The sequence below is a fragment of the Shouchella phoenicis genome (genome assembly GCF_047238345.1).
Lineage (GTDB): Bacteria > Bacillota > Bacilli > Bacillales > Bacillaceae_D > Shouchella.
The window spans coordinates 1,025,419-1,139,766 of the sequence record NZ_JBDFMQ010000001.1; the positions used below are offsets into that span (position 1 = coordinate 1,025,419).

The 114,348-nt window shown below is 40.0% G+C and carries 124 protein-coding genes and 1 pseudogene (2 of these 125 cut by a window edge); 88 read left to right on the forward strand and 37 right to left on the reverse strand.

Annotated elements, in window-relative coordinates:
* From ABC361_RS05620 to ABC361_RS05635, 4 genes are all read left to right on the forward strand, one after another.
* Positions 1 to 261: the final stretch of a quaternary amine ABC transporter ATP-binding protein gene (locus ABC361_RS05620; protein WP_413073084.1), read on the forward strand. 957 nt of this gene lie to the left of the window's left edge; 261 of the gene's 1,218 nt are visible here — the last part of the coding sequence; the start codon falls outside the window, past its left edge; its stop codon occupies positions 259 to 261.
* Entirely contained in the window at positions 230 to 1,069 is an 840-nt protein-coding gene (locus ABC361_RS05625; RefSeq protein WP_413073085.1) for an ABC transporter permease, read from the forward strand. The genes ABC361_RS05620 and ABC361_RS05625 overlap by 32 nt, the downstream gene beginning before the upstream one ends.
* Before the next feature lie 70 nt (positions 1,070 to 1,139).
* Positions 1,140 to 2,063, forward strand: a complete 924-nt coding sequence (locus tag ABC361_RS05630; protein ID WP_413073086.1) for a glycine betaine ABC transporter substrate-binding protein — start codon at positions 1,140 to 1,142, stop codon at positions 2,061 to 2,063.
* A gap of 145 nt (positions 2,064 to 2,208) precedes the next feature.
* The gene (locus tag ABC361_RS05635) at positions 2,209 to 4,362 is read left to right on the forward strand and encodes a malate synthase G (protein ID WP_413073087.1); all 2,154 of its coding nucleotides are present in this window, start codon (positions 2,209 to 2,211) and stop codon (positions 4,360 to 4,362) included.
* 385 nt (positions 4,363 to 4,747) lie between these two features.
* On the opposite strand, the gene aceA is transcribed toward ABC361_RS05635, so the two are convergent.
* On the reverse strand, positions 4,748 to 6,028 hold the full coding sequence (gene aceA, locus ABC361_RS05640) for an isocitrate lyase (RefSeq protein WP_413073088.1): 1,281 nt from the start codon (positions 6,026 to 6,028) through the stop codon (positions 4,748 to 4,750).
* A 206-nt stretch (positions 6,029 to 6,234) separates the two neighbouring features.
* Here aceA and ABC361_RS05645 point away from each other — a divergent pair, with 206 nt between their 5' ends.
* Entirely contained in the window at positions 6,235 to 6,516 is a 282-nt protein-coding gene (locus ABC361_RS05645; RefSeq protein ID WP_413073089.1) for a transposase, read from the forward strand.
* A gap of 334 nt (positions 6,517 to 6,850) precedes the next feature.
* Here the strand turns inward: ABC361_RS05645 and ABC361_RS05650 are convergent, their stop codons facing one another.
* Positions 6,851 to 7,057 (reverse strand): hypothetical protein, encoded by a 207-nt coding sequence (locus ABC361_RS05650; protein ID WP_413073090.1) that lies wholly within the window; start codon positions 7,055 to 7,057, stop codon positions 6,851 to 6,853.
* A 110-nt stretch (positions 7,058 to 7,167) separates the two neighbouring features.
* Here ABC361_RS05650 and ABC361_RS05655 point away from each other — a divergent pair, with 110 nt between their 5' ends.
* From ABC361_RS05655 to ade, 3 genes are all read left to right on the forward strand, one after another.
* Positions 7,168 to 8,910 carry an adenine deaminase C-terminal domain-containing protein gene (locus tag ABC361_RS05655; RefSeq protein ID WP_413073091.1) on the forward strand — a complete coding sequence of 581 codons (1,743 nt, stop codon included), beginning with the start codon at positions 7,168 to 7,170 and terminating at the stop codon, positions 8,908 to 8,910.
* A gap of 83 nt (positions 8,911 to 8,993) precedes the next feature.
* Positions 8,994 to 9,311 carry a YerC/YecD family TrpR-related protein gene (locus ABC361_RS05660; protein WP_413073092.1) on the forward strand — a complete coding sequence of 106 codons (318 nt, stop codon included), beginning with the start codon at positions 8,994 to 8,996 and terminating at the stop codon, positions 9,309 to 9,311.
* A gap of 178 nt (positions 9,312 to 9,489) precedes the next feature.
* Complete coding sequence (gene ade / locus ABC361_RS05665; RefSeq protein WP_413073093.1) at positions 9,490 to 11,217, forward strand: adenine deaminase; 1,728 nt, start codon at positions 9,490 to 9,492, stop codon at positions 11,215 to 11,217.
* A gap of 194 nt (positions 11,218 to 11,411) precedes the next feature.
* Here the strand turns inward: ade and ABC361_RS05670 are convergent, their stop codons facing one another.
* A complete protein-coding gene (locus ABC361_RS05670; protein WP_413073094.1) occupies positions 11,412 to 13,814 on the reverse strand; it encodes a penicillin acylase family protein in 2,403 nt (800 codons plus the stop codon).
* A gap of 138 nt (positions 13,815 to 13,952) precedes the next feature.
* Between ABC361_RS05670 and ABC361_RS05675 the strand changes: the two genes are divergently transcribed.
* On the forward strand, positions 13,953 to 14,816 hold the full coding sequence (locus ABC361_RS05675; protein WP_413073095.1) for an aldose 1-epimerase family protein: 864 nt from the start codon (positions 13,953 to 13,955) through the stop codon (positions 14,814 to 14,816).
* 72 nt (positions 14,817 to 14,888) lie between these two features.
* A complete protein-coding gene (locus tag ABC361_RS05680) occupies positions 14,889 to 15,053 on the forward strand; it encodes a DUF2197 domain-containing protein (protein WP_413073096.1) in 165 nt (54 codons plus the stop codon).
* Positions 15,054 to 15,114: 61 nt separating this feature from the next.
* On the opposite strand, the gene ABC361_RS05685 is transcribed toward ABC361_RS05680, so the two are convergent.
* A complete protein-coding gene (locus tag ABC361_RS05685; RefSeq protein WP_413073097.1) occupies positions 15,115 to 16,020 on the reverse strand; it encodes a hydroxymethylglutaryl-CoA lyase in 906 nt (301 codons plus the stop codon).
* A gap of 79 nt (positions 16,021 to 16,099) precedes the next feature.
* The gene (locus ABC361_RS05690; protein WP_413073098.1) at positions 16,100 to 16,393 is read right to left on the reverse strand and encodes a hypothetical protein; all 294 of its coding nucleotides are present in this window, start codon (positions 16,391 to 16,393) and stop codon (positions 16,100 to 16,102) included.
* Positions 16,394 to 17,079: 686 nt separating this feature from the next.
* Here ABC361_RS05690 and ABC361_RS05695 point away from each other — a divergent pair.
* The 12 genes from ABC361_RS05695 to ABC361_RS05750 all read left to right on the forward strand — a co-directional run bounded on the left by ABC361_RS05695 (position 17,080) and on the right by ABC361_RS05750 (position 28,675).
* On the forward strand, positions 17,080 to 17,211 hold the full coding sequence (locus tag ABC361_RS05695) for a hypothetical protein (protein WP_413073099.1): 132 nt from the start codon (positions 17,080 to 17,082) through the stop codon (positions 17,209 to 17,211).
* A gap of 128 nt (positions 17,212 to 17,339) precedes the next feature.
* Positions 17,340 to 18,410 carry a FecCD family ABC transporter permease gene (locus ABC361_RS05700; protein ID WP_413075725.1) on the forward strand — a complete coding sequence of 357 codons (1,071 nt, stop codon included), beginning with the start codon at positions 17,340 to 17,342 and terminating at the stop codon, positions 18,408 to 18,410.
* Positions 18,410 to 19,420: a FecCD family ABC transporter permease gene (locus ABC361_RS05705; RefSeq protein WP_413073100.1), complete on the forward strand. Its 1,011-nt coding sequence runs from the start codon at positions 18,410 to 18,412 to the stop codon at positions 19,418 to 19,420. The genes ABC361_RS05700 and ABC361_RS05705 overlap by 1 nt, the downstream gene beginning before the upstream one ends.
* Positions 19,421 to 19,433: 13 nt before the next feature.
* On the forward strand, positions 19,434 to 20,252 hold the full coding sequence (locus tag ABC361_RS05710) for an ABC transporter ATP-binding protein (RefSeq protein ID WP_413073101.1): 819 nt from the start codon (positions 19,434 to 19,436) through the stop codon (positions 20,250 to 20,252).
* A gap of 248 nt (positions 20,253 to 20,500) precedes the next feature.
* Entirely contained in the window at positions 20,501 to 20,656 is a 156-nt protein-coding gene (locus ABC361_RS05715) for a hypothetical protein (protein ID WP_413073102.1), read from the forward strand.
* Between the two features lie 198 nt (positions 20,657 to 20,854).
* Positions 20,855 to 21,550, forward strand: coding sequence for a heptaprenylglyceryl phosphate synthase (gene pcrB / locus ABC361_RS05720; RefSeq protein ID WP_413075726.1), 696 nt, complete (start codon positions 20,855 to 20,857; stop codon positions 21,548 to 21,550).
* Positions 21,551 to 23,788: a DNA helicase PcrA gene (pcrA, locus tag ABC361_RS05725; RefSeq protein ID WP_413073103.1), complete on the forward strand. Its 2,238-nt coding sequence runs from the start codon at positions 21,551 to 21,553 to the stop codon at positions 23,786 to 23,788.
* A 23-nt stretch (positions 23,789 to 23,811) separates the two neighbouring features.
* Positions 23,812 to 25,827: an NAD-dependent DNA ligase LigA gene (gene ligA, locus ABC361_RS05730; protein ID WP_413073104.1), complete on the forward strand. Its 2,016-nt coding sequence runs from the start codon at positions 23,812 to 23,814 to the stop codon at positions 25,825 to 25,827.
* Positions 25,828 to 25,843: 16 nt separating this feature from the next.
* On the forward strand, positions 25,844 to 27,013 hold the full coding sequence (locus tag ABC361_RS05735) for a CamS family sex pheromone protein (protein WP_413073105.1): 1,170 nt from the start codon (positions 25,844 to 25,846) through the stop codon (positions 27,011 to 27,013).
* A gap of 117 nt (positions 27,014 to 27,130) precedes the next feature.
* Complete coding sequence (locus ABC361_RS05740; protein WP_413073106.1) at positions 27,131 to 27,694, forward strand: GNAT family N-acetyltransferase; 564 nt, start codon at positions 27,131 to 27,133, stop codon at positions 27,692 to 27,694.
* Between the two features lie 10 nt (positions 27,695 to 27,704).
* A complete protein-coding gene (locus tag ABC361_RS05745; protein WP_413073107.1) occupies positions 27,705 to 28,166 on the forward strand; it encodes a DinB family protein in 462 nt (153 codons plus the stop codon).
* Positions 28,163 to 28,675: a EutP/PduV family microcompartment system protein gene (locus tag ABC361_RS05750; protein ID WP_413073108.1), complete on the forward strand. Its 513-nt coding sequence runs from the start codon at positions 28,163 to 28,165 to the stop codon at positions 28,673 to 28,675. Before ABC361_RS05745 ends, ABC361_RS05750 begins: the two co-directional genes overlap by 4 nt.
* On the opposite strand, the gene ABC361_RS05755 is transcribed toward ABC361_RS05750, so the two are convergent.
* Positions 28,672 to 28,842 (reverse strand): hypothetical protein, encoded by a 171-nt coding sequence (locus tag ABC361_RS05755; protein ID WP_413073109.1) that lies wholly within the window; start codon positions 28,840 to 28,842, stop codon positions 28,672 to 28,674. The genes ABC361_RS05750 and ABC361_RS05755 overlap by 4 nt on opposite strands.
* 177 nt (positions 28,843 to 29,019) lie before the next feature.
* Here ABC361_RS05755 and gatC point away from each other — a divergent pair, with 177 nt between their 5' ends.
* From gatC to ABC361_RS05815, 12 genes are all read left to right on the forward strand, one after another.
* Complete coding sequence (gene gatC, locus ABC361_RS05760) at positions 29,020 to 29,307, forward strand: Asp-tRNA(Asn)/Glu-tRNA(Gln) amidotransferase subunit GatC (RefSeq protein ID WP_413073110.1); 288 nt, start codon at positions 29,020 to 29,022, stop codon at positions 29,305 to 29,307.
* Positions 29,308 to 29,331: 24 nt separating this feature from the next.
* On the forward strand, positions 29,332 to 30,783 hold the full coding sequence (gatA, locus tag ABC361_RS05765) for an Asp-tRNA(Asn)/Glu-tRNA(Gln) amidotransferase subunit GatA (protein WP_413073111.1): 1,452 nt from the start codon (positions 29,332 to 29,334) through the stop codon (positions 30,781 to 30,783).
* 15 nt (positions 30,784 to 30,798) lie between these two features.
* Positions 30,799 to 32,229: an Asp-tRNA(Asn)/Glu-tRNA(Gln) amidotransferase subunit GatB gene (gene gatB, locus ABC361_RS05770; RefSeq protein WP_413073112.1), complete on the forward strand. Its 1,431-nt coding sequence runs from the start codon at positions 30,799 to 30,801 to the stop codon at positions 32,227 to 32,229.
* A gap of 199 nt (positions 32,230 to 32,428) precedes the next feature.
* The gene (locus tag ABC361_RS05775; protein ID WP_413073113.1) at positions 32,429 to 33,337 is read left to right on the forward strand and encodes a diacylglycerol kinase; all 909 of its coding nucleotides are present in this window, start codon (positions 32,429 to 32,431) and stop codon (positions 33,335 to 33,337) included.
* A gap of 199 nt (positions 33,338 to 33,536) precedes the next feature.
* Positions 33,537 to 34,310, forward strand: coding sequence for a DeoR/GlpR family DNA-binding transcription regulator (locus tag ABC361_RS05780; RefSeq protein ID WP_413073114.1), 774 nt, complete (start codon positions 33,537 to 33,539; stop codon positions 34,308 to 34,310).
* A 6-nt stretch (positions 34,311 to 34,316) separates the two neighbouring features.
* Entirely contained in the window at positions 34,317 to 34,799 is a 483-nt protein-coding gene (locus ABC361_RS05785; RefSeq protein ID WP_413073115.1) for a PTS sugar transporter subunit IIA, read from the forward strand.
* Positions 34,796 to 35,074 carry a PTS sugar transporter subunit IIB gene (locus tag ABC361_RS05790; RefSeq protein WP_413073116.1) on the forward strand — a complete coding sequence of 93 codons (279 nt, stop codon included), beginning with the start codon at positions 34,796 to 34,798 and terminating at the stop codon, positions 35,072 to 35,074. The genes ABC361_RS05785 and ABC361_RS05790 overlap by 4 nt, the downstream gene beginning before the upstream one ends.
* Before the next feature lie 102 nt (positions 35,075 to 35,176).
* Positions 35,177 to 35,758: a hypothetical protein gene (locus ABC361_RS05795; protein ID WP_413073117.1), complete on the forward strand. Its 582-nt coding sequence runs from the start codon at positions 35,177 to 35,179 to the stop codon at positions 35,756 to 35,758.
* A gap of 198 nt (positions 35,759 to 35,956) precedes the next feature.
* The gene (locus tag ABC361_RS05800) at positions 35,957 to 36,520 is read left to right on the forward strand and encodes a hypothetical protein (protein ID WP_413073118.1); all 564 of its coding nucleotides are present in this window, start codon (positions 35,957 to 35,959) and stop codon (positions 36,518 to 36,520) included.
* Between the two features lie 36 nt (positions 36,521 to 36,556).
* Positions 36,557 to 37,120 carry a hypothetical protein gene (locus ABC361_RS05805; protein WP_413073119.1) on the forward strand — a complete coding sequence of 188 codons (564 nt, stop codon included), beginning with the start codon at positions 36,557 to 36,559 and terminating at the stop codon, positions 37,118 to 37,120.
* A 15-nt stretch (positions 37,121 to 37,135) separates the two neighbouring features.
* Complete coding sequence (locus ABC361_RS05810; RefSeq protein ID WP_413073120.1) at positions 37,136 to 37,291, forward strand: hypothetical protein; 156 nt, start codon at positions 37,136 to 37,138, stop codon at positions 37,289 to 37,291.
* Positions 37,292 to 37,308: 17 nt separating this feature from the next.
* Positions 37,309 to 37,692, forward strand: a complete 384-nt coding sequence (locus ABC361_RS05815) for a hypothetical protein (RefSeq protein WP_413073121.1) — start codon at positions 37,309 to 37,311, stop codon at positions 37,690 to 37,692.
* A 21-nt stretch (positions 37,693 to 37,713) separates the two neighbouring features.
* Here the strand turns inward: ABC361_RS05815 and alr are convergent, their stop codons facing one another.
* From alr to ABC361_RS05830, 3 genes are all read right to left on the reverse strand, one after another.
* Complete coding sequence (alr, locus tag ABC361_RS05820) at positions 37,714 to 38,826, reverse strand: alanine racemase (RefSeq protein WP_413073122.1); 1,113 nt, start codon at positions 38,824 to 38,826, stop codon at positions 37,714 to 37,716.
* A 73-nt stretch (positions 38,827 to 38,899) separates the two neighbouring features.
* Positions 38,900 to 40,033, reverse strand: coding sequence for an alanine dehydrogenase (ald, locus tag ABC361_RS05825; protein WP_413073123.1), 1,134 nt, complete (start codon positions 40,031 to 40,033; stop codon positions 38,900 to 38,902).
* A gap of 124 nt (positions 40,034 to 40,157) precedes the next feature.
* Entirely contained in the window at positions 40,158 to 41,393 is a 1,236-nt protein-coding gene (locus ABC361_RS05830) for a PucR family transcriptional regulator (protein WP_413073124.1), read from the reverse strand.
* Between the two features lie 162 nt (positions 41,394 to 41,555).
* Between ABC361_RS05830 and ABC361_RS05835 the strand changes: the two genes are divergently transcribed.
* Together ABC361_RS05835 and rlmD are read left to right on the forward strand one after the other, a co-directional pair.
* On the forward strand, positions 41,556 to 42,953 hold the full coding sequence (locus ABC361_RS05835) for an alanine/glycine:cation symporter family protein (protein WP_413073125.1): 1,398 nt from the start codon (positions 41,556 to 41,558) through the stop codon (positions 42,951 to 42,953).
* 122 nt (positions 42,954 to 43,075) lie between these two features.
* Positions 43,076 to 44,449, forward strand: a complete 1,374-nt coding sequence (rlmD, locus tag ABC361_RS05840) for a 23S rRNA (uracil(1939)-C(5))-methyltransferase RlmD (RefSeq protein WP_413073126.1) — start codon at positions 43,076 to 43,078, stop codon at positions 44,447 to 44,449.
* Between the two features lie 470 nt (positions 44,450 to 44,919).
* Here the strand turns inward: rlmD and ABC361_RS05845 are convergent, their stop codons facing one another.
* A complete protein-coding gene (locus ABC361_RS05845) occupies positions 44,920 to 45,306 on the reverse strand; it encodes a hypothetical protein (RefSeq protein ID WP_413073127.1) in 387 nt (128 codons plus the stop codon).
* Between the two features lie 646 nt (positions 45,307 to 45,952).
* On the opposite strand from ABC361_RS05845, the gene ABC361_RS05850 reads away from it, so the two are divergent.
* The 5 genes from ABC361_RS05850 to ABC361_RS05870 all read left to right on the forward strand — a co-directional run bounded on the left by ABC361_RS05850 (position 45,953) and on the right by ABC361_RS05870 (position 50,610).
* Positions 45,953 to 46,324, forward strand: coding sequence for a PH domain-containing protein (locus ABC361_RS05850; protein ID WP_413073128.1), 372 nt, complete (start codon positions 45,953 to 45,955; stop codon positions 46,322 to 46,324).
* 164 nt (positions 46,325 to 46,488) lie between these two features.
* The gene (locus tag ABC361_RS05855) at positions 46,489 to 47,283 is read left to right on the forward strand and encodes a class I fructose-bisphosphate aldolase (RefSeq protein WP_413073129.1); all 795 of its coding nucleotides are present in this window, start codon (positions 46,489 to 46,491) and stop codon (positions 47,281 to 47,283) included.
* Between the two features lie 25 nt (positions 47,284 to 47,308).
* The gene (locus tag ABC361_RS05860; protein WP_413073130.1) at positions 47,309 to 48,835 is read left to right on the forward strand and encodes an FGGY-family carbohydrate kinase; all 1,527 of its coding nucleotides are present in this window, start codon (positions 47,309 to 47,311) and stop codon (positions 48,833 to 48,835) included.
* Positions 48,826 to 49,584 carry an SDR family NAD(P)-dependent oxidoreductase gene (locus ABC361_RS05865; RefSeq protein WP_413073131.1) on the forward strand — a complete coding sequence of 253 codons (759 nt, stop codon included), beginning with the start codon at positions 48,826 to 48,828 and terminating at the stop codon, positions 49,582 to 49,584. The genes ABC361_RS05860 and ABC361_RS05865 overlap by 10 nt, the downstream gene beginning before the upstream one ends.
* A 21-nt stretch (positions 49,585 to 49,605) precedes the next feature.
* Positions 49,606 to 50,610 carry a 2-hydroxyacid dehydrogenase gene (locus tag ABC361_RS05870; RefSeq protein ID WP_413073132.1) on the forward strand — a complete coding sequence of 335 codons (1,005 nt, stop codon included), beginning with the start codon at positions 49,606 to 49,608 and terminating at the stop codon, positions 50,608 to 50,610.
* Between the two features lie 293 nt (positions 50,611 to 50,903).
* On the opposite strand, the gene ABC361_RS05875 is transcribed toward ABC361_RS05870, so the two are convergent.
* Positions 50,904 to 51,074 carry a hypothetical protein gene (locus ABC361_RS05875; RefSeq protein WP_176554481.1) on the reverse strand — a complete coding sequence of 57 codons (171 nt, stop codon included), beginning with the start codon at positions 51,072 to 51,074 and terminating at the stop codon, positions 50,904 to 50,906.
* A 90-nt stretch (positions 51,075 to 51,164) separates the two neighbouring features.
* On the reverse strand, positions 51,165 to 51,545 hold the full coding sequence (locus tag ABC361_RS05880; protein ID WP_413073133.1) for a hypothetical protein: 381 nt from the start codon (positions 51,543 to 51,545) through the stop codon (positions 51,165 to 51,167).
* A gap of 156 nt (positions 51,546 to 51,701) precedes the next feature.
* Here ABC361_RS05880 and exaC point away from each other — a divergent pair, with 156 nt between their 5' ends.
* Both exaC and ABC361_RS05890 read left to right on the forward strand, forming a co-directional pair.
* Positions 51,702 to 53,219, forward strand: coding sequence for an acetaldehyde dehydrogenase ExaC (gene exaC, locus ABC361_RS05885; protein ID WP_413073134.1), 1,518 nt, complete (start codon positions 51,702 to 51,704; stop codon positions 53,217 to 53,219).
* A 27-nt stretch (positions 53,220 to 53,246) separates the two neighbouring features.
* Positions 53,247 to 53,597, forward strand: a complete 351-nt coding sequence (locus ABC361_RS05890; protein WP_413073135.1) for a DUF779 domain-containing protein — start codon at positions 53,247 to 53,249, stop codon at positions 53,595 to 53,597.
* A 21-nt stretch (positions 53,598 to 53,618) separates the two neighbouring features.
* Here the strand turns inward: ABC361_RS05890 and ABC361_RS05895 are convergent, their stop codons facing one another.
* The 4 genes from ABC361_RS05895 to ABC361_RS05910 form a co-directional block, all read right to left on the reverse strand.
* Positions 53,619 to 54,545: a class F sortase gene (locus tag ABC361_RS05895; RefSeq protein ID WP_413073136.1), complete on the reverse strand. Its 927-nt coding sequence runs from the start codon at positions 54,543 to 54,545 to the stop codon at positions 53,619 to 53,621.
* A 174-nt stretch (positions 54,546 to 54,719) separates the two neighbouring features.
* Complete coding sequence (locus tag ABC361_RS05900) at positions 54,720 to 56,063, reverse strand: copper amine oxidase (protein WP_413073137.1); 1,344 nt, start codon at positions 56,061 to 56,063, stop codon at positions 54,720 to 54,722.
* Positions 56,064 to 56,286: 223 nt separating this feature from the next.
* Entirely contained in the window at positions 56,287 to 57,051 is a 765-nt protein-coding gene (locus tag ABC361_RS05905) for an anti-sigma factor (RefSeq protein WP_413073138.1), read from the reverse strand.
* Complete coding sequence (locus ABC361_RS05910) at positions 57,044 to 57,610, reverse strand: RNA polymerase sigma factor (protein WP_413073139.1); 567 nt, start codon at positions 57,608 to 57,610, stop codon at positions 57,044 to 57,046. The genes ABC361_RS05905 and ABC361_RS05910 overlap by 8 nt, the downstream gene beginning before the upstream one ends.
* Positions 57,611 to 57,911: 301 nt before the next feature.
* Between ABC361_RS05910 and ABC361_RS05915 the strand changes: the two genes are divergently transcribed.
* Complete coding sequence (locus ABC361_RS05915; RefSeq protein WP_413073140.1) at positions 57,912 to 59,378, forward strand: protein adenylyltransferase SelO; 1,467 nt, start codon at positions 57,912 to 57,914, stop codon at positions 59,376 to 59,378.
* A gap of 65 nt (positions 59,379 to 59,443) precedes the next feature.
* Here the strand turns inward: ABC361_RS05915 and ABC361_RS05920 are convergent, their stop codons facing one another.
* Positions 59,444 to 59,728, reverse strand: coding sequence for a hypothetical protein (locus ABC361_RS05920; protein WP_413073141.1), 285 nt, complete (start codon positions 59,726 to 59,728; stop codon positions 59,444 to 59,446).
* 112 nt (positions 59,729 to 59,840) lie between these two features.
* Here ABC361_RS05920 and ABC361_RS05925 point away from each other — a divergent pair, with 112 nt between their 5' ends.
* The 7 genes from ABC361_RS05925 to ABC361_RS05955 all read left to right on the forward strand — a co-directional run bounded on the left by ABC361_RS05925 (position 59,841) and on the right by ABC361_RS05955 (position 63,854).
* Positions 59,841 to 60,098, forward strand: coding sequence for a hypothetical protein (locus ABC361_RS05925; protein ID WP_413073142.1), 258 nt, complete (start codon positions 59,841 to 59,843; stop codon positions 60,096 to 60,098).
* A 15-nt stretch (positions 60,099 to 60,113) separates the two neighbouring features.
* Complete coding sequence (locus tag ABC361_RS05930; RefSeq protein ID WP_413073143.1) at positions 60,114 to 60,365, forward strand: hypothetical protein; 252 nt, start codon at positions 60,114 to 60,116, stop codon at positions 60,363 to 60,365.
* Between the two features lie 117 nt (positions 60,366 to 60,482).
* Positions 60,483 to 60,893: a hypothetical protein gene (locus tag ABC361_RS05935; RefSeq protein ID WP_413073144.1), complete on the forward strand. Its 411-nt coding sequence runs from the start codon at positions 60,483 to 60,485 to the stop codon at positions 60,891 to 60,893.
* A 271-nt stretch (positions 60,894 to 61,164) separates the two neighbouring features.
* Positions 61,165 to 62,439: a hypothetical protein gene (locus tag ABC361_RS05940; RefSeq protein ID WP_413073145.1), complete on the forward strand. Its 1,275-nt coding sequence runs from the start codon at positions 61,165 to 61,167 to the stop codon at positions 62,437 to 62,439.
* Between the two features lie 74 nt (positions 62,440 to 62,513).
* Positions 62,514 to 63,146, forward strand: coding sequence for a TVP38/TMEM64 family protein (locus tag ABC361_RS05945; protein WP_413073146.1), 633 nt, complete (start codon positions 62,514 to 62,516; stop codon positions 63,144 to 63,146).
* A 32-nt stretch (positions 63,147 to 63,178) separates the two neighbouring features.
* Entirely contained in the window at positions 63,179 to 63,634 is a 456-nt protein-coding gene (locus ABC361_RS05950; protein ID WP_413075727.1) for a GNAT family N-acetyltransferase, read from the forward strand.
* Positions 63,635 to 63,701: 67 nt separating this feature from the next.
* Positions 63,702 to 63,854 carry a hypothetical protein gene (locus tag ABC361_RS05955; RefSeq protein WP_413073147.1) on the forward strand — a complete coding sequence of 51 codons (153 nt, stop codon included), beginning with the start codon at positions 63,702 to 63,704 and terminating at the stop codon, positions 63,852 to 63,854.
* 41 nt (positions 63,855 to 63,895) lie between these two features.
* Here ABC361_RS05955 and ABC361_RS05960 read toward each other — a convergent pair whose 3' ends face one another.
* The 3 genes from ABC361_RS05960 to ABC361_RS05970 are packed head-to-tail and all read right to left on the reverse strand — an operon-like array spanning position 63,896 to position 66,856.
* Entirely contained in the window at positions 63,896 to 65,368 is a 1,473-nt protein-coding gene (locus tag ABC361_RS05960; RefSeq protein WP_413073148.1) for a tripartite tricarboxylate transporter permease, read from the reverse strand.
* 29 nt (positions 65,369 to 65,397) lie between these two features.
* On the reverse strand, positions 65,398 to 65,877 hold the full coding sequence (locus ABC361_RS05965; RefSeq protein ID WP_413073149.1) for a tripartite tricarboxylate transporter TctB family protein: 480 nt from the start codon (positions 65,875 to 65,877) through the stop codon (positions 65,398 to 65,400).
* The gene (locus ABC361_RS05970; RefSeq protein ID WP_413073150.1) at positions 65,852 to 66,856 is read right to left on the reverse strand and encodes a Bug family tripartite tricarboxylate transporter substrate binding protein; all 1,005 of its coding nucleotides are present in this window, start codon (positions 66,854 to 66,856) and stop codon (positions 65,852 to 65,854) included. Before ABC361_RS05970 ends, ABC361_RS05965 begins: the two co-directional genes overlap by 26 nt.
* A 344-nt stretch (positions 66,857 to 67,200) precedes the next feature.
* On the opposite strand from ABC361_RS05970, the gene ABC361_RS05975 reads away from it, so the two are divergent.
* From ABC361_RS05975 to aroD, 3 genes are all read left to right on the forward strand, one after another.
* Positions 67,201 to 68,034, forward strand: a complete 834-nt coding sequence (locus ABC361_RS05975) for a sugar phosphate isomerase/epimerase family protein (protein WP_413073151.1) — start codon at positions 67,201 to 67,203, stop codon at positions 68,032 to 68,034.
* 123 nt (positions 68,035 to 68,157) lie between these two features.
* Positions 68,158 to 68,898, forward strand: coding sequence for an IclR family transcriptional regulator (locus tag ABC361_RS05980; protein ID WP_413073152.1), 741 nt, complete (start codon positions 68,158 to 68,160; stop codon positions 68,896 to 68,898).
* Positions 68,899 to 68,938: 40 nt separating this feature from the next.
* On the forward strand, positions 68,939 to 69,703 hold the full coding sequence (gene aroD, locus ABC361_RS05985; protein ID WP_413073153.1) for a type I 3-dehydroquinate dehydratase: 765 nt from the start codon (positions 68,939 to 68,941) through the stop codon (positions 69,701 to 69,703).
* 91 nt (positions 69,704 to 69,794) lie between these two features.
* Here the strand turns inward: aroD and ABC361_RS05990 are convergent, their stop codons facing one another.
* Complete coding sequence (locus ABC361_RS05990; RefSeq protein WP_413073154.1) at positions 69,795 to 70,145, reverse strand: winged helix-turn-helix transcriptional regulator; 351 nt, start codon at positions 70,143 to 70,145, stop codon at positions 69,795 to 69,797.
* A gap of 132 nt (positions 70,146 to 70,277) precedes the next feature.
* Here ABC361_RS05990 and ABC361_RS05995 point away from each other — a divergent pair, with 132 nt between their 5' ends.
* Both ABC361_RS05995 and ABC361_RS06000 read left to right on the forward strand, forming a co-directional pair.
* Entirely contained in the window at positions 70,278 to 71,336 is a 1,059-nt protein-coding gene (locus ABC361_RS05995) for an LLM class flavin-dependent oxidoreductase (RefSeq protein WP_413073155.1), read from the forward strand.
* Positions 71,333 to 71,899: an NADPH-dependent FMN reductase gene (locus ABC361_RS06000; protein ID WP_413073156.1), complete on the forward strand. Its 567-nt coding sequence runs from the start codon at positions 71,333 to 71,335 to the stop codon at positions 71,897 to 71,899. Before ABC361_RS05995 ends, ABC361_RS06000 begins: the two co-directional genes overlap by 4 nt.
* 80 nt (positions 71,900 to 71,979) lie before the next feature.
* Here ABC361_RS06000 and pdxR read toward each other — a convergent pair whose 3' ends face one another.
* On the reverse strand, positions 71,980 to 73,386 hold the full coding sequence (gene pdxR, locus ABC361_RS06005; RefSeq protein ID WP_413073157.1) for a MocR-like pyridoxine biosynthesis transcription factor PdxR: 1,407 nt from the start codon (positions 73,384 to 73,386) through the stop codon (positions 71,980 to 71,982).
* A gap of 123 nt (positions 73,387 to 73,509) precedes the next feature.
* Between pdxR and pdxS the strand changes: the two genes are divergently transcribed.
* Together pdxS and pdxT are read left to right on the forward strand one after the other, a co-directional pair.
* Positions 73,510 to 74,397 carry a pyridoxal 5'-phosphate synthase lyase subunit PdxS gene (gene pdxS, locus ABC361_RS06010; RefSeq protein ID WP_413073158.1) on the forward strand — a complete coding sequence of 296 codons (888 nt, stop codon included), beginning with the start codon at positions 73,510 to 73,512 and terminating at the stop codon, positions 74,395 to 74,397.
* A 6-nt stretch (positions 74,398 to 74,403) separates the two neighbouring features.
* Positions 74,404 to 74,991 (forward strand): pyridoxal 5'-phosphate synthase glutaminase subunit PdxT, encoded by a 588-nt coding sequence (gene pdxT / locus ABC361_RS06015; RefSeq protein WP_413073159.1) that lies wholly within the window; start codon positions 74,404 to 74,406, stop codon positions 74,989 to 74,991.
* A 23-nt stretch (positions 74,992 to 75,014) separates the two neighbouring features.
* On the opposite strand, the gene ABC361_RS06020 is transcribed toward pdxT, so the two are convergent.
* Complete coding sequence (locus ABC361_RS06020) at positions 75,015 to 75,446, reverse strand: helix-turn-helix domain-containing protein (protein ID WP_413073160.1); 432 nt, start codon at positions 75,444 to 75,446, stop codon at positions 75,015 to 75,017.
* Between the two features lie 101 nt (positions 75,447 to 75,547).
* Entirely contained in the window at positions 75,548 to 76,843 is a 1,296-nt protein-coding gene (locus tag ABC361_RS06025) for a helix-turn-helix domain-containing protein (protein ID WP_413073161.1), read from the reverse strand.
* Between the two features lie 154 nt (positions 76,844 to 76,997).
* Here ABC361_RS06025 and ABC361_RS06030 point away from each other — a divergent pair, with 154 nt between their 5' ends.
* Positions 76,998 to 78,281 carry an MFS transporter gene (locus ABC361_RS06030; protein WP_413073162.1) on the forward strand — a complete coding sequence of 428 codons (1,284 nt, stop codon included), beginning with the start codon at positions 76,998 to 77,000 and terminating at the stop codon, positions 78,279 to 78,281.
* Between the two features lie 32 nt (positions 78,282 to 78,313).
* Here ABC361_RS06030 and ABC361_RS06035 read toward each other — a convergent pair whose 3' ends face one another.
* Complete coding sequence (locus ABC361_RS06035) at positions 78,314 to 79,492, reverse strand: MFS transporter (protein WP_413073163.1); 1,179 nt, start codon at positions 79,490 to 79,492, stop codon at positions 78,314 to 78,316.
* 125 nt (positions 79,493 to 79,617) lie between these two features.
* Here ABC361_RS06035 and ABC361_RS06040 point away from each other — a divergent pair, with 125 nt between their 5' ends.
* The 4 genes from ABC361_RS06040 (at position 79,618) to ABC361_RS06055 (ending at position 83,066) form a co-directional block, all read left to right on the forward strand.
* Entirely contained in the window at positions 79,618 to 80,376 is a 759-nt protein-coding gene (locus tag ABC361_RS06040) for a TrmB family transcriptional regulator (RefSeq protein WP_413073164.1), read from the forward strand.
* A gap of 122 nt (positions 80,377 to 80,498) precedes the next feature.
* The gene (locus ABC361_RS06045; protein WP_413075728.1) at positions 80,499 to 80,912 is read left to right on the forward strand and encodes an NUDIX hydrolase; all 414 of its coding nucleotides are present in this window, start codon (positions 80,499 to 80,501) and stop codon (positions 80,910 to 80,912) included.
* Between the two features lie 90 nt (positions 80,913 to 81,002).
* Entirely contained in the window at positions 81,003 to 81,407 is a 405-nt protein-coding gene (locus ABC361_RS06050) for a hypothetical protein (protein ID WP_413073165.1), read from the forward strand.
* A 204-nt stretch (positions 81,408 to 81,611) separates the two neighbouring features.
* Positions 81,612 to 83,066 (forward strand): SulP family inorganic anion transporter, encoded by a 1,455-nt coding sequence (locus tag ABC361_RS06055; RefSeq protein ID WP_413073166.1) that lies wholly within the window; start codon positions 81,612 to 81,614, stop codon positions 83,064 to 83,066.
* Between the two features lie 77 nt (positions 83,067 to 83,143).
* On the opposite strand, the gene ABC361_RS06060 is transcribed toward ABC361_RS06055, so the two are convergent.
* Positions 83,144 to 83,329 (reverse strand): hypothetical protein, encoded by a 186-nt coding sequence (locus ABC361_RS06060; protein WP_099305129.1) that lies wholly within the window; start codon positions 83,327 to 83,329, stop codon positions 83,144 to 83,146.
* A gap of 118 nt (positions 83,330 to 83,447) precedes the next feature.
* Between ABC361_RS06060 and ABC361_RS06065 the strand changes: the two genes are divergently transcribed.
* The gene (locus ABC361_RS06065) at positions 83,448 to 83,816 is read left to right on the forward strand and encodes a CidA/LrgA family protein (protein ID WP_413073167.1); all 369 of its coding nucleotides are present in this window, start codon (positions 83,448 to 83,450) and stop codon (positions 83,814 to 83,816) included.
* Positions 83,813 to 84,502 carry an LrgB family protein gene (locus ABC361_RS06070; RefSeq protein WP_413073168.1) on the forward strand — a complete coding sequence of 230 codons (690 nt, stop codon included), beginning with the start codon at positions 83,813 to 83,815 and terminating at the stop codon, positions 84,500 to 84,502. The genes ABC361_RS06065 and ABC361_RS06070 overlap by 4 nt, the downstream gene beginning before the upstream one ends.
* Positions 84,503 to 84,532: 30 nt before the next feature.
* Here ABC361_RS06070 and ABC361_RS06075 read toward each other — a convergent pair whose 3' ends face one another.
* The 3 genes from ABC361_RS06075 to ABC361_RS06085 all read right to left on the reverse strand — a co-directional run bounded on the left by ABC361_RS06075 (position 84,533) and on the right by ABC361_RS06085 (position 86,893).
* Positions 84,533 to 85,612, reverse strand: a complete 1,080-nt coding sequence (locus tag ABC361_RS06075; RefSeq protein WP_413073169.1) for an ABC transporter permease — start codon at positions 85,610 to 85,612, stop codon at positions 84,533 to 84,535.
* Positions 85,605 to 86,306 (reverse strand): ABC transporter ATP-binding protein, encoded by a 702-nt coding sequence (locus ABC361_RS06080; RefSeq protein WP_413073170.1) that lies wholly within the window; start codon positions 86,304 to 86,306, stop codon positions 85,605 to 85,607. The genes ABC361_RS06075 and ABC361_RS06080 overlap by 8 nt, the downstream gene beginning before the upstream one ends.
* Before the next feature lie 116 nt (positions 86,307 to 86,422).
* A complete protein-coding gene (locus ABC361_RS06085) occupies positions 86,423 to 86,893 on the reverse strand; it encodes a GNAT family N-acetyltransferase (RefSeq protein WP_413073171.1) in 471 nt (156 codons plus the stop codon).
* 236 nt (positions 86,894 to 87,129) lie between these two features.
* Between ABC361_RS06085 and amaP the strand changes: the two genes are divergently transcribed.
* From amaP to dsdA, 4 genes are all read left to right on the forward strand, one after another.
* Entirely contained in the window at positions 87,130 to 87,672 is a 543-nt protein-coding gene (gene amaP, locus ABC361_RS06090; protein ID WP_413073172.1) for an alkaline shock response membrane anchor protein AmaP, read from the forward strand.
* Positions 87,673 to 87,684: 12 nt separating this feature from the next.
* Positions 87,685 to 87,894 (forward strand): DUF2273 domain-containing protein, encoded by a 210-nt coding sequence (locus ABC361_RS06095; protein ID WP_099305115.1) that lies wholly within the window; start codon positions 87,685 to 87,687, stop codon positions 87,892 to 87,894.
* A 78-nt stretch (positions 87,895 to 87,972) separates the two neighbouring features.
* Complete coding sequence (locus tag ABC361_RS06100) at positions 87,973 to 88,956, forward strand: HD domain-containing protein (RefSeq protein WP_413073173.1); 984 nt, start codon at positions 87,973 to 87,975, stop codon at positions 88,954 to 88,956.
* Positions 88,953 to 90,245 (forward strand): D-serine ammonia-lyase, encoded by a 1,293-nt coding sequence (dsdA, locus tag ABC361_RS06105; RefSeq protein ID WP_413073174.1) that lies wholly within the window; start codon positions 88,953 to 88,955, stop codon positions 90,243 to 90,245. Before ABC361_RS06100 ends, dsdA begins: the two co-directional genes overlap by 4 nt.
* 50 nt (positions 90,246 to 90,295) lie before the next feature.
* Here the strand turns inward: dsdA and ABC361_RS06110 are convergent, their stop codons facing one another.
* Complete coding sequence (locus ABC361_RS06110; RefSeq protein ID WP_413073175.1) at positions 90,296 to 91,216, reverse strand: patatin-like phospholipase family protein; 921 nt, start codon at positions 91,214 to 91,216, stop codon at positions 90,296 to 90,298.
* A gap of 220 nt (positions 91,217 to 91,436) precedes the next feature.
* Between ABC361_RS06110 and ABC361_RS06115 the strand changes: the two genes are divergently transcribed.
* Positions 91,437 to 91,952 (forward strand): YhcN/YlaJ family sporulation lipoprotein, encoded by a 516-nt coding sequence (locus ABC361_RS06115; RefSeq protein WP_413073176.1) that lies wholly within the window; start codon positions 91,437 to 91,439, stop codon positions 91,950 to 91,952.
* 64 nt (positions 91,953 to 92,016) lie between these two features.
* Here the strand turns inward: ABC361_RS06115 and ABC361_RS06120 are convergent, their stop codons facing one another.
* Positions 92,017 to 92,865 carry a LysR family transcriptional regulator gene (locus tag ABC361_RS06120; protein WP_413073177.1) on the reverse strand — a complete coding sequence of 283 codons (849 nt, stop codon included), beginning with the start codon at positions 92,863 to 92,865 and terminating at the stop codon, positions 92,017 to 92,019.
* 255 nt (positions 92,866 to 93,120) lie between these two features.
* On the opposite strand from ABC361_RS06120, the gene serS reads away from it, so the two are divergent.
* Together serS and ABC361_RS06130 are read left to right on the forward strand one after the other, a co-directional pair.
* Entirely contained in the window at positions 93,121 to 94,392 is a 1,272-nt protein-coding gene (gene serS, locus ABC361_RS06125) for a serine--tRNA ligase (protein ID WP_413073178.1), read from the forward strand.
* An 89-nt stretch (positions 94,393 to 94,481) separates the two neighbouring features.
* On the forward strand, positions 94,482 to 95,003 hold the full coding sequence (locus tag ABC361_RS06130) for a GNAT family N-acetyltransferase (protein ID WP_413073179.1): 522 nt from the start codon (positions 94,482 to 94,484) through the stop codon (positions 95,001 to 95,003).
* A gap of 91 nt (positions 95,004 to 95,094) precedes the next feature.
* On the opposite strand, the gene ABC361_RS06135 is transcribed toward ABC361_RS06130, so the two are convergent.
* A complete protein-coding gene (locus ABC361_RS06135) occupies positions 95,095 to 96,090 on the reverse strand; it encodes an LLM class flavin-dependent oxidoreductase (RefSeq protein ID WP_413073180.1) in 996 nt (331 codons plus the stop codon).
* A gap of 140 nt (positions 96,091 to 96,230) precedes the next feature.
* Between ABC361_RS06135 and sigY the strand changes: the two genes are divergently transcribed.
* The 6 genes from sigY to ABC361_RS06165 are packed head-to-tail and all read left to right on the forward strand — an operon-like array spanning position 96,231 to position 99,113.
* Complete coding sequence (gene sigY, locus ABC361_RS06140; protein WP_413073181.1) at positions 96,231 to 96,764, forward strand: RNA polymerase sigma factor SigY; 534 nt, start codon at positions 96,231 to 96,233, stop codon at positions 96,762 to 96,764.
* On the forward strand, positions 96,748 to 97,041 hold the full coding sequence (locus ABC361_RS06145) for a YxlC family protein (RefSeq protein ID WP_413073182.1): 294 nt from the start codon (positions 96,748 to 96,750) through the stop codon (positions 97,039 to 97,041). The genes sigY and ABC361_RS06145 overlap by 17 nt, the downstream gene beginning before the upstream one ends.
* Entirely contained in the window at positions 97,031 to 97,270 is a 240-nt protein-coding gene (locus ABC361_RS06150; protein ID WP_413073183.1) for a sigmaY antisigma factor component, read from the forward strand. The genes ABC361_RS06145 and ABC361_RS06150 overlap by 11 nt, the downstream gene beginning before the upstream one ends.
* Positions 97,263 to 97,469, forward strand: a complete 207-nt coding sequence (locus ABC361_RS06155) for a PLD nuclease N-terminal domain-containing protein (protein WP_413073184.1) — start codon at positions 97,263 to 97,265, stop codon at positions 97,467 to 97,469. The genes ABC361_RS06150 and ABC361_RS06155 overlap by 8 nt, the downstream gene beginning before the upstream one ends.
* Entirely contained in the window at positions 97,459 to 98,346 is an 888-nt protein-coding gene (locus tag ABC361_RS06160) for an ABC transporter ATP-binding protein (protein WP_413073185.1), read from the forward strand. The genes ABC361_RS06155 and ABC361_RS06160 overlap by 11 nt, the downstream gene beginning before the upstream one ends.
* Positions 98,343 to 99,113, forward strand: a complete 771-nt coding sequence (locus tag ABC361_RS06165; protein WP_413073186.1) for an ABC-2 transporter permease — start codon at positions 98,343 to 98,345, stop codon at positions 99,111 to 99,113. The genes ABC361_RS06160 and ABC361_RS06165 overlap by 4 nt, the downstream gene beginning before the upstream one ends.
* 15 nt (positions 99,114 to 99,128) lie before the next feature.
* On the opposite strand, the gene ABC361_RS06170 is transcribed toward ABC361_RS06165, so the two are convergent.
* Complete coding sequence (locus ABC361_RS06170) at positions 99,129 to 100,769, reverse strand: PAS domain S-box protein (RefSeq protein WP_413073187.1); 1,641 nt, start codon at positions 100,767 to 100,769, stop codon at positions 99,129 to 99,131.
* Positions 100,770 to 100,903: 134 nt separating this feature from the next.
* Between ABC361_RS06170 and ABC361_RS06175 the strand changes: the two genes are divergently transcribed.
* Positions 100,904 to 101,638: a class I SAM-dependent methyltransferase gene (locus ABC361_RS06175; RefSeq protein WP_413073188.1), complete on the forward strand. Its 735-nt coding sequence runs from the start codon at positions 100,904 to 100,906 to the stop codon at positions 101,636 to 101,638.
* Between the two features lie 25 nt (positions 101,639 to 101,663).
* On the opposite strand, the gene ABC361_RS06180 is transcribed toward ABC361_RS06175, so the two are convergent.
* From ABC361_RS06180 to ABC361_RS06190, 3 genes are all read right to left on the reverse strand, one after another.
* A complete protein-coding gene (locus tag ABC361_RS06180) occupies positions 101,664 to 102,887 on the reverse strand; it encodes a YeeE/YedE family protein (protein ID WP_413073189.1) in 1,224 nt (407 codons plus the stop codon).
* A gap of 206 nt (positions 102,888 to 103,093) precedes the next feature.
* Positions 103,094 to 103,966, reverse strand: a complete 873-nt coding sequence (locus ABC361_RS06185; RefSeq protein ID WP_413073190.1) for a glycine betaine ABC transporter substrate-binding protein — start codon at positions 103,964 to 103,966, stop codon at positions 103,094 to 103,096.
* Between the two features lie 141 nt (positions 103,967 to 104,107).
* Positions 104,108 to 104,281, reverse strand: a complete 174-nt coding sequence (locus ABC361_RS06190; RefSeq protein ID WP_413073191.1) for a hypothetical protein — start codon at positions 104,279 to 104,281, stop codon at positions 104,108 to 104,110.
* 192 nt (positions 104,282 to 104,473) lie between these two features.
* Here ABC361_RS06190 and ABC361_RS06195 point away from each other — a divergent pair, with 192 nt between their 5' ends.
* Entirely contained in the window at positions 104,474 to 104,620 is a 147-nt protein-coding gene (locus ABC361_RS06195; RefSeq protein ID WP_413073192.1) for a hypothetical protein, read from the forward strand.
* Between the two features lie 108 nt (positions 104,621 to 104,728).
* Here the strand turns inward: ABC361_RS06195 and ABC361_RS06200 are convergent, their stop codons facing one another.
* Entirely contained in the window at positions 104,729 to 105,619 is an 891-nt protein-coding gene (locus ABC361_RS06200) for a diacylglycerol/lipid kinase family protein (RefSeq protein WP_413073193.1), read from the reverse strand.
* 129 nt (positions 105,620 to 105,748) lie between these two features.
* On the opposite strand from ABC361_RS06200, the gene ABC361_RS06205 reads away from it, so the two are divergent.
* The 8 genes and pseudogenes from ABC361_RS06205 to ABC361_RS06240 all read left to right on the forward strand — a co-directional run.
* The gene (locus ABC361_RS06205; protein WP_413073194.1) at positions 105,749 to 107,557 is read left to right on the forward strand and encodes a hypothetical protein; all 1,809 of its coding nucleotides are present in this window, start codon (positions 105,749 to 105,751) and stop codon (positions 107,555 to 107,557) included.
* 107 nt (positions 107,558 to 107,664) lie between these two features.
* A pseudogene (locus tag ABC361_RS06210) lies at positions 107,665 to 107,801 on the forward strand (transposase); the annotation flags it as partial.
* A 432-nt stretch (positions 107,802 to 108,233) separates the two neighbouring features.
* A complete protein-coding gene (locus tag ABC361_RS06215; protein WP_413073195.1) occupies positions 108,234 to 109,223 on the forward strand; it encodes an ABC transporter ATP-binding protein in 990 nt (329 codons plus the stop codon).
* Positions 109,213 to 110,211, forward strand: a complete 999-nt coding sequence (locus tag ABC361_RS06220) for an ABC transporter ATP-binding protein (protein ID WP_413073196.1) — start codon at positions 109,213 to 109,215, stop codon at positions 110,209 to 110,211. The genes ABC361_RS06215 and ABC361_RS06220 overlap by 11 nt, the downstream gene beginning before the upstream one ends.
* Positions 110,208 to 111,857 (forward strand): ABC transporter substrate-binding protein, encoded by a 1,650-nt coding sequence (locus ABC361_RS06225; protein WP_413073197.1) that lies wholly within the window; start codon positions 110,208 to 110,210, stop codon positions 111,855 to 111,857. The genes ABC361_RS06220 and ABC361_RS06225 overlap by 4 nt, the downstream gene beginning before the upstream one ends.
* A gap of 76 nt (positions 111,858 to 111,933) precedes the next feature.
* Positions 111,934 to 112,923 carry an ABC transporter permease gene (locus ABC361_RS06230; RefSeq protein WP_413075729.1) on the forward strand — a complete coding sequence of 330 codons (990 nt, stop codon included), beginning with the start codon at positions 111,934 to 111,936 and terminating at the stop codon, positions 112,921 to 112,923.
* Positions 112,924 to 112,936: 13 nt separating this feature from the next.
* A complete protein-coding gene (locus ABC361_RS06235) occupies positions 112,937 to 113,845 on the forward strand; it encodes an ABC transporter permease (RefSeq protein ID WP_413073198.1) in 909 nt (302 codons plus the stop codon).
* An 81-nt stretch (positions 113,846 to 113,926) separates the two neighbouring features.
* A protein-coding gene (locus ABC361_RS06240) for a histidine phosphatase family protein (RefSeq protein WP_413073199.1) crosses the window boundary here: on the forward strand, positions 113,927 to 114,348 show its 5' portion. It continues 109 nt past the right edge of the window; the window shows 422 of its 531 coding nt (coding positions 1–422); its start codon is at positions 113,927 to 113,929; its stop codon lies off the right edge, out of view.

Genomic DNA, 114,348 nt, shown 5'->3' on the forward strand with positions numbered 1-114,348 from the left:
ATTCACGCTACAGATGTTTCTGAGCTTATTAAGCAAAATATAAACAGTGTAGAATCCATTATTATTGAAGATGTACCAAGTGTAGAAAAAGATACGCCTTTAAATGAGTTAATGGACCGATTAGCAGTCAGTTCGGTACCGCTAGTCGTTAAAAAAGAGAATAAGTTACAAGGAATTATTGTTCGTAGCGCAGTCTTAGGTGCGTTATCAGGAAGTGAGGTTGATTTTAATGGATTTTCTACCCCGTCTGGAAGTAGGTGAGTGGGTCGAAACCTTTTCTGAATGGTTGAAGAATGCTGAATGGTTCTTTGATGCCATTGTGTTTATGATTGGCTCTTTAATTGATGGTATTTATTGGGTTATTTCATTGCCACCCAGCTGGCTGTTTATTATTCTAGTAGCAGTAGGCACGTATATGTTAAATCGTGGTAAATGGGGTTTAGTTGCCTTTGTTGCGATAGGTTTAGTCTTTATTGATAGTTTGAATTTCTGGAACGGTATGCTTGATACATTATCAATCGTCCTTGCAGCTGGAATTATTTCCGTCATTTTTGGTGTACCACTTGGCATTTGGATGGCAAAAAAAGATGGCGTCGAGGCATTCTTCAAGCCTGTTCTTGACTTCATGCAGACGATGCCTGCGTTCGTTTATTTAATCCCAGCCGTGACATTTTTTGGTGTCGGTATGGTTCCTGGTGTTGTTGCATCTGTAATCTTTGCAATGCCGCCAACGGTTCGAATGACCAATTTAGGAATACGTCAAGTATCAACAGAACTGATTGAGGCGTCAGAAGCATTTGGTTCAACCGGTTCACAGAAATTATTTAAAGTGCAATTACCTTTAGCTAAAGGAACCATGATGGCTGGTATTAACCAAACCGTTATGCTTGCCCTGTCAATGGTCGTTATTGCCGCAATGATCGGTGCATCTGGTATTGGTCGTGATGTGTATCGAGCAGTTGGGCAAAATGATATTGGTGCAGGTTTTGAATCAGGAATAGCGATCGTTATCCTTGCAATTATCCTTGATCGTTTAACACAAAGTTTCAACAAAAAGCAAGAAGCGTAACGCATAGAAATAAGGGGGATATCCCCCCTTTAAAAATAAACAAAGAAAACATATAGGAGGTCAATTACGTATGAATTGGAAACATATTGGTACAACGTCAGGTTTAGCCCTTGTGGTAACACTAGCGGCATGTGGAAATGGTGATGATAACGGGGGGAGTACTGGATCTGTAGAAGATGAAGCAGATATGATGTCTCAAGAAGATATTGCAGAAAACCTATCGGTTATAACAGGGATTGAACCTGGTGCAGGCGTTATGGATGCAACAAGAGAAGCGATTGACGTGTATAACATTGATCTTGAACTAGACGAACTAAGTAGTGCATTTATGACACAAGAATTAGCAACAAGAATAGAAAACCATGAACCAGTGGTTGTGACTGGCTGGTCGCCACACTGGAAGTTTGAATCATTTGACCTGAAATATTTAGATGATCCAGAAAATGTTTATGGTGACGGCGATAATATTCACACAATTGCACGTCTTGGGTTAGAAGATGATATGCCAGAAGCGTATCAAATTATGGATAACTTTTTCTGGACACCTGAAGATATGGAAACCGTTATGTTAGACATTGAAGAAGGAACAGATGAACAAGAAGCAGCAAGAAACTGGATTAACGATAACCAAGACACCGTTGATGAGTGGACAGCGGGTGTTGAGGAAGTGGATGGTCAGCAAATTGATCTAGCCCTTGTTAACTGGGATACCGAAGTTGCATCAACAAACGTCATTGCTGCGGTTCTTGAAGATATGGGCTTTGAGCCAGAGTTATTTGAAGTAGAAGCTCCATATATGTGGCAATCACTAGCGGATGGATCAACTGACGCAAGTGTTGCAGCTTGGTTGCCATTGACGCATGTAAACTTTATGGATCAGTTCGAGGATGACCTTGAAGATCTTGGACCAAATCTTGAAGGTGCTGTGATTGGTTTAGTTGTGCCTGAATATATGGATATTGATTCAATTGATCAATTACCGACAGCAGAATAAGCGTAAAAAGTGGTTGAAGGCATGTATGCGTTCAACCGCTTTTTTTTGTCGAAAATTTTCTTTATTATAATATATAACAGTTATTGTTAAAGATTATCTGTTATAGTACAATTGGATGAACGATTGAAAGAAAGGTGTTGAAAGGATGGCTTATAAACAAATTGGAAACCTTCAAGTCGCAACTACACTCCATGAATTTATTGAACAAGAGGTATTAGAAGGGATTAACGTAAAATCGGCTTTGTTTTGGAACGGATTTGAACAAATTATTCATGATCTTGCCCCTGTCAATCAACAGTTACTCGAGGAGCGAGAGTGGTTTCAAGAGGAGATTAATAAGTGGCATCAGACTCACTCATTTAAAAAAGAAGATTACCAGCAGTTTTTAATAAAAATTGGTTATTTGCAGCCGGAGCCAGAGCCTTTCACGGTTACCACGAGTGGGATTGATGATGAAATTTCTACACAGGCGGGCCCGCAGTTAGTTGTTCCAATAAATAATAGCAGATTCGCCATAAACGCAGCCAATGCGAGGTGGGGAAGCTTATATGATGCACTTTATGGAAGCGATGTCATTAAGGTCGAAGCAACGAAGGTAGATGGGTATGATGAAGGTAGAGGAAATGAAGTCATTCGGTATGCCAAACAATTTCTAGATGAAACGATCCCTTTAGCAAAAGGTTCCCATCAGAACGTGGACGAATATAAAGTTGTTAATAAGAAACTTATAGCAACAGTAAAGGATGGAGCAGAAACTGGTTTAGCAAATGAAAGATTTTTTATTGGTTTTCAAGGAGATGAACAAGCACCAACAGCCATCTTATTTGAGCATCACAACATGCGAATTGTTTTGCAAATTGACCGTTCACATGCAATAGGAAGGATTGATCGTGCTGGTATTAAAGACATTGTACTCGAATCGGCTCTCACAACCATTATGGACTGCGAAGATTCTGTTACAGCAGTCGATGCAGAAGATAAAGTAGATGTCTATCGAAACTGGTTCCAACTTATGACTGGCAAAAGTATTGCCTCGTTTATGAAAAATGGTCAGAAGACGCAGCGTTCATTAAATGAAGACGATTATTACCGTTCACCAACAGGAGCTCCACTACTTGTTAAAGGTCGCTCGTTAATGTTAATTCGAAATGTTGGCCATCTAATGAAAACAGATGCGATTAAAGATGCATTCGGTCGTTCTATACCAGAAGGAATAATGGATGGCGTGATCACAGCGCTTATTGCGATGCATGATTTAGTAGGGCATTCATCAATCCAAAATTCATCAAAGCAAACCATATATATCGTAAAACCAAAAATGCATGGTGCGAAAGAAGTTGCTTTTGCACATACACTGTTTAACAAAATTGAAGACTTACTTGGGTTAGAACGTTACACAATAAAAATTGGTGTGATGGATGAAGAACGTCGTACTACTTTAAATTTATCGGCTTGTATTTATGAAGTAAAAGAGCGCATCTTTTTTATTAATACAGGTTTCTTAGACCGTACAGGAGATGAAATCCATACGTCAATGGAAGCAGGTCCTGTTGTTCGAAAGCATGAAATGAAGGAAACGAAGTGGATTCAGTCTTATGAAAAAGCAAATGTTCAAACTGGCTTAAATGCGCAATTTCAAGGAAGAGCACAAATTGGCAAAGGCATGTGGGCAATGCCTGATGAAATGGCTGCATTAGTTAAAGAAAAAGGAAACCAGCTCAAGGCAGGAGCTTCTACGGCCTGGGTTCCATCACCAACAGCAGCGACACTTCATGCATTACACTATCATCAAATCAATGTAATTGATACGCAAACGCAGTTAAACGTCAGTTATGTTGATTACCGGAATGATTTATTAGAGATTCCCCTTGCCAGTCGTCCATATGAACAGGAAGAAATTGAAGAAGAGCTCGATAATAATATTCAAAGTATCTTAGGATACGTGGTTAGGTGGATTGATCAAGGGATTGGTTGTTCAAAAGTCCCAGATATTCATCATATGGCGCTAATGGAAGATCGAGCAACACTTCGAATTTCAAGTCAGTTATTAGCTAATTGGCTGTATCATGGCGTTTGTACGAAGGAACAACTCGAACAATCATTTAAAAAAATGGCCAGGATTGTGGATAAACAAAATGAGCACGATTCTCTTTATCAATCGTTATTAAGGGATGAATCGGTCGCATTCCAAGCAGCAAAAGAGCTCGTTTATTCAGGGAAAATTCAACCTTCTGGCTACACAGAACCAATCTTGCATAGTCGTCGACAAGAAGCGAAACAGATAACATTAAAAGCGTAGAACGGAAGAGGGCGATTGCATAAAGATCGCCCTTTTTTGATGCAACAAAAAGGGAAACTATGAGTATTTTAAAAAGGCTACTAATTCACCGAATTAGTAGCCTTTTCTTTGTTCTCTATTATGTTGTGATAGGAACCCGAGACTCCTGTTGTAAAAGCGAGGGGGGGTTCTCTTATAACAGATTATCATTGTTCGTCTTTTAAAAAGAACCTTGGGTTGTGTTCCGGTCTCTTTGCTAAAAACTTATTCTTCTGTTTTGCTTAAGCAGTAGTCGCATTGAGTAAAGCTTGGTTCTTTCATTGAAATCTTCTTTCCACAATCCGTACAAACCGTTGTTGTTTCCTGCACGTTGACCACTCCTTTCTTAATTAGTCAAAATTCCAGTTTACGAGAATTGTTCAGTCTCAGTGGAGCCGCTCATTGCTCTGGTAGAAGAGGTCCCTCCTGAAATAACGGAAACCACTTCATCAAAATAACCTGTACCGACTTCGCGTTGATGCCTTGTCGCAGTGTACCCTTTTTGTTCGTTTGAAAATTCTTGTTGCTGAAGTTCTGAGTAAGCCCCCATTCCTCGAGTCGAGTAACCGTTTGCAAGTTCGAACATGCTGTTATTTAAAGCATGGAAGCCAGCTAGCGTAACAAACTGGAACTTATAGCCCATTTCACCCAGGCGTTCTTGGAATGTTTCAATTTCGTCGTCCGATAATTTTGCTTTCCAGTTAAATGACGGAGAGCAGTTATAAGCAAGTAGTTTTCCAGGGAATTTCTCATGAATGGCATCAGCAAACGCTTGTGCCTCGTCTAAATTAGGTTCGGATGTTTCACACCAAATTAAATCGGCGTAAGGGGCATAAGCAAGTCCTCGAGCAATGGCTTGATCTAAGCCAGCATTTGTACGAAAAAATCCTTCTTCTGTCCGGTTTTGACTAGCGATAAAGTGATGGTCGTATGGATCAATGTCGCTCGTAAGCAAGTCGGCTGCATTCGCATCTGTACGAGCGATAATGAGTGTTGGAACACCTAAAACATCAGCAGCTAGTCGAGCGGCAATTAAGTTTTGTACGGCAGTACGTGTAGGGATAAGTACCTTTCCACCTAAATGGCCACATTTCTTTTCAGATGCAAGTTGATCTTCAAAGTGAACACCAGCAGCACCTGCTTCTATCATTGACTTTGTTAATTCGTATACATTTAAACGTCCACCAAAACCTGCTTCTCCATCTGCAACAATTGGAGCGAACCAGTGTGTAGACGAGTCTCCCTCAGCAAATTCAATCTGATCAGCACGTTGAAGAGCTTGATTAATATTTTTTACAATTTTAGGAACACTATTAGCAGGGTATAAGCTTTGATCAGGATACATCTGCCCTGATAAATTAGCGTCTGCAGCTACTTGCCAGCCACTGAGGTAGATGGCTTTTAAACCAGCCTTTACTTGTTGAACCGCTTGGTTTCCTGTTAGTGCTCCAAGGGCGCGAACAAATGGGTCAGTATGAATAAGATCCCACAAGCGTTCAGCTCCTTTTTCAGCAAACGTATAGTTGATTGCCATAGATCCTCTTAAACCGATTACATCTGCCGCGGAATAACCTCGGGTAACGCCTTCCCATCTTGTTTCTGTTTCCCATTGTTGTTGTAATTGTTCAGCTGCTTTTACACGATTCATTTTCATCTCTCCTCTAACTGTTATATAACAATTAATTTATTTAATAACTATACTATTACAGAGGGTGAGAGAACGTCAATGCTTTTTTGAAAAAGTCTTACAATTATTTTCGACAAATTGGCTTTTGAGTAAATAGACGGTATAACAAACTGTTTATATGCAGAAAATAATGGATGAGACTGAAGAAAAAGCAGAGGGAAGATATTATGTTTATTTTCATTGTATTGTTTCTAATCGTTCCAACAATTTTCATGTTATTAGCAAGACAATCTTTTTTTATTGAAAAAATATTTTCACTTGTTGCCGTGATAAGTTTGTTTACTTTCGGGTCAATAACCATGTCGGCTGTATACCAAATTTTAGATAACCAAACAGTGTTTATGACCTCGATCCATGCCGTGTTTCTTGAACCATTTTTTTTGGTATCAGGTGGCTATTTGTTATTCTTTTTGGCGTATCGTCTGTTGGATGATTTATTTCAATGGTAGTAAAGTTTTTGAGGCGCATATTTGTGGATTAGTTCAATTTCATAATTGCTTATGAAAGAAGAGAGTCGAACAAATGTTATTTGGTGTAAGACATTGGTGCGAAAATGGCTGAGGCCTTGCCCATGGAAAAGAAGACACCGTGAGCACGCAGCGCAAACGGATGTCGCGCTTGTGCTGTGATGAAAATGTTAGGCAATTGAGGAAAATGTCCGTTTTTTAAAAGACACAACAATCGTGGTTTGCTGCATGTTGTTACGCTTTTAAAATAGGTACAAGAAGATATTTTTCCGAGTATTTTTATTTGTATTATTACATTTTCTTTGGTACAGTAAAGTCATGATGGATTGATGACATGTGGCTGTTGATGCGTTTGTTTTTGTTTTTTCTCTAAGCATAATTCAAGCCATTTAATCGTACCGAAGAAAACAAGGATATATTGAATAATTGTTAATTGTTTGATGGGTTTTGCCGATAATAAATAAAACACAACTGTTAAAACAAATGACAGGATAACAAAAGGGTTATCTATGCGTTTAATCATGGTGATCCCTCCAAAAAAAAGTTGTGATGAAATGTCACAATTCAACATCATTCTCACCCTGATCTATGATAAGATGGGTGAAAGATTGAACAGATGAAATGAGTGATAAAATGACGACTGAGCGAATACAGCGATGGACCAAGACGAGACTAAGGGAACATTTAAGTGTTATTCGAGGAGAACGCCCGCCTACCTTAGTTCTCAAACATGCCACTTACTTGAATTTTGCAAGAAGAAAATGGGTTGAAGCCAATATATGGATAGCAGATGATCAAATCGTCTACGTTGGTCAAGATTTACCTGAGATGTTAGGAGATGCTGAAGTGGTTGACTGTACCGGACAATTTATTGTTCCAGGTTACATTGAACATCACGCTCATCCATTTCAATTATATAATCCCCATAGTTTAGCTCAATATGCATCTGAACGAGGTACAACAACGTTGATCAATGACAATCTAGTTTATTTTTTAAACTTAGAAAAAAAGAAAGCGCTTTCTTTGATAGAAAAGCTTGAAGAATTGCCGACGACGATGTATTGGTGGACGAGATACGATTCGCAATCAGAATTATTAAAGGATGAGATGTTCTCTAATTCCAAAATTAAATCTTGGCTTGAGCATCATCTTGTCGTTCAAGGTGGGGAATTAACATCTTGGCCGAAAGTGTTACAAGGTGACGATACAATCTTGCACTGGATGCAAGAAACGACACGACTTCGTAAGCCAATTGAAGGGCATATGCCGGGTGCATCGGAGAAGACGTTATCTCAGATGGCGTTGTTAGGTGTTACTTGCGACCACGAAGCGATAACAGGTGAAGAAGTCATTCGTAGGTTGGACGTAGGATATACGGCTTCTTTGCGTCATTCTTCCATTCGACCAGATTTGCCGCGATTATTTGAGGAGTTAAAAGAACTAGGTGTAGACTATTTCGGCCGCTGCTTGATGACAACGGACGGCTCGCCACCATCTTTTTATGAAGAAGGCATTATGAATACATGTATTCAAATTGCCATTGATGCAGGGATTAACCCAATCGATGCTTATGGTATGGCAACGTACTATGTAGCTCGTTATTACAATGTTGATCATAAGCTAGGTATGATTGGGCCTGGTCGAATTGCTCATTTGAATTTCTTATCAGCGAAAGATGCTCCTACGCCAGTAAGTGTTCTTGCCAAAGGACAGTGGGTTCGACGCGATGGAAAGGACATTAGGCAGGAACAAACGTTTAATTGGTCTGATTACGGAATAAATCCAATCGAATTTAATTGGGAATTGTCTGAGGATGAGCTTCATTTTTCCATGCCAATGGGGATTGAAATGACGAATGCGGTGATTCTAAAACCTTATCAAACCATGCTTGAAACGTCTGCAACGGATTTATCAACAGACCACGACGAATCGTTTTTTGCAATGATTGATAAAAAAGGAAAATGGCTCGTTACCACAACTCTTAAAGGGTTTGCAACTTCTGTGATGGGCTTAGCCAGTTCCTATTCATACACAGGGGACGTCATATTAATCGGAAAATCATTAAAGGCAATGGTGCAAGCGTTTAATGAGTTAAAGAAGCAAGGTGGCGGATTAATTCTCATTGAAGATGAAGAAGTGATTGACCGCATCGAGCTACCACTGCTCGGGATGATGTCTGATGAACCGATGGAAGTCATTATGGAGCAGGAACGCAGTTTTACGAAGAAGTTAAGAGATCGAGGTTATCAGCACGAGGATCCTATGTATAGTTTGCAATTCTTTTCGTCTACTCACCTTCCTTATATTCGTGTTACGCAAAAAGGGATCTATGATGTTCGCAAGAAAAGAATTTTATTTCCAGCAATAATGAGGTAAAATAAAATTACTTTGGTGCTTTACCACTTTAAAAAATAAGCGCATCATAAGAGAAGCACTTAACTCGAAAGGTGTGACATGTGTTGCAAATAAATAAATTAAGAGGGAAAGAATTGGATCAGCTGTTCCAAGCGATCCTTTCCTTAAAAGATGTTGAAGAAGCCTATGAATTCTTTGATGATTTATGCACGATTAACGAGATTCAGTCTCTTGCTCAGCGCCTTGAAGTTGCTCGAATGTTACGTGATGGCTATACGTATCATAAGATTGAAACCGAGACAGGTGCAAGTACAGCAACGATTTCTCGTGTGAAGCGTTGTTTGAATTACGGCAATGATGGCTATCGGATGACGCTAGACCGCATTGATGCACAAGAGCTTGAAAAAACACAAGATGCATAAGGAAAGATGAAAGGCTCGTGGAAATTTTCTGCGAGCTTTTTTAACGTTTATCATGAAACTGGGGAGGGAGTAAGGTAAACTTTACATGAATATTCTTGCTAATAAGATTTTCGGAAAAGAATGGTACTAGCGGGCAAGATTCGCTACAATAAACGTTAAAAACAAAAGGAGCCCGTTTATGACCGAGCGAACATCAATAAAGAAACAGCTGCGAGCAGCTAGCGGTGAAGAATCATGCGACCTTTTACTAACAAACGCAACGATTATAGATGTTTATACATGTTCCACGTACAAAAGTACGATTGCGATAACTGATGGAATAATTGTGGGTATTGGTGATTACAAAGAGGGAGACCAAACGATTGACTTAGAAGGGAAATGGATTTGCCCTGGCTTGGTCGATGGGCACGTACATATTGAATCTGCGATGGTTCGTCCAGAGGATTTAGCACAAGTTCTCCTTCCTAGAGGAGTAACGACAATTGTTGCAGATCCACATGAAATTGCAAACGTTGGTGGGGCTGATGCGGTTCGCTATATGATTGAAGCTGCGAAAGACATCCCGCTGGATATTAAAATGATGGCACCCTCAAGCGTTCCAGCAGCTTCATTTGAAGAAAATGGTGCTTCTCTTACAAGCAAGGACATAGAAGCTCTTTTTCAAGAAGGCGAGATGCATGGTTTAGGTGAAGTCATGGATTTTCCTGCGGTAGTCTCTGGTGATGATGACATGCTTGAAAAGATCGAGCTAGCGAAAAAGTACGGACAAACCATTGACGGTCACGGTTCAGGCTTGGAAGAAAAAGCGCTTAATGCCTATAGAGTGGTAGGAATTGAGAATGATCATGAAGCCATTAAAGCGGAAGAAGCATTAGAAAGGGTAAGGAAAGGTTTTTACGTTTTAATGCGAGAAGGCACGGCAACAAGAGATATGGAAGCGATTCTTCCAGTTGTAACTTCTCACAACAGCAGGCGGTTTGCCTTTGCTACAGACGATAAGCATTTAGATGACTTAGTAGAAGAGGGAAGTATTGATTTTCACATTCGCAAAGCCATTAGGCTTGGTATTGATCCTTTACAAGCGATTCAACTGGGTAGCTTAAACGCTGCAGAATGTTTTCAGCTTCATACTAAAGGAGCCATCGCGCCTGGAAAAGAAGCAACCTTTTTAATTTTGAGCGATCTGGACACATTTAAAGTCGAGGATGTATTTGTGAAAGGAAAAAAAGTAGCGGAACAAGGAAGGTTGCTTTCATCATTTCGTGCTTATGTTGATGTGCCGTCTCGTCTTCTAGAAAGTGTCCACATAAAGCCTTTTACAAAAGAGGATTTAAAGCTACCGTTAAAGAACAGCCAAAGCGCGACAATAATTGAAGCTTCTTTGACGTCAATTGTAACGAAGAAAGGAACAGAGGCGGTTGAAACAGAAGATGGGTGCTTTAAGCCAAGCAGCAATCATTTAAAGCTTGTTGTAATGGAGCGTCATCATAAAAAAGGTCATATTGGTGTCGGGATATGTAAAGGAATTCCGATTAAACGAGGTGCAATTGTGTCAACAGTGGCACACGATTCGCACAATATTATCGCATGTGGTACAGATGATGAAAGCATTGAGTACGCGATTAAGCATATTGCTGAGTGTGGTGGTGGAATGGCCGTTGTCGATGGCCCTAACGTATTGGCGACGCTCCCCCTAACGATTGGCGGCTTAATGTCTGTACACTCGATCGATCAAGTGAAACGTCAATTAAATCAACTACAAAACGCACTAAAAGAACTTGGTTATGACGAACATGTGGATCCGTTTTTAACCCTCGCTTTTCTAGCGCTACCAGTGATCCCTTCTATTAAATTAACGTCAAAAGGACTATTTGATGTTGAAGCATTTTCATTTATCGAGCAGTAAAAAAGAGAGCTGTGGCAAAATCTATCAAAGGATTTTACCACAGCTTTTTGCTTTACGGGTTCCTGTAAGTAGCACGACATTCGCAAGTCGCTCTGACTTTGCAGGTGGCATACTCTTTGTGCCTCGCTTCACGAGTCTAACTCTTAAAAATAATTAGTACAGGTGCTCGAACGTGTATCTCACTTTTGTAGCTTTTACTTCGGTATTAGCTGAAGATGGTCGCTTATAGGTTGATACTGTTCTGGTTGAAGAGAGGTAATGTGATAGTCACCATTGACCCAAGCCTCTCGCTGGCTATGGTAAGTGTCGCTAAAAACATGACCCGATTGTCCTGGCCCCACAAGGTGATGCGTATTTTTAAGGTCGGATAAATCCATCACGCCACGCCAACCAGCGCCATTTGTGACGATTCCCGTTTCTGTTTGATAACTGGCGGCTTTTACAGTAATACGACTTCCGTCAGCAGGCAATGGAGAGCCATTAAACAAATAGTTCAACGGTGTAATCGCTGCAAGAGGATGATTGAAAACAACTTGGTGAAACGCCCCCCATTTCCAATCGTTGGGATTTTCTCCTTGTAACTCGGTTGCCCGAGCAACCGCTTGTTGAAAACTAGTAGAAACGAGTACTTCAAAGCCACCTGCTTTTTCAATCCAAGGACCGGTTTTCCCCTCATCTGCATCCCGCAGCATCTCATCAACAATATTGGCTCTCCCTTCAAACAAGTCATAAATTTCTTTAGGAAGTGCTTCTTTAAACAGTTGTGATGAGATCTCATCCATCCATAAATGAAACAATAATGGACCAGGTTCATCCCGCAAGTCCTCGTATTGCCAGTCTTGTAGCATCGTCAGTGCTTGTTCTTCAATATCCGACTGTTCACGATCACGTAGTGCACGTGTAAGAATCGGCACAAACTCTTCTGCCTGTAAATTGACCACGTCCATTTGTAAGTTCATCATGTCTTCGGCAGTGTGATCCGATGCTGCATAGAGAACATCGATGATGCGCTGATGACGATAAGGTTGTGCCCAAGTGTGTGTAATATGGTAAGGGTATTCATCATCAACGATTTGATTATTCGCAGTTGAAATGATCCCTGAATCTGGATTTATAATTGTAGGTAGCTCATCCCAAGGAATGTAGCCTTCCCATTGATAAGCTGGATCCCAACCAGGGACAGGAAGCAGAGCGTCATCCTCTTCTGGGCGAATGGGAATTAATCCATTAGCGCGATATGCAATCGTGCCATCTTGGCTTGCAAACACAAAATTTTGCGCTGGTGCTTGAAAAGACGTTAACGCTTCAGAAAAGGAATCCCAGTCATCTGCGCGGTTAAAGTCTAGCACAGCTTGGAGCTCTGTTGTGGCTTCATGAGCTGTCCAGCGCATAGAAAGGGCATATTCAGCTTGTTCATCAAAGGACGCATATTCTGATAAAAGAGGACCGTTTCTCGTTAGCGTAATCTCATGTTCATAAGGCTCTTGGTCTGCAACAAGAATTTCTTCTGTAAGCACTTCAGCTTCGTACCACTCATCATCGTATAAAAAGGTTGATGGATCTTCAGGGTGACGCTGCTCAAAATAAAGCTGTTGAACATCAGGCCCTACGTTTGTTACGCCCCAAGCAATTTCTTCATTTGATCCTAAAATGATCCCGGGAACCCCTGCAAAAATGACCCCTGTTACGTTGACAGTAGGGGAAGTTAAATGGGTTTCATACCATATACTTGGTGTAGCTAGCCCGAGATGAGGATCATCAGCAAGCAATGGTTCACCTGATGCTGTCCGCTCTCCTGAAAGAACCCAGTTATTGCTACCGGCGAAGGGATGTGGCAAATAGTCAGCAGTCTTTGAGAAAGCGCTTTTAATATCGACTGGAATGTTTTGAGCTAATTCTAAAATAACGGGACCATCTTCTGGATAAACAGGCATTAAATCAAGAGCTTCTTCTTCTGTAACGTGTTGAGCAAGCCAGTGACGAAACGCTTGGCCCTGCCAATTTCCATTTAAATCATAGGCCATGTATTTTCCAATCGTCAATGAATCTAAAGGCTCCCATGGTGTTGGTTCATAGCCGGCAAGCCGAAATTCAATCGGCAGCTCTCCATTTTCAATGGCTTGTGCCATAAAGGCATTAACACCTTCCGCATACGCTTCTAAGTATCCGTACGTTTCTTCGTCATAAGCGGCTTCGGATGCTTCAGCGGCACGACGTAATCCAAATGTTCGAAAAAAACGATCTTGGTCCAGCATGCCTTCACCAATTACTTCAGCTAGTTGACCTGAAGCTTGTCGCCGACTTAAGTCCATTTGAAATAAACGATCCTGGGCTGTCACAAACCCTTGTGCAAAATAAAGATCTACATCATTTTCTGCTTCAATATGAGGAACACCTTGCTCATCTCGGTAAACGGACACTTCATCAGCTAACCCTTCAACCTCTAACTCCCCACGAACTTGTGGCATTGGCTTTTGAATTTGTAGGTAAGCCCAAATGCCAATACTTATTATTAAAAGGATGAAGATGCCGAATGAAATAAAAAGAATTTTTTTCCACGGAACACGTTTTTTCTGTTTTAATTTAGCTGTTTCCATATAATCCTCCCCTTCAAAAAGAAAACGCTTTCGAATTTAGTATTCGAAAAGGATAAACATTCTCCTGCAAATCAATTGCGTTTTTTATACACTCATGCATACTAAAGATACGATATGCTTGAAAAGGAAGGGATACGCATGATTATTATTGAAAATGACCATCTTCAAGTAGAACTAACGAATATTGGTGCAGAGGTTCAAAAAGTGACTGATACACATACAGGGAAAAATAAGATGTGGAGTGGGGATCCAGAATACTGGGGAAGGATTTCACCAGTATTATTTCCGATTGTTGGCGCTTTAAAGGGAGGAACGTATCGATATGAAAACCACACGTATACACTTCCCCGACATGGATTTCTTAGAGATCAAATGTTTGTGACCAACCATTTAGAAAAATCAAAGGTTCGCTTTCATTTTGAATCTTCCGGTCAGTTTAAAGATGTGTATCCATTCGAATTTACGATCTATGTGAACTATGAAATAGTTGAGCGAACGTTACATGTGACATGGGAAGTACAAAATAATACAGACGGATCCATGTATTTTTCCATCGGTGGACATCGTGGCTTCGCTCTACCTATGATAGAAGGAAGAAAAACGGCTGATCACGTCATTAAGTTCCAGTCAAACCAGCAGCTAAAGCAATATCAGTTAGTGGACAATCTGTTAGAAGAAGTGAAGGACCAAGCGATTTCCTCAACTTTTTCGCTTTCGCCTGAACGGTTTAAACAGGATGCCCTTGTATATAAACATGTTGATAAAGTCTCAGTTATTATTGATCAGTCGACTATGATAGAACTAGATGTACAAGATGCGCCATACGTTGGGGTTTGGTCTCCTTATAAAGAAGGTGAGGACGAGCTAGCTTTTATCTGTATTGAACCTTGGTACGGGTTAGCAGATACAACCGATGCGAGCGGTTCATTAGAAGAGAAAAAAGGAATTCAAAAACTTGCTGTAGGTGAACATTTTACAGGCGGTTACACAATAAAGTTCTGAAAATTGTAACAGGTATTGCGAGGATTGGAGCTTCTCTTATTGAATAGTATAGAGACGAGAGGAGCTGGTTGGATGATTTACTACGAAATTGAGTGCATCACGTGTAAACAGCTTTACAAAGCGGCAGAAGGAACTGCTTTATACAGATGGTATAAGGAACACCCGAATGAGAGAACAATGTGTCCCGATTGTTCACAAAAAATCGAAAAAGAAGCACAGAAACAGTTTCTAGGATGAAGAGATTTTGTAGCGGGTTAGGTCAAGGTGCAACAGTGTTGACTTTGACCTAATCCATTTTTTATTCGCTTTGTTTAGTCAATTCATTCGCTTTTCCAGCTTTCATAACCATTCCTGCTAACGGTTTAGGGAACCATTCTTGAATGGTTTGGGCTAATCCAATTAATGAATCAAGCTCAACGCCAGTTTTAATGCCCATTTCTTCAAACATATGAACCATATCTTCCGTACAGACGTTTCCGACAGCAAGTGGCGCGTAAGGGCATCCACCTAAGCCAGCGATAGAAGCATCAAAATGCCGTACGCCGGACTCATAACCGGCTAACGTGTTGGCTAATGCTAGTCCTCTTGTATTATGAAAGTGAAGGCCGAGTTCCAAATCTTTGCCAAACTCAGTAAATAATGCAGAGACCCGCTCTTTTACTAGAGATGGGTGAGCCATTCCAGTTGTGTCTCCTAAAACAATTTTTGATGCCCCAGCTTGTAAAAAAGCATCAACCATCCTCATGACCTCTAATTCTGAAACGGATCCACTAAATGGACAACCAAACGAAGTTGCTAAGATTGCTGAAACAGGTTTAATCGATTGTGCTTCTCGTACACTAGGAAGTAAGTCGGCTAATCCATCTTGAACAGAGCGTTTTGCGTTTTTTAAGTTAAAAGCGTCACTAACCGCCATTGATAGGTGTAAATGCGTAATCGATGTCTGCATGGCGCGATCAACACCTCGACGATTAAGCGCGAGGCCAGCTACCTCAATTGTAGTTGGACGCTTCCAGTGGATTAAAATATCTTCAGCGTCGGCCATGGCGGGAACAAGTTTTGGATGCACGAAAGAAACCGCTTCCAATTTTGTCAATCCAGCTTCAACAAAACCTTCTAACATCTGAATCTTCTGCTCTGTTGAAATGTCTGTTTTTTCGTTTTGCAACCCGTCTCGTGCACCAACTTCGACAATATGTATCAAAGCAATCAGCTCCTTATTCATTTTTAAGTGACGCTACAGACGGAAAACACCCGCCTGCAGCGAAACCTTGTGTAAATACTTACGCTTGCAAAGATAAGTAGCGAAAAAAAGTAACAGCTGCTATAAGCGCAACACCTATTAAATAAATAATCGCTAAACGACGTTCTCGCGCATCAGCTGTTTTTAACGTGTGCAGAATGAGTAAAGCCGCGAGCACCATATTTAAGACAGACACGATAAAGAAAGGGAAGATGCTTTGGTACAAATTCTGAGAAGCAATCCCTACGAGGTTAACGAGAGCGACAACGATAAATAACCACATATAAACCATAATAATTAAAGAAGGTCTTTCTTTCTTTTGTTTCTTAGTCATGAAAATTCTCCTTTGTTTCATATGTTTCAAATAATTTACTAAACGCCACTTTTCAAACCGGTCATACAATTAGTAAAACGTACACCTATTTCAAAAGCGATTCCGCTTTCGCGAAACCCTATTAAATAGAAAACAGATAAAGGATAACGCAAGACCTAGAGCGAAAATATAGTGAAAGCGAGTGCGAATACTTGGCTCTTACTTATGACTCAAGTGTAGCATATGCTCCCCCATTAATGCCTACTTTTATTACACAAATAAGTAGCGGGGCGGGGAAGAAGATGTTTAGTTATACACTAACTGAGTGTTGACTTGGTTTTCAATTTGATTTCTTTTAATGTTTGCACTTGAATGAATTTTATAATAAGTCGCAGTAGTCATTTTAACGAATGATAACAGCGATATTATTTGTAACATCCTTCTTATTAAATGGCGACGACTCCCGCGGGAACAGCACGCGTCCGAAGGCAATGGAGCGTTTTTTTGCGGAAATGGCTGAGGCCGTGCCCGGGGAAAGCGTTCGCCATTTTAAATAGATTTTACGTCATTTTCGCATCTAATTCGAATGATGAAATTGATTCACTTGAAGCCATTAGGAATCCTTACAAAATCTTAATCTTTTTTTAAAATGAACAACACGTTTGCCTCATATACTAAAAGTAGAAAAAGTAAGGGAGGGTTAAACAATGGAAGAAAAAATGCAAAATGAAACAGGCGAAAACTTAGTCGTTGGTGCATTATGGGCTTTGCTCATTAGTTTGCCAATATGGATGGGGGTTGCTTACTTCAGTTACAAGCTTTTTCTTTCGTTAGGATAATGGACGACTTTGCTACTTGGGAAAAATCTAACTTTATCATACCGTAAAGGGTAAACAAAAACGAGATTCCTTGTTTTTTGTTTACCCTTTTCTCATAATGTTGTATGATAATGATTATCAATAGTATTATGCAAGTGGAAAAGGAAAATGACTTTATGGGGAGACAATCAGCGGCAACAACTTTAGAGAAAGCAAAAGTACGATCAAAGCCAGTTTACGCTTTTTTAGTGCTAGGTATTGGTCTTGTTGTTCTAACTGCTGCACTGATTCTATCCGTTTCTTTTGGGGCTGCTCAAATCGAGATTGGGACAATTTGGTCAGCGATTACAGAGTTTGATCCAACGATAACAGAACACCAGATTATTCATGATATTCGAATCCCAAGAGCGCTAGGCGCTGCAATTGTTGGCAGTTTTTTAGCAGTCGCTGGTGCAATTATGCAGGGGATGACGCGAAACCCGCTAGGTGAACCGTCTATAATGGGGGTCATGGATGGAGCTGCCCTCGCCATTGCGATTACATTTGCTTTTAGCGCGAGTGTGTCTGGAACTGGATTAATGACAGCGGCTTTTATTGGAGCTGGTGTAGGAGCTTCCTTTGTTTTTTTAATTGGTTCCTTTGCAAGAGGCGGTTTAACTCCTGCAAAACTTGCTTTAGCTGGCGTTACAGTTGGCGCATTTTTAAGTGCGATCTCTTCAGGTATAGCGATCCATTTTAATGTGGCGCAAGATATTAGCTTTTGGTTCGCAGGTGGATTAGCTGGTATGTCATGGACGAACATTCAAATGATTCTTCCTGTGGCAGTAGGTGGTTTGTTATTAGCTTTTATCCTTTCGAGATCTGTTACCGTTTTAAGTCTAGGTGAAGACGTTGCCAAAGGATTAGGACAGCGCATACTTTTAATAAAAATTTTAGGCATTATCGTTGTGCTCTTGTTAACAGGGGCTGGTGTAGCGGTGGCAGGTGCGATCGGTTTTGTCGGCTTAGTGATTCCGCATATAACAAGAGGACTTGTTGGAGTCGACTATCGATATATTATCCCTTGCTCAGCAGTACTTGGCGCATTACTTTTAGTTTTAGCAGATTTAGCTGCTAGACTCGTAAATGCACCATTTGAAACGCCTGTAGGTGCAATGACAGCATTAATTGGTGTACCATTCTTCCTTTATCTCGCTCGACGTGATGGGAGGAAGCTATAATGAAATCAATTATGAAAAAACCTTCTTCTATAATGATTCTTTTACTAATTATCATTGGTTTTACGTTTTTAGCAAGTTTACAAACGGGAACGATTCAAATTCAACCTCTAGATGTGCTGCGAACGTTATTCGGGGCAGGGTCAGAGCGAGATGCGTTAGTATTATTTGAATTTCGTTTACCGCGTATGGTAATCGCTCTGCTTGTAGGAGCAGCGCTGGCTGTGTCAGGGGCGATTTTACAAAGTATCTCTCAAAATGAGCTGGCGGACCCTGGTATTCTAGGTATAAATACAGGAGCTGGATTAGCTGTCGTTGTATTTATTTATTTTTTCCAAGGTTCTTTAACTGGCGTAAGTCAATTATCGATTTTTATCATGCCTGTCTTTGCCTTTATCGGTGCGGCATTTGCAGCGTTTTTAATTTATCTATTTGCGTGGAAGAAAGGGGTTACGCCTGTTCGACTCATTTTAGTTGGGATTGCTGTTAACGCTGCCTTCAGTGCATTGTTAATCGTGGTTCAGCTTCGAATGGAGCCGAATGATTTTATGCAGGCAACGATTTGGTTAACAGGAAACATATGGGGAACAACGTGGGCTTACGTGTTAACAATTTTACCTTGGGTGCTTATTCTTGTTCCGCTCGCCTTGTATAAGGCACGAACGCTAAATGTCATGCAGATTGGTACGGAGTCTTCAATCTCTTTAGGCGTAGCAATGGAAAAAGAAAGACGCGTACTTCTCGTTCTTGCTGTAGCACTAGCTGCTATTTCGGTGGCAGTGGCTGGCGGTATTGCCTTTTTAGGGTTAGTTGCTCCGCATATTGCTCGAAGACTAGTTGGGCCGAAACATCAAGTGATGATTCCAACAGCAACGCTCGTCGGTGCATGTATTATGTTAGCAGCAGATATGGTTGGGCGAAATATATTCGCACCATCCGAAATTCCGGTTGGGATTGTCATTGCCATATTAGGTGCACCTTATTTCTTGTATTTATTAATGAGAACACCGTAGGAGGGAAAAGCTCTTGTCACGTTTATCAACAAAGCAGCTATCCATTGGTTACGAAAAAAGAGAGATTGTTCATGATTTACATCTTCATATACCAGATGGTCAAATTACAACCATTATTGGACCCAATGGATGCGGGAAGTCCACAATTCTGAAGACCATTGCACGGATCTTACAAGCTTCAAAAGGCGCAGTGTATTTAGATGGAAAATCAATTCACAAACAATCGACTAAGGAAATTGCAAAAAAGATGGCTGTTTTGCCTCAGTCTCCTGAAGCGCCAAGTGGGTTAACCGTTGAAGAATTGGTTGCCTATGGTCGATATCCACACCAAAAGGGATTTGGTCAGTTAACCGGTTATGATCGGGAAATTATCCAGTGGGCATTAGAACAAACGAATATGGCTGAATTTGCTGATCGATCCATTGACGCTCTTTCCGGAGGGCAACGTCAACGAGTATGGATTGCGATGGCATTAGCACAAGAAACGGATATTTTACTGCTAGATGAACCAACGACTTATTTGGATCTCGCCCATCAGCTAGAAGTGTTGCAAGTGCTCGAGCGCTTGAACCAAGAACAGAAGCGAACCATTGTGATGGTCATCCATGATTTAAACCATGCTGCACGTTTTGCTGATTATATGGTAAGTATTCGGTCAGGCAAAATTGTAAAAGAAGGTGCTCCTGAAGATGTGATGAATGCAGAAGTGTTACGCGACGTCTTTCAAATTGACGCGAGCATCGTAACGGATCCACGAACAGGAAAGCCGGTTTGCTTAACATACGATTTACTTCGACAGGAAGAGAGCGAACGAATTCCTGCATATGCATAAACACGTAAAGGCTCGTCGACCTGATAGACGAGCCTTTTTTTATTAATAACGTAATAGTTGTAAGAATGTTGTTGACAATGAGAATGATATTCGTTATCATTTAGAAAGAACGTGACACATACACGTCTAGTTATTAGACCCCTTTTGGACCCCTACACTGCCTATGTAGGGGTTTTTTGTTTCTGTACATGGACAATGGATAAGTTGGAAATCCTAAAAGTAGGTAAACAAAAAGGAGCCACTTATCTATGATTACAGAAGACGAACGATACATATTTGAACGGGAACTTGAGCAATTGGAAAAAGAAAAACAAAGTGCACAATTAAACGAAAAATATAAAACATTTATTAGTGAACAAATTGAACTTTTGCAAAGCGTGATCTACGGCGAACAAAAGGAATAATTGTGGATCATAATCGTATAAAGAGATGAATGGCTCTACTTATGCAACTGCAAAAAGGATAGAGCTTTTTTTTGTAATGATTTCCGTTAATTTCACGCAAAGGATACACGACATGTGTGGCGAACTTTGTTATAATAATTTGCAGAACGAACGTGCGTATTCGTGCTCGTTAAAGGGAGGCACACGTAAGCAACGATGATGAAAAATATAAATGAATGGTCGCATGTATTTAAGATTGATCCAAATAAAGATTTAACTGCTGAGGAACTGGAACGTTTATGTGAATCAGGGACTGATGCGGTTATTATTGGTGGAACAGATGGTGTGACGTTAGATAATACATTAGCGCTCTTAGTACAAATTAGGCGCTTTCCCATTACAGTGGCTCTTGAAGTGTCAAACCTTGAATCGATTACACCGGGCTTTGATTATTACCTCATTCCAACGGTGTTAAACAGTCAACAGACAGAATGGGTAGTTGGGCAGCATCATCAAGCGATGAAAGAATATGGAGAACTTATAGACTGGGACACCTTTATTCCTGAAGGGTATTGCGTATTAAATGCGGAAGCAAAAGTGGCCGAGCTTACAAACGCAAAAACATCGCTGTCGATTGATGATATAAGTGCCTATGCAAGATTGGCTGAAAAGATGTTACACTTACCTTTCTTTTATTTAGAGTACAGCGGGACAAAAGGTCCGCTTGATGTGGTAAAAGAAGTGAACAGGGTCTTATCTTCCACGAAACTTATTTATGGTGGTGGGATTCAAACGGCTCAAGAGGCAAAAGAATACGCAACCTATGCAGACGTGGTAGTCATTGGGAATGCCATATATACTCATTTTAAAGAAGCATTGAAAACAGTAGAAGCAGTAAAAGGTGGTGCGTCATAGATGCAAGACACGATTATTGAACGAATGTTAGAAGGATTAAATCCGGAACAGCGAAAAGCGGTTGTTCATACAGATGGTCCACTCTTACTTATGGCAGGAGCTGGGAGTGGAAAAACCCGAGTGTTGACCCACCGTATTAGTTATTTATTACGGCACAATCAAACGCCTCCTTGGGCCGTTCTTGCACTCACATTTACAAACAAAGCCGCTCGAGAAATGAAAGACAGAGTTGCTCAGTTAGTCGGACCAATCGCTGAAGATATCTGGATATCAACGTTCCACTCTATGTGTGTGCGTATCTTACGTCGAGATATTGATCGTATAGGGTACAGTCGAAATTTTTCAATTCTTGATTCAGGTGATCAGTTATCTGTAATTAAACAAATCTTGAAAGCACAAAACATTGATTCGAAAAAGTTTGATCCAAAAGCCATTCTTGGCATTATTTCAAGCGCCAAAAACGAATTGAAGTCAGCAAAGGCATTTGCGAAGACGGCTGAAGGAATGTTTGATCAAGTCGCAGCCGACGTATACATGGAATTTGAAAAACGGTTAAAAGTAAACAATGCGTTAGACTTTGATGATTTAATTATGAAGACAATTGAATTATTTAGTGATGTGCCGGAAGTCCTCGAATTTTACCAGCGTAAATTCCAATACATTCATGTCGATGAGTATCAAGACACGAACAAAGCGCAATATAAATTGATTAAGTTGATGGGAGATCGTCTTCAAAACATTTGTGTAGTAGGAGATTCAGATCAGTCTATTTACAAATGGCGTGGCGCAGATATCCAAAATATCCTCTCGTTTGAAAAAGATTACCCTGATGCAACCGTAATTATGCTTGAGCAAAACTATCGGTCAACAAAGACGATCTTACAGGCTGCGAATCAAGTTATTGGCAATAACGGCAACCGTAAACCTAAAAATCTATGGACGGAAAATGATCAAGGCGAAAAAATTGCTGTATACGAAGCGGCGTCAGAGCATGCAGAAGCGCAGTTTGTTGTTGAAAAAATTAAAGAGACAGCAGCAAAGGACTCAAGTTTCTCTTATTCTGATGTGGCGGTTTTGTATCGAACAAATGCACAATCCCGTATTATTGAGGAATTTTTCGTGAAATCTAATTTGGAATATAATATCGTTGGTGGAACAAAGTTCTATGATCGAAAAGAAATTAAAGATGTTCTTGCTTACTTGCGCCTCGTGTCTAATCCTGAAGATGACATTAGTTTAGCTCGAATCGTCAATGTTCCCAAACGCGGGATTGGCGCAACAACAGTAGATAAAATTGCTGCTTATGCAACGCAAAACGGTCTTTCTATGTATCGAGCACTATCAGAAATCGACCATATCGGGGTAACGGCAAGAGCAAAAACAAAGCTTGTGGAATTCCGTGATCAAGTAAGTAACTGGGTTCAACAGCAAGATTATTTATCCGTGACGGAATTAGTTGAGGAACTGCTAGAAAAAGTTGGCTATCGTGAAATGTTAAAAGCGGAGCAATCCATTGAAGCCCAGTCTCGACTAGAAAATATTGATGAATTTATATCGGTTACACAAGAGTTTGAAAAAAGAAGTGAAGAAAAAGATTTAGTCTCGTTTCTCACAGATCTTGCTCTTGTTGCCGACATTGATCAACTTGATGACGATCAAGCAGAAGCACCAAAGGATGCGATTACGCTAATGACCCTTCATTCTGCAAAAGGATTAGAATTTCCTTATGTCTTTTTAATTGGAATGGAAGAAGGTATTTTTCCACATAATCGCTCATTATTTGATGATGATGAAATGGAAGAAGAACGACGATTAGCATACGTAGGCATTACAAGAGCCGAAAAAGAATTGTATTTAACAAGTGCAAAGATGCGAACGTTATATGGAAGAACGAATACAAATGCTCCATCGCGTTTTATTGCCGAAATCCCAGATGATTGTGCGATTGAGCATGGTGTACCTGCTTGGGGCTCGCAAAGAGCATCGTCAGCGGGTAGTGCGGCTTCTTTAGCTGCAAAACGAACGAGTACAAGCCCAATGTCATCGAGAATGACGAACACAGGCGGAGAAGGCTTTGAATGGTCAGTTGGCGACAAAGCATCGCACAAAAAATGGGGCGTCGGGACAGTTGTTAGTATAAAAGGGGAAGGCGATTCAGTTGAGCTCGATATTGCATTTACGCCACCAACAGGTATTAAACGACTGTTTGCGAAATTTGCTCCTATTTCTAAAGTCTAAGATAAGGTAAAGGAGATACATGAATGGACAAGCAACAAGCTGAGGACAAGATCAATGAATTGAAACAGCAGTTAGAGGATTATGGGTACCATTATTACGTCCTTGATCAACCGAAGGTACCGGATGCAGAATACGATCGATTACTTCAGGACCTTGTCGAACTCGAAGAACAATTTCCTGAACTCGCATCAGATGATTCTCCAACCATGCGTATTGGTGGAGCTCCTGCTTCGGCATTTAAAAAAGTTGCCCATCGTGTTCCGATGATGAGCTTGTCTAATGCCTTCTCAGCTGACGATTTGAGAAGTTTTGATCGACGCGTACGTCAGGCAGTCGGTGATGATGTTTCTTATGTGTGCGAATTAAAGTTTGATGGACTAGCCGTTTCTTTAACGTATGAAAACGGGCTGTTTGTCCGTGGCGCAACGAGAGGGGACGGAACAACAGGTGAAGAGATTACCGGTAACCTCCGCACTGTTCCTTCGATTCCACTTCGACTAAAAAAGCCTGTTTCAATTGAAGTTCGTGGAGAGGCATATATGCCGAAACAATCATTTGAAAAGCTAAATGAAGCGCGAGAAGAAGTGGGTGAGGAAAAGTTTGCTAATCCGCGAAATGCCGCTGCTGGTTCATTAAGACAGCTTGATCCAAAAATCGCTGCGAAACGAAACCTAGCAATGTTCGCTTATTCAATTGGTGAATTAAGTGGGAAAACGATTACGACCCATTACCAAGGCCTATCTTTTTTAGATGAACTGGGTTTTAAAGTAAGTAAGGAAGCCACAACATGTCAAACGATCGACGAAGTCATTTCATTTACCGAAAAATGGGTCGAAAACCGTCATGAGCTTCCTTATGAAATAGATGGGATCGTCATTAAAGTAAACAGCCTAGAACAGCACGATACACTAGGGTTTACAGCAAAAAGTCCACGTTGGGCGACGGCATTTAAATTTCCTGCTGAAGAAGTGGTGACAACTTTACACGACATAGAACTAAATGTAGGTCGTACGGGTGTAGTCACACCAACCGCAATTCTTGAGCCTGTTGTTGTAGCAGGAACAACAGTAAAGCGCGCATCTCTACACAATGAAGACTTAATTCGAGAAAAAGATGTGAAGTTAGGTGATACCGTCATTGTGAAAAAAGCAGGCGATATTATTCCTGAAGTTGTTGGTGTTCTGACTGAAAAACGAACCGGTGACGAAATTGATTTTCATATGCCTACAGAGTGCCCTGAGTGTTCAAGTAAGCTCGATCGAATTGAGGGAGAAGTGGCGCTTCGCTGTTTGAATCCGCAATGCCCAGCGCAGATTCGTGAGGGATTAATTCATTTTGTCTCGCGTAACGCCATGAATATTGATGGATTAGGTGAAAAAGTCATTAGTCAGCTGTTTAGCCATGAATTAATAGCAGATGTTGCTGATTTATACACATTGGACCGGAATGAACTGCTCGAATTAGAACGCATGGGTGAAAAGTCCGTCGACAATTTGCTTGATGCGATCCATACATCAAAGGAAAACTCTCTTGAGCGCTTGTTATTCGGTTTAGGCATTCGTTTTGTTGGGGCAAAAGCCGCAAAGACATTGGCAATCGAATTTGATACAATGGACAAGTTGCGCCAAGCTTCAGCTGAAGAATTAATAAATGTGAATGAGATTGGTGAAAAAATGGCTGATTCAATCGCATCCTATTTTGAAAAGCCAGAAGTTGATGAGCTTTTAGGGAAGCTGGAAAAAGCGAACGTAAACATGCATTATACGGGTGTTAAGCCTGCTGGAAACGATGTAAATGTGGATTCTCCATTTGCCGGAAAGACGGTCGTATTAACAGGAAAACTCCATCATTGGAATCGTAAAGAAGCACAAGAGAAGATTGAAGCACTCGGTGGAACGGTTACGGGAAGTGTTAGTAAAAAAACAGACTTAGTTATTGCAGGTGAAGATGCTGGCTCCAAGCAGAAAAAGGCGGAGAGTCTTGGCATTGATATTTGGACAGAAGAGCAGTTTGTTCAGACGATGGAAGATTTAGATTGAGAGAGGGGTACGTTCAATGAAACGTTGGGGGATCATTGGGCTAAGCACCATGTTGTTAGCAGGGTGTAATCTATTTGGAGGGAATGATGAGTCAGAAGAAACGCCAGAAGTTGAGATAACGGATGAGTCTCTTAGCGTGATACCTTCTGTTCCTTCTGAAGAAAATCATTATTCAAGTGTATTAAAAGATGGAACCTATCTTCATGGAGAGACTAGAGGGTACGGTGTTGACACTGGCATGAATCGAAGCAATTTAGATTGGTTTGAATTAGGGTTAGAAGAAGTAGCAAAGGATACGTTTGATCCTGAATCCTACTATTTTCAAGAAGGGCAACACTTAACAAGAGGAACGGTAGGGAGCTGGATTAATCGTTACGACGAAGAACAGAATCCTGATGGTTTTAATCCAGCTTTAGGAATTAATGACGACGATGCAGAGTTACAAGAGTCCATTGATGCGAGAAAAGACAATCCGATTGTCCTACGGAACATTTTAGAGCATAACTACATGCAGGCGAGTGATAATGGTACGTATGAGACAGAGGGAATTGTCATTGGGTTAGCGTTAAACAGCGTTTATTCCTTTACGTATGAAGGCAATCCAGCCTCTCAAGAGATATCTGCCAATCAACAAGAGTCGATCGGTGTAGATGCTGCTGAACAAATCGTGGAACGAATTCGTAATGGCGCAAGTGCGCTTGATGAAGACTTAAGCGATGTACCGATAATTGTAGCATTGTTCAGCGATAAACCGAGCAATGAATTAAATGCTGGTCATTTCTTTATGAAGGGTGTTTTTGAACCTGGACAAGGTGGAAATTGGTCAGACATTGATCAAAAACATGTTCATTTTCCTTCTTCTGAAGCAAATAACGAACATCAATACGATGCCGATCGGTTTTCACAATTTCAATCAGACATCCAAGATTTTTTTGAAAATCATGTTGGGGTTGTTGGACGAGCTCGCTATGAAGACAATCAGTTAGCGAAAGTTGTGGTCGATATCAATATTCAATATAAAGGGCAAGCTGAGGTTGTCGCATTAACTCAGTATGCTGCTTCAAAAGCAGAAGAATATTTTGAAGATGTGCCTGTGGACATAGAAATTGCTTCGATGTCAGGTGTGATTGAAGGGATTGTCTCCCATCACCCAGATGCAGATCCATTTATTTATATAACCGATTAGACAAAAGCCAGTTTCATCTGGCTTTTGTTTTACAGGATATAATCAGAATATTTCTATTAACTGAATGAATGTCATAATAGGATAAATTATGAATTTCTATATCTTGGAGGAGTGCAGATGAATCCGATATTGGTAGATTTACCGGAACAATTTGAAACTGCAAGACTGCAAATACGCGTTCCACGGTTTGGAGATGGCGAATTCGTACATCAAGCAGTTGAAGCTTCAAGACAAGAACTAAAAGCGTGGCTTCCGTTTGCTCGTAAAGAAAGAACGGTAGAAGAGGTTGAACAAGATTTACGAGAGTCTTACGCAAAATTTTTATTACGGGAAGATATTCGGTTGCTTCTTTTTGAGAAAAGTAGCGGAGAATTTGTTGGTGCTTCGGGTTTGCACCAATTAGATTGGGCTGTACCGAAATGCGAAATCGGTTATTGGATTGATTCACGAAAAAGTGGACAAGGGTACATAACAGAAGCCGTAAATGGGATTGCAGGTTATGCATTTGAGCACATAAAAGCAAAAAGAGTGTATATCCGCTGTGACCCAATGAATTTGAAAAGTAGTTTAGTTGCTGAACGAGCAGGATTTCAGCTTGAAGGAATTTTGAAACATGACGAGTGGTCCGTGGATGGGACGATATTAACGGATACAGCAATTTATGCCAAAACAAAAAAATAGGGGGAGTTCGATGCAAATATTTTTTCGTTATAACTGGCAGGTGCGGCAGCAGTGGTTTGATTGGTGTGAGCAATTAACTCATCAAGCGCTATTTGAAGAACGAGTAGGAGGGGTTGGAAGTATCGCTAAAACACTCCATCATATTATTGACGTAGAGTGGAGCTGGATTAGAAGGTTACAAGGAAAAAGTGATCAGGAGCTTCCTTTTTCATCTATTCAATCACTAGCAGATTTACGAAAGCTAAATTGTTCCTACCACAAAGAAGTAGAGTATTTTGTTGATAGATGGCAACCATCTTATGAGAATGATGTATATAAAGAAGGTCAACCTCCTTATGATACGTGGGGCATTGTGATGCGGCATCTCGTTGCTCATGAAATTCATCATATTGGGCAGCTGTCTGTATGGGCACGTGCACTTCAACTAGAGCCAATTTCTGCAAATGTCATTGGAAGAGGGCTTGAAGCGTGAAACGAATTCATATTATCGGCCCAGTAGGATGTGGGAAAACAACATTAGCTCGTCAATTAGGAAGTGCTTATAATTTGCCATACTACGAAGTCGATAATATTGTCTGGGAACGAAATAAATTAGGGGATCGCAGGCGAACGAAAGAAGCTAGAGATCAACTGTTTCAACAAGTGGTGCATCAAGATGAGTGGATTATGGAAGGGGTGCATCGCTTTGTTGAAGCTAGTCTAGGTAAAGCGGAGACAATTATTTGGTTAGATTTATCTTATCATACTCGGGTCAAGGCGATTTCAATTCGATATATAAAGCAAGTTCTACACATGGAGAAAGCAAACTACAAGCCCAATCTAGCACTATTAAGGAACATGTACCGCTGGAATCGCCACTATGAACAAACAGATCGAGAGAAAATCAACGACTTGCTTGTGCCCTATCGCGAAAAGGTCATTCAGGTAAACACACGAGTTACCCTTGAAGATTGGAAGAAGAGATTTGACCAACATGATTAATGATATGGCATGACTTCCCAACGTGATGAGTTCTTAAGTAGATGTGAATTCATCTTAGAGGCAAACGCTTTTGCTGTTTCATAGGAGTCAAAAATGAGAGGCTGTTGACTGCTAGATTTTAGGAGAATCGTGACGACACCGTTTGATGTTCGCTCTAATCGATACATGGTTTAGTCCCCTTTAAGGTTTTATAAAAAAAGTATCTCAAATATTCATGCAAAAAGATATCTATTTTTTCTACCATCTTTCTTTGTAATTGATTCGAGCAGAAAGGTGGTTTGTTGCTTGCGTGGAGTGAATTTGGTATCATTAGTGATATTGTCAAACGTACTGGAGGTGCAACAATGTCAAGAATTTCACAGGATCAAGTAAAGCACGTCGCTCATCTCGCTCGTCTTTCTATTACGGATGAAGAAGCGGAGCGTTTTCGTGGACAGCTAGAAGAAATTATTACGTCTGCAGAACAATTAAATGAGGTAAATACGGAAGGTGTCATTCCAACGACCCACGTATTAACGATGCAAAATGTGATGCGCGAAGATAAACCTGTTGAAGGGTTGAAAGTAGAAAAAGTGTTAAAAAATGCACCCGATCACGAAGGCGGACAAATTCGTGTTCCATCTGTATTTTAATGGTTGTTTACGAGGAGGACAAGCATGTCATTATTTGACCATTCAATAAAAGAGCTACACCAAAAGCTCGCAGCAAAAGAAATCAATGTTAGCGATCTTGTTGACGCGTCTTACAAACGTATCGGTGAGGTGGATCATAAAGTAAAGGCGTTTTTAACGCTCGATGAAGAACGAGCACGCACTTTAGCGAAGCAATTAGATGAAGTAGATGCATCTGCGAAAGATGTCTTATTCGGAATGCCAATTGGGATTAAAGATAATATTGTCACTAAGGATCTTCGTACAACATGCTCAAGTAAGATTTTAGAAAACTTTAGCCCAATTTATGACGCTACAGTTATGAATAAATTAAGAGCGGCAGAGACGGTTACAATTGGAAAAATTAACATGGATGAATTTGCCATGGGTTCATCAAATGAAAACTCTGCATTCCAAACGACGACGAATCCATGGAATACAGACTATGTACCTGGAGGTTCTAGTGGTGGTTCGGCTGCGGCTGTTGCTGCTGGAGAAGTACCATTCTCTTTAGGTTCAGATACTGGTGGTTCCATTCGTCAACCGGCTGCTTATTGTGGCGTTGTTGGCTTAAAACCTACATATGGACGAGTTTCCCGTTTTGGACTCGTGGCATTTGCTTCGTCCTTAGATCAAATTGGACCGATAACCCGTTCTGTTGAAGACAATGCGTATCTGTTTGAAGCGATTGCTGGTCATTGCCCATCAGATTCCACGTCAGCGCAATTACCGGTTCCACCTTTCCGGGAATCATTGACTGGAGAAATAAAGGGATTACGTATCGCGGTGCCTTCAGAGTACTTAGGTGAAGGTGTCGATCCAGAAGTTCGCCAATCGGTGCTCGATGCACTTGCTGTTCTAGAAAAACAAGGTGCGGTATGGGAAGAAGTGTCGCTTCCACACTCGAAGTATGCCCTTGCTGCTTATTATGTCATTGCATCCTCTGAGGCATCGGCTAACCTTGCACGTTTTGACGGTGTTCGCTATGGTTACCGAGCAGAAGGAGCAAAAGATTTACTCGATCTTTATAAGAAAACCCGTTCTGAAGGCTTTGGTGATGAAGTGAAACGTCGTATCATGCTAGGAACATTTGCCCTAAGCTCTGGTTACTATGATGCGTATTACAAAAAAGCACAGCAAGTTCGAACGCTTATCAAGAAAGATTTTGATGATGTGTTTGCTTCTTATGATGTTGTGATTGGACCAACTACACCAACACCAGCATTTAAAATTGGTGATCAATTAGATGATCCGATGACGATGTATGCGAATGATATTCTCACGATTCCAGTGAACCTATCTGGGGTGCCAGCTCTATCGGTTCCTTGTGGATTCAAAAATGGATTACCACTTGGCCTACAGATCATCGGAAAACATTTTGATGAAGCAACTATTTATCGGGTTGCAGATGCTTATGAAAAAGCAACAACATTTTCTAAAGAAAAACCAGCATTGTAAGGGAGGGAAATCGTGATGAATTTTGAAACAATTATTGGATTAGAAGTGCACGTTGAATTGAAGACTGACTCTAAAATTTTCTCTCCGAGCCCTAACCACTTCGGTGCTGATCCAAATACAAATACAAGCGTTATTGACTTAGGTTATCCAGGCGTTTTACCAGTATTAAACGAACGTGCCGTTGATTTCGCTATGAAAGCAGCGTTGGCACTAAACTGTGATATTGCTACGAATACAAAGTTCGATCGAAAAAACTATTTTTACCCAGATAATCCAAAAGCGTATCAGATCTCTCAGTTCGACAAGCCTATTGGAGAAAATGGTTGGATTGAAATCGAAGTAGATGGCAAAAAGAAAAAAATTGGCATCACTCGTCTTCATATGGAAGAGGATGCAGGTAAGCTGACCCACGGAGAAGACGGTTATTCTCTTGTAGACTTTAATCGTCAAGGTACTCCGCTTGTGGAGATCGTTTCTGAGCCCGATATTCGTACGCCTGAAGAAGCTTACGCATATTTGGAAAAACTAAAAGCGATTATTCAATATACAGGCGTCTCTGATTGCAAAATGGAAGAAGGTTCCTTACGATGTGACGCGAACATCTCTCTTCGTCCGATTGGGCAAGAAGAATTCGGAACGAAAGCAGAACTAAAAAACTTAAACTCGTTTAACTTTGTTCGTAAAGGTTTAGAGTACGAAGAGAAGCGTCAAGAGCAAGTGTTGTTATCTGGTGGCATAATTGAACAAGAGACAAGACGCTTTGATGAAGCTGGAAATAAGACGATTCTTATGCGTGTAAAGGAAGGCTCAGACGACTATCGTTACTTCCCAGAACCGGATTTACTTAACTTGTATATTGATGAAACGTGGAAAGAACGTGTGCGTGCAGAAATTCCTGAGCTACCAGATGCTCGAAAAGAACGTTATGTAAGAGATCTTGGTTTACCAGCTTACGACGCCCACGTTTTAACACTTACAAAAGAAATGTCCGATTTCTTTGAAGAGACATTAAAACAAGGTGCAGATGCGAAGCCTACTTCGAACTATCTAATGGGAGACGTTTTGGCTTATCTCAATTCAGAGCAAAAAGAGCTAAATGATGTTGCGTTAACACCAGCAGGTCTTGCAGGAATGATTAAATTAATCTCTGAAGGCACGATTTCTTCTAAAATTGCTAAGAAAGTTTTTAAGGAACTAATTGAAAACGGTGGCGATGCAGAACAAATTGTGAAAGATAAAGGGCTTGTGCAAATTTCTGACGAAAGTGAACTTAGAAAAATGGTAACCGATGTCCTTGATGCAAATGAACAGTCCATTGTTGATTACAAAAATGGAAAAGACCGTGCACTTGGTTTCCTTGTCGGTCAAATTATGAAGGCGTCAAAAGGAAAAGCCAATCCACCAATGGTAAATAAATTATTGATTGAAGAAATGGATAAGCGATAAAAAACGCTTTGAAAACAAGAGAGCGCACGCGTTCTCTTGTTTTTTATAACGAATACGTTTATCCTATGAACCATTAGGGGAAAATAAGGAAGATGTTTACTTGTTTTTACATCTTTTCAGTCATTCTTGCATACGTGCTGTACAGAAAATAAAGTACAATGAAGATGAGATAAAGTGATATGGAAAAGTAGGGATTGCAATGAAACGAGCACGATTAATTTATAATCCGAGCTCTGGCAGAGAGCAATTAAAAAAGAATTTGGCATACATACTAAATCGACTTGAGCACGCCGGGTACGAGGCATCGACTCACGCTACTACACCTGAAGAAGGTTGTGCGACACGCGCAGCAAAACAAGCAGGTGAGCGTGGGTTTGATTTAGTGATTGCTGCTGGTGGCGATGGAACAATCTTTGAAGTAGTAAATGGTCTTGCTGATTTACAACAACGACCGATGCTCGGCATCATTCCAGCTGGTACAACAAATGATTTTGCCCGAGCGCTTGAGATTTCTCGGGATATTGAACAAGCTATGGACGTGATTTGTAACGGTCATCACGAGCCCATTGATATTGGGCGGATGAATAATAAGTACTTTACGAACATTGCAGCAGCGGGGACACTAACAGAATTAACGTATGAAGTGCCGGCAAAATTAAAAACGATGGTCGGTCAAATGGCTTACTACATAAAAGGTATTGAAAAGCTCCCACAAGTAAAGCCAACAGCCGTACGCATTGAATACGATGGCAAACTTTTTGAAGGCGAGATTATGATGTTTTTGGTGGCAAACACAAATTCCGTTGGTGGATTTGAAAAATTGGCGCCGAGTGCATCATTACAGGATGGCATGTTTGATTTTCTCGTCGTGAAAAAGACATCGTTCCCGGAGTTTGTTCATTTAGCTTCTCTCGCGTTAAGAGGTGAGCATATTAATCATTCAAAGCTTTTGTATGTAAAAGCGAATCGAATTAAGGTTGAATTACTTGAAGATCATGAAATGCAGCTAAACCTTGATGGTGAACGCGGTGGCGTACTTCCTGCGGAGTTTGTGAATATGTATCATCATTTTAACTTGCTAATGCCAAAAAATCGCAAACGTCGATAGATGAAAATGGAATAAGCAATGTGAGATTGAGTCAAATGCGAGGGCATGTCTCATCTCTTTTTTTTGCAATAAGTGTTGCTTTTTTTTTGCTTTTGATTCTATTAACACAATTAATTGATATAAATGCAAAGAAAAGATAATTAATATGTTTGCTTTTTTTGCTTTTATGAATTATAGTTAAGGCGAAGGGAGTGGTTGGATGCTTGCTGAGGAACGACAAAAACGGATTATGCAACAATTATATGAGCATCAATCTGTAAAAATTGCTGACCTTATTGAACGTTTACAAGTGACAAGAGAAACAATTCGTAAAGATTTATATGACCTTGAAAAAAAGAATGTTATTCGAAAAGTTCACGGTGGAGCTGTGTTAAATAAAGCAAATTTTGAGACCAAATATGTTAGTCGAAAAGCGGTAAATGAACCTGAAAAACGAGCCATTGCCAGAAAAGCCGCTACGTTTGTTGAAGAAAATGATATCGTTTATATTGACTATGGGACGACGGCTCTTTATCTTACCCAAGAACTCATTCTTCTCCACAAAAAACTGACGATCGTAACAAATTCTTTAGCCATTGCCAATGAAGTAGTCGATGGATCTGAATTTGAATTAATTATGATCGGGGGTCATGTTAGAAGGAACGAACGCTCAACATTTGGGCCAATTGCAACACGAACAATGAATGAGCTCTTTGTTGATATTGGCTTTTTTAGTGCTGGTGCCGTACATCCTGATCACGGTTATACGAGTATTCATCTAGGGGAAGCCGAGGTTTCACGATTAATGCTAAATCATTCACAAAAGCAAATTATGATGGTTGATTACTCGAAATACGGAACGGTGCACATGAATCGTATTAGTAAGACCGAAGAGATTGAATGGTTAGTTACAGATGAGAAAGCAGACCCAGCGATGCTTGAGACGATTAAGACAAAAACCAAAAACGTGTTTGTCGCAACAAGTGAAGTGTAAAAGGTGATGACAAGCTCTTTATTTGATGAACGATTTGTCTTTTTAAATCAAACCTATAAAGACAAAGAAGAGATCATTTTGAAGCTTGGCTCCTGTATGGAGACTTTCCAATGTGCAGAGGCTGGTTATACAGACGAATTACTAACGAGGGAACAAATAGCTCCAACAGCTTTGCGGATTCATTCAATTGGCGTAGCTCTTCCACATATCCATGACGCGTATGTTACGACGAGCAAAATTGGCGTACTGACTTTAACGAATCCAGTCCCTTTTAAACAAATGGGCGCGACAAATAAAGGTATACCCGTATCAATTGTCTGTTTGCTGGGAATAAAAAATGAACGATTAGCAAAAGAAGCTGTTTATCAGTTACTAATAAAATTACAAGACCATGCATTTCTATTAGCAATTTGTTCGCTTTCGTCATCAAAAGAAGCGATTCAATTGTTAAGCAAGTGTTTAGTAGAACATGAGGAGGAGTTACAATGAAAACTGTTATCGTTGCTTGTTCCGGAGCCTTAGCTACTTCGATGGTTGTAGCGCGAAAAGTGGATACCCTCTTAAAGGATCATAACATTAGTGCCGTCATATCAGAATGTCGTCTTAGTGAAGTGGATGAAAAACAACACCAAGCTGACCTCATTATCACAACAACACATCCATATCATGCATACGGTGTACCTACTCTTCATGGGTTGTCATTCTTATCTGGTATAGATGTGAAAAAGACATGTGACGAAATTCTCTCTCTCTTAGCTAAATAAAACGGTTAAAGAGCTCTTCTAATAGAATGGCTCTTTTTTGTAAGCTGTAGCGTATATATAAGGAAGAGATGGTGAACGATTTCAATGATAAGGAGGTCGCTTATGATGAGTAAAGAAAGGAAGAAGCTTAGTTTAATCCATTGGCTTTTGATGAATGGAAGTATTTACTTGGTGTATGTTCTTACTGTTCTAAGCTTAGCCTCTGTAGACGGCTCTTATTTTATTTTTATCTATTGTTTAGGAAGTTTGGTGCTGCTCAGTGCAGGTTTGTTGACGCTTGTAAAGCGAAAACATGTGCTCCATTTATTTCCCTTTCTTCAAAAGCTTCACGAATTTAATGTACAAGTGCTTGGCAGGAGATGGATGCAGTGGCTTATGGTTCAAGGATTATTGATGGCGATCATTGGTATTAGCGCTTTATTGTACTATAGTTTTCCTCTATTTGTTGATTCACCGCGTCTAAGCATAATCTATGTGTTTTCTTTTCCCTTTTCTACAATGTTATGGGCTGTTCTTGTTAATGTCGTTATGTTTCTAGAATTCCAATCAATCAACCGTCAGCTAGGGAGAGGAAATACCACAGTCCCCCTTTTACTTGTTATGATCATTCCGATTATTATCGTTTTCATCTATTTAGGAACCTACAGTGGTCTTTTAACCATAGTAGATTGGTTTATTATCTAATATTCAAGAGCTGAAGAAGCTCTTTTTTTGTTCGGGTTAATTGAAAAAATTTAGCGTTTAGGGAATTGTCGCGTTCCGCCAATTTTCAAAGGCACAAATTCATAATCGAACTAGGGTCTTTTCTTTATAAATCCATTTCATATGAACAGGTAAAATTTGTTATAGTTTAGTTATAAGGACCAAGGAGGAGGTGTCTGCTTGCTAGATATACGTAAGGAACGTAGAGCTGAATGGCTCTTTAATAATGCACTCATTTTGGGCTTATTCCTTTTAATGTACGTTAGTTTCTATTTTAGGTTTTTAGAAATCGTTTTTATGGTTTTGCTAACAAGTTTACTTATCTTTTCTATTATGAATGTGGTTAAGCCTGGATACCCCAAGCCTCTATTTAAATGGAAGAGAACGTTACGGGATCATGAGATCCATTTTTATGGCTATGAGGATTGGCGGAAGAGAAATCGTATAGCAAGTGTTTTATTAATTATAGTCATTCTTGTGTTAGGGAACTTTATCGTTTCTCATATTCTTACTCAATCTGAAAGCACACTGTCACAAGCGGAAGTAGAAACACCGTTTAATTTGCAATTTCTTCTTATTTCCATCGCAGCCAATACTGGCTATATCGTCCGATCAAAATGGATGGACTCCTTTTATGGCAAGAGCGTAAAAGGGTTTGAATTAAAAGGAAAGACGCTTATTGTTTTCTTTGGTATTATTCTGTTTTGGACACTCTTTTGGTTAGTGGTCTTTTATCTTTTTTAACGTTGTATATAAAGAATGTAAAGGAATGATTTGGATTTGACTGAAGAAATACGCAAAGCACGGCAACAAGAAGTGATTTGGAATAATATGTATGTAGCAATCTTAGTTGTATTACTAATGTTAATGTCGCTAATAAATCTTCCATTGTCATGGCTATTATGGCTAGGGCTGGTAATGAATACTGCTACCGGGTTATGGAAGGTTTTCGCTGTTAAAAAACCTCTTTTGCCAGTGCAATGGCAGCAGACGTTAATGAATCATGAAAGAAAACAGTATGGGGATGCGGCGTGGGGTAGCAAGCAGAGAACCGACGGTGTTTTTCTCTTAATAGGCGCAGCTGCTTTACTCTTTTTGGTGACAACGACTTCGTTCATCGTGAATGAAACAATCATTCATGGTGCATTTATTCTTAGTATTGTCGTTCTCGTACCTCTTATAAATTTTAGCGTCATCTCAAAAGGAAGAACGATTGATACATGGAATTTTGAGACAGAGAGAGGGTTTGAATTTAAGGGTGATTCATTAAAAATTTTCATTGCCATCGTGTGTGCATGGATTGTGATTTTTGCAGTTGGTTATGCGCTTCTAACGTTCAATTAATGGAAGGAGGGTAAGATGCTTCTTGATAAGTTGGAACAATATCGAATTAGAGAACTTGTATTATTGAACGGCGCTCTTTTTGTAATAATTTTTTCAGCCGGATGGCTCTTATCAACGAATCTTTATGTCGATGCCATTAACTTTAGCTTAGGTTTTGTCCTTATTTTCTAGCTACTTTAGGATTTTTTGTGCAAAAGAAAAAGTGGTCGTTTTGGAAGTGGCATAAGGAGTTAATGGCTTACAAAGCGGAGAAAGAAGAACATGAATGGCCGAGGGTTGTGCTGTTAATCTTTTTTCTTTTTATCGGGCTGATACTCATCGTCAAGCATACACCACCGTTTAATCAACCACCAATGGCTTTAATGAGAAATGAGCTTCGTATGTATCTACTTTTTTTCTTTGCTCTTATCGTGTTTGGGAATATTGTGTACATCGTGACGGCTAGAAAAATGGATCGTGGTGAAGAAGGGGAGCCTATCGGCTTTAAGTTGAAAGGGAAAAGTTTGAAAGCCTTCTTAGTACTTGCCTTGTTTTGGGTCATCTTGTTCGTCGGACTGTTTCTTTTCGTATGAAGTAGAAAAAACGCCCAACCATTATTGGGCGTTTTCTATATAATAACGAGGAATTCGTTTTGTTAAAGCACAAACGATTTCATAATTGATCGTGTTTGTGATATCCGCCATATAATCGATTGGGAATTCTACAACGTCGCCACGTTGAACGCCTTCAATGTCGGTTACGTCAATCATTGTTTGATCCATACATACGCGGCCGAGGATAGGAGCTTGTTTATCGGCATAAAACGCGTATCCTTTATTAGATAGGGCACGGGACAAGCCATCAGCATAGCCAATCGCGAGCGTCGCTACGTTTCGGTCCTGCTGAAGCATGTGCGTGCGACCGTAGCTAATGCTCTCGCCTTTTTTTACAGACCGAACAGATGCGACTGTAGCATATAAACGCATTGCTTGTTGAAGCGGGATCGGAAATTGAAGGGCAGTATCTGGTCTAAGACCATACAAACTAATCCCAACACGCACCATATCCATATGTTTATCTGGATGATAAAGCGTACCAGCGCTATTGCAACAATGAGTAATCGGAATGGTAATTCCTGCTGATTGTAGCGCATCGATAGACGTGCGGAACCGTTGAAATTGCTCATCTGTGTACGTTGATTCTAAGTTGTCTGCTTCTGCAAAATGAGTAAATATCCCTTCTACTTCCACAAAAGGCTGTGCTTGAATGGCTTGGATCGTATCAATGAGTTCAGCTGTCGTTTGAATGCCAATTCGGCCCATTCCTGTGTCTATTTTGACATGAACCTTCACTTGCTTCTGAATGTCTGACGCAGTTTTTGCCAACGCTTGAACGAGCTGCTCGTCAAATAAAGTGATGGTAATGTCTTCAAGAATTGCTTGTTGAAACGCTTGAGGTGGCGTGTAACCAAGCACGAGTATGGGTGCTTTAATTCCAGCTTCGCGTAATTCAAATGCTTCATCAATGATGGCGACACCAAGATACGTTGCCCCGTTTTCAAGTGCCTTGTTTGCGACAGGAACAGCACCGTGGCCGTAGCCATTTCCTTTCACAACGGCCATAAACTGACAATCTTCAGATAGTGTTTGCTTAAATGTTCGTGTGTTGTGCGCTATGGCTTCAAGATTGATTTCAGCGTAGGTGTCACGGTAGCTTGATGGTTTCATTCTCGATCTTCCTTTCGTATACAAGAAAGCCCCTCATCATACGATGCAGGGGCTTTAGCGTGCTATAGAGGATTTATGCTTTTACCGGAGTTTTTGCTAATGCATTTGCTACGGAAACAAGCTCATATCCAAGGTCACGTGCAACAGCACTATACGTCACATCACCGTTTGCAACGTTTAGTCCAAGAGCAAGAGCTGGGTTGTCTGCTAATGCTTGTTGGACTCCTTTGTTTGCGATTTGAAGCGCATAAGGAATCGTTACGTTGGTAAGTCCAAGTGTTGATGTACGAGGCACAGCACCAGGCATGTTCGCTACAGCGTAATGAACTACACCATGCTTCGTGTATGTTGGGTTATCATGAGTTGTAATCTTATCTACAGTTTCAATGATACCACCTTGGTCAATAGCAACGTCAACAACAACAGATCCTGGATTCATTGACATAATCATTTCTTCTGTTACAAGTTTAGGGGCTTTTGCTCCTGGAATTAAAACAGCACCAATCACAAGATCCGAATCTTTTACTGCTTCAGCAATATTTAAAGGATTGGACATTAATGTTTGAATGTCATTTCCGAACTGGTCATCGATTTGACGAAGACGATCCGCACTTAAGTCGATCAACGTCACGTCAGCACCTAGACCAACCGCAATTTTCGCTGCGTTCGTTCCAACAACTCCGCCACCAATAACTGTTACTTTTCCGCGTTTTACGCCTGGTACGCCTGAAAGGAGAATGCCTTTTCCACCTTTTAATTTCTCAAGGAATTGAGCACCAATCTGAGAAGCCATACGACCAGCAACTTCACTCATTGGTGTAAGAAGTGGAAGTGTGCGGTTTACTTCAACCGTTTCGTAAGCAATCGCAATCACGCCGCTATCAACTAATGCTTGAGCAAGTTCTGCTTCAGCTGCCAGGTGAAGGTATGTGAAGAGAATTAATCCTTCACGGAAGTAGCCATACTCGCTTGATAATGGCTCTTTTACTTTCATAATCATGTCTGATTGAGCCCACACGTCTTTGGCTTCTGGAATAATTGTCGCACCAGCAGCTGTGTAATCAACATCTTCAAAACTTGAGCCAATACCAGCATTTTGTTCTACAAGAATTTGGTGACCAGCTTCTGTTAACGCAACAACACCAGCTGGCGTGATCGCTACACGATTTTCGTTATTTTTAATTTCTCTAGGGATACCAATAATCATCTATAATTCCTCCAAACAGGGTAGTGTGAATGTGATACGTTTAGTATAAATCCACAAATGGAGGAACGCATTGTTACAAAAAAACAAAATGGAAGCGGTTATTTGTGAAAATCAACAAACGGTCTTAGACGGACTTCCTAAAGAGCTTAATGTCAAAATAAAGGCCAATTTTTTGGACAGGATCTTTAATGTCAATCATCGTAATTTCCTTAATTCGTTTTAAGCGGTAATTCAATGTATTAATATGACAATGAAGCTTCTTTGCGGCTTCGGTTAGACGATCTTCATAGTCCAGCACTGTTTCCAATGTTTCCATTAAATTGGTTTGGTTATCTTTGTCATAAGCGGCTAGTTTTTCCAAAGCTGGGTTAGAAGTGAGCTTTTGTAGTTCGGGTGTTCGTTTTAATAAATCAATATAGCGAAAAGCACCAAGCTCATGGTAGAAGTGAACGGTTTCCAATTCACGTGGAAACAACTTCTTCAGTCGAAGCACTGCATTCGCTTCATTATAGCTTTCACTTATAATAGGAAACGTTTCTTTTGGGTAGCCACAGCCAACCGCTTCAACCCTCGTTTCAAACCGTTCTTTAATCTGCTCACAAAAAGATTGAATAAATTGTTCAGTTTCCTCAATAAAAGTGGTACTATTTTTAGGTGCAACTAACGTAATCCAATGGTTTTCATCTAGTGTGTGAATAAGGATTTTCATCTTTTGTGTTGTTTTTGAAATGTATGTGAGTTGATTATAAAGTTCTTTAGACATTTGTTTAAAAGAAAAGACAAGGATGGCAACAGGTTGGCCTTTTTTTAGCCCGATGCGTACTAATTCTTTCTCAATCGAATCGTGATTAACGACATCACCTGTAATCATTTGCCACAAGAATTCTTGTTCGTTGCGTTCTTTTTTCTTGTTTTGCAGATTTAGTTGTAAAAGCTGATTGCGCGCTTTTTGTGCTGCCAATTTCAAAAGATCTAAGTGTTCGGTTGTTAGCGTTCCGTTTACATCCACAACCCAAATGTAACCGAGAACTTCTTCATTTTTTCTTATGGAAATGGCAACTCGATTACGTAAGCCAATTTCATCAATCGTTGGGATGACTAGTGGCTCATCACTGTGGTTTAACTTTGGGATAACCCCATCTTTCCAAAATCGGTTAATGACACGTTCTGGCACACGACGCCCAATAATGGTCGAAACACGTGCTTGGTCGGTTTCGTCATCATGAGAGCTGTAGGCAAGAAGGTGGTGATTGGCGTCTTCAATCGTAACCGGGCACTTAAGATGTTCGCTAATCGTATCGGCAAAAGCTTCTAAAGAGTCGAATGACTGATTAAAAAGCTTGTATATTTCATTAGACATAGCTAGAGCTCCTTATTTTTTAAGAAAAGTAATTGTATGAAAACACAAAGGAAACGTTTTCAGATTGTATGGTTTCACAAATACAAGTATGAACGTGCATGATAGAATAACTATCGACTACTAATACTATCATACAATAGTGTGTCCTGAGGAGTGAACAACATGAGTATAAAAGATATACTCGAGAGTATCAGCGATATTTTATGGGGACCACCCAGTCTAATATTATTATTCGGTACAGGTTTATTTTTAACGATAGCCTTAAAGGGTTTACAATTCCGTCGTCTCGGTCATGCCTTTAAATTAGGTTTCGGCAAGGAAGACAAGTCAGACTCCACTGCTGAAGGCGATATCAGCCATTTTAAAACTTTAATGACAACGTTATCAGCTACAATTGGAATCGGTAACATTGCAGGTGTAGCGACAGCGGTCACCCTCGGTGGACCCGGTGCAATCTTTTGGATGTGGGTTGTGGGTCTATTAGGAATGGCAACAAAATATGCAGAGGCATTACTTGCAGTAAAATTTCGCGTCAAAAATGACCGCGGTGAATATTCAAGTGGACCAATGTATTATATTGAAAAAGGATTAGGAAAGAAATTTAAGTTCTTAGCGATTGGGTTTGCTTTATTTGGAGCGATTGCCGCGTTAGGGATTGGAAATAGTGTACAATCAAACACCATTGCCGACGTTGCATCAACTAGTTTTGGTGTTCCAGGTTGGGTAACAGGTGTTATTCTGGTCATACTTGTAAGTTTTATTATATTTGGAGGAATCCAACGCATTAGTTCCGTTGCAAGTTTCTTTGTGCCAATTATGGCGATCTTGTATATGGGCGGCGCGATTTTAATTTTAATTTTAAACTACAACTTAATTATTCCAGCATTCGAAATGATTTTCTATTATGCGTTTAATCCAGTCGCTGCTGTCGGTGGTTTTGTCGGAATCGTTGTTGCTGAAGCGATCCGTAATGGAGTGGCACGAGGGATCTTCTCAAACGAAGCAGGTCTTGGAACGGCAGCGCTAATTGCCGGAAGTGCACGTGCGGATCACCCAGTTAAGCAAGCACTCGTTGCTATGACTGGTACGTTCATTGTCACAATCATTGTTTGTACAATGACAGGGCTCGTCTTACTTATTACAGGTTTCTGGGATCAAACAGGTGGATTGATTTCTGGTGTTGCCCATGATGCATCGTTAGAAGGAGGAGCTTTAACAACCGCAGCATTTGGTTCGGTTCTTGGTGTTGTTGGTGAATATATCGTTTCTCTCTCAGTTATTTTCTTCGGTTTCTCAACTATTGTTGGTTGGTATGTATACGGTGAGAAATGTTTCGAATACCTTGTTGGTACTAAAGGGATCACATTCTATCGCTTAATTTATGTTTTCGCATGTTTTATCGGTACAGTTGCAAGTCTCGCGACGGTATGGGCTTTTGCCGACGTAGCCAATGCATTGATGATGATTCCGAACTTAATTGCGTTGCTGCTATTATGGAAAGTTGTTGTAGCAGAAACAAACGATTATTTTGAGAACTTCTATCAAAAAGGAAAATATTAATTCAACTAGAGGTGCTGTACACGTGTACAGGCCTCTTTTTTTGCGGAAGACGCGCTTTTTTATCGAACGCCTCCGTGATACAATGGATGGATGACATTTGCGAATAAAGGACGTATCTAAAGATGAAACAACAAGCACCTGTGCAAAAAAATGAAACCCTTACTGTTACGATTGAAGATTTAACTCACGATGGTTCAGGCGTTGCCAAAGTTGATGGCTATGCCTTATTTATCCCTCAAGCCCTTCCAGGTGAAAAGGCCGAAGTAAAAGTCGTAAAAACGAAAAAAGGTTACGGATTTGGACGTTTAATGAATCTTGTTGAAGAGAGTCCACATCGTGTGGAGCCACCATGCCCGATTTTTCATCAATGTGGGGGGTGCCAAATTCAACATATGGATTATGACGCACAACTGCATATGAAGCAAAAACAAGTGAAAGATGTAATGGAGCGAATCGGAAAGTTACCAGGTGTTCCTGTTCATCCGGTTGTTGGGATGGACGAACCATGGCGCTATCGGAACAAGTCGCAAGTACCAGTCGCCTTTCAGCGTGGTGAGCTCGTGGCAGGTTTTTATGCAAAACGAAGCCATCACATCGTCGATATGGATGAATGCATCATCCAGCACAAAGAGAATGACCATGTTGTACAAACTGTTAAACGATTAGCGAAAGAGCTACGAATCCCAGCTTACGATGAAGAAAAACATAACGGCGTTCTCCGACATATTGTCGCTCGTTACGGAAAAACCACAGGTCAAGTAATGGTTGTCCTAGTCACAAAAGGGAAAAAACTCCCGGGGAAAGAAGCGCTCATTGCAGGTATTCAAGAAGCAATCCCTGGGATTGTCTCAATTGTCCATAACATCAACAATGAACGAACAAATGTGATTTTTGGAAAGCAAACAGATGTCTTGTGGGGAGAAACGTATTTATACGATGAGATTAACGGCATTCGATTTGCGATTTCAGCGCGATCCTTTTATCAAGTAAACCCTGACCAGACCAATCGTCTTTATCAAAAAGCGCTAGATTATGCGGAGCTAACGGGGGATGAGACCGTTATTGATGCGTACTGTGGAATTGGGACCATTTCGCTTTTTCTGGCGCAAAAAGCGAAGCATGTATACGGTGTTGAAATTGTTCCAGAAGCGATTACTGACGCAAAGCGAAATGCGAAACTGAATCACATTGACAACGCAACCTTTGCCGTTGGAGAAGCAGAAAAAGTCATTCCATGGTGGCACGCACAGGGAATTTCGGCTGACGTCATTGTCGTCGACCCACCAAGAAAAGGGTGCGATGAAGCACTTCTGAAGACGATGCTGCAAATGAAGCCAAAACGAATCGTGTATGTGTCGTGTAACCCGGCCACCCTTGCTCGAGACTTGCGTGTCTTAGAGGATGGCGGTTACCGCACAAAAGAAGTAACGCCTGTAGATATGTTCCCACAAACAAATCATGTGGAATGTGTAGCGGTTTTAGAAGTAAATGACTAAGTTAATAAGTGGTTACACTGCTCAAATCTTTTGATAGATTGAGCAGTGTTTTTTTGTTGTATGGCTGTATGAACTGTTCATAGACTAAATAGTGACTGTATCCAGTCAGTAAAAGGACCATCCATTAATATTGGTCGATAAATGTGATTAAATATCGCTACTGCGAAAATTACAAATAAACTCGTGGGTAAGATAATGTATTTTTCTGTATTGGTCATTTTGCGTTTCTTAGGACCATTATTTTTAATTGAACCTTTATCTTTATTCACTAATCTTCTTGTATGTATAGATACTAATGTAACAAGTATAATAGCTACAATTATGGTGAGCAGAGGATAGTCGAATAAATTAATTATTAGCGCACCCTTCCTTATCATTAGAAAGTAAAGCGGCTTTGCATGTCATCTGACGAGCGGGCGAACAAAGCTAAAAAAGAAGACACCCTTATGAGGAGGTTCTCTATTTGTGCGTTACTGAATCACGCGAAAAAAATATATTAATACAATCAATGCAATTACCACTACTTTTTTTAATAGGCTTGGTTTTTTTGAAGAGTGGATGAGCATAAGAATAATTACTACATTAAATAAAGCTAAAATCATAAAAAGTGTCGGCAGATTTGAATAAATTGCTCCAAAACCTAATACCGGAAGTAGTGAAAATAAAAAAAATAATGATATCTCTACTTGTTTATAAAGTGTATTTGCCCATTCTTTAGCTAGAGCTAATGTATTTTCTTCGTTTGCTAAAAGCTGTTCGTATTTCATCCCAATCTGGGCTAATTCTCGTTGCTTTTTAGTTTTGAGATGGTGTCCTGCTAATTGACGATTGACTGTTATTGTTTTTAGATCATTCATTGCTTCCTCGAGACTACGTAAAGACTTTAATTGCTTCTCATTATTATTTGTCTGTTGATAATGATAGTAAAAATTAATGCTAGCCATAATTGAAATTCGATTTAAGACTAGAGCTAACGCTAATGCGTATTTTTGTAACAAGATATTTTACGCTCTCTTTCGCTTAGTAATAGATGATTTAATTTTAACACGATGAAAAATAAGTAGCTTTAACTTTTTATTAACTAAATTAGGGAGAGGGATGTATGTAGATGAGAAGCGAGATATAAAGCTGGATATGATTAAAAGTAGAAGGAATTGTGAGAGTTGAAAAAGGGGTACAACTAATCTATTGAGGATTAAAAAAGCCTATTAAAAAAAGATGAAAGAGCGTGGTAACCCTGATTAACACATTGTTAGGCGCTTTGTTGAAAAGAAGAGCTCTTAACCAAATATAAGCATTGTTATAAAAAAATCGTAAACGAAAATTTAAGCAGGTTGCTGAAATAGTTAGGTTTTTAAGACCGTCTATTTGTATAATATTTCATAATGGACGATTTGAATTAAGCTTATTCCGTTTTATCTATATTAATCGACAAATTTCGCAGGACTTTTTTTAAAGTTTAGTGTATAAGTTAAAGTAAATAAATAACAGGGGGATATTTGTATGGAAGAAACAATTATAGTCGAATTTGAAACGCATTTGTTTGGAATCAAAGGGAATCAAAAGGGCGTTCTTAAAATTCCTAAGGAGTATTACACACTTACGAATGAACGTTTAAAAGTATCTAAGCAAGGTATGATGACGTCTACAAAAACAGATATTGATCTTTATAAAATTAAGGATATTAACGTTATTCAGAAGTTTAAAGATAAAGCAATGAATCTTGGGGATATTGAGATCATTAGTTCTGATTCTAGTCACCCGAAGTTGATGCTGAAAAAGATAAAAGATCCTCACACGGTCAGGGAACAAATAAGAACAGCATCACGAGAATCGCGTAAAGAGGAAGGCGTGTCATATAGACAGGACGTTTAATACATATGAGGGGGGGTTGCTCTATAAATGGGTAAACCTCTTTTTTTATTCCAAGAATGCATAGAACCGTGTTTATAATCAAAACTTGACACTGTCTTGTCCGTTTGATTATGATCGTCACAACACGAATAGAATTCTCAGTATTTTGACAAATGGAGGCTACAATGACAAAAACGCGTCGGTTACATCAACTCTTCGCAAAAGATGGCAAGTCGTTAACCCTAGCTCTGGATGGCTATTATTTTTCAACAAATACAAACGGTATTGATACAGTGATCAAGCAAATGCCCCAACTTATTGATAATGGATTGGATGCGGTTTTAGTCACTTATGGGCTCGCAAAACGTTATTCGGAGTGGTTTCATGAGGTTGGATTGGTGGTTCGTGCAGACATATCAACAAGTGTTTATGATTTATCCGTTCCAAACACAGCCTCTCTACTAACGGTAGAGGATGCGTTGCGACTTGGCGCAGATGGCATCATAGCCATGACGTTTCCAGGTGCTCCTAATGAAGCAGACACACATCAAGCAGCATGGGCATTAGCTAAGGATGCAGAGCGGTGGAACTTTCCTTTCATTTGTGAATCTTTACCAAATGGCTATGCCATTACTGACAAGGATTCAAATGACCCTTACGTAATTGCGTCTGCTGCCCGAATTGCGGTTGAGCTAGGGGCTGATGTTGTGAAAACTCGTTATTCTGGTGGGGTGGATGATTGGGTTATTGCCGAACAAGCGCAAGTCCCTGTTTTAGCATTAGGTGGTCCAAAGACAAAAGATGTGAAGGCCTACTTATCGTTTGTGAAGCACTGTATGGATTGTGGCGCAAAAGGGGTTGCTGTTGGTCGAAATATTATTCAAAGCGAAAATCCAGCAGGGCTCGTTGCTGCATTGAATTGCTTAATTCATGAAAATGGAGAGATTGACTACGCGTACCAGTTGTATAGAAATCATTAAAGGCCAGTAATCGAGGAGGATGATGATGCGCTATGTGTTAGGGATTGATAATGGTGGAACGTTGACAAAAGCAGCTCTCTACGATTTATCAGGGAAAGAAATTCAAATCGCAATGAAAAAGACGCGAATGATCACCACACAGCCTTATCATACAGAACGAGATTGCGAAGAGTTATGGCAAGCAAACCTCATGGTTATTCGTGAAGTCTTAGCTTCAGCGAACATCAATGCAGAGGACATTATTGGTATTTCCATCACAGGGCATGGAAACGGTTTGTATATGGCAAACGAACGAGGAGAACCGACATACAACGGAATCATTTCTACTGATCAGAGAGCAACGACATACGTGGAACAGTGGAAGCAAGATGGACGATTTGAAGGAGAAATTTTGCCGAAAACCATGCAATCGGTTTGGGCTGGGCAACCAGTGTCATTACTCGCCTGGTTAAAAGACAACGAACCGGATGTACTCAATAAAACGACCTATATTTTTATGGTGAAAGATTATGTTCGATTTAAGTTAACAGGAGAAGCGTATGTCGAGGAAACGGATGCATCCGGGACATGTTTGCTTAATGTACGAGACCGCTGTTATGATCGTGAATTGCTATCATTCTTTGGCATTGAGGATGTATACGAAAAACTTCCCCCATTAAAAAGGTCAACCGAATGTTGTGGCCATATCACGGAAACAGTCGCACAATTAACTGGTTTAAAAGAAGGTACGCCGGTGGCAGGAGGTATTTTTGACATTTCCGCATCAGCCATTGCTTCAGGCATAGTACGAGAAGATCAATTGTGCATTGTAGCTGGTACATGGAGTATTAATGAATACATCACAACAAAACCCGTTATTGATAAACATTTATTTATGACATCCATTTACTGTATGGAAGGATACTGGCTAACAACTGAAGCAAGTCCAACGTCAGCGAGTAATTTGGAGTGGTACATTGACGAATGGATGAAGCAAGAAAAGGTTGAGGCAGAGCGGCAAGGACGTTCTATCTATGACGAGTGTAACGAGCTTGTGGCGAAAACAAAGGCTGAAGACAGTCAGTTATTGTTTTTACCGTTCCTTTTCGGATCAAACACAGTGAGGAATGCGAGTTCGTGCTTTATCGGTCTTTCAAGCTGGCATACAAGAGCCTATGTCTTGCGTGCAATCTATGAGGGTGTTGTGTTTAGCCACTTAGCTCATGTCAAACAACTGTTGCACTATCGAAAAGCGCCAACTTCAGTTCGGATCGCAGGTGGTGTGACAAAGTCAGATGTTTGGGTGCAAATGTTTGCGGATGCGTTACAGCTTCCATTAGAAATTGTTGATATACAGGAACATGGAACGTTAGGGACTGCGATGTGTGCAGCTGTGATGGCAGGAACATATAAGTCAATAGAAGAGGCATCTACTTCAATGGTTAACGTGGCACGACGAATTGAACCGAATCTAGGAAAAGCGAAGGTCTATCAGCAAAAATTCAAGCTTTATCAGCAGACTGTCGAAAAAATGGAACAAGTATGGGCGTTAGGAGCGAAGCAATGGACTTAGGATTAAGTGGAAAGCATGCGATTGTGACAGGGGGATCTAGGGGAGTAGGCAAAGAGATCGCTTTATCGTTAGCGGCAGAAGGGGTTCATGTTACGCTAACGTATCAAGGACAGCGTGAAAAGGCAGAGGAAGTTGTAGGAGAAATTCAAGCAACAGGGAGAAATGCGCATGCTGTGAAGATGGATCTTGCCGATTCAACGAGTATGCAGGCATTATTTCAGCAAGCAAATGCACAGGTAGGTGCTGCTGATATTCTTATTAATAATGCGGGGGTATGGCCTAAAGGATACATAAAAGATCTGACACTTTCAGACTGGACGGATACGATCAATAAAAATTTAACGAGTGTTTTCCTCTTAAGTCAGTTATTTGTTCAACAGTGTCTGGATCATCAAAAAGGAGGGAAGATCTTAAATATCACATCGCAGGCAGCTTTTCACGGCGCAACCACAGGTCACGCTCACTATGCTGCAAGCAAAGCAGGGATTTTAGGCTTTGCACGATCACTCGCTAGAGAACATGCGTCAGACGGGATTACAGTCAATAATCTTGCTTTAGGCATTGTGGAAACGGATATGATCCGGTCGTCGTTGCAAGAGAAAGAAGATTATTACTTGAGTCGAATTCCTCTTGGGCGTGTAGCACAACCTAAAGAGATGGCGGAAATCGCAACGTTTTTAGTATCTGAAAAAGCAAACTATTTGACTGGTTCTACCTTTGACGCAACAGGTGGGATGTTAATGCGTTAAAACTGTCTAAGGAGTGGGGATATGAAATGTTTGGCGATCGCTGATTTATTAATCTCTCAAGATATGTTGAAACAAGGACTTGCAACTCTTGAAGAAAAAGGGATTGAAGTAACGATTCGAGAATGGCGCCATGAGCATGTGGAAGATTTACAAAAGGATAATTTACGCATTGAACAAGATGGTGCAGATGCGGTGATGTTACCTGAAACCCTTACCCGTGACATCGATCAATATGACCTTATTATGACTCAGTTTGCGCCTTTAAATCGTGCTGTTCTGGCGGCAGCGCGCAACGTATCCATCATCGGTGTGCTCCGTGGAGGAATAGAGAATATTGACGTGGAAGAAGCTGACGCAAGAGGGATTAAAGTCATAAATACGCCAGGTCGAAATGCACGAAGCGTAGCTGAATACACAGTTGGAATGATGATTGCAGAGATGCGAAACATAGGGCGTTCTCATGCTTCTATCATGAATGGGCATTGGCAAAAAGACTTTGCCAATCAAGACCATATTCCAGAGTTAGGGCGGCAGACAGTTGGCTTAATTGGATATGGTCATATTGGTCAGCTTGTTGCAAAATATCTAGGTGTGTTTGGAACGAACATTCTCTTTTACGATCCATATTTTCAAGGGGAGACAGTATGTACTCAGGTCGAGTTAGATGAGTTGTTGCACGCTTCTGATGTCGTGAGTTTACATGGGCGGTTAACAGCTGAAACAAAAGGAATGTTAGGAGATGAGCAATTTCGAAAAATGAAACGAACGGCGATTCTGATTAATACCGCTCGGTCAGGTCTAGTAAAAGAAGAAGCGTTAGTTAGAGCTTTGCAAGAAAACATAATAGCTGGCGCAGCGCTAGATACGTTCGACTATGAACCTTTAAAGAAGGATAGTCGTTTTCTCTCACTAAATAATGTCACTTTAACGGCCCATTTAGCAGGGAGCACGATCGATGCCTTTCGCCACACACCTACGTTACTAGCAGAACGGGTTATGTCTTATCTAGATAGTGGACGTAAATAAGCTGGCTTTGTTTATTTCATAGATAGAAAAATAAATCAAGCGGATTGGTTATATCTTACTGGTGAAAGACCGGAAAATCTCATTGACCTATTGGAGAAAAAGAGTTTAATAAATACCATTCAATCTTTTCATGGCGCTATTGGGTATAGTGCTTTAATGGGTCGAGTCTATTCTACGATGGACAGAAGATAGAGGTTCTTGGCAGAGCTCATGTGTTTCAAGAAGGAAAGAAAAAACTAGAATGAATTTCATTCTAGTTGAAAGTTAACGTATGTATGAAACATAGCGGTTTTTTATTGTTCGTTAATTTTTGCGACCGACCAAGGGTTTTTTGGATTGAGCGTGTTGAGCTTTTTCGCATACTCTAGTGCGTTTTCAAACTCAATAAATACACGGTCAGTTACAGAATGGATATTTTTCAAAATGAAAGTCTGCCCATCTACGAGCCTTTTAAGATGATACATGAGCGTTCCTCCTCAAATGATTAGGATACATCTATTATACTGCTTTAGCGTAGTTACGTATATGCAAAAATCATGTAATCGATGCAAAATTTATGTATTAGCCTCTTTTTTTATAGAATTAAGAATGGCTTTGGTTAGTAGTCTAGCCATTGATTGGCCAATCACAATAAGCAAGCCAGATAGTACGATGACAACATTCATGGTAAAGGGGTTAAACCAGCTTGGGTTTGGAGGCGTTATAAACAGCTCCGCCAATAAAATTGATAAGAGAATCATAAACGCATTGATTAGTAGAAATTGAGAAAACCGAACTTGCATTGATAAAGCGCCAGCCACAATGGACCAAGTAATGAGAGCTCCGTAGATGAACGAATAATTAATATCAGCTTCTTGATTATGCATGGTTGTTTCATAAAAGTGAAAGAAGAATGAACCAGGGAAGATGGCAATGATGACCCACAATATTTTCAAAGAACCCCTCCGTTTATAGATATGCCCCTTGTTAGTGTATTCTGTTCATCTTTCATTTCTCCTTTCAAATTCTTTGACTCCTTTTATTAGAAGCGTTAGAATAAAATCAACATATATTGTAAGCGCTTACTTTAACTTAAAAGAGGAGGAATGAACATGATTTATGCAAATCCGAATCAAGAAGGCTCACTCGTTTCATTTAAACAGAAATATGATAACTATATTAATGGTGAATGGACGGAGCCTGTTAAAGGTCAATACTTTGAAAACATCTCGCCTGTTACGGGGGAAGTGTTTTGTGAACTAGCCCGCTCAACGTCAGAGGATATTGAATTAGCGCTAGATGCTGCACATGAGGCAAAGGTGAGTTGGGGAAAAACATCTCCAGCGGATCGTGCCAATCTTTTAAACAGAATAGCAGATCGAATTGAAGACAATAGCGAAATGCTTGCTGTAGCAGAGACTTGGGACAATGGAAAAGCAGTTCGAGAAACGTTAGCGGCAGATGTACCGTTAATGGTCGATCACTTCCGCTATTTTGCTGCGACGATTCGTGCACAAGAAGGTAGTTTAAGTCAGCTAGATGAGGATACGGTGGCTTATCATTTTCATGAACCATTAGGCGTTGTCGGACAAATTATCCCGTGGAATTTTCCGTTGTTAATGGCGACCTGGAAGCTTGCACCAGCGTTAGCTGCTGGTAATTGTGTGGTCTTAAAACCAGCGGAACAAACGCCAGCATCGATTATGGTGTTGCTTGAGTTAATTGAAGACCTGTTACCAAAAGGCATTATCAATGTCGTAAACGGTTATGGTGTAGAAGCAGGAAAGCCGCTTGCTTCGAACCCAAGAATTGCAAAGATTGCGTTCACTGGGGAAACGACGACAGGAAGATTGATTATGCAGTATGCATCACAGAATATTATCCCGGTCACACTCGAATTAGGTGGTAAATCACCGAATATCTTTTTTAAAGATATTATGGACGAAGACGATGATTTCTTAGATAAAGCTGTAGAAGGGTTTGTAATGTTTGCGCTTAACCAAGGCGAAGTTTGCACATGTCCATCTAGAGCATTAATTGATGAGTCCATCTATGATGCATTTATGGAACGGGCACTTAAACGAGTGAAGGAAATAAAGATCGGCAATCCACTTGATACAGAAACCATGATGGGGGCGCAAGCATCTTCTGAACAAATGGAAAAAATCCTCTCTTATATAGACATAGGGAAACAAGAAGGTGCCGAAATTCTGACTGGCGGAGAGCAAAGCAAGATCGAAGGGAACGAAAATGGCTATTATATTCAGCCAACTGTCTTTAAAGGAACAAATCAGATGCGAATTTTCCAAGAAGAAATTTTTGGGCCTGTTGTCTCTGTTACGACATTTAAAACGGCAGACGAAGCGCTAGAAATTGCCAATGATACACTATACGGCTTAGGTGCCGGGGTTTGGACTCGTAATATGAATCAAGCCTATCGCTTCGGTCGCAGCATTGAAGCAGGTCGAGTGTGGACGAATTGCTACCATGCGTATCCAGCTCATGCTGCATTTGGTGGCTATAAAAACTCAGGAATTGGTCGGGAAAATCATAAAATGATGTTGGATCATTATCAACAGACAAAGAATTTATTAGTCAGCTATGGCACAAGTCCGATGGGGCTTTTCTAATTAGTAAATTAAAGAGGAGATGAGCGTGTGGTTGAGAAAGTAACAGCAACAGAAACAGCGATCGCCTTTTTAGAAACATTAAAAGATAAACATGGACCGCTTATGTTCCATCAATCAGGTGGATGTTGTGATGGAAGCTCTCCCATGTGTTATCAAGCTGGAGAATTTCTTGTTGGAGACAGTGATATTCTATTGGGAACCATTGCAGACACTCCTTTTTACATGAGCAAAGTTCAATATGAATATTGGAAGCATACACAAATTATTGTTGATGTCGTGGATGGACGTGGAGGGATGTTTTCCATTGAAGGGCCAGAGGGAAAACGATTTTTAACTCGATCAAGAGTATTTACAGAGGAAGAACGAGCTGCGTTCTAAATAGCAAAAAAGGAGATGGTTTTAAGCCTCTCCTTTTTCTTGTGCTTGCTTGGATTCATTTCCAAAATAATCAACGGTTTTTACTGTATAGTCAACATCGTCATTTTCAATGAGATAAGATTTTCTCTCTTGCTGAGATACACTAGCTACATACGTTTCTTTTCCGTTTTCACTTACTTCATATATCCGGTAGCCTGCAATGTAGTCATCACGAACGGCATACCATGATAATAGATTTCCTTGTATGGCTAGTTCCGTAGGCTCGGTAGGAATTCCTTCGCTATCTGTATCCTCAACTAGTGAAGTATAGACAACTAGGCGTTCATCGTGATTGCCTGTTTGACGGTCAAATGTGCCCGTACACGTAATTAAATTGAGTTGCTTGTCATCTGTTGAACCAAAAATCTCTGTTAGAGGTGCATCATCATACGGATAACTTTCAATTTTATCAACCGTAAATTCTAATTCTTCCCCATCTTCATCGGTCACGAAAATGGATTGATCTTCTTCTAAATCACCTAAATAAAAGAACACTGCGGGGCCATTGTTGTCATCGACGTGTCCTGCTAAAACAGCATTTCCACGACCACCAGGTTTTGTTCCTGGTTCATACCAACCAACATCGGTTCCGTTATCGGGGACACCCATTTGTCCATTCTCGAGCAAACCTACTTCAGTAATTGGCGCTGCAACATCGAGTGCGGGAATTCTTAATTCAGAAGGAAACAGTTCGCTTTGTTTGTTTAGCTCAGCATATGCGGTATCCAATGTCTCCTGGTCGATCGAAAATTCCTCCGCAATGGTTTGTTCCGCTTCAATTTCAACAGGAGGCTCAATTTCATCTTGGGCTGTGGGTTGTTGGGAGGAGGATGGTTCTTCTGCAGACGTACTGCATCCAATGAGCGTTAAAAGCGAAAGGAAGAGTACAGCCAGTGGTCTTATTTGCACAACAGATCTACCTCCTTTGGAATGATAAAAAAGTGCCATCGACGGACACTCTCCGTGAGTAATGTCTCAGCTAACTTAAGCTTTTGCAAGACCCTGCAGGAGTGACCGTCTGATGCACTTCATGTCGCATTGAACGATTGACTACTGAATAGATCAATCAATGCGTTGTTTTTCTTACGCGTTTGTGCGGAATTTACGTACGCCGAAATATCCAGCGAAAGTTACTGTGGCACCAGCAAGAATCCATGCCATCCATTGAAGAGAGATACCTTGTTGACTTCCTCCCATACCAGTTTGTGGCATGTCAGGCATTGCTGCTTCCTCTTCAAACATTTCTGGATTTTGCTCGACAATCGCACCAGCTAAACCTGAACCAATATCGAATGTGAAGGCATATCCTTCTCTAAACGTTTCGAATGAACCAGTATAGTCGCCTTCCATGTAACGATCAAATGTTGTAAACACTTGGTCTTCGTGTACGTTCACAAGTTCAGTAGCGTCAGCAGCTGGCAAAATGCCCTCTGTTGCTGTGTCTAAGAACATTCCAAACTCATCAGCAAATGTACTTAATTTACTTTTTGCAGCGTCTTTCGCTTCATTATCTTCATTTTTAACAGCATTGACATATTCACTTTGTGCTAAGATGTGATTGCCTTGCCAAATCTGCTCAAATTGTTCTCCGCCTTCTTCACCGTATACAGAGGCAATGGTTGCTTTTAAGTCAGCTGTATTTTCATCTTCTGCCCAGCTAACAAAATCAAAGTCTTCGCTATCTTTGAATTCTTTTGACATAGATAGTGTTGCTAAAGCAAAGTGTTCGGCAACAAGGTTGCTTAGGTCTGATCTTAAGTTACCAGCATCTGTTAGAGGCGTTGTTCCTTCAAACATATCTGGATTTTGCTCAACGATTGCATTTGATAGAGCGGCACTAATATCAAACATATGTGAAAGTCCTTCACGATACGTCATGTAAGCTGTCTCATAGTCGCCATCTACATAAGCATTAAAGGCATCTTCTACTTGTTGTTCATGGATATCTAGTACTTCAATTGCAGCGTCGCTTGGAAGAGCACCTTCTGTTGCACCTTCAAGAAATTCTCCAAACTCTACGTAGAAGGCATCAAGCATATCAGATGCTTCTTCTTGTGCTTCCATGTCTTCATCTTTTACAGCTTGAACGTAGTCAGCTGTGTACTCATTATGTCCAGAGAAGATACGGTCAAATTCTTCTGCACCTTCATCGCCATAAAGTGATGCAATGGCCGGTTTCATATCTTCAGCATTTTGCATAAGTGCTTCTTGTGCAGCTTCTGCACCTTCATCGCCATCATATTGTTTTTGCATAGATAGAACAGCTAATGCAAAGTGTTCTGATAAAAGGTGATCGAGTGTTCCTCTAAGTTCAACTGCTGGAGTCGTTACTTGCGACATACCTTCTTGTGCTTGAGCGCCTTGAATAAATGATGGTGCAATTAGTGAAGCACCTAATACTGGAATTAATGCTTTTCTCATTTTCATTTTGAAACACTCCTTTGTGTTTTGATTTCACTAAGCTAACGCAAAGGATGTCAGAATGGATCACTTTTTATAAAAGTTTTTTTAAAAACATTTATGGTGGAGCAAGAGGATTGATTTAGAGAGGGCGGTGATATACGTGATAAAGAATGTGTAAGAGCGTCTATCACAAAGAAAAAGAACCGCACTCAATGAGCGCAGTTCTTTGTGTCGTACAGCAATGTGTTTAAAGTTCTTCCAATAACACAATCTCGCCTTCTGGTGTTTCACTTGTTTCGTCAGGTTCAATCGTAATCGCAATGGTGTCGAAGCCCATTGATGGGTCGATGTCGAATGTAGACATGCCACTTCCGTCTTCAGCAGGTGTGAATGTACCCGCTCGGTATGGGTCGCCGTCTTTTAACAACCATACTTGATATACTTGCGTATCTTCCGTTTGTGATAGTTGGTCTGCTTCAACGATTAACTGTTGGTATTGATCTTTATTTACAAAAGAGGCCGTCGCTTCAAATGGAATGGTTTCTGCAGCTGGCTGTAAACTTAACCGTTGCACAAGTGAATCTACAGAAATGCCAGGTTCCACAACCGTATCTCCTGGACCGCTTAATTGGTTGACGGTATAGATATTTCCAATTAGCGAAAGAAATAAGGCGGCTGCCATTGTAGGAATGAGCCAATTTCTGTTTTTCTTACGTTTTGGTAATTCTTGTTTTTCTTTTATAGTGACAACAGTTTTATCTTGTTCATCAGTAGATGGAGAATCTACCGGTGCTTTTTCAGCAAACGCAGCTGCAAGAACTCGGTCTTTCATTGCTGAAGGAGGTTCAACTGGATCAACATCAAACCCTAAGTCATCCGTAAGCTCTTTGATTTCATTTAATTCTTCTTGGCATGTCGAACAAGTTTCTAGATGCGCTTCAAATTCTTTTCGTTCCGTGTCGGTCAATTGTCCGTTAATGTAGTCAATTAAATGGTCACAACGTTCACTCATGAATGATCCCTCCATTCTGTTCAATGTCTTGGATTGTTTCTTTTAGATGTTTTAATGCAAGTCGAATCCTTCCTTTAACCGTACCTAAGGGTAGGTCGCACGAATCAGCAATCTTTTGCTGCGACAAGCCTTGATAATAAAATAAGGTGATGACCTTTTGTTGTTCCGGTTTTAACTGGCTAATCGCTCTTCTAACAACAGCCCTTTTTTCTTTCCATTCCACCTGATCTTCTACGCTCGGATCAGGGTCTTCCGTCATTTCTTTTGTAGCAATTTCAGAAGCGGTTTCCCGTTTCTTACGAATATGGTCAATAACGGTGTTTCGTGTCATCGTTAACAGCCAGCTAGAAAATTTCCCTTTTGTTTCATCATAAGAACTTTTTTGTGTCCACACTTTTATAAAGACTTCTTGAACAATTTCTTCGGCCAATTGTTTCTCTTCCGTCATCTTAAAGGTGAAAGAAAAGAGCAGCTTACTGTATTTATCATACATTTGTTCGAGCGCCTCTTTTTCTCCACCCCTGAGCTTTTTATAGAGCTCTACATCATGTTCGGGCATCATAATCTCCTTTTTAACCTGATCTCGATTTATGGACATAAAAAATCGGAATAATAGCTCTCTGCTGATTTTACATGTATTTGTCGAGAAAAGCCAAATAAAAAGGTAAGTGGTTCGCTCTCTTACTAAACGTATCAAACGTTCGTTTGGATCACTTTTTTTTAAAAGATGTTTGAAAATAGTAGGAAGTGGGAAAGAGAATTAATTATCCTACTAGGGATTGGACCATGATTCCTTGCGTTGCTTCTCACGATATGATTAGATGGCAAATAAGGACATTTCGATTGAGGTGAGGAAAGAAATGAACGGTTCAAATAACGAAACGAGTTGGAATTTAACTAATAGTTATGAACAATTACCGAAAGTTTTTTATAGTAAACAATCATTTAATGAAGTGCCAAACCCAGAAGTTGTTATGTTAAATGATCCCTTAGCAGAGCGTTTAGTAATGCCTTTGGATTTTCTAAAAACAAAAGAAGGTCATGAACTGCTAGCAGGGAATCAGTTGCAGGATGGACGAGAAGGACTGGCGCAAGCTTATGCAGGTCATCAATTCGGACATTTTACGATGCTTGGCGATGGGAGAGCGCTTCTTTTAGGTGAACACGTAACGCCACAAGGAGAGCGTGTGGACATTCAATTAAAAGGGTCAGGACGAACGGTGTTTTCACGTGGTGGTGATGGAAGAGCCGCACTTGGTCCAATGCTTAGAGAATATATTATGAGTGAAGGCATGCATGGGTTAGGTATTCCCACTACAAGAAGCCTAGCTGTTATAAAAACAGGCCAATATGTGAGGCGAGAGGAACGTTTACCTGGTGCTGTTTTAACACGTATTGCAAAAAGTCACATTCGCGTTGGGACGTTTCAATTTGCAGCAGCACGAGGAGAAGTAGATGATCTTAAAGCTTTAGCAGATTATGCAATTGAGCGCCACGAACCAGATGCGAAGGAGGATCAGAACAAATATCTGTCGTTCCTTTATCGAGTGATCGAAAAACAAGCACAATTAATCGCGCAGTGGCAGCTCATTGGTTTTGTTCATGGTGTCATGAATACAGATAACATGGCAATTAGTGGTGAAACAATTGATTACGGTCCGTGTGCGTTTTTAGATACGTATGATCCATCTGCGGTATTTAGTTCGATCGACACGCAAGGACGCTATGCATATGGCAATCAACCATATAGTGCGAACTGGAATGTAGCACGATTTGCTGAAGCACTCTTACCTTTGCTGTCAGAAGAGCAAGAGCAAGCTGTAGCGCTAGCCCAACGAGCGATTGAGGCATTTACGCCGCTTTATAAACAGTACTGGCTAGAAGGAATGAGAAAAAAATTAGGATTGTTACAAGAGGGAGAAGAGGACGAAACGTTTGTTAACCAACTCCTTGCTATTATGAGCGAGTATAAACTTGACTACACGAATACATTTAGACAGTTAAGTACTGGAGAGAGGCTAGCTTCAACTGTAGAAGACGATGTAGACTATCAAGAGTGGAAGAAAGAGTGGCAGCGACGTTTGGACGAACAACCCTTTAAGCGAGAAGAAGCGGTACAAACCATGTTAGCAACGAACCCTTATGTTATTCCAAGAAATGAACATATGGAGCGCGTGCTTAACGCTGCCGTAGAAAAAAATGATGACACCTTGCTGAAGAAATTTTTGTCTGCGCTGAGCAATCCATTTACAGAAACAGATGAAGGAAAAGAATTTACAACCGTTTCAACAAGCGTAAAACCTTACATCACGTATTGCGGCACATAACGTATTGTTGTGTGTCGCTTTTTATGAAATGTCAATCGTCCCATCCTAGTCCAGTGTGCAGGCATTCATACGATAGCAATCACGATCAAATTAATGATAAGAAGCAAACAGAGTCCACCATAAAAAAACGAACGTTTTAAACCGAGATAATGACATTTAATCGCTTTAGGAATGAATGCAAGTATGAGGGTTCCATGTAAAAGTAGGCTTATCACGCTGGCATAAGAGTAGGGTTGACTTAAATTTTGGGTAATGAGAAATAAGACGATGACCATCACCAAGAAAGGAATCCAGGCTAAAACCTCTATACGCCACCATTGCTCGCTTTTTGATTTTGTTTTCACATACATAACAAACCTCCTCTTAGAAAACCGTATAGTTTCTACATACACAGAATAGACGTATGTAAAACATGGTTTAGAAAAAAAGTAGTCATTTCATAAATGGAAAGGGTGTATGCGAATGCACATTGCACTACATATCGGTTATTTTATCGTACTAGTCTTGTCGTGTTTTTTGTCTTTTTTCGTCTTATTTGGTGCAGGTTTTGCAGGAGAGTTTGGTATTACGCTATCGACAGTTTTTAACGTTTTAGGGTTTAGTGTAATATGGGTCGTTGGTTATATGACGTTTTTGTTTACAAAAGACCGCTCCATTCAATATGTTAGTTTACTGTGTGTGGTTGTGGCAATTCCAACGTGGTTGTTTTTAGCGCCTTAATAAAGGAGGATAAAAATGGATGTGATCAACCGTAGTTTATTATGCGTAACAGGCGTAGGGGTCGTATTTGCTTTGTTCATGTCAACGCTTTTTTTTACGCCTTTACTCATCACCGTGCCTCTTTTAGGAGGTTGGCTAGCACTCGTCTACACGTATAAGAAAGAAACGTACCGCAATCTGTATGTGATTTGGGTTCTGTCGGCATGTATTTTAGTAGTGACAGTTTTTTTAGCGGTTACGTTTAGCCTAATATTGATGAATGGATAAGCGTAAAAAATAGAGAATGGTGACTGGTTATTAGAGGTTTCGTCGACCGAGAAGGAGATTCCCGTTTCAAATGGAATATGCTTGATAGAAGCATATGTTAAAGGGGTGATGTGGGTCGTGAACGTTCAATTAACCTACGAAGCACAGCAAAGTTTGGAAGGGTATTTACAGGTGAAAACAATGCTGGTGGAGGAGACTGAAGCTGATTGGGTGTTTCAAACGGAATACCTTAAACAGTATCGCATTCGTAAATTAGATGGAGCCGCTTATTGCCAAGGTCGTCTGGTTGTATTATTGTCACTAAATGTTGATGAAACGAAATGGTCTCAGTTAATTCTATCCCTGTTAAAACGCTATCCGCACGGTGTGGAATATTTGAAAGATGATACCCATGCGATATATTTTTCGATTTATCAAAAAATAAAGAAGAAACGATTTCAAAAAACGATTCAATATAGTAAAGCAACTGGTGCCATTCGTGTTCTACAAGGGGATCATTTGAAGCTCGCAAACGTTCAAGTAGGCTGAATGGTAAACAAAAAAGGATTTTGATCATCTATGTAGAAACCCTATGTATGAGAGGAGGATGACTGCACCCATTCTCTTCTTTTGTTTATTTTAATCATTCATCCTTCTGTATAAATAAGCAAATGTTCCGTATATATGCTTGAAAAATGGTATACTTTTACGTAAATTCATCTAGCGAAAGTAGGAGAGTGCCATTTTTTATTTATATTTAAGTTTGATCTTACTCTATATCGCAAGTGAATTTGTTAACCATATAAGCATTCAAAGTGCAATGGGCGTTTTGGCGCTTATCATCATTAGCATTAACTTCTTTAAAGTGAAACGTCTGTATTTTTGGGCGGGTACAGCTTTTTTTATTGTAGGGCTTGTTTGCACGTTTCTTTACGTGCCGACTGAAAGACCATTCTTATCACTATTCGGTTCAATGACAAGTTTATTAGCACTGCTGTTTGTATTGCCATATATGAGCACGATTATTGCGGTTGGTAAATATGATCGAGCCCTTGGTCAAATGATTCGCAAACCTCCACAGTTAACAATGGTTCGGCTTTACCGACGTACCTCGATGATGACGTACATGTTGACGTTGTTTTTGAATGTGGCAACGGTACCAGTCGTAGTATCTACTGTAAAAGCACAAGTTTCGCAATTAAAAGATGCATTTATTCAACGATTTTTTGCACATAGCATATTGAGAGCGTATGGACTTGTCTTACTATGGAGTCCTACTGAAGTCCTTGTCGCTTCAACGATTGATATGACAGGCACAAGCTATTTGCTTTTATTTCCAACACTATTTGCGATTAGTGTTTTATTTATTTCACTAGATTGGTTTATACATAATCGACAATTAAAGCAGGTTGATTTGAAGGCTGCTGTTGAAGTGACCCATAACCCGGTACAACTAAGAAAGAAACTATTGGAGCTAGGTTTTGCGATTACTTGTTTTATCGTGTTGCTTTTAAGTCTAAATGCGTTCATACCACAGTCATTCTTGTTTTCAGTCACTGTGCTCATTATTCCATTTACGTTTATGTGGGCTTTCTTTATTAAAAAAGGAAAACGTTTTTTAATTTTAAGTACAGCTTATGTGAAAGGAAATACAACGCAGCTACATGGCTTATTCTTTTTATTTTTAGCAGCCGGTTTTTTTGTGGAAGTGTTTCCATATACGACATTATTTGGCCATATGGACACATTTTTCTCCTATGTCTATGAGAGCGCACCGATTCTTTTGTTCTATTTATTAATTGCGGTATGTATTTTTAGCTTTGCTTTAATTGGCTTTCATCCATTAATCTCAATTGCGATCTTTTCCCCTTTTTTAGCCGATGCAATGATTGCTCATCCTTATGGGGTCAGTGTATTATTAATCGGTGTAGGGTTAAGTACGGTTATGATTGGTCCGTTTAACATTACACCAACAATTTTAGCGATGCAGCTTCAAGCGAACCCATACGCCATTATTCAAAAGAATTTAGTGTTTGCATTTAGTTATTTACTATTTATTGTAGGTGTCGCAACGATGTTTAGTTTAATTTTATAAAACATCATCAGAACTGTTATTGAGTTATGAAGTCAATGAAAGAAATGAAATTTTGAAAGAGAGTAGAGAAAGCGATGATTGTAAAAGTTGCCAGCGCCGTCCTTGTAATTGTTGCGATCTTACTTGTAGCCCAGTCTGACTGGGTCACGGAATTAAGAATAGGTGAGACAGGGGAAGCAAGTGAGTTGTTTCAACAATCTCTTCCCTTTTTACTGTTGTTGTCGTTGGTCTTATTAATTGTACAAAGTATATTAACTGTTGTTCCATTGGCTCTAATTTTAATCTTTAATTACATATTACTAGGTTTTTGGTCAGGTTACGCGTGGAGTCTTGGCACAAGTTTATTTGCTAGCGTGCTTGCATTCTATCTTTATCGCTATTGGTTGCAACAGTTGTTTCAACAGAAGATACGAAAAGATTGGGTACAGGCTATTGAACGGAATGGATTTTGGGTTGTACTAACAAGCCGGCTTATCCCTGTCATGCCGTCTAGTTTAATCAATTTAGCAGCAGGAAGTAGTCAAATCACACTGACAAGTTTCTTTTTATCAACGTTGATTGGAAATAGTCTTTATTTACTTGCACTATTCTTATTAATGGAGGGGTTTATCGCTGGTGGAATGGAGTGGCTCCTGTTACCTGGCGTTGGAATCTTGTTTTTAGCAATTTTTCTAAAGAAAAAATTGACCAAACCAGTGAATGATTAAGGGATGAATGAAGGAGATAGGAGCAACATATGATGGAAATTCGACAGCTACAAAAAAATGAAGATGTGCCTTACGATCTTTTACTACTAGCAGACCCTAATCAAGCGCTCGTTGATGCATATTTGAATCAAGGTAATTGCTATGTTCTTGAAATAAACAAGCAAATCGTAGGGTGTTATGTGTTGCTAAAGACGCGCCCGCAGACGATCGAAATTATTAATATTGCTGTTACGAAACAGATGCATGGACGAGGTTACGGAAAGGCGTTACTCGCTCATGCGATAGAAAAAAGTAAAGAAGCTGGTTATCAAACGATTGAAATTGGGACATCAAATTCAAGCATTAACCAACTAGCGTTTTATCAAAAATACGGGTTTCGAATGGACTACATTGATCGTGGATTCTTTTTACGACACTATGATGAAGAAATCTGGGAAGATGGTATACAAGCATTGGATATGGTGCGACTGTCGATGCATTTTTCGTAAATAAGGTTTAAAGAGAATCGAAGGCAGGTATTAAGGAGTAGTAGAGAGTGAGAAAGAAGGTTTTACAATGAACGTAAGGGAGATCGATCTATTCGAACGAGAGCTGACTACATTAAAGAACCAAAGACAAAACCCTCAACTCTATGCTTGTTTTCAAGACGAAATTGATAGTCAAATTGAATTAATCAAGGAAGCGATTCGTTCCTATAAAAAAAGATAAAATAAGCCGACGCTCTATCGGCTTATTTGCTATGTACATGACTAGGATTGTTTACGGAATCCTTTGACAGTGGAGATGAGCATCACGATAAACAATAGACTTAACACGAGGCTTATAGGTGAGGTGACGTATCCGAGGAAGAAGTCACCAATGTCATGATGAGCCGTAATCATAGCAGCTCGAAAAGACTGATCGATTAATGGTCCAAGAACAATACCTAAAACGAGGGGAGCCAAAGGAAAGCCGAATAAGCGCAAGATGAACCCCAATACACCGAAACCAATCATCCAATATACATCAATCATTGTATTATTAATGGAATAGGCACCGACAACAATTAATACAAGAATGATGGGCATTAAAACTCCTTTTGGTATGGAGATGACTTTTTTAAACAAATGGATGCCGCTCATCCCAAAGAGTAATAAAAAAAGGTTGGCTAAAAATAATGAACCGCAAATGACCCAAAAAAGGTCAGGCGAATTGACAATGAGTAATGGACCAGGGTCCAGTCCATGAACAATGAGTGCCCCGATTATTACAGCCGTAACGGCGTCACCTGGTATTCCTAAGGTTAACATCGGCACAAAAGCACCACCGATTGCAGCATTATTCGCTGTTTCGGGAGCAATAACCCCTTCATATGCCCCTTCACCAAACGGACGACTTGGTTTTTTTGTACTTCGTTTTGCATGATCGTATCCAAGTAAGGCAGCAATCTCTCCTCCTACACCAGGTAAGACACCAGCTAATGCCCCAATGACCGATGTACGAAGCGTTAATGGCAAAAATTTTATTAACATAGCAAGTGGCGGGATGATTTTGCCCACAACACTATCTTTATGGCTTTGCGCTTTTTGTGAGAGCTGAAAAAGCACTTCTGCAAAACCAAACAAGCCTAAGATCGCAATGATAACGTTAATACCACTTTGCAACTCGAGCACACCAAAGGTTAATCGCGGTGCTGCCGAAATCATATCAAGGCCAATTAAACCAATGACAACGCCGAAACACGCAAGAAACATCGATTTAATAAAAGCGCCACTGCTCATCGTGCCGACTAATAGTAAGCCAAGTAATGCTAAAAGCAAGTAATCGCGATGAGCAAAAAATAAAGCGATATCGGATAAAACAGGTGTAGCAAAAACAAGGAGAAGAAGACCGACCATGCCTCCAACAATCGATAAAATAGTAGAAAGTCCAATTGCTAAGCCGGCTTCCCCTTTTTGAGCGAGAGGGTACCCGTCAAAAGATGTGGCAATCTGAGCGGGCCCACCAGGCATATTTAATAAAATCGCAGGTCTAGCGCCACCATAGACGCCGCCTACATAGACACCAACGATCAGTGCCAGAGCAGAAAGCGTGTCCCACGAGTAGGTTAACGATAGCAATAATACGGTCGCCATTGTCACCGAAAGACCAGGAATCGCACCGACATAGATGCCTGCGAACGTCCCTAACGCTACGAGAAGAAGCAATTGGTAGTCTAATAATGGCATAAGAAATTGTTCCATAACGCTCCTCATTTCTAAACGAATTCATGTTAAGGGAATACAATTTGAAAAATAGTTTGAAAAATAAACACGATGACAACAACAAGTATGACGGCTAATAAAATACTTTTCCAAAAGGAGAGCGTCCGAAAAAATAAAAAACTAGTGAGTAAAAAAAATAAAGTTATGAGACTAAAAGGAAAGACAGGAATAAGAGCGACGTAAACAACAACGAGAAAAAGAAAGCCCAAAAAATGAAAACGATGTTCAATTTTGTGGGTTGCTTTTTCAGAAGTCCGGAACTGCTGATACGCTAGTATACAAGAGAATAAAATCATGAAAAAAGACAGGACGAGAGGGAGGAAACGTCCTGAGGATAAAAATTCATCATAAACAGGAATCCTTAATGCTTGGGTAACAAAGATGACACTAATTGTAATCAAGCCAATATAAAAATAAAAAGCAGGGGACTTAATCAATGGGTTTCGTCCTTTCTCGTGAAAGTTAAAAGTTAGGAACAGGAATATCATAGTTTTCTGGATGTTCTGCAAAACCGGATTGATAGAGAAACCAGTTAGTGCGTGATTCCCATTCAGCCTGATAATCAAGTGCCTCTGATCCTGTTAATCCTAAGGGAATCATACGATTGTTCTCTAAAAATTGTTGAAAATCAGCGTCTTCGAAAGCGTACTCAAAACTTTCGACTAATGTATCAATAACAGGCTCAGGTGTCCCTTTTGTCACATAAGCTCCGTAATAAGCGCCCCATGGGAGATAATCTAGGTATTCAGGTGCCACTTCACCAAGTGCTGGCCATTCACCAAATTCTTCAAGACGTGTGTCGTTTACAATTCCAAGAACCCGAACTTCTTCTGCAACAATGTAGTTGTAAGCAGATGGGAGGGAGACAATGGATGCATGAATTTGTTTCCCCATTAACCCAGTAATGGAGGCGCCCTCTCCTTTATAGGGAACCATGGCAAAATCAAGGCCGAGCATGCTCGAGACAACACCAGATGTGCCCACTGGCCCAGTTGTTGCCATCAAAGTATCGCCAGGGTGATCTTCCGCATGGGTAAGGAACTGATCCAGCGTTTCAAACCGAGAGTCAGGATGAACAATAATTACAGGGACGGTTCTTGCAAAAAGCATCAACGGTTCAAAATCATGGTAACTTAAGTCGGAAATGCCTGTTGTTCGATATAAGTTTGGATTCTCAGCACCAAATAAAATTTTGTAGCCATTAGCCGGGTCGGTATAAACATCGTGAGTGGCAATCGAGCCAGCACCACCTTCAACGTTTTGTAAAATAATTGTTTCATCAAGAACCGGTTCAGTATATTGACTGACGACCCGAGCAATTGAGTCCGCGCCGCCACCAGGTCCAAAAGGAATAACACCTGTTATGGAACGGGTTGGATAATCATGACCAAGTTCGCCCGATGTTGCAGAAGTACATGACGAAAGAAAAAGGCAGCTGGAAACAAATAAAAGTAAACGTTTCTTCATTGGTTAATCAACTCCAAATCATTTAGAAAGCGGTTTCAAAAAGTTCCGTTTAGTGGAACTTGAATCTTGTTTAATGGAAATATAACTGAATTGTAGCAAACCTTAATTCGCTTGTCATTCTTTTTTAAAAATTATGCAAAAATTATTTAAATGAATCAATTTTATAAGAACTAGTTTTTCGAGACGTTGTTGGCAGGAAGAAATAGATGGATAGAAGTGGACTCGTTATTTAAGAAAGAAGGAAGTGGTTGACAAACCTTTAGTGGTATCGATACTATTTTAAGTGAATATCTTGTATACTAGTATAAAATAAATATAAAGCGTATACAAAAGGAGGAGTAACAATGAAACATCAATTTTCATTAGCTCATTTGACAGCATTAGAGTGTGCGCCACCAGAACTGACTTATTTAGCGGCACAAGCTGGTTATGATTTTGTAAGCATACGTCCTATTTATATGGGACTTCCAAACGAACCGAATTACGATTTAGCAAACAACAAGGCTATGTTTAAAGAAACAAAGCAGGCATTAGAAACTACTGGGTTAAAGGTGTTTGATATTGAATTAGCTCGTATTAATGATGAGATTAATCCAACAATGTACGAACCAGCTTTTGAGGTTGCAGCAGAATTAGGAGCAAAGCACGTACTTAGCAGTATCTGGACCGATCATACAGAACGTGGTCGTGAAAAATTCGCTAAACTATGCGACGTCGCAAAACCGTACGGCTTAACAATTAATTTAGAGTCCGTTCCAATTGCGTCAGTAAAAACATTAAAAGGTGCGGTACACGTATTGGAAGATGTTAATAAACCAAATGCAGGTCTAATGATTGACGCTCACCATTTTCATCGAGCACACGATCGACCAGAGGAAATTCAATCAATTCCAAAAGAATGGTTAAATTATTTTCATTTATGTGATGCACAAGGACAAATTCCTCAAGATCAGGCAGAAATGACAAGAATTTTACGCGAGGAAAGGCTTTACATTGGTGAAGGAGGATTGCCATTAACAGAAATGATCAGTTATCTACCAGATGATATCGTATTTTCTTTAGAAATGCCTCATTTACAGCGAACGAAAGAGTTAGGAACTTACGGTTATATAAAGCAGTGTCTAGAATCAGCGAGAGCATTTGTTGAACAGTGTAAAAAGAATCCCTTAACGACTTAACTTGTATACTAGTGTTTTAATGAAGTGTTGTGAAAGAACATTCGTATGACGAACTGGGTATGGTACACTCTTTTTAGCGACATGGTTTAATTAGCTGAAGTTAAAAAGGTGGTACGACTAGTAATGGAAAAACGTGATTCATTGCGAACCGTTCGACGAGCATTATCCATACTTGATTGTTTTTCAGTTCAGCAACAAGAACTTTCGTTAACTCAAATTGCCAATCAAATTGATTTGGCAAAATCAACGACGACACGGTTGTTGTCGAGTTTAGAAACGGAACGTTTAATCCATCGAGATGAACAAACAGGAAAATATAAGCTTGGAGTCAAACTCATATCTTTAGGGCAGATTGCAAAAGATTCGTATCCACTTAAAGATAGGGTGTCAAAGCTAATGGAAAAACTTCGTGATGAGACACTCGAAACGGTGAACTTGTATACACTTGATCAAGGAAAGCGAATATGTATTCATCAATTTGAAGGATACCAGCCACTTCGTCATGCGGTACGAATTGGTGAAATGTTGCCCATTTCTAGTGGAGCAGGTGGAAAGTTACTACTTGCTTACCAGCCCGAGCATATACAAGATAAAGTCCTGGCGGAGCTTGATCCTTCTATTTTAGAAGAGCGAATCAAAGAATTGGAGCAAATTAGAAAGACAGGAATAGCGGTTAGTAGAGAAGAACGAGAACTTGGATTAGCAGCAATTGCTGCTGCTGTATTTAATGAAGATGGTAGTGTGACTCACTGTATTTCATTATCAGGTCTTATGCAGCGATTTTCTGACGAAAAACTTTCTGATTATCAACAAATCCTAACGAATGCACTTAGACAAGTGAACGGTGAAAAAAAGCTTCATTAGCGTAAGCGTTTTCAATAATTGGTAAAAGCGGGTGACGTGTATGAGAACAGTGATTAAGAAAATGAAAGTAAATGAGATTGAACGTCCAATGGTTTGCACACCTCTTGTAGGAAGAACAAGTCATGCGCTTAAAGAGGAACTTCGAGCCATTGTTCAAAAGAAACCAGGGTTGATTGAGTGGCGGGTTGACTTTTTTGAGCAGTTGGATCAGACAAATGAAGTGATTGAAATAGGGAAATGGATAAAAGAACACGCTGATGGCATACCCATTTTGTTCACCAGACGCTCCATACGTGAAGGCGGGGAGACCATCTCTTTAACAGAAGCAGAAGTAACAGATTTGTATATGGAAATACTAAAAGCGGATGTCGTCGATGCAGTTGATGTTGAATTAAGTTGTCCTGCTGAAGCGAAACAGAGCATCATAAAGCTAGCAAAAGAAAAACAGGTCCAAACTGTGATGTCCTTTCATAACTTTAAAGAAACACCGAAGAAAAAAGAGCTTTTGTCTATTTTGGAACAAGCGCAAAAAGAAGGCGCTGATGTAGGCAAAATTGCATTAATGCCACAATCTCTCGAAGATGTCTTAACAGTTGCACAGGTAACAGAAGAAGCGAATCGTACATTAACAATTCCTATTATTACAATGTCCATGGGGCCAAAAGGAGCACTTTCACGATTAATGGGTGGTGCCTTCGGATCAGCTGTAAGTTTTGCAGTTGGTCAGTCTGCATCTGCACCAGGTCAAATTGAAATTGCTGAGGTAGAAAAAGTACTGAATGTTATTGAGGCTAGTCAACAATAAAGCGAGTTTGTAACAGGTGAAAACAAAAAAGAATCTTTATGGCGAATGAAAGAGCGGTCATAAAGATTCTTTTATTATGTCTAGAGCTCGTTTATCTACCCGCTAAACCTTCATGCTTTGATTGTTTATGATCCAAGTGATTTTGACCCCACGTATGCATCGCATTTAAAATAGGTTCTAACGTTTTGCCATAAGTGCTTATCGTGTATTCCACTTTTGGTGGGATTTGCGGGTATATGTGGCGTTCAATAATTTCCTCTTCCTCTAGTTCCCTTAATTGTTGCGTCAAGACTTTAGGGGTAATACTAGGGATGGCGCGTTGGAATTCACCAAAACGAGTCGTACCATTCGCTAACAAGTGCAGTAAAATAAGTAGTTTCCACTTGCCGACGATAATATCCAATGCCTGACTTACTTGGCATTGATCGGGTACGATCTTCATAATCTTCACTCCTTTAGTATACTTTTGTATACCATCTATCTTTAAGGTACGTACTATTAAATGTGTTCATCATAAGGCAAAATATAAGAAGATACAATGATTGTGACTTAAAGGTTTTTAGGAGGGATTCGGATGAATCGAATGAAGAAAGAAAATGGGTTAGAATTTGGAATTTATACATTAGGAGACCACCTTCCTAATCCACATACAGGAAAACGAATTTCGGCGCAGGAACGTGTCCACGAAATTATCGAATTTGCGAAGCTGGCAGATGAAGCCGGTCTAGATTTTTTTAGTGTTGGAGAAAGCCACCAACCATTCTTTGCCACTCAAGCACATGCGGTTGTTTTATCTGCTATTGCACAAGCGACCAAGAACATTAAGATTGGGAGTTCCTCTACCATTATTAGTACGTCAGACCCTGTTCGCGTCTATGAAGACTTTTCAACGATTGATTTAATTTCTAATGGTCGTGCAGAAATCATTGCGGGACGTGCCTCTCGTGTTGGATTATATGAATTACTTGGATATGATTTACGAAATTATGAGGAATTATTTGAAGAAAAATTTGATTTGCTAAGAAAAATAAATGAAGAGGAGCGTGTAAATTGGTCAGGTGAGTTTCGTGCCCCTTTAAGAGATGCAGAAGTACTCCCTCGACCAGTGGAAGGGCATATGCCGATTTGGCGTGCGGTAGGAGGAACACCAGCAAGTGCAATAAAAGCTGGAATAGCTGGCGTGCCAATGTTCTTAGCTCATTTGGCAGGGCCGACGGAAGCGTTTAAACGGTCCATCGATGCCTACCGAGGAGCGCTAACAGAAAGTGGATATGACCCAGCTGATTTTCCGATTGCAACGGCAGGGCTCTTCTATGCGGCTGACACAACGCAAGCGGCGCAACAAGCGTATTACCCTTGTGTAAACGAAGGGATTAAATTAACAAATGGATCTGGTTTCTCAAAACGAGCATTTGCGCAAGGGGAAGACGTACGTGATGTGTTAAATGTCGGGAGCCCACAGCAAATCATTGAGAAAATACTTTATCAATACGAGCTATTTGGGCATCAGCGTTACATTGCGCAATTAGACTTTGGCGGTGTGCCGTTTGATGAGTTAAAGAAAAATATAGAATTAATCGCTACAGAAATTCTTCCAGCGATTCGAAAATATACGAAGGAGGATGTAAAGTGAACGTAGTCGTCTTATCTGGCTCCATTGTTGGTTCAAAAACAAAAATGATGATGAATGAAGTTGTGAAGCAAATTAATGATTATGATGAACAGACGAACGTAACCGTGATCGATCTTGCGGAACAAGATGTACAATTTAGCGATGGTCGACAATTTTTTGAGTACGCGGGCGATACGGGTTATGTCGCACAAACAATCATGGATGCAGATGCGCTTATAATTGGTACACCTATTTTTCAAGCATCAATTCCGGGGACATTAAAGAATGTATTTGATCTTCTACCAGTGAACGCGTTTGAAAATAAGGTAGTAAGTATCGTTGTGACGGCAGGGAGTCCAAAGCATTATCTTGTTGCTGAACAGCAGCTAAAGCCTATATTAAACTACATGAAAGCTCAGCTCGTGCAGACATTTGTCTTCGCGGAAGAAAAAGATTTTCATCAGAAAAAAATTGTTAATGACGATGTGCTCTTTCGCGTTGGGCGATTAGTGGAAGATACTCATCTTTTAACAAAGACGTTTAAAGCGATACGAGAAGAAGCTGAGGACGCGTATGGATTTTAAAGAGGAGCTTGCTTCTTTCGCATAGAAAACGATACATCGGCAACTGCTTAGCGGTTGCCGATTTGCTTTTTTAGATAGGGTCATTTTTCCTCATATCCCCATGCTTGGAGAACCGTTCGGACAGCCTGTTCTAATTGTTCTTCAGGGATACTTGCAAAACCTAGAACGATACGGGGATAGTCCTGAGGATTGTTTTCAATAGCATATTGGGAAAGGGGATATACTTTTGTTTGAGCCTTTGCAGCAGCTTTCACAAGTTCTTCCTCACTCATCCCGTTTTTAACGACTACTACAATGTGTAAGCCAGAGCGTTCCCCAATAATCCGCAATTGATTTTCAAATGGTCTCATTAACGGTAAGACGATGTCGCGCTTTCGGCGATAAATTTTTCGCATCCGATTGACATGCTTTTCAAAATCACCCGATCGCATAAAAGAGGTAAGCACATGTTGATCAATACGGGAAACAGTTGAATGATAAAAGGAAAACATGTCGTGAAAACGAGGGACAAGTGTTTTCGGCAATACCATGAAGCTTAGTCGTGCAGACGGCATTAACGATTTTGAAAAACTGCCTACATAAATGACTTTGTGGTGTTGATCCATACTTTGTAAGGATGGAATGGTTTTTCCAGTATAGCGAAATTCACTATCGTAATCATCTTCAATGATAAACCGTTCTGGTTGAGCCTCTGCCCATTTTAATAATTGTTGTCGACGGTTAACGGATAAAACTGCCCCGTACGGAAAATGATGAGAGGGCGTTGTATACATCACATTTACAGGTGATTGAGTAATGGCTTGAACGTCAACTCCTTCGTCATCAACTTGAAACGGGTAATAATCATGGGGATGGTGATGTAGCAACTTTCGCATGAGTTGATAGCCTGGATCTTCAATCCCATAAATGCTGTCTTTTCCTAAAAGAAGAAACAGCTGCTGTAGCAACGTTTCCATACCTGCTCCAACAACGATTTGTTCCCACGTACAATGAACGCCACGAGAGTGATACAGATAATGGGCAATTTCTTTTCGAAATGCTTCATCCCCCATGGAATGACCTAAGAGCAACAACTCTTGATTGCTTTCATCGACCACTTGTCTAACATATTTGCGCCACTTCTCAAACGGGAAGTGACTTGTATCTATATGGGTAGGGTGAAAATTAAAGCGAATGTCTGGTTTTTTTTCTTGATTTTTAGTCGATAGTTGAGATGTGGTTGGCACGTAATCAAGCTGTTCATAAGCTTGAACAAAGAACCCTTTTCTCGGTAACACTTCCACATAACCTTCTGCAACGAGCTGGTTGTATGTCGCTTCTACTGTATTTTGACTGACTTTTAAAAAATCTGCTAGCTTGCGCTTTGAGGGAAGTTTCGTGCCAAAAGAAATACGTCCAGCGATAATGTCATTTTTTAAATGCGTGTAAAGTTGTTCATAGAGAGGGGACTGTGCCTCTCGATCTAAGTGAACCCATAATAAATCCATAACACCAATCCTTTTTTATTCTGAACCCATTATTTTTGTGAAAACTGACACTTACAATACAGTCAGTTTCTTTTTATACTATGAAATAAATCTGAAAAATGCAATCAAAAAGGAGTGGCGAAGATGGAAAGAATGTTAGGAACGGACCGAGTGAAGCAAGGAATGGCGCAAATGCAAAAAGGTGGCGTCATTATGGACGTTGTGAATGCAGAGCAAGCTAAAATTGCAGAAGAAGCAGGAGCAGTAGCTGTTATGGCGCTTGAGCGCGTGCCTTCAGATATTCGTGCGGCCGGTGGCGTAGCGCGAATGGCAGACCCAACGATTACAGAGGATGTTTTGAAAGCTGTCTCCATTCCTGTTATGGCAAAAGCAAGAATTGGCCACATTGTGGAAGCACGTGTTCTTGAAGCAATGGGTGTGGATTATATTGATGAGAGTGAAGTGTTAACACCAGCAGATGAAGTGTATCACTTAAACAAACGTGATTTCACGGTACCGTTTGTATGTGGAGCTCGTGACTTAGGTGAAGCGGCGCGCCGAATTGGTGAAGGAGCATCTATGATTCGTACAAAAGGTGAGCCTGGCACAGGGAACATTGTAGAGGCCGTTCGCCATATGCGTAAAATGCAAGCACAAGTGAAGCAAGTGATTCATATGTCAACGGACGAGCTTATGACAGAAGCGAAAAATATTGGCGCTCCTTACGAAATCTTATTGCAAATCAAAGAAGCAGGGAATTTCCCGGTCGTTAACTTTGCCGCTGGTGGCGTAGCAACACCTGCTGATGCAGCATTAATGATGGAGCTTGGTGCAGATGGTGTGTTTGTTGGATCAGGCATCTTTAAATCCGAATCACCAGAAAAATTTGCCCGTGCAATCGTGGAAGCAACCACGCATTACAAAGATTACGAACTTATCGCCAAACTTTCAAAGAATTTGGGTACAGCGATGAAAGGATTAGACATTTCCACAATTGCACCAGAAGAGCGTATGCAGGACCGAGGCTGGTAATAAAAGATGGTGACGATTGGTGTACTTGCTCTTCAAGGAGCGGTCAGTGAGCATATTAAGATGATTGAAGACAACGGAGCAAAAGGACTTACAATAAAGCGAACGGATCAGCTTGATGCGATTGATGGCTTGATTATCCCAGGCGGTGAGTCAACGACGATGCGCCGCCTCATTGATAAATATCATTTCTTTGAACCGTTAAAAGCATTTGGCCAAGCAGGGAAACCTGTTTTTGGAACGTGTGCGGGTATGATTCTTATGGCAGGCGCTTTAACGGACAAAAAAGAAGGCCACCTTGGGTTTATGAATATGGTCGTGGAACGAAATGCATTCGGCAGACAAAGAGAAAGTTTTGAAGCGCATTTGTCTGTGATGGGCATCCCAGAATATGTGGAAGCCATATTTATTCGCGCCCCGCTTGTGCAAGAAGTGGGAGAAGAGGTTGACGTTGTTAGTGTGTACGATGATGAAATCGTGGCTGTACGGCAAGGACCGTTTCTTGCCTGCTCGTTTCACCCGGAACTAACGGACGACCCAAGCATGCATCAGTTGTTTATCCAAATGGTAGAAGAATATGCCGAGTTGGAAGCCTAGTCGTATCAAGCTAGGCTTCTTTTTTATCGCTTACTTTTGGAAGAGATGCTTGAGCGAACGAATTGCATCCCTTCATCAATAAAGAACATAAGAACAAGTCCAATCATAATGAAACCAGCCGAGGCACTGCCATCAAAAAAGAAGATGCCAATAAGGATGAACAATAATCCAATATAGAAACCAGGATCAAACAATTTGCTTCTTTCATTGTTTGTTTGGCTCACGTAATCGACTGGTTCTACGACAGCAGGTATCGGTTCATCTTTTAACAAATAATCTGTTGTCACATCAAATAGTTCGCTCAGTCGGACAAGATTATCAAGGTCTGGCATTGATTGATTGTGTTCCCATTTCCAAACAGCCTGTCTCGTGACATGTAGTTGTTGCGCTAGCTCCTCTTGCGACATTTGCTGCTGTTGCCGCAGTTGTTTCATTTTTTCACCAAGTGTTGTCATATCGGTCACCTCTCTCTAAGGATAATCTTGTTGAATGTAAGAAGAAAGAAACGACTGGTTACAAAAAGCAACTAGTCGTTAACAAGTTCGATGTTCCCAGTTTACGTTTCCTTGAAAATGTCTGCATACGCCTGCAAAATAAAGGTTTTGTGGTAGTCAATCGCATAAGGTTGTGACAGAATGCTTTCCTTCGCTGTTTGCACGTACAATTTCGCTTTCTTCTCATCACCTAAATGTTTATAGCATAGCGCTTTATAAGCGTTTGTTGTTGTGATCATTGACAAATCTGGTGCATGAACGCGAAAAGAAATATCTTCCATAGAGGGCAAATACGTAAGTGCTTCTTTAAAACGATTTAACTCATATAAAGCTTGTCCTCGAATATAGTGAAATAAAATCATTACAGGACTATCTTTTGACACATACATTTCGCTTTCATTAATGACGTCAATCGCTTTAGCGGGGTCATTTTCGAACCAAATGGCTACTTCTGCTTTATTAATAGCATGAACACTTTTTAAGTAATGATCTTCTAGCAACTCGCTTAGAAGTTGATGTTTGTGTAAATAGTGCGCCACGTCTTGTTCATTTTTATCGATCATCGCAAAATGTATGGCAAAACGGTAATATTCATCCACTTTGTAAAATTGTCGTTTCTCAATGGCAAAGGAAAGTGCTTTTTTTAAACGAGCGGACCCGATTTGTTTTTGTCCCGTTATCATAAGCAATGCCACTTCTTGAAAATTCCATTTTGCTAAGGTGAAGGGATCAAGGTCTTTTAGTTGTTCTGAGTAAGTCGCTTGTTTTTCATTAAATAAAGCAAGTGCCTCTTCGTACTCTAACTCATACGTGAGGTATTGAATATAGTCAAGGGCTGTGTTGGCAGCTTCGTCAAGAAAGGAAAGTTGTGTAAACCTTTCTTCAGCATTTTCAAAATAACTGCGCCAGTTTTCATGATCTTCAGTCGTATTATTCTCTTTTTTACTTAGTAATATGGATGTCTCCGTACGTTGGAATGATTGACTAAGAAAATAGTGTGCCTCTCCTAAATCTCGGACGAAGCGCGCTGCTTCATAGGTTTTCGGTAAGGTCATGCCCGCAAAAGGTGTAAGTAAAGGGGAAAGATCTTCATATCGGTATTCTTTTAATAATGCTTTTAATTGTTCGGCTAATTGTCTAAGCTCATCTTGGGTAATCACGTTCACATCTGCTAACAGGGATTGCATGTCTGTGCCAAGAGATTCAGCAATATGGGTGAGGCTTTCCACGGAAGGTTGAGCCTTATTATTTTCAATTAAACTTAACATACCCTTTGTTAATCGGCCTTTAGCTACTTCAGCGAGGGTTTTTCCGCGTTGTTTGCGCAATTGGCGAATTCGTTCTCCTAGTGTACTCATACCGTCTCGCCTTTCTTTATATGTCTTATGTTTATTATAAGAGAATGTACGAAAAAATAAAAGTTTAATAAAATTAAACTTTAGGGTTGTCATTGTCCGATAACTCTGTCTATAATAAGTTTAATTAAATTAAACAAATGTTGAGGTGTTTGAAATGGATGTAAGAGTAAGGCGAGCAACGTATCATTTATGGACATTTGCTGTAAGTAAGTTTATTTCATCTTTTGGTAATAGTATTTATGCGTTTGCTATGAGTTTGTTTATCTTAACGATGACCGGATCTGCGATGAATTTTGCGATTAATATGATCTGCAACATTTTACCGAGAACGCTTCTAGCTCCTCTTGCTGGCTATGTAGCCGATCGATTTCCAAAAAAAGTGGTTGTGCTTTCATCGCAAATTGTTTCTCTTTTCATTGTGTCTGGCTTACTAGTGTACACCGCAAATAGCGGCTTATCGGTTCTCGCTATTTATGTGACAACAACATTGCTGACGATCTCACAAATGGTTACAGGCGTTGCGTTTACTTCTTCTATTACACGCTTAGTTGATGAAACGCGCATTCAAAAAGCAACGGCGATCAATCAAATGGTGGTCTCGTTTTCAACAATTGGTGGCCCAATCATTGGCGGGATGTTATTCGCATTTGCACCAATTGAAACATTTTTAATCATTTTTATCACTGCGTTTAGTATGGCGGTTTGTGTGGAAGCAACAATGAATTTTAAATTATATGGAGTTGAACGAACAGAAGAAGAGAAAGAAGAAACAATGTGGCAAGGGATGAAGGCTGGTATCTCATTTATCCAGCAGCAGCCTGTAATCCGTACGATTATTGGAATGGCGTTAGTTGTGAATGTGTTTATGGGTGCGCTTATTGTCGGCATGCCATTTATCATTGTTGAAATCCTACAAGTTGAAGCGCATCATTTTGGTATCATTGAAGGCATTTTTGCTGGAGGTGCGCTGCTCGGCGGGTTGTATTTTTCACTCAAAAAAGATGTGATGTTTCCCTTAATGAATGTTAAGCACGGTTTGTTCGGAATATCGGTTTTAATGACACTTTTCACAGTGCCTGTAATGGTGGTTTTTCCGTATAATGCGATCGTCGGTTTTTACGGCGTTGTGATGATGCTAATTGGATTTTCTCTCACTTATGTGAATACACCGATCGGCGTTCTGCTACAAAAGCGGGTGAGCGATCAATATAAAGGCAGAGTATTTGGCATTTTAGAAACCGGTGCTTCCGCTTTGATGCCGCTAAGCCTTGTAATCTACGGATTTATTTATGAGTTCATTGGCCCAATTGGAACACTTTTGCCATCAAGTCTATTGTTATTAGTTGCTTCCCTCTACCTACTACGAAAAAAAGTGATGGTTACGGCTCATCCTGAATTAAGTCTGAAGAAAGCAGACATGATAGAGAAACCGGCGTGAAATGACAGAATAGACAAAAAGCCAATTGATGATCAATTGGCTTTTTTTAATGGAGAAATCTCTTCTTTTGGCTGCAGTGATTTTTTCATCGAAAGGGCTACGACAATAAGAGCGAGTAGCGCTAGTAAACTACCAACGAGCGCATTCATTTCAACCGTACTCCGTTCAATCACAACGCCGCCAACCATGGAACCAAACGCAATACCGAAGTGTAAAGCAGAGTTATTAAGACTCTGTTGAATGTCAGATGTTTCAGGAGCTGACGCAATTAAATAGCTTTGCATGGCTGGTGTAATAGCCCAGCTGAGCAAGCTCCAAATCATCATAACAACGATAAAGAGTGGCATGAATGAAGTGGTGAACGGTATGGCGAAAATGGAGACGACAAATACAGATATGACCCCGATGATGGTTTTTTTCGGACCGAAGCGATCAGAAAGGAGTCCACCAACCCCCCCACCAATTATGGCGGCAACGCCGAAAATTAAATACATGACGCTAATCCAATTTCCTTCAATCCCCATTGTCGATTGGAGGAAAGGCGTTAAATACGCATACAACGTTAAGTGCCCTGCAAGGAATAAGAACGATGTCATTTGAATCAAGACAATCTTAATGTTTCTTAATGACTTTAATTGCTGTAGTAAAGATATCCCTGGTTTTGGTGCAATTCTTTCCATAAAGATAGAAACGAATAAAATAGACAGACCCGTTAATAGAACGATAAGGACGAATGGTGCACGCCAACCAAAGGCGTTACCGAGCATTAAACCAACAGGCACACCCAGAACAAGAGAAGCACTTACACCCATAAAGACAATCCCAATCGCACGAGCACGATAAGGTTCACTCACAATATTTGATGCGATTGTCACACAGAGTGAAATTAACAGTGCGGCACTCATCGCAGAAATGATACGAGCGATTAATAAAACCGCATAGCCTGGACTGAAGACAGCAAGAACATTCGCGAAAAAGAAGACAACCAGTGTAAGTAAGGTTAACTTTTTCCGTTCGACTTTTGCTGTCACTGACAATAGAATCGGACCAGACAATGCAAATACAAAAGAAAAAATTGAAATCAACATGCCGACTTGTCCTAATGTTACGTTTAAATCGGCTGCAACTAAGTGCAAAATACCACCTAAGATAAGTTCAACAAGACCAACGACAAAAGAGACGATGGTTAATAAGTAAACTCGTTTATCCATAAAACACCTCTTTTTATTTTGTTACCACTAGAAGAGTAACATAAAATAAAATAAAGCTACAAGTGGAAATTTTTACGGGAGTTGGTCTATCCTAAAGGAAGGATATTGAGAGAAAGGTGGATCATGTGCTACAACAATTTGGATTTACCCAATACGAGAGCCAAGTGTATACATCGCTAATCACGATTAATCAGCCGTTAGATGCGACGGCGATTGTTAAACGTTCTGGTGTACCCCGTTCAAAAGTATATGAAGTCATTACAAAATTAATTGAAAAAGGAATTGTACTGGAATCGTTTATAGAAAAAAAACGTCAGTATACAGCATTACCGATGGAGGCGTTAGTCGAAAAACTCACGTCAAACTTTGAAGCGAATATTGAAGAGCTAAAGAAAATTGAAGTTGAAGAGATGGAAGTCGATGATCGGGTATGGACAATGCGTGACAATCAATCGATCAAATCGATTATGAAAGAGTTAATGGTCGGTGCAAGGAAGTCCATCCATCTTTCGCTTTGGGCCGATGAAATGACGTCGTTCCTTCCATTACTTGAGGAGCTGCATCAAAAAGGGAAACACATTCATTTACATGCCATTGGTGAAATTAAGACGAGCATTCCTGAAACGTCCGTTCTTATTCCAACTCAAGGTCATGATACGTTGGAACGAAGTCGAATTTTAATTGTTGATGAAAAAGAAATGATCTTTGCTGGCATTGAGGAGCATGGATGGCAAGCCATTCGAACACATTCGAAACCTCTTGTTACATTTTTTACAGAGTTCTTCTATCATGATGTGGTCTTAACAAAAATCACACAGCGTCACCATGATTTAATCATGAACGATGATGAAGTAAGAGACATGTTGTTGAAGCTGAAGTATTAATGAAATGAATTAAATGAACAGTTAAAATTGGCGGTGACGCCTGCGGAAGAAGGGACGAGTTGAGAGGAGCGGAATTCATGGACTACATTCAGACCATTTGAAAAAAAGTAGGAACGGAACAAATCATTCTAAACTTTGCGGGAGTATGTGTTGTAAATTCGGAAGGGCTTATCTTGTTACAAAAAAGAGGAGATCGCAACCAATGGGGGTTTCCGGGAGGAGCACTAGAGCTAGGGGAATCGGTCGAAGCATGTGCGAAAAGGGAAGTGTTTGAAGAAACAGGAATAGAAGTGTCAATTGACCATCTTGTTGGTGTGTATTCCAAGTATTTTGATGTCTATCCAAATGGTGATCAAGCACAAACGGTTTTACACTTTTTTAAGGGACATCCTATTGGTGGAGAGTTGAATGCAGATGGAGAAGAAACATTGGCACTCAAGTACATGCACCCAAATGAAGTCCCTAGTCTGTTTAATCAACAGCACCAAGACTGTCTTCAAGATTTTATCGATGGCAGAGTAGGTGTGTATCGTTAAAAGGAACAGAATAACTAGACATCCTAAGCAATTTTTTTCAAATTGATACATAGGATAGTGATACAACACTCTTAATGGGAGGGGTGTGTCATGCCAAAAAATAAGGGGACAGGAAAAAACAAACACCAAGATCCCCATCAACAATATTTAGAGGATTTGCTAGAATTCTCTGAAGATATGATTTACCTTGGTACCATCTTAAGCACCATTTCGTCTGCGCTTGGATTTATCGGCGTGACGATTGCCCGTGATATTTCACGACAACGAGAAGCATCAACGGATGTGGAGTCAGAAGCAGAAACGGCTGCTACTTTCTTCTCAGCAGAAGTAACAGAAACTGGAGGTGTACGTGGTCCAGTTGATAATCAGCAAGAATACTCCATGTATTTGTATACGCAAATGAGGCAAATGCAAGGCGAACTAAATCGTGTCCATAGTGAGATGAAGAGAATGCAAGAACAGCTGAATCGCTGGTATCGGCCGCCTCAGGGTTAACAAGAGTATATAGACAGAAGGTGAGAAATCCTTCTGTCTTTTTTTAGTTAAGTCGATTGGAGGCGAAAAATACTTGTTGTAATCATTAGGAAATTCCTTTAACCTAGTAGAGGATTTTATTGAGCGAACTCTCCTTTAAAAAAAGAGTGACTTTCGTGAGACTCGGGGGTCATCACTTTTGATTAATAAGAGAGAGGGTAAAGAATGGAAACAGTAAAAGAACAGTGGTTTGGAAACATTCGAGGAGATGTTCTGGCGGGGATTGTTGTTGCACTTGCTTTAATTCCAGAAGCAATTGCGTTTTCAATTATTGCTGGTGTAGACCCTATGGTTGGTCTGTATGCTTCATTTTGTATAGCGATTGTGATTGCTTTTGTTGGTGGATGTCCCGGAATGATTTCCGCAGCAACAGGAGCAATGGCGCTGGTTATGGTGACGCTTGTGGCAAATCACGGGTTGCAATATTTACTTGCGGCAACGATTTTAACAGGAATTATTCAGATTCTTTTTGGGGTCTTTAAGCTTGCTCGGTATATGAAGTTTGTACCACGTACAGTCATGACAGGATTTGTTAATTCATTAGCCATTTTAATCTTTTTGACACAGATTGAACATTTTGTTGGAGAAACGTGGATCATGTACGCACTTGTTGCGCTAACACTTGCCATCATCTATCTTTTTCCCTATGTGACAAAAGCGATTCCTTCGACGTTAGTTGCAATTATTGTTGTGACGGCAATTGTACTGACAATGAATATCGGTGTAAGGAACGTAGGGGATATGGGTGAATTAAGTCAGACGTTACCAGTATTTGCGCTGCCAAACATTCCGTTTAATCTTGAAACGTTATGGATTATCTTGCCTTATGCATTGGCACTTGCGATTGTCGGCTTACTAGAATCCCTTTTGACAGCAAATATTGTTGATGATATGACGGATACGAAGAGTAATAAAGATCGGGAGAGTCGTGGACAAGGAATTGCCAATATTGTTACTGGTTTTTTTGGCGGAATGGCAGGCTGTGCTATGATTGGGCAATCGGTAATTAATGTAAAATCAGGAGGAAGAGGTCGACTATCAACACTCGTTGCGGGCTTATTCTTAATGTTTCTTATTTTAGTACTCGGAAATGTCGTTGTCCAAATTCCGATGGCTGCCTTAGCTGGCGTCATGATCATGGTATCAATCAGTACATTTGATTGGCAATCAGTTCGGACGTTACACCGCTTACCGCGGACGGACGCCATTGTGTTAGTTGTGACGGTTGCAATCGTTTTACTGACACATAATCTGGCTTATGGTGTCCTTGCAGGTGTATTGCTAAGTATGGTGTTCTTTGCAGCAAAACTATCGAAAATTCATGTTGATTCGCACTTCGACAAGGCAGAAAATAAACGGACATATACCATTGTCGGCCCGTTGTTTTTTGCATCAGTAACAGACTTCTTAGCAAAAATTGATACAGAGGAAAAGCTGGATCGTGTTGTGTTTGATTTATCGCACTCACATGTCTGGGACGATTCTGCTGTTGGGGTGTTAGATCGAGTAGAAGCGAAATTCGTAACGAATAAAGTAGATGTACAAATTGTAGGGGTCAACAAAGAAAGCAGTCAGCTACTTGATTCAGTTAGCCAACTACCAAAAGCATCCAACCATTAAACAGGAGCGGGAATGTCAACAGACATTCTCGCTTTCACATTTTAACTTTGGTTATGGTTACGCGATAACACTAGCCATTACAAAAGAAAAGCGATGATGACAACAAAAGCTAAAGCAATTGGCACGAGTAAAAAATAAAGCCAAGAGAATGTTTTTATGCTACGATCACTACTGTATTTTGTATCAGAACCACTCATTGCGATGATCGTTACAATGAGGCCGCCTATACAAATAATTGCCGCAATAAGTAAAACGTTAACCATGATGTTAAGCTCCTTTTCTTTAAAAAACACCAATGTCATGAAGAGATTGATTATAATAAAGCTTACCATATAGTTTTTGCTAATTTAAGGAGGGAACCTGTCAAACGAACAGGGCGCTATGAATGTAATACAACTACTACTGCAGGTTCTATTTTTATATGGCCTTTCCGTTTTTGGAGATTTTTTATCGATTTGGTTACACTTGCCGATTCCTGGATCGATTATTGGATTTCTATTGTTACTCTTACTGCTAAGTACCAAAATCATTCCAGAAAAATGGGTGGAAAAGGGAGCAACCGCTCTATTATTTGTGCTCCCACTATTATTCATTCCTTTTAATTTAGGGGTCATGCAATACCCAGAACTTTTATCCACTACAGGAGTACTCTTACTGCTTTCTGTTTCAGTCAGTACGCTTTTATCAATGGTCGGCATCGGTCACTTTTGCCAATGGTATGAGCGAAAGCGAGGTGACTTCGAACAATGATTCATGCATTATTAGCTATTGGTATTGTCGCTGGAACCGTAACCTTCTATTTTCTCTTTCGACTGCTTTACTTAAAGTATCCTTATCCGTTTCTTTTGCCAGTTGTGACAACAACCGCATTCATTTTAATCCTATTGCTGTTGTTTAATGTTTCATATGAAGACTATTTAATTGGAGGCGAATGGTTAAGTCGCTTGATGGGACCAGCGATCGTGGCATTAGCCTTTCCTTTATATAAACAGCGTGTACTCGTCCTTCGCTTCAGTGCCATGATTGGTGGTGCTGTATTAATAGGCGTGTTTTTAGGGTTTAGTACAGTCTATGGTTTTGCAGTTTTATTTGGATTTGATGACATTCTTACTGCCTCCTTATTACCAAAATCTATAACAGCGCCGGTTGCTGTTGAAATCTCGGCCGCTCTACACGGGTTACCGACATTAACTGCGGCATTTGTTCTTGTTGCTGGATTTAGCGGTATTCTCTTTGGTCCTTTTCTAATGAAAAAAGTCGGGATTAAGAGTCTTCATGGAAAAAGCATCGCTTTGGGGGGAGCCTCACACGCTTTAGGTATTTCAAAAGCCGCTGAATATGGCAATGTTCCTTTGTCAATGAGCTCTATTGCGATGACATTAAGTGCGATTGTGGCTTCATTTTTAATACCTGTATTCATATGGATTTTTTTATAACAGCATGCTGCGGCATGCTGTTTTTATTCATTAAAAGCTAGAGAGTAAAAGAAAGAATCCATACGTGCTAGCTTGAAGCAGCATTGCTCTTTTGATAATCGAATGAGAGGCAATCTGAAATTCATTGTGGTCAATCGGGTAATGTGCTGAGAAATATTTTTTTGGTAAATGAACTGCTGATTTGAGCTGTTTTGTATTGATTCCTATCGACAGTAGTGCAACGGCCATTGAGAAAACGTAGGATGGAGAGAATAGGATCAGTCCAATAGTGAGAATAACAACTCTTTGGAACAGATTTGCTTGTTCTTGGGTTCGATGTGCTCTTTTTAAGAGAAAGTCTACTTGAACAGAGTCAGATCTCCTTTTTAACATCGTTAGAATTGAGAATCGATTTTGAACAAACCTGTCATGAATTGGAACTTGAATAAATTGGCTTAAAAATACTTGCCAGTAGCGTTCAGAAACCATATCCATTTTGATAAAGGCAAACCATGTATGTACCGAAAAATTTTTGAACGTATAGACAAATAAAACATAAGTTACCACAGTTGCTATCATCATGAAGACGAAAATCATTGATTCCATAAACAGAAAGAAAACCATGATGAGCATCCATAGCCATTCCACGATCCTTAACCGATTTATGGACCTCATCGTTGTAAGCAGATACGTTAAAGACAGATGTAAGATGGAAAGTAAAAACAGTAGCAACGATAGATACAATAATTTTAATACTGATAGATTCTGAATTTGTGAGAGAAACAGGATAAACAAGCTTGTGTGAACCGCTTGCACTCCAACATTATAGCGAAATGCTTGATTGAAATAGGTTTGAACAACCTTTTTATGTGGAGACAAATAAAGCGTATCTGGCTCTGTTAGTAAGGTGGTTAACCTTGATTTTACCCCAAACATAATGTACAAAAGACTTAACAAAAATGCTTGAACGACAGGTGGAGCAGAGTTGTTTAAATAATGAAGCAAGAAAAATAACACGACCATGATAAGTGGTACGAGTAATAGGACCCCGCTATTTTGAAACACTTTTCCTAACTGCTTTTTACGTAATTGATGGTAGGTCTGTAAGCGCGTTTTAAACAAGTTATTCATCGTGAGCACCAACTAAGGTAAAAAAGAAATCTTCTAATGTGCCTTGTTTTTCGGCTGAAATTACTTTTCCTTCTGTTGGTGTCACTTGATTTCCCTTATGAATCACGACCACTCGATCACATAATGACTCTGCAATGGTTAATAGGTGAGTCGAGAGTAAAATGGCTGTTTGATTTGCACGTAGTTGTTTTAAATCGTTTAGAAAACGTGATAAACCAATTGGATCTAGCCCCATAAAAGGCTCATCGATAATTAAATAGTTTGGCTTAGCTAGGAGAGCATTAACGATTGATACTTTTTGTTTGTTTCCCTTTGAAAGGGCGAACGGGTATTTATGTAAATGCTCTGTTAGTTCATAACGCGTAATCAGCTCTTGTTGATAGGCTAACGATTGTTCTTTATATAAAGCAGTAATAAATGAAAAGTGTTCTTGGACTGTGAGGTGCGGGTAAAGGTTTGGTGTGTCTGGAATATAACTTAGTAAATGGCGTTCAGTTACTAGCGATTCCCCATTTATCGTGATCACGCCATTCATTGGTTTTAAAGAGCCAATAATATGTTGGAGTGTTGTGCTTTTACCAGCACCGTTCAAGCCTAAAAGGCCAACAATTTCACCTTGATTTACATTAAATGTGATATCGTGAATGATTTTTTGGTTTACGTAGCCACCGTGTAACTGATTGATTTTTAACATGACACCTGTATTCCTCTCTTTTCTTTCTCTCTATCTTTGAATAACTGAAATTTCTGACGTGCGCACAAATACAAGCACGGTAAGCGAGAATCCGTTGGGCAAGAACGTTATTCTTCCTATAATGTTTTAATATACCAAGCATCGCAAGAGAAATGCTCTGTTTCAAGTAACGGCGCTTCTAGTTTTTTAAAACCATGTTTTTGATAAAAACGATTCGCAGCGTGCATGGTGTGAATGGTCTCTAAGTAACATGCGTTATAGTGTTGTTTCGCAAAAGCAAGGCTCGTTTGTAGCAAGCGTTCCGCAACACCGCTTCCTCTTGCAGATGGAGCGGCGTACATCTTTTGCAATTCACACACATCTGGACGACCCGGTATATCACCGATCCCGCAACCTGCTACAAGCTTATTGTCTTCAATTGCGACCCAGTAGTTTGTTTTTTCTTTTTGGTAGAGCTCATAAAACTGGCCTAAATCCGGATCGGACCAAGCAGTTCCAGGTTTGTTTGCGCCAAACTCAATTAAGCATGTTCGAATTAACTGTTCTACATCAGGGTTGTCTTGTTTTTGTATTTCACGAATGATCATGAGTCTTACTCCAATCTAGCTAAGTGACTAAATTATTTTGAATTCATTGTACAATCCAGAACTTAAAGAAGGCAAGTTGATTTTAAAATGTGGTTCCAAATGAAAAGAACTTTTCAAAACCCTCTTTCATGGGTATAAAGAGATATACAGGATGAAATTTATAAGGAGGTGACTTCCAAAGGTTGGCGCTACACGTAAATTGTTGCGTGAGGCATCAATTTATTGGATCATGACACATGAATGGTTTATTACGATTTTTTATGGGAGTTTTTGCGATTGTGACTCTTCTCGTTTCGACGGGGGCAATCCTAACAATTACAAACACATATCCAGTATTTGAAGAAATTATCGCTCAAGGACAGGATTTTTTCTGGGTACTAATTGGCGTTTTTTCGTTTTTAATTTTATTGTCATTCATTTTATTCGTTGCGAGTGTCATAAGTCGAGGTCGCGTTGGTTTGTTTCGGTCGGCAACTGAACTTGGGGAGATCGCCATCTCTCAAGAGACTATTGAAGCCACCATTTTAAAAAGTGCACGAAAGTTTGATGGAATTCGATCTCTCGAAGTCCATTCTCGAATGAAGAACGATGGCAAGAGCGTTCTCGTTGATCTAACCTACTCTCCATTTGGATCAAAGCCTGTACAAAAAAATGCAACCGCATTGCAAGATGTTGTGAAACATGACTTAGAGTCTTGGCTTGAAGTCCATGTCGCAGAAGTTCGTGTGTTTGTAAGACCACAAACAACATCATCGAGCAAGAAGCAACGAGTTGTGTAAGGAGGTGCTAAGGTGAAACAAGAAACAGTAAAACGGTATCGTGGACGAATTATTGGCTTACTTGCCGCTCTCATTTTTAGTGTTCTCTTTTTAACAATTGGTTTCTGGTATACCGTTGCGATTGGTATATTTGTGACGATTGGATTCTTAATCGGAAAATGGGTGGATGGCGATTTAAACGTTTCAAGTTATGTGGATGCTTTATTCAGTAGACGGTCTTAATCTGTTATAAAGAAAGTCATAGGACTTTCTTTTTTTATGCCATAATGGTAGGAGAAACCGAATAAAGGGAGGTCTAGCATGCTAATAGAAGATGTACTTTATGGATCAGCGAAAGTAGAGCCCGTTCTAGAAAAGTTAGTGCGTAGCGCCAATGTACAACGGTTAAAAGGGGTGCATCAAGCAGGGGCATGCTTCCTTGTTCAACCTAGTTGGAATGTTACCCGTTATGACCATTCGATCGGCACGATGCTTTTCGTTCGCAAACTTGGCGGTTCTCTTGAAGAGCAGATTGTTGCATTGCTTCATGATGTGTCCCATACTGCCTTTTCTCATCTCATTGATTATGTATTGGACAACAAAGAAGAAAATTATCATGAAACGATTTATGAGACGTTGATGGAATGCTCAGATATCCCAGCTATACTGGAAAAGGAAGGGTACGCGTGGAAAGAGATATTATCAAATAAGCAGAATGGTTCCTTGTTAGAGAAATCGTTGCCGCATCTTTGTGGCGATCGAATTGATTACACGTTGCGTGATATGTATGAATATGGCAAGATCCCGTTACATGAAGCGCATGCATTTTTGGATCAACTCGCTGTGGTCGATCAGCAAATTGTATGTACCGAATTAAGATGGGCCGAGTGGTTCGTACAGCTCTTTTACAAAGAAACGGTGGAATTTTTCCATCATCCAACAAATGTGTACGCCAATCAGCAGGTAGCGCATCTTATTTCAATTAGTTTAAAGCGAAACGTTTTGTCACTAGAAGATTTAATGAAGACTGATCATGAAGTAATGAAACAGTTGAGGCAAAGTGAAGATCCGACTATTGATACATTGCTAGCAGTTTTTAATAATCCGATTGATAAAGAAGCGTACAGATGGATTGAGAAGCATGTCACCATTAAACATCGCTACATTGATCCAATTGTGAGTATTAATAATGATCTTTTACCAGCATCAAAACTGTCCATGCACGTTCGAGACATTCATAAACAAACCGCACAAAGAATGAATCAAGGCGTTAACGTCTTCATTGCAGAAGGAGCAGTCCAATGAATAGGCATGAATTAATTGAAACGTTTCCAGCGTTATATGAGGTTGTCAGTTTAAAAGAAACGTTCTGGAAAAATCCATTAAAAAATGACCAGGCGATACTAAAAGATGATGACATCAATATGCAAGCGATTGAGGCGGCAGAAGCGCGCTTGCAACGATTTGCACCGTACTTAAAAAATGCTTTTCCTGAGACAGAAGCAACAAATGGATTATTAGAATCACCACTTAAGCGTATTGATGATTTTAAAGAGGAACTGGAACATGTCTATAATGTACAGATAGTTGGAAAGCTTTTCTTGAAATGTGATCATGTATTACCTATTTCAGGATCCATTAAAGCAAGGGGAGGGATCTATGAAGTTTTATCTCTGGCTGAGTCAATTTTACTCAAACATGAAGTACTGAAAATCGATGAGAACTATGAAAAAATTGCTGAACAGAGCATCCAAGATTTATTGTCCTTGTATACCATTGTTGTTGGTTCGACTGGAAATTTAGGGTTAAGCATTGGGGTCATGGGGAAAAAATTAGGATTTCATGTTGTTGTGCACATGTCAAATGATGCAAAACCTTGGAAAAAGGATTTGCTTAGACAAAAAGGTGCGGTCGTTGTTGAGCATAAGCAAGACTATAGTCTTGCTGTGGAAGAAGGTCGCAAGCAGGCGGAGCAAGACGAAATGAGCTTTTTTATTGATGATGAACAATCGAAAACGTTGTTTTTAGGATATGCAGTAGCGGCTTTAAGGTTAAAAAAACAGTTGGATCAAGCTGGAATAAGCATTAATGAAAACCAACCTCTTTCTGTCTATTTACCGTGTGGTGTTGGTGGTGGGCCTGGTGGCATTGCCTACGGACTTCATCAAGTGTTTGGGCCACATGTGCATTGCTATTTCGCAGAACCAACACACGCACCTTGTATGCTCGTTGGAATGATGACAAGACTACATGATCATATTCATGTGCAAGATCTAGGTATTGACAACCGGACGATTGCTGATGGCTTGGCAGTAGGTCGCCCATCAGGATTTGTAGGGAAGGTGATGGAGCCAATTCTTAGCGGCATTTATACAGTAAGCGATGATACCATGTATCAACTCCTCGCGACACTTATTGATAAAGAGGGCATCGCGTTAGAACCATCAGCAGTGACAAGCTTAGTTGGGCCAGTGAAAGCAAAAACAGTGAACAGAAACGGTATCCATCTGGCGTGGGCAACCGGGGGAAGTATGGTACCGGATGCGATTATGCGCGGAGATTATGAAAAAGGAAAAGCGTTGCAATCAACATAAAAAAGCTTATCGAGTCAGGTTGTCGATAAGCAAGTGAGGTACTTGTCCACTTATTTGGTTGTATTTTTGGAATTTCGCAGTCGTTTATGGGCTTCAAAGTCCCATGTCGATAAAAACAGTTGGGCAGCTTGGTAACCTGATTCAAATAAAAAATTGCTTTGTTCTTCTGTTAACAAAAAGTCTGTTGCTGTGATAGAGTCCGTATAGATTTGAATCGTTCGATCTCGTGTCTCGTCGCTTAGATGGCGCATATCGTGAGCTTGCATCATCGTTTTAATAATATTTTGCGCTAAGTGTATCGGTGTTGGGATCACGGCATCCGCTTCAATCGTATCTTTTAGAAAACGAAAGCCAAACGTTGGGTGTCGCGGATTTTCCACATCAAACAGCCAAATTGGAAAATTACTAAGCAAGCCCCCATCAACAATATAGGCTTTACTTTTATTAGCTAATTTCCATCGAGCTGGTCGATAGAAAAAAGGGATAGACGTGCTCATACGAACAGCTTGGGCTATTGTTACATCACTGGGTTTCATTCCGTAGCGATTAAGGTCGTCAGGGAAGATAATCATTTGCCCACTGCTAATATCAGATGCAATAATCTTCAGTTTATCGTCAGGTAGATCCGCAAACGTTCGGATCTGCTTTTTTTGTAGTAAGCTTCCGAGCCATTTTTCAATATAATCATTTTTGTACATCCCTAAATGTAGAAGGATGTTAACCAGATTTCCTGCAAAAGGGATATGGTTGATCCAATTCTTCCCTCTTAAATCTTTGAAATTGAGTTCTTGCAAATGGTCGTTAATTTCAGTGCTTGTATAGCCAGCAGCAAGTAAGGCTGCAAGAATGGAACCTACAGATGTTCCGGCTAGTTTTTGCCACTCGACACCATGTTCTTCCATCGCAGTTATTGCGCCTGCAAAGGCAACTCCGCGAATCCCTCCTCCTTCAAAAACCGCATCGATTTTCATAAACATCCTCCTTTCTCATTGACAAGAATCCCTAGAAAGAATACTTGTCTACTTTATTCTATGAATGACTGAAGAGAAAAGTGTTCTTTTTCCATTAAAGTGGAGCGTAAGAAACAAAATCAAAAAAAATTAGAAAAATCTCCAAGATATACATAATTATTTTATGAATGAACCAAGCTAATGAATGAAACAAAAATATACGTAATGGAGTTGAATAATTATGAAGAAATATCTTCTACATTCTTTAGCCTTAACTTTTGTTGCTACAGCTCTAGTTGCTTGTGGTGGAAACGATAATAATAATGATATGAACCCACCTGAAGATGACATGGAGATGAATGAGCCAGGCGAAGGGAACGTTGAAAACCAGCACTACGGTATGGATGAACATGGAGACGAAAACCATATGACTGTTTCTGGCGAAGTAGCAGACAGTGTTCGTGAATTAGATGGCGTAAACCACGCTGCTGCGATTGTCATGGGTGGGCAAGCATATGTAGCAGTCACAATGGACGATGAATCTCATGATATATCTGATGATATGAAACAAAAAGTAGCTGATAAAGCAATGGAAGTTGATCATAACCTTAATAACGTACATGTGTCTTCGAACCCGGATTTCGTAGAGCGAATGAATGGGTATGGAGATCGAATTGAGAATGGTGAACCAGTTAGTGGTTTTGCAGATGAGTTTATGGAAATGGTTCATCGCATGTTCCCTTCTACAAAACGGTAATTTTATAAAAAAAGAATCTTTATGAGTGAGAAATAATCATTCATAAGGATTCTTTTTGGTTACATTATTGAATCACATTCGTAAAGCTTTGCTGTAAAGGTTCTAAATAATGTTTGTCTGATGTGTAAAGATATAAATGACGAGCAAAATTGGGATCTGTAATCGGTTTATATACAATTCCGCTGTGCCAAACTGGTTCTAGCATTAACTGTGGAATAAAGGCAACCCCGTTCTTTTGTTTGACAGAGTATAGTAAGGATTGATACGGAACGCTAAAGACGTCATGCTTTGTCCAATTGTTTTGATTACGTAACGTAACCCAAAATTGATAAAAGCGACTTTTTTTCGGTGGAACAATTTGCGGGTAGTCGATACATTGTTCAAGCGAAAGTTCATCATAAGTAGCAAGGGGGTGATCATCCGACATGGCTACTTTATAATGGTCGTGCTTGATTAAAGTGGAGTATAAGCCTTGGTGATGTGGATGATCTTCAATTACTGCTGCGTCAATTTCCCCTTTTTCGAGCATTGGTATAAATTCAAGGCAGTTTAATCGGGTTTGATGACACTCAACAGCAACTGTTGATGTAGCGTATGTAATCGTGTCTGGTAAATATAAAGGCGATAAAAAAGGTGTAAGACCTAGTCGGACAACAGGTGAAGGCATGTAAGAAAGTAGCCTACTGCGAAGAGAACTCCATAGTGGTCTAACGTCAGCATACAACCTTTGCCCTTTATCAGTAAGGGTCATTCCTTCATGGGAACGAATAAACAATCGAATTTGTAAGGAGGTCTCCATTTGCTTTAATTGGCGACTGACGGCAGGTTGGGTAAGGTGAAGGCGAGTCGCAGCTTTTGAAATACTGCCTTCCTCTGCAATCGTTAGAAAAGCTTCTAAATAGCGAATTTCCATCAAAACATCCTTTCTAAAACAAGGAATTAATCTATTAACCTAGGTTAGTTGATACCTTAACACAGTGTAAAGAACAACCCTATACCCTTTTTTAGAGGAAATTAAACATATCGTGCTATAAGGCTTCTTCTGTATGGAAAAAGCATTTTTTTACGTGTGTAAGCTATAGGGGTGTGCTAAAATGTACATAATGATTACTAGTCGTTTACAATGTATACGAAGTGAGAAATTAGAATGAAAGAGGTTTACTTACACATGTTAGATATTCAATTTATTAGGGAACATGCTGAGAAAATTAAACAAACAGCACAGCAAAAAAAATTAAACGTCCCAGTAGATGAACTTATTGATGTTGATCAAAAGCGCCGTGAGCTTATTCAAAAGATTGAAGGATTTCGTACAGAGCGTAATCAACAAACAAAAGCGATTGGTGAATTAGCAAGAGAGAAAAAGAAAGATGAAATGGATGCGAAAAAAGAAGAGGTCCGTCTTCTAAACCAATCCATTAAAGATCTTGAAGCTGAATATCAAGAGGTTGAAGCGTCTTATTTACACATTATGAATCTTATTCCAAACGTTGTTTCAGACGACACGCCTGTAGGTAATTCAGATGAAGACAATGTAGAGTTAGAAAAGATTGGTGAAATTCCCCAATTTTCTTTCACTCCAAAAGACCATATAGAGCTCGGACAAGCACACGAAATGTTTGATGTTGAGCGCGGTGTGAAAATTGCTGGTACCCGTAATTATGTGCTGAAGAATCAAGGCTTATTTTTACATAGAGCGGTTCAGCAATTAGCTGTTGATTTGCTACATGAACGTGGTTTCTCCATTATGGATGTGCCTTTAATGGCTAATGAAGAAGTGCTATATAGTACAGGTTTCTTCCCAGATGGAAAAGAACAAACCTATCATCTTGAAAAAGATAATAAATATTTAGTCGGAACAGCAGAAGTCCCGCTCGTTGGTTTTTATGGCAATGAAATTGTCGATGTTGAAGAACCGATTAAGTTAGGCGCAGTATCAAACTGTTTCCGTCGTGAAGCGGGATCTGCAGGTAGAGATGTTCGTGGCTTATATCGTGTCCATCAGTTTGCGAAAGTCGAGCAAGTCATTATTTGTAAAAATGATCCTGAATTAGCCGATCGTCTGTTATCGGAAATTACGGAGATCGCCAAAGAAATTTTAAATTTATTAGAGTTGCCATATCGAGTTGTTGCAGTATGTACGGGCGATATGTCGCAGAAAAACCATAAACAGTTTGATATTGAAACGTGGATGCCAAGTCGCGAAAGCTACAGTGAAACCCATTCATCTTCGAACGTAACAGATTTTCAAGCAAGACGTTCAAACATCCGTTACCGTGATGAAGATGGAAAGCTGCAATATTGCTATACGTTAAATAACACAGCTGTTGCAACACCTCGAATCCTTATTCCATTGCTTGAAAACCACCAGCAAGAGGATGGATCGATTAAAGTACCAAAAGCTTTGCAAAAATATATGTACGGTAAAACCATTCTATAATCATACGTGTAACTAAAATGCGTCGTCGAATAAGGCGGCGTACTTTTTCTTTATTTAATATCTGAATAATGAATAAATGGAGGTTTGATATGAGGAAAGAAAACGTGACCATTCGCCCAATTCAGTATACAGATCGTCAGTTTCTGTTAAAATGGTTGACGACAGCAGATGTTCTTGCTTTTTATGAGGGAAGAGATCAATCATTTACAATGGAAAAGATCGAAAAAAAGTTTTTTAATGAAAAGGAAAGAGATCGCTGGATAGGGGAAGTGGATGGAGCACCAATGGCCTATCTTCAATCCTATCGATTAACAACGAACGATAAGAAAAAATACGGTTATTCACCTTCTATATCAGCAATAGGTATGGATTTATTTATCGGAGAAGTGTCTTTCTGGAACAACGGTTACGGGACTGATCTAGTCAACATGCTAACAGAAGACATAAAAGGAAAAAGTCCTGAAACGATTGTAACGGTCGATCCAAGAATTGAAAATGAGAGGGCTATTGCTTGTTATAAAAAGTGTGGGTTTACAATCATACAGCGACTAGAAAAAAATGAGTGGCATGAAGGAAAATGGCACGATGCGTATGTTATGCAAAAAAGCTAAAATGGCCGATTATTATTTCTTGGGAAATGATTGGATAGGATAAAATTAAATAACCAGAGCATTGTTCAGTTGAACAATCTCTGGTTAAACGTCATGATAAAAGTTCTTTTGCAAGTAAACGATACACATTTAAGCGAGCTTCAAATGAATACTGGTTGCTATTAACCATGACTTCATCAAAACCAAATTCTTCCTTTTCTTTAAGAAGTTGTTCACTTACCTCTTTTGGTGTGCCGACAAGGTGGAGCGCTCGGTTTTTTTCTAAGATCGCTTTATCCATTTCTGTTAGTGGATAGGCTTGGGCGTCTTCAGGACTAAATGTCTGTGGCATTTGCCCACGCATTAAAAATAAACGTGATAAATCAATGGGCAAAGCGAGATACTCTGCTTCATCTTTTGTTTCTGCAACGGTTACAGCATAGGAAACATTGATCTCTGGCTTCGGCATAAAGTAAGACGGTTCAAAGTAATGACGATACGTATCAAATATTTCTTTCGACATCTCCCCATTAAAAAACTGCGCAAATGAGTAGCCAACCCCTTGTTTCCCAGCCTGTCTAGCACTATTTCCGCTTGAACCTAACAACCAAGCTTCAGGTAGCTTGACTTCATGAGGTGTAGCAATGACTTGATTGTATAGTGGATCATTTGTTTTTTGATCGTTTAGCAATTGAAGAGTCGTTGCTAATTTATCATATTGATCGTCTGGTATAGAGGCACGACCTTGTGCTAATGCTTGTATAGAAAGATGGTCGCCGCCAGGTGCACGACCAACGCCAAAGTCAATTCGATCTGGTGCAAGAGCACTTAATGTTTTAAAAACCTCCGCCATTTTCAAAGGGGAATAGTGCATCATCATGACACCACCTGTGCCAAGTCGGATGCGGTTGGTAAGCGCAGCGAGGTGGGCGATCGTCACTTCAGGTGCTGAACTGGAAAGAGATGTTGCACTATGATGTTCTGCCATCCATAAACGGTGGTAACCTAGCTCATCACCTAGTTTTGCTAGATCTTTTGTGAACTGTAAGGCGTCTGTTGAAGTTGAGCCTTTTGGGATAGGCGCTTGATCAAGAATGCTTAATTTCATAAGAAATGACTTCCTTTCGTTTTCACTGTAGAGCACTATAACATAGAAGCTTTAAAAACCAAATTTAACTGCTCAAGAAAAAAATGAACGATTTCGTCGTTCAAACGTATAACAAATGTAGAACTTGTAGGGGTGGTGTCATGGAAGAATCGCAAGAGAGCACGATCAAGAAAGCGCAAAAGGGTGATGATGACGCTTTGGCCTTATTATTAAAGACGCATTATGAAAGCGTCTATCGCTTTTTAGTGAAAATTACGCTTAATCCTGAGTATGCCCAAGACTTAACTCAGGATACGATGACAAAAGCCATTGTAGGCATCCAAAGTTACAATAGAAAAAAAGCAAAGTTTTCAACGTGGCTGTTTCAAATTGCTACAAATCTTTTTTTAGATAAAAAACGAAAGAAAAAGCATGAAGACCAATACGTGCAAATGCAAAAGCTGCAATGGTCAATGAAGCAAGAGTCAAAAGACGACTGGATTGATGTTCAACACGTCTTAGCAAAATTAGATGAAAAGAAGCGGATTCCACTACTGTTAAAGCATTATTATGGATATAGTTACGAAGAGATTAGTCAAATTTGTCAAATCCGTGTTGGAACAGCGAAGTCGAGAGTGAATAGTGGTCTCGAACTCGTAAGAAAGGAGTTATCAGGTAATGAGCCAAGAGGATAAACGATTTAAAGACGGTCTAGATCAATTAAACCGTATTTCCTATGAGGAACCATCAACGGCTGAGATGCTGCACCTTGTTAAGGAAACGAAACGTAAGCAGCGACGAGAAGCCTTACTATTCATTGTCGTAACGCTCTTATTAGTAAATGGGGTGGTCTTTTTACTGGCAAACGTGCCGATTGTCTTTTTAAGCATTAATATCGCGATGCTGGCAATCATTCCAGCTATCGGCATATTAGCAATTATAGGTGGTTGGAGGGAAAAACATGAACAATGATATTGAGCAATTGTCAGAAATACCGATATGGGCATGGATCATCCTTGGGGTCGTCCTTTTATCGCAAAGCATCTATTTATTTTTTAAAAGTCGACAACATGGACAGTGGAAATGGTTTTGGGGGATCTGGGGTGTGACACACTTCCCGATGCCATTGGTCACCTATTTTATTTGGACCTATTGGTTAAAGTCTAAATTCAAACAACGAGGGGGCACAAGACATGAATGAAGTCATTGAAATCATCCAATTGTTTTTACCGCTTATTCTTGTACAAGGATTACTAATGATTGTGGCTTTTATTGATTTGTATCGCCGTGCACACACGAGAGGTCCAAAATGGATTTGGGTTCTCATCATTGCGTTTATTAATTTATTTGGTCCTATTCTTTATTTTTTATTTGGGAGGGAGAAAAAACGTGACGATTGAAGTAAATGCCCTTACGAAAGAGGGGAGAATGAAAGACGTGACGTTTCAAATTGCTACAAACGAAATTACGGCACTGATTGGAGAAAATGGTGCAGGAAAGACAACGTTGTTACATTTAATTGCTGGGAATTTACACCCCTCATCGGGTAGCGTTCAGTTTAGCGGATACCGGGAAAGAGATATTCGTTCTACGATTGGCTTTCTTCCACAATTTCCTGCCTTTCACCTTTGGATGACTGGACTTGAGTATTTGACTCATATTGGAAGGTTATTTGGTTTAGCAAAAAATCAAGCTCATGAACAGGCTTTGACATTGTTACAGCTTGTTCATTTAAACGCAAAAGACAGACAGCGTATTGAAACGTATTCTGGAGGAATGAAACAACGATTAGGTATTGCCCAAGCGTTAATTGGAGACCCAGGCATTTTATTGCTAGATGAGCCTGTATCGGCTCTAGACCCAATTGGAAGAACAGAGGTGATGGAGCTACTTTTACAGCTGAAAACAGGTCGCTCTATCCTCTACTCGACCCATGTTCTTCATGATGCCGAACAAATTAGTGATGCGTATGTGCTGATGCATAAAGGCGAATTGATAACTGCCGACACCATGACTTCATTCAATAATCAGAGCGAGACTATTTTAGAAATTGAAACAATCGACCATGAGCGCCTAAGTAAACGTATTACGCAATGCTATCCTCACTGGATTGTTCGTAATAAATTAAATTTTCTTGAAATAAAAACAAAGAATGAAAAAGAACGTGCTGATATAGCTATATTAGAGCTCTTAACAAACGGTCACTATCAGTTCTCAGCAATTCGTAAACGGAAAAAAACGTTGGCCGATTTATTTCGGGAAGCGGTGAGAGGATGAATCATTTGTGGGCATTAATGAGTAAGGAAGGATTAGAGGCATGGCGTCACTATAAGTTGTTATGGCTACCGGCATTATTTATCATCCTAGGTGCGATGCAACCTCTCACTTATTACTATATGGAAGATTTATTAACCTTACTTGGAGGTTTGCCAGAAGGAGCACTTTTTTCATTTCCTAACCTAACTGGAGAGCAAGTTTTAATCGATACGCTCAATCAATTCTCTCAAATAGGTATGATAGCTGTTGTGTTGTCTGTAATGGGGGTGTTTGCCTATGAGCGAAAATCAGGAGAAGCAATGCTCGTTCTCGTTAAGCCAATACCACTATGGTCCTATTGGTTATCAAAATGGATCATTGCAATCATGTTGGTCAATCTAAGCTTTGTTGTAGGGTTCATTACAGCGAACTATTACATTTTTCTTTTATTTGATGCTATTTCTTACTCAACATTGGGATTCATTATGATGATCTACAGTTTATGGGTAACGTTTATTGTGACAGGAACACTAATGATTGGAACCTTTGTAAAAAGTACTGCTGTAGTGAGTGTTGTAAGTATTTTAAGTGCCTTTATCGTGATGTTTTTCCCCGTTCTATTTGGAGAGGGAGCGATGTGGACACCAGCAGGACTAATCGTTCTAGTTGAAGACATACTACTTAAAAACGAATTCTCAATAAAACCCATTCTTGTCACCATGATATTTATTAGTTTCTTTATGATTATAGGAATAAGAACGATCTACCGAAAAGACTGGCGTATGTAAAAGGAGCACCTAGGCCTAATGCCCCTGGTGCTCTTTGTATATAGGAAAGGTAACGTGTACAAACGTCCCTTTTCCTAACGCACTATCATAATGAATCGTACCGTTGTGCTGTTCAATGATTTTATGACTAACGGTTAACCCTAATCCAGTGCCTTTTTCTTTTTGAGAAAAGAAAGGCTCTCCTAAACGTTGGACCCGTTCTTCTGTCATTCCATGACCATCATCTGCAATGTTTATGGTAATCGATTGATTGGTTTCATCAAGATCGATCGAAGCAGAGATTTGACAGGCACTCGCTTCTGTAGCATTTTTAATAACGTTAATAAATAACTGCTTAAGCTGATTTTTATCTCCATATACATACAGCGGTATTGGTTCCGTAAAGTGAAGGGTCGCCCCATGTGCTCTCGCTTCAGAAGAAAGGAGCTGTACAACATCAGACAAGACTTGTGAAACATTGGTTTGTGTAAAAATAATCTCCTGTGGGCGCGAAAGAACAAGCAGCTCGCTTGCAATCATATTAATCCGTTCTAATTCATCCAGCATAATTCTGTGGATTGGATTTTCTTCTTTACTTTGTGATTGAAACAGTTGGACAAACCCTCGTAGTGAAGTAAGTGGATTGCGTATTTCGTGTGCAATTCCGGCTGCGAGTTCACCAACAACAGCAAGTTTTTCTGTAGTTCGTAGTTTCTCTTCTGCTTCAATAATTGGAGTGATATTATTAGCATACCCTGTTATACCTACAAGTTCATCGTTAATGATAATAGGAACAGAGGCGCAATTTACAATTACTTTTTTTCCTGTTCGATGCTTGATTTTAATTTCACTACACTGGACGACTTCACGATTCGTTATAACACGGTGAAATTTTAATTTAAGGCGAACGTGATCTTTTTCATCAACAAAATCTATCAATGGCTTACCGATTCCATCTTCTTCATTATAACCAGTAACATGCTTAAAATGTTTGTTCAAATTTGTGATTTTACCAGAAAGGTCAATCATATAGACAAGCTCGGGGCTATGTTCAAACAATGCTTTATATCGTAATTCACTTTCAGCTAATTTTTGTTTAGCTGTAATGCGCTCTGTAATGTCTCTTCCTACAACGATCAGGGCTTTCCGATCACCTGCTTCAGTAAATAAAGGTGTTTTAATCGTATCAAACACTTTTGTTTTTCCATTTTGGAGAGGGATCGTCTCTTCGCTTCTTGTAGTATGTCCCCGTTCCCACGTTCGTTCATCTGATTCATTAGCGGCAAGAAGTTCGTTTTCATAAAGAGGCTGTTCTTCGGCTAATTGGCTATTGGTTTTGCCCACATAGTCAATCTGATGCAATTGATAGAGCTGAAGAGCAAATTGATTTGATTGAATCCAGCGGCCGTCAGCATCCTTAAATGTAATGAAATCTGGAATCGAGTTTATGAGGGTTTCAACTTTTTCTTTTTCCTCGGTTAAAATGTTAATTTTTTCTGATTTGTTCAATAAAAAATAGATAAACACACTTGTCGCAATGATAAATACGATGCCTTTTATTTTTTGATAAAAGGAATATAATTCAGGTTCCCATCTTAGTAATAAGTAGTCAGTTCCAATAACCCAAATAAGACTAACAACAACAAATAAAGTAATAATTTTTCTTTTTGATTTCATCCCAGTGTCCACCTTTATCCAACCTATCGAAATAAGAGTACCTGCTCTTAAGCAGAAAGACAACCGCATTTGAAGAAGTCTGTCAATTTTTGTCGACTTTTTACAACTAAGCGAACATAGAGAGGGGAAATGCAATGAGTAATCAACTACCACCAGAGCATTTGCAGCAATTTGTCGGTGGCAATTTTGAAAGTGTGGGAAAAGAGTTTTTACAGCTTTTTCAACAATATGGTCACTTAAAGCCAAATGAACATGTTTTAGACGTTGGAAGTGGTGTAGGAAGGATGGCGCTACCGCTTTCAACTTATTTATCAGACGAAGGGTCGTATAAAGGGTTTGATATATCGAAAGAAGGAGTAGAATGGGCAAAAAATAATATTGCAGCAACGCATAACAATTTTCAATTTGATCATGTTGATATTTACAATCATTTGTACAATCCGAATGGAACCTTAACATCAACAAGTTTTACGTTCCCATATTCGGATCAGTCATTTAACTTTGTTTTTTTAACATCAATTTTTACGCATTTAATGGAAGAGGAAATTGCGCATTATTTAAGCGAAATTGATCGCGTTCTAAAAGAGGATGGTACCTGTTTATTTACAATGTTTATCGTCAATAAAGAAGCACAAGAATGCATTCAAGCCGGCAAGAGTACCATTCAATTTCCGTTTCAGGTAGGGGAAGCATACATTGAGAATGAAACATATCCGAATGCGGCAGTAGGATATGATCTTCCTAAAATGGAAGGGTTAATTAACCAAACGAATCTAGAAATCAAGGAGTTAAAGCTCGGAAGCTGGTGTGGGCGAACAACGTATACAACTTACCAAGACTTACTTATTCTCAATAAAAAGAAGCAGTAGACGTTTGTCTACTGCTTAAAGTTTGCTAACAGAAACTGTCTCGTGGTTTTGGAACCGATAGTCCAAACATGGGTCGAAGTTTGAGAGCTAAAAACGTCCCGGCAATTGCCATAACGCCCCATATGTACCCATGAGCACTAAACGATGCTATACCACCAAAATACGCGCCAACGTTACAACCAAAAGCAAGTCGTGCGCCATAGCCCATTAGTAATCCTCCGATTACAGAGGCCGCAGCATTTTTAGCTGTAATTTTAGTAAGAGTAAACAATCCACCAGCCGCAGATGCAATAAACGCGCCTAAAATAACGCCAAAGTTTAAAACGGTCGTGGTATCTGCAAAAATAGATGCATGCAACGCTTCCGTGCTTCCTTGCCAGTAACCCCAACTCTCTACGTCAAAGCCAATTGCATCAGCTGCTTTTGAACCCCATAACGTAAATGCTGACGTGACGCCCCATGGTGTTCCACGAGTAAGTAACGTTAACGCATTAAGTACAGCAAGGACAATCGCTGCAGTAAATAAAGGCCATGAGCCTCTGAAAATACGTTTCCAACCAACTGCTGAAGGAACTGCAGCCATTTTTGGTGGGTTCTTTTTCTTTTCAATCAGAATCGTAATCCATGCAATAACCGCAAAAATAAGAAGAGATACAATGAGTGCACCGCCATAGCCAAGTCCTGTGGATGTGGCTAATGAAAAAGGTTCTGCAGCCGGCATATCTTCCATCCAAAAGTTAAAATGAGCGGCGCCAATTGTGGAACCGATAATAAAGAATAGCAACGTAATAAACATGACGGAACGACCGCCACCAACTGCGTAAAGCGTGCCCGAAGCACAGCCGCCACCAAGCTGCATGCCGATACCAAATATAAAAGCACCTACAAGTAAACTAACGCCGACAGGAGATACATAGCCATTTGCATCTGCACCAAAGAACGTTGTCCCAACCGCAAGGATCGGTGCAAATAGCAAGCATGCAACTGCAAGCATAAGCATATGAGCGCGAAGAGATTGTCCATTCCCGACAGATGCTAATCTTCTAAAAGCTGACGTAAAACCAAAACGTGCATGAAATAATGTGAAGCCAAGCCCAATGCCGATAACGGCTAACAAGGGTTGAACAATATGTTGAGTAATCGCTAAAAAGACCGTTAAAATGACAGAAACAAGTATACCAATGATCACTAAAAGACGTTGTGGTGGATTTAAAGGTTTTGTTTCTTCTTGTTGTGCAACAGTAGCCACTTCATCACCTTACCCTATTAAATTTATCCGAAAAGGATTTTTTAATCTTAGACAAAACAAACGAGTGTGTCAAGACAAAAACTTCCTGTACAGGATTGTCTCATCTTTTTATCATGTGACTCGTTATCAATAAGATTTGTTATTAGTCAAAAACCATTCATGATTTAGTAAAAAAAATACCAAGGCAGGTGGCCTTGGTATATCGATTAATTTTCTAACCAGCTGTCAACAAGCTCGCGATTGTCTTCAATCCATTGTCTAGCGGCTTCCTCGTCATCATCAAGTTCCGATTGTAATTGAAGAAGTTCACCAAGATTGTCATCATCGAACTGGGCATTATTTAACCACGTAATGATATCGGCATGTTCTTCAGCTAATCCATCACGAGCAATGTAGTAAATATCGTCTGGTTCGCCATAGATACCATCTGGATCGTCAAGAAATTTCATATCGTACTCACCTAGTGTCCAGTGTGGGCTCCAAAGTGTAACGACAATAGGCTCTTCATTTTGATAGGCACTTTCAAGTTCAGCAACCATTGCTTGTTCAGAAGATGCTGCAAGTGTAAAGTCTTCCAAGCCATAATGAGGAATGATGTCATCTTCCGTCACGCTCATTAAAGCAGAACCCGGATCAATCCCCATAATTTCACCATTTACGTCATCATATGCATCGGGTAAGTCCTCTATTGAGTTCACGTCTTCCATATATGTAGGAACAGCAAGTCCTAATGTCGCACCCTCATACAGAACACCATCTTCTTGCACATCAATATCTTCTGTTTCCTCATCAATATAATTTTGATCGGTGAAAGGTAGCCATGCATTAAAGCCAATATCAAAATCACCTTGTTCTGTACCACTAAATAAAAATGCTTTTTCAACAGAGGCTAATTCAACATCGTAGCCCTGTTCTTCTAATAGTTGTTCCCAAACGTGGGAGAATGCAATGGCTTCAGCATACAAATTATAACCGATCTTGATTGAACCAGAAGATTCACCATCGTTGTTATCGCTTCCACAAGCGCTTAAAACCGTTACAGCAGCTAGAGGAATCGCGAAAAGTTGCAGTTTCTTCATGTTTGTAAGTCCTCCTTCTAAAATAGACGCAATTTCTACCATATCATATTGTTTCATAGGAATCATCATTTATGCATAGATAGGTTTTTTAAAGAAGGAGTTTGGGAATACAATAAAAAACTCGCCAAACGACGAGGATAATTAAGAACGATAGACTTTATTTACATGCCAATGCATTTCAGGAAATGTATTAGAGTTTAGTTTTGAAGCAAAAAGATCTGCATGTTCATAAGAGGAGAATAGTTTGTCAAAAGGTGTGGAAGTGTTTTTTAATGATTGCGTTTGACCATCAACAATGCGGGTAACTGCGTACATGTAAATGGCTCCTTTCCTCTTGTTCTTACTTGTTAGTATGACATATCAAATTAAGAAATTCATTACTAATTTTCTGAAAAAATGCGTAGGTTTTGTTAGTTTTTGTAGAAAGTGCATTAAATTAATGGAGGAAAGTCGGAATCACGAATTCTTTAGTAGCTTTCATAAAAAAAAGAGAAAGGATGATGAAAATTGGAGACAGTTATCTGGATTATTATTGCGATTGTGGTGTTTGCGATATTAGCTGGGGTTACTAAGGCAATTTTACGAATTGTATTTAGTTTAGCGGCCGTTGCAGCAGTCGTTTTTCTTGTTTGGCAATTAGTTAGTGGACTATAGCGATGGTTTCAATGAAAGAAGAAGGTGGGTTCAACTAGTAATGCTGTCACATACATAAGCAAATGGACATGCACATAAAAACAGGAACCGATAAAACGGCTCCTGTTTTTATGCTGTTTCTGGTACTAAGACTTCTATAAAACTAGGTAATATGTCAATTGTAACAGGTAAAGAAATGCCAGTTTCTCCATCAATGTTTGTACTAAGAGGAGCTTCTGCTGATATAGAAAGGTGCTTCGCTTTAAACGCATGAACATGCTTGCTATTCTCTAAATTCCCCGTTAGAAGAGAAGTACCTACTGCAGCCGTATTCACTAAATTTGTATCTTGAATAATAAAGCAGTGTAAGTAGCCATCGTCAATTTCCGCTGAAGGGGCAAGTTGTTCAAAGCCACCAACTGAATTCGTTAATGCAGCTATAAATAGGAGTGCACTTCCTTCCCATGATTGGTCGTCATACTTAATGTGTATCGTGCTAGCTGCATCGCCAGTAATGGTTTTAAATCCTTCTTTCACATATGCAAAAAATCCTAATTTGGATTTCTCTTTTGACGGCACTTCTGATAAAGAAGAAGCTAAACGACCTGCTGCAACGACGTTGACAAATAACTGGTCATATACTTTCCCTAGATCCGCCATGCGAGTTGTACTAGATTGTAAACTTTGAATGGCTTTTTCAGGTTGGAGAGGAATATGGAGTGCTCGAGCGAAATCATTCACGGTTCCTAATGGAATAACAGCGAGCTTAGGTTTATGAGTACTCGACATAAACCCATTTATCGTTTCATGTAGTGTACCGTCCCCGCCAGCTGAAACAACAAGGTCGTATTTCTCTTCGCATGCCTCGATACAATAAGTTGTTGCATCAAACTCTTTTTTTGTTTCGCGTACTTCAACCGTATAATCGTGTTCTTTTAACAATTCTGCCGCTTGTTCCGTGTAGGAAAGGGCGTCTTCTTTTCCTGAACTTGGATTAATGATAATCATCGCACGTTTCATTTTTTACACCTCACTATGTTCTCTTACTAGGTATTTCCTTATTTCTCTCATATCTAACCTAAAATTGCACGTTTTTGAAACCAAATTAAAAAGCTTTCGTAGTATACTTGAGTAGGAAGGGGAGAGTTGATGTTTTTTTGGATTTTAATTATGGCGCTGTCTTGCTTGAATTTAAACCCACGAGAATGGATTCGTGGACTAAAACAGATGCCAAAACAATGGTTAATAAGCCAAGTTCTTCGATATGGGATTGGGCTTGTACTCAGTTTTATTATTATTTATATTTTTCTTGTGGATCGTTCGTTAACTGGGTTTTTAAATACGTTCGGATTTATCATAGCGATCAATTTAATTGTTTCAGGCTTTTTTCAAGCGACAAAAGGACTGTCAACAGCGACAAAAAAGAAAAAAGTACAGAAGTTAAAAAAAGCAAACATTCCTATGGCGCAAGCCGGCATTGGAATTGCCCTTTTTATTGGCTTAATTATTATGAATGTCGTGTATCCACTTACGATTACGCAAGATTTAGCGAACTTAGGTGAAATTGAAGTATCCACCGATTCGATTGATTCCGTTACGGAGGAAAGCGTTCGATCGGTTCCTCATTCATACGCACGGTATAAGTCTGAGATTGTTTTCGGAAACATTGAAAACTACTCGTTCTATGAGTTAGGAGAGTCAGCCATTCAGCGGATTGATGGAGAACTCTTCTGGGTTTCGCCAATTGAATATTCAAGTGTTTGGAGATGGATTAGAGCCGACAGTGCGCCTGGTTATGTAATGGTCAGTGCAGAAAATCCAAATGCTGAAGCTGTACTTGTGGATGACTATGAAATGACGTATGTTCCAAGTGCGTTTTTAGGAGACAATTTAGAGCGCCACATTCGAAGTGTCTATGGTGATGTCATATTAATTGATTATTCGTTTGAACCAGATGATGAGGGAAATCCTTACTATGCCTATTCGTACGCATACTATGATCATTATCGAAGTGCACCAAAAGCCGATGGAGTGATTTTAGTTGATCCGGTATCTGGTGAGATGGAGAAGTATGATTTAGGAGAGCAACCTGAATTTATAGACAATGCGATTCATTACTCACTCGCTCTTGACTATGCTTATTGGTTTGGTACATATAGTAACGGTCTACTAAACTCGATATTTGCAAAAGAGGGTGTGCATCAACCGACGAGTGAAGAAGAAATGATTGGTGTTATTGGACCAGATGGCAATATGTATTGGATGATTGATCATATGAGGCCGAATCAGGAGAGTAATGCCATGGTTGGTTTTACCATGGTTAATGCCCAAACTGGTGAAGCAACTTATTATGCAGGAACATCTGGTATGACTAACGCTAGAGGTGCTAGAGATGCAGTGAATCGCTCGTTCCAGCGTGAGCAATGGGAAGGGACACAGCCTGTTCTATATTCCATCTATGACAATTACACGTGGGTTGTACCTGTTGTCGACCAAAGCGGATTGATGAGGGAAATTGCAATGGTTCATGCAGAGACTTCAAGTGTAGCAACAGGAACATCAAGAGAGGAAGCGTTCCATCACTATCGCCAGATGTTAGCAAATGATTTAGGAACAGATGATTATATTCCGACAAATCTTTTAGAAGAATTAGAGATGGAAGGTACGGTCTATCGTGTTAGTCAAGCGTCTAATGCCCGCTACATCCAAGTGCTGCTTGATGGTGAAAGTCGTGTCTTAGAGTTTGATATCACTGGTAATGCAGCTGCGGTCTTCATTCAACCTGGGGATGAGATTGAAGCAACGGTCAACGATACAGGTGAAAGTGTCTTACCTGTCTTAGAGTTTGAGAATGTAACGATCGATGATGAATTTGGTGAAATTGAAGAGTTTGAGCTAGAAGATGAAACGGAAGAAGAATCAAGTGAAGAAACTGAAGCAGAAACGTCAGAAGAATAAAATGGTCGAACAGAAACGCGCCGCATGGCGTGTTTTTGTTTTTTTTGTGAAAGTTGATAGAGTCCATATAATTTTGTGAAGAATGCCTATGACTAGCCTGATAATGTTTAAATGAAGAAGTAAGACGCCGAGAAACAGTCATTCGCATTTTTCCAAATAAGGAAGTGCCAGTTTGTTAATCGATGCAGTGCTCATGGACATTCACGAAAACTGGCTTGACTCTACTAGAAAATATATTGAATGAAATCAGGGTGTATGTAGACCTTATTTTTCTCTTATGTCTTACTCATTAGCGCTGATGTCGCGCTTGTTCCTGTGGTGAAAGCGTCCATACCGCACGATAAGTGATGAATATCATTTGAATTGATCGTGACATTTTTGGATAACAGGTGACCGTTTTTAGACAGACCTACTCAAATGATAAAAGCAGTGTATCGTGATTTTACACAGATACCTGGAATTGATTTGAATGTTCTTGAACTTTATTAAAAAACGATTAAAAATAATCTTACTAATTTAAAGGGAAAGTGGTTTTCTTTAGAGAACTATAGAAGAAGCTATGAATATTTCCCAATACATGAAATCATTTAAAGAATTAAATAATTATTGTGTTAGGATTTGATTTTTTGTATCGTTGTACATAGCTTTTTTAATTTTACATAAAAGGGGGGTCGAAATGGATAATCCTGTTCTTCAGATAAAAAATTTACAAACGACTTTCCAATCTGGTAGAAAATCAGTACCCGCTGTTGATGGTGTCAGTATTCATCTAAATAAGGGAGAAGTTGTAGGGATTGTAGGCGAATCCGGATGTGGGAAAAGCGTGACATCTTTATCCATTATGCGGCTTATTCCGAGTCCACCTGGGAAAATAAGTAGGGGTGAAATTCTATTTAACGGTGAAAATCTTGTGAAAGCTTCGAATAAACGAATGAAGCAAGTAAGAGGAAAAGAGATTTCAATGATTTTTCAGGAACCAATGACTTCATTAAATCCATTATTTACAATTGGAAATCAGCTTGTTGAAGCGATTCGAAATCATCATACGATGTCAAAAAAAGAAGCGTTGGAAAAAGCGATTGGTCTAGTCGATATGGTAGGAATTCCTCGACCAAGAGAAATTGTGAATAGTTACCCTCACCAATTATCAGGCGGGATGCGACAGCGGATTATGATAGCGATGGCCATGTCCTGTGATCCTGAAGTATTAATTGCAGACGAACCTACTACAGCTCTTGATGTTACGATTCAAGCACAGATCTTGGATTTAATGAGAGACTTAAATGAAAAAAAAGGAACAGCTATTCTTTTCATTACACATGATTTGGGAGTGGTCGCAGATATTTGCCATCGTGTTGTCGTCATGTACGCTGGACAAGTCGTTGAAGAAGGTACTGCTCGTATGATTTTAAAAGACCCCAAGCATCCATACACAAAGGGGTTAATACGATCGTTGCCCAACATGGCAGAAAAGCAGCAGACGCTTTATTCTATACCAGGAACCGTGCCACAGCCAGGTTCTGTTACACAAGGGTGTCGGTTTGCTGATCGGTGTGAATTTGCTTTTGACGCTTGTTTCTTCGAAGATCCAGCCTTATTCGATCTAGAAGAGGGCCGCGCTTGTCGCTGTTTGTTATACAAGGAGGAACAAGAAAGTGTCGGTTAAACCATTACTCGAAGTAGAGAATTTGAAGACGTATTTTGATATTAAAGGCGGTGCTTTATCGAAAAAAGTAGGCGAAGTGAAAGCCGTCGATGGCGTATCGTTTTCAGTACAAGAAGGAGAGATTGTCGGGATTGTGGGGGAGTCTGGTTGCGGAAAATCCACAACAGGAAAATCAATTCTACGTTTAATCGAACCGACTTCAGGTAAAGTGCGTTTTAATGGTGAAAATATTCTAGAACTATCTGGAGAAAAAGTTAGAAAAATCAGAAGAGACATGCAAATTATATTTCAAGATCCGTATGCATCGCTAAACCCACGTCACAAAGTTGGGAAAATTATCGGCGAACCAATGTTAATACACGGTATTGGAAATAAAGCAGAACGAAAAAAAAGAGTCGAAGAGTTGCTTGAAAAAGTGGGCTTGCGTAAGGAGCACGCCAATCGTTATCCACATCAATTCAGCGGCGGACAGCGCCAGCGAATTGGTATTGCAAGAGCCCTTTCGGTTCACCCTAAACTCATTATCTGTGATGAACCGGTATCGGCACTAGATGTTTCCGTACAATCGCAAATCCTTAATCTTATGGAATCCTTAAAAGACGAATTTAAATTAACGTATGTATTTATTGCCCATGATTTAAGCGTTGTAAAACATATTAGTGACAGAGTCGGAGTGATGTATTTAGGGAAAATGGTTGAGCTCGCATCCAGTGATGCGCTGTACGAAACGCCTATGCACCCTTATACAAAAGCACTGTTATCGTCTGTACCAATTCCTGATCCTGATCAGAAATCTGAACGAATGATTTTAAAGGGAGATGTACCAAGTCCTTCGAATCCACCAAGTGGGTGTACATTTCACACAAGATGTCCTTATGTAATGGATGTATGTAAATCAGATATTCCGGCATGGAGAGAGGTAGCTACAGATCATCATGTCGCATGTCATTTATTTAACGATTCAACAAAAGAGGAGCGTATTCAATGAAAAAAACGAAGATGAATTTAGTTTCAGTGTCTTGCTTAGGGCTACTACTTTTAGCTGCATGTGGAGGAGATGAAGACACATCAAGTGATGGAAACTCAGATACAAATGATAATGGAAATGGAACAGAACAGGCAGACGGAGGCACGTTAATTTTTGCACGAGGAGGTGACTCTCAAGGTCTTGATCCAGGTGCAGTCACAGATGGTGAATCGTCGCGCGTAACGAAACAAATCTATGAAACATTGATTGAGTTTGATGAAGATTCCTTCGAACTAACAGAAGGGCTTGCCACAAGTTGGGAGCCAAGTGAAGATGGATTAAATTACGTATTTACTTTAAGAGAAGGTGTAACGTTTCACGATGGAACCCCGTTTAACGCTGATGCTGTAAAGCTTAACTTTGAACGTTGGGCTGATGAGAATCATGAGTATGCGTTCAGAGAAGACGGCTATACATATAGTGTCTACGGTACATTATTTGGACTAGGTGATGAACATGTTATTGACGAGATTAACGTCATAAACGATTACGAAATTGAGTTCGTTCTTAATGAACCACTTGGAGCCTTTCTACAAAATGTTGCGGCTAGTTATTTTGGAATTATTTCCCCAGCAGCTTTAGAAGAACATGGATCGAATATTGATGAGAATCCAGTTGGCACAGGTCCTTTTGAATTCGTGAGCTGGCAACGAGATTCAAGTATTGTTCTTGAAAAAAATGAAGACTATTGGGAAGAAGGACTCCCTCACTTAGATGGCGTGACGTTCTCAGTTATTGGCGATAACTCAGCTCGACTTTCTTCACTTTTGTCAGGAGACATTGATATCATGGATGGTCTTTCGCCGGATGATATTTCTCAAATCGAAGGTGCAGACGGGTATGAAGTGTTTGAGCGTGTGCCAAACAATATCGGGTACCTCGGATTTAACACGGAAGTAGAGCCATTCGATGATCCGCTCGTTCGTCAAGCGTTTAATCATGCGATCAATAAAGAAGACTTAATTACAGCTGTTTATGGTGGACAAGCGACAACAGCAGTAAATGCGATTCCAGAAGATTACCTCGGTCATAATGATGAGATAGAAGACTATGAGTATGATTTGGAATTAGCGCAAGAATTATTAGCGGAAGCGGGTCTTGAAGACGGGTTTGAATTTGATCTTTGGACGATGCCTGTTCCTCGACCATATATGCCAAATCCAATGCGTGCTGCAGAACTCATTCAAGCTGAATTAAGTGAGTTAGGGATTACAGCAAACATTGTTGAAAAAGAGTGGGCTGTGTATTTAGAAGAAATTGAGCTTGGCTACCATGATGTGTTTATGCTTGGCTGGTCCGGCGTAAATGGTGATGCTGATTACTTCTTAGGAACGATCCTTCATACAGATGGTATTCCAGGAAGTAACCAAACGTTTTATAGCAATGAAGAAGTAGATGCACTGTTAGACGAGGCAAAACGAACGGTTGACCCAGATGAGCGTGCTTCGTTGTATGAGGAAGCTCAAGTACTTATTCATGAAGATGCACCAATGGTTCCTCTTGTTCACTCTAAGCCTGTATTAGCTGGATCTAGCTCGATTTCGGGCTATGTCCCTCACCCATCAACAAGTGAAAACTTAAAACACGTTTCGCTTACAAACGAATAACATCGATAGGAGGCGGCAGCAATTATGCTGCTGCCTTCTCTATCAAAAGAAGAGAGGTGAAACGGTGTTTTCCTATATGTTAAGAAGGGTCGCACTATTAATTCCAGTATTAATTGGAATGACAGTCGTTACGTTTTCAATTATTTGGCTTATTCCAGGAAATCCAGCACAAACGATTCTAGGAGAACAAGCTTCTCCACAAGCGATTGCAGAATTGGAAGAGCAGCTTGGACTAAATAACCCTTTTTGGGTGCAATATGGAACGTACATAGGAGATTTACTTACAGGCGATTTAGGCGTTTCAATGCGAACAAATAATGAGATTATCTCGGAAATTTGGCCTTACTTAGCGGCGACGATGGAACTTACCTTTTTTGCCATGCTGTTCGCCATCATTATTGGTGTAAACGCAGGGATCGTAAGCGCTTGGAAACAGAATTCGTTTTTTGATTATGCATGTATGCTAATTGCGTTAGTTGGCGTATCAATGCCTGTTTTTTGGCTTGCTTTAATGGAGCAATGGATTTTTGCTCAAGAGTTAAACTGGTTGCCGACAGTAGGACGAAGTGATCCACGTAACCCAATTGAACCAATTACTCATTTTTATATTGTTGATACGCTTATACAAGGTAATTTTGATCAAACGTTAACTGCAATACGCCACCTAGTGTTGCCGGTTATTGCGCTTGGAACCATTCCAATGGCAATTATTGCGCGGATGACTCGTTCAAGTATGCTTGAAGTATTGCGATCTGACTACATTCGCACTGTTCAAGCAAAAGGATCTGGTCAAGGGGTTGTGATTTACAAACACGCGCTTAAAAATGCGTTTATCCCTGTATTAACCGTTGTTGGATTACAAGCAGGTGCCCTCCTTGGTGGGGCTATCTTAACTGAAACTATCTTTAGTTGGCCAGGTGTTGGGCGTTACATCTATGAGGGAATCTCTTATCGCGATTATCCAGTAATTCAGTCCGGCATCTTAATTGTTGCCACGATTTTTGTGTTTATTAATCTCATTGTCGATCTCCTCTATTCGGCTATCGACCCAAGAATTAAATACTAAGGAGGAACAAGAGATGGAATCAAGACCAATGGCGACTCAGCCACATCAGCGTCCTCCTTCAAAAGAAGAAAAAACAAGGTCGCTTTGGGGAGATGCACTGTACCATTTATTTAAGAATAAGTTAGCGCTTGTAGGAGCGATTATTTTATTTATCTTTATTTTACTGGCGATTTTTGCGCCCGTTTTAACTCCGTATACGATTGATAAGACAGAACCAGCAATGCGCTTAATGCCGCCTTCTTCTGATCATTGGATGGGGACTGATGATTTAGGTCGAGACGTTTTCACTCGTGTAGCCCATGGAGCAAGAATTTCGTTGTTAATTGGTTTGTTTTCAATAAGTGGCGCATTACTTATTGGGACAAGTCTTGGGTTAATTGCCGGATTTTATGGACGTTGGATTGACATGCTCATCTCAAGAATTTTTGATATTATGTTAGCATTTCCAAGCATTTTGCTTGCGATTGCCATAGTGGCGATCTTAGGGCCGTCCTTGCAAAATGCCATGCTTGCTATTGCGATTATTAACGTGCCTATATTTGGTCGGATCGTTCGTTCGAAAGTCATTAGCTTACGAGCAGAAGAGTTTGTTCTTGCTGCGAAAGCGCAAGGAATGAAAAACGGTCGTATTATGTTCCATCACATCTTACCGAACAGTATGGCACCGATTATTGTGCAAGCGACACTTGGCTTTGGTATCGCAATTATTGAAGCAGCCGCCTTAGGTTTTTTAGGCATGGGGGCTAGTCCACCAACACCAGAATGGGGTAGAATGCTCGCTGATTCAAGAGGTTATATTCAAAGTGCCTATTGGACCGTTTTATTTCCAGGGTTATCAATTATGCTTGTTGTATTAGGTTTCAATATGTTAGGAGACGGGTTAAGAGACGCGCTCGATCCGAAAATGAAAGATCAAGGATAAAACGATATGAAAACGGACATGGACTTGGTTCATGTCCGTTTAACGTTTGCGACGTAAACAAAACTGGAAGGAGCAAAGGCGATGTGTTTATCAATCTATTTTGTTCGACATGCTCAAGCGACTGGTCAAGAACGTCATGCACAATTGACGAAAAAAGGACATGAGGATGCTCGGGCTTTAGCAAATTATTTTCACAACAAGAACATCAAAAGAATTATATCCAGCCCTTATTCAAGAGCTGTCTCGACGATTAAACCAACAGCAGAAACGTTAAGTTTGCCGATTAAAGAGGATGAGAGGTTAATAGAACGATGTTTGAGTCCGACCCCAATGGAAGATTGGCTGACCCATCTAGAAAGAGGTTTTAAAGACTATTCTTATAAGCTTAAAGGTGGAGAATCTTCCTTAGAAGCTCAATCACGTATTCTGTCTGTCATAAACGGCATGACAGACCATACGGTTATTGTTAGTCATGGAAATCTATTAGCACTATGCTTCCAATC

Coding starts and splice junctions, on each gene's coding strand:
- ABC361_RS05625 (WP_413073085.1), top strand. CDS start 230: ATGGATTTTCTACCCCGTCTGGAAGTAGGTGAGTGGGTCGAAACCTTT.
- ABC361_RS05630 (WP_413073086.1), top strand. CDS start 1,140: ATGAATTGGAAACATATTGGTACAACGTCAGGTTTAGCCCTTGTGGTA.
- ABC361_RS05635 (WP_413073087.1), top strand. CDS start 2,209: ATGGCTTATAAACAAATTGGAAACCTTCAAGTCGCAACTACACTCCAT.
- aceA (WP_413073088.1), bottom strand. CDS start 6,028: ATGAATCGTGTAAAAGCAGCTGAACAATTACAACAACAATGGGAAACA.
- ABC361_RS05645 (WP_413073089.1), top strand. CDS start 6,235: ATGTTTATTTTCATTGTATTGTTTCTAATCGTTCCAACAATTTTCATG.
- ABC361_RS05650 (WP_413073090.1), bottom strand. CDS start 7,057: ATGATTAAACGCATAGATAACCCTTTTGTTATCCTGTCATTTGTTTTA.
- ABC361_RS05655 (WP_413073091.1), top strand. CDS start 7,168: ATGACGACTGAGCGAATACAGCGATGGACCAAGACGAGACTAAGGGAA.
- ade (WP_413073093.1), top strand. CDS start 9,490: ATGACCGAGCGAACATCAATAAAGAAACAGCTGCGAGCAGCTAGCGGT.
- ABC361_RS05670 (WP_413073094.1), bottom strand. CDS start 13,814: ATGGAAACAGCTAAATTAAAACAGAAAAAACGTGTTCCGTGGAAAAAA.
- ABC361_RS05675 (WP_413073095.1), top strand. CDS start 13,953: ATGATTATTATTGAAAATGACCATCTTCAAGTAGAACTAACGAATATT.
- ABC361_RS05680 (WP_413073096.1), top strand. CDS start 14,889: ATGATTTACTACGAAATTGAGTGCATCACGTGTAAACAGCTTTACAAA.
- ABC361_RS05690 (WP_413073098.1), bottom strand. CDS start 16,393: ATGACTAAGAAACAAAAGAAAGAAAGACCTTCTTTAATTATTATGGTT.
- ABC361_RS05695 (WP_413073099.1), top strand. CDS start 17,080: ATGGAAGAAAAAATGCAAAATGAAACAGGCGAAAACTTAGTCGTTGGT.
- ABC361_RS05700 (WP_413075725.1), top strand. CDS start 17,340: ATGCAAGTGGAAAAGGAAAATGACTTTATGGGGAGACAATCAGCGGCA.
- ABC361_RS05705 (WP_413073100.1), top strand. CDS start 18,410: ATGAAATCAATTATGAAAAAACCTTCTTCTATAATGATTCTTTTACTA.
- ABC361_RS05715 (WP_413073102.1), top strand. CDS start 20,501: ATGATTACAGAAGACGAACGATACATATTTGAACGGGAACTTGAGCAA.
- pcrB (WP_413075726.1), top strand. CDS start 20,855: ATGAAAAATATAAATGAATGGTCGCATGTATTTAAGATTGATCCAAAT.
- pcrA (WP_413073103.1), top strand. CDS start 21,551: ATGCAAGACACGATTATTGAACGAATGTTAGAAGGATTAAATCCGGAA.
- ligA (WP_413073104.1), top strand. CDS start 23,812: ATGGACAAGCAACAAGCTGAGGACAAGATCAATGAATTGAAACAGCAG.
- ABC361_RS05735 (WP_413073105.1), top strand. CDS start 25,844: ATGAAACGTTGGGGGATCATTGGGCTAAGCACCATGTTGTTAGCAGGG.
- ABC361_RS05740 (WP_413073106.1), top strand. CDS start 27,131: ATGAATCCGATATTGGTAGATTTACCGGAACAATTTGAAACTGCAAGA.
- ABC361_RS05745 (WP_413073107.1), top strand. CDS start 27,705: ATGCAAATATTTTTTCGTTATAACTGGCAGGTGCGGCAGCAGTGGTTT.
- ABC361_RS05755 (WP_413073109.1), bottom strand. CDS start 28,842: ATGTATCGATTAGAGCGAACATCAAACGGTGTCGTCACGATTCTCCTA.
- gatC (WP_413073110.1), top strand. CDS start 29,020: ATGTCAAGAATTTCACAGGATCAAGTAAAGCACGTCGCTCATCTCGCT.
- gatA (WP_413073111.1), top strand. CDS start 29,332: ATGTCATTATTTGACCATTCAATAAAAGAGCTACACCAAAAGCTCGCA.
- gatB (WP_413073112.1), top strand. CDS start 30,799: ATGAATTTTGAAACAATTATTGGATTAGAAGTGCACGTTGAATTGAAG.
- ABC361_RS05775 (WP_413073113.1), top strand. CDS start 32,429: ATGAAACGAGCACGATTAATTTATAATCCGAGCTCTGGCAGAGAGCAA.
- ABC361_RS05780 (WP_413073114.1), top strand. CDS start 33,537: ATGCTTGCTGAGGAACGACAAAAACGGATTATGCAACAATTATATGAG.
- ABC361_RS05785 (WP_413073115.1), top strand. CDS start 34,317: ATGACAAGCTCTTTATTTGATGAACGATTTGTCTTTTTAAATCAAACC.
- ABC361_RS05790 (WP_413073116.1), top strand. CDS start 34,796: ATGAAAACTGTTATCGTTGCTTGTTCCGGAGCCTTAGCTACTTCGATG.
- ABC361_RS05795 (WP_413073117.1), top strand. CDS start 35,177: ATGATGAGTAAAGAAAGGAAGAAGCTTAGTTTAATCCATTGGCTTTTG.
- ABC361_RS05810 (WP_413073120.1), top strand. CDS start 37,136: ATGCTTCTTGATAAGTTGGAACAATATCGAATTAGAGAACTTGTATTA.
- alr (WP_413073122.1), bottom strand. CDS start 38,826: ATGAAACCATCAAGCTACCGTGACACCTACGCTGAAATCAATCTTGAA.
- ald (WP_413073123.1), bottom strand. CDS start 40,033: ATGATTATTGGTATCCCTAGAGAAATTAAAAATAACGAAAATCGTGTA.
- ABC361_RS05830 (WP_413073124.1), bottom strand. CDS start 41,393: ATGTCTAATGAAATATACAAGCTTTTTAATCAGTCATTCGACTCTTTA.
- ABC361_RS05835 (WP_413073125.1), top strand. CDS start 41,556: ATGAGTATAAAAGATATACTCGAGAGTATCAGCGATATTTTATGGGGA.
- rlmD (WP_413073126.1), top strand. CDS start 43,076: ATGAAACAACAAGCACCTGTGCAAAAAAATGAAACCCTTACTGTTACG.
- ABC361_RS05845 (WP_413073127.1), bottom strand. CDS start 45,306: ATGAATGATCTAAAAACAATAACAGTCAATCGTCAATTAGCAGGACAC.
- ABC361_RS05850 (WP_413073128.1), top strand. CDS start 45,953: ATGGAAGAAACAATTATAGTCGAATTTGAAACGCATTTGTTTGGAATC.
- ABC361_RS05855 (WP_413073129.1), top strand. CDS start 46,489: ATGACAAAAACGCGTCGGTTACATCAACTCTTCGCAAAAGATGGCAAG.
- ABC361_RS05860 (WP_413073130.1), top strand. CDS start 47,309: ATGCGCTATGTGTTAGGGATTGATAATGGTGGAACGTTGACAAAAGCA.
- ABC361_RS05865 (WP_413073131.1), top strand. CDS start 48,826: ATGGACTTAGGATTAAGTGGAAAGCATGCGATTGTGACAGGGGGATCT.
- ABC361_RS05870 (WP_413073132.1), top strand. CDS start 49,606: ATGAAATGTTTGGCGATCGCTGATTTATTAATCTCTCAAGATATGTTG.
- ABC361_RS05875 (WP_176554481.1), bottom strand. CDS start 51,074: ATGTATCATCTTAAAAGGCTCGTAGATGGGCAGACTTTCATTTTGAAA.
- exaC (WP_413073134.1), top strand. CDS start 51,702: ATGATTTATGCAAATCCGAATCAAGAAGGCTCACTCGTTTCATTTAAA.
- ABC361_RS05900 (WP_413073137.1), bottom strand. CDS start 56,063: ATGAAAATGAGAAAAGCATTAATTCCAGTATTAGGTGCTTCACTAATT.
- ABC361_RS05905 (WP_413073138.1), bottom strand. CDS start 57,051: ATGAGTGAACGTTGTGACCATTTAATTGACTACATTAACGGACAATTG.
- ABC361_RS05910 (WP_413073139.1), bottom strand. CDS start 57,610: ATGCCCGAACATGATGTAGAGCTCTATAAAAAGCTCAGGGGTGGAGAA.
- ABC361_RS05915 (WP_413073140.1), top strand. CDS start 57,912: ATGAACGGTTCAAATAACGAAACGAGTTGGAATTTAACTAATAGTTAT.
- ABC361_RS05920 (WP_413073141.1), bottom strand. CDS start 59,728: ATGTATGTGAAAACAAAATCAAAAAGCGAGCAATGGTGGCGTATAGAG.
- ABC361_RS05925 (WP_413073142.1), top strand. CDS start 59,841: ATGCACATTGCACTACATATCGGTTATTTTATCGTACTAGTCTTGTCG.
- ABC361_RS05930 (WP_413073143.1), top strand. CDS start 60,114: ATGGATGTGATCAACCGTAGTTTATTATGCGTAACAGGCGTAGGGGTC.
- ABC361_RS05940 (WP_413073145.1), top strand. CDS start 61,165: ATGGGCGTTTTGGCGCTTATCATCATTAGCATTAACTTCTTTAAAGTG.
- ABC361_RS05945 (WP_413073146.1), top strand. CDS start 62,514: ATGATTGTAAAAGTTGCCAGCGCCGTCCTTGTAATTGTTGCGATCTTA.
- ABC361_RS05950 (WP_413075727.1), top strand. CDS start 63,179: ATGGAAATTCGACAGCTACAAAAAAATGAAGATGTGCCTTACGATCTT.
- ABC361_RS05955 (WP_413073147.1), top strand. CDS start 63,702: ATGAACGTAAGGGAGATCGATCTATTCGAACGAGAGCTGACTACATTA.
- ABC361_RS05960 (WP_413073148.1), bottom strand. CDS start 65,368: ATGGAACAATTTCTTATGCCATTATTAGACTACCAATTGCTTCTTCTC.
- ABC361_RS05965 (WP_413073149.1), bottom strand. CDS start 65,877: ATGATATTCCTGTTCCTAACTTTTAACTTTCACGAGAAAGGACGAAAC.
- ABC361_RS05970 (WP_413073150.1), bottom strand. CDS start 66,856: ATGAAGAAACGTTTACTTTTATTTGTTTCCAGCTGCCTTTTTCTTTCG.
- ABC361_RS05975 (WP_413073151.1), top strand. CDS start 67,201: ATGAAACATCAATTTTCATTAGCTCATTTGACAGCATTAGAGTGTGCG.
- ABC361_RS05980 (WP_413073152.1), top strand. CDS start 68,158: ATGGAAAAACGTGATTCATTGCGAACCGTTCGACGAGCATTATCCATA.
- aroD (WP_413073153.1), top strand. CDS start 68,939: ATGAGAACAGTGATTAAGAAAATGAAAGTAAATGAGATTGAACGTCCA.
- ABC361_RS05990 (WP_413073154.1), bottom strand. CDS start 70,145: ATGAAGATCGTACCCGATCAATGCCAAGTAAGTCAGGCATTGGATATT.
- ABC361_RS05995 (WP_413073155.1), top strand. CDS start 70,278: ATGAATCGAATGAAGAAAGAAAATGGGTTAGAATTTGGAATTTATACA.
- pdxR (WP_413073157.1), bottom strand. CDS start 73,386: ATGGATTTATTATGGGTTCACTTAGATCGAGAGGCACAGTCCCCTCTC.
- pdxS (WP_413073158.1), top strand. CDS start 73,510: ATGGAAAGAATGTTAGGAACGGACCGAGTGAAGCAAGGAATGGCGCAA.
- pdxT (WP_413073159.1), top strand. CDS start 74,404: ATGGTGACGATTGGTGTACTTGCTCTTCAAGGAGCGGTCAGTGAGCAT.
- ABC361_RS06020 (WP_413073160.1), bottom strand. CDS start 75,446: ATGACAACACTTGGTGAAAAAATGAAACAACTGCGGCAACAGCAGCAA.
- ABC361_RS06025 (WP_413073161.1), bottom strand. CDS start 76,843: ATGAGTACACTAGGAGAACGAATTCGCCAATTGCGCAAACAACGCGGA.
- ABC361_RS06030 (WP_413073162.1), top strand. CDS start 76,998: ATGGATGTAAGAGTAAGGCGAGCAACGTATCATTTATGGACATTTGCT.
- ABC361_RS06035 (WP_413073163.1), bottom strand. CDS start 79,492: ATGGATAAACGAGTTTACTTATTAACCATCGTCTCTTTTGTCGTTGGT.
- ABC361_RS06050 (WP_413073165.1), top strand. CDS start 81,003: ATGCCAAAAAATAAGGGGACAGGAAAAAACAAACACCAAGATCCCCAT.
- ABC361_RS06055 (WP_413073166.1), top strand. CDS start 81,612: ATGGAAACAGTAAAAGAACAGTGGTTTGGAAACATTCGAGGAGATGTT.
- ABC361_RS06060 (WP_099305129.1), bottom strand. CDS start 83,329: ATGGTTAACGTTTTACTTATTGCGGCAATTATTTGTATAGGCGGCCTC.
- ABC361_RS06065 (WP_413073167.1), top strand. CDS start 83,448: ATGAATGTAATACAACTACTACTGCAGGTTCTATTTTTATATGGCCTT.
- ABC361_RS06070 (WP_413073168.1), top strand. CDS start 83,813: ATGATTCATGCATTATTAGCTATTGGTATTGTCGCTGGAACCGTAACC.
- ABC361_RS06075 (WP_413073169.1), bottom strand. CDS start 85,612: ATGAATAACTTGTTTAAAACGCGCTTACAGACCTACCATCAATTACGT.
- ABC361_RS06080 (WP_413073170.1), bottom strand. CDS start 86,306: ATGTTAAAAATCAATCAGTTACACGGTGGCTACGTAAACCAAAAAATC.
- ABC361_RS06085 (WP_413073171.1), bottom strand. CDS start 86,893: ATGATCATTCGTGAAATACAAAAACAAGACAACCCTGATGTAGAACAG.
- amaP (WP_413073172.1), top strand. CDS start 87,130: ATGAATGGTTTATTACGATTTTTTATGGGAGTTTTTGCGATTGTGACT.
- ABC361_RS06100 (WP_413073173.1), top strand. CDS start 87,973: ATGCTAATAGAAGATGTACTTTATGGATCAGCGAAAGTAGAGCCCGTT.
- dsdA (WP_413073174.1), top strand. CDS start 88,953: ATGAATAGGCATGAATTAATTGAAACGTTTCCAGCGTTATATGAGGTT.
- ABC361_RS06110 (WP_413073175.1), bottom strand. CDS start 91,216: ATGAAAATCGATGCGGTTTTTGAAGGAGGAGGGATTCGCGGAGTTGCC.
- ABC361_RS06115 (WP_413073176.1), top strand. CDS start 91,437: ATGAAGAAATATCTTCTACATTCTTTAGCCTTAACTTTTGTTGCTACA.
- ABC361_RS06120 (WP_413073177.1), bottom strand. CDS start 92,865: ATGGAAATTCGCTATTTAGAAGCTTTTCTAACGATTGCAGAGGAAGGC.
- serS (WP_413073178.1), top strand. CDS start 93,121: ATGTTAGATATTCAATTTATTAGGGAACATGCTGAGAAAATTAAACAA.
- ABC361_RS06130 (WP_413073179.1), top strand. CDS start 94,482: ATGAGGAAAGAAAACGTGACCATTCGCCCAATTCAGTATACAGATCGT.
- ABC361_RS06135 (WP_413073180.1), bottom strand. CDS start 96,090: ATGAAATTAAGCATTCTTGATCAAGCGCCTATCCCAAAAGGCTCAACT.
- sigY (WP_413073181.1), top strand. CDS start 96,231: ATGGAAGAATCGCAAGAGAGCACGATCAAGAAAGCGCAAAAGGGTGAT.
- ABC361_RS06145 (WP_413073182.1), top strand. CDS start 96,748: ATGAGCCAAGAGGATAAACGATTTAAAGACGGTCTAGATCAATTAAAC.
- ABC361_RS06150 (WP_413073183.1), top strand. CDS start 97,031: ATGAACAATGATATTGAGCAATTGTCAGAAATACCGATATGGGCATGG.
- ABC361_RS06155 (WP_413073184.1), top strand. CDS start 97,263: ATGAATGAAGTCATTGAAATCATCCAATTGTTTTTACCGCTTATTCTT.
- ABC361_RS06165 (WP_413073186.1), top strand. CDS start 98,343: ATGAATCATTTGTGGGCATTAATGAGTAAGGAAGGATTAGAGGCATGG.
- ABC361_RS06170 (WP_413073187.1), bottom strand. CDS start 100,769: ATGAAATCAAAAAGAAAAATTATTACTTTATTTGTTGTTGTTAGTCTT.
- ABC361_RS06175 (WP_413073188.1), top strand. CDS start 100,904: ATGAGTAATCAACTACCACCAGAGCATTTGCAGCAATTTGTCGGTGGC.
- ABC361_RS06185 (WP_413073190.1), bottom strand. CDS start 103,966: ATGAAGAAACTGCAACTTTTCGCGATTCCTCTAGCTGCTGTAACGGTT.
- ABC361_RS06190 (WP_413073191.1), bottom strand. CDS start 104,281: ATGTACGCAGTTACCCGCATTGTTGATGGTCAAACGCAATCATTAAAA.
- ABC361_RS06200 (WP_413073193.1), bottom strand. CDS start 105,619: ATGAAACGTGCGATGATTATCATTAATCCAAGTTCAGGAAAAGAAGAC.
- ABC361_RS06205 (WP_413073194.1), top strand. CDS start 105,749: ATGTTTTTTTGGATTTTAATTATGGCGCTGTCTTGCTTGAATTTAAAC.
- ABC361_RS06215 (WP_413073195.1), top strand. CDS start 108,234: ATGGATAATCCTGTTCTTCAGATAAAAAATTTACAAACGACTTTCCAA.
- ABC361_RS06225 (WP_413073197.1), top strand. CDS start 110,208: ATGAAAAAAACGAAGATGAATTTAGTTTCAGTGTCTTGCTTAGGGCTA.
- ABC361_RS06230 (WP_413075729.1), top strand. CDS start 111,934: ATGTTAAGAAGGGTCGCACTATTAATTCCAGTATTAATTGGAATGACA.
- ABC361_RS06235 (WP_413073198.1), top strand. CDS start 112,937: ATGGAATCAAGACCAATGGCGACTCAGCCACATCAGCGTCCTCCTTCA.